At 71.6% G+C, this 113,360-nt stretch carries 95 protein-coding genes, 2 tRNA genes and 2 pseudogenes (1 of these 99 cut by a window edge); 40 read left to right on the forward strand and 59 right to left on the reverse strand.

Going from position 1 to position 113,360, the window contains the following annotated elements; translation table 11 throughout:
• Window positions 1-71: 71 nt before the first annotated feature.
• Both ACLJPL_RS22115 and ACLJPL_RS22120 read right to left on the reverse strand, forming a co-directional pair.
• On the reverse strand, window positions 72-1,781 hold the full coding sequence (locus ACLJPL_RS22115) for a PQQ-binding-like beta-propeller repeat protein (protein ID WP_411082610.1): 1,710 nt from the start codon (window positions 1,779-1,781) through the stop codon (window positions 72-74).
• 158 nt (window positions 1,782-1,939) lie between these two features.
• Window positions 1,940-3,763 (reverse strand): ABC-F family ATP-binding cassette domain-containing protein, encoded by a 1,824-nt coding sequence (locus ACLJPL_RS22120; protein ID WP_411082611.1) that lies wholly within the window; start codon window positions 3,761-3,763, stop codon window positions 1,940-1,942.
• A gap of 148 nt (window positions 3,764-3,911) precedes the next feature.
• Here ACLJPL_RS22120 and ACLJPL_RS22125 point away from each other — a divergent pair, with 148 nt between their 5' ends.
• From ACLJPL_RS22125 to ACLJPL_RS22135, 3 genes are all read left to right on the forward strand, one after another.
• On the forward strand, window positions 3,912-4,637 hold the full coding sequence (locus ACLJPL_RS22125) for a lipoprotein (protein ID WP_411082612.1): 726 nt from the start codon (window positions 3,912-3,914) through the stop codon (window positions 4,635-4,637).
• Window positions 4,638-4,787: 150 nt separating this feature from the next.
• The gene (locus tag ACLJPL_RS22130; RefSeq protein WP_411082613.1) at window positions 4,788-5,039 is read left to right on the forward strand and encodes a type II toxin-antitoxin system Phd/YefM family antitoxin; all 252 of its coding nucleotides are present in this window, start codon (window positions 4,788-4,790) and stop codon (window positions 5,037-5,039) included.
• On the forward strand, window positions 5,036-5,296 hold the full coding sequence (locus ACLJPL_RS22135; protein ID WP_411082614.1) for a Txe/YoeB family addiction module toxin: 261 nt from the start codon (window positions 5,036-5,038) through the stop codon (window positions 5,294-5,296). The genes ACLJPL_RS22130 and ACLJPL_RS22135 overlap by 4 nt, the downstream gene beginning before the upstream one ends.
• Here ACLJPL_RS22135 and ACLJPL_RS22140 read toward each other — a convergent pair.
• Window positions 5,284-6,714: an acyltransferase family protein gene (locus tag ACLJPL_RS22140; protein WP_411082615.1), complete on the reverse strand. Its 1,431-nt coding sequence runs from the start codon at window positions 6,712-6,714 to the stop codon at window positions 5,284-5,286. The two genes, ACLJPL_RS22135 and ACLJPL_RS22140, sit on opposite strands and share 13 nt — an antisense overlap.
• A 291-nt stretch (window positions 6,715-7,005) precedes the next feature.
• Between ACLJPL_RS22140 and ACLJPL_RS22145 the strand changes: the two genes are divergently transcribed.
• Window positions 7,006-7,548 carry a PASTA domain-containing protein gene (locus tag ACLJPL_RS22145; protein WP_411082616.1) on the forward strand — a complete coding sequence of 181 codons (543 nt, stop codon included), beginning with the start codon at window positions 7,006-7,008 and terminating at the stop codon, window positions 7,546-7,548.
• 98 nt (window positions 7,549-7,646) lie between these two features.
• Here the strand turns inward: ACLJPL_RS22145 and ACLJPL_RS22150 are convergent, their stop codons facing one another.
• The 5 genes from ACLJPL_RS22150 to ACLJPL_RS22170 all read right to left on the reverse strand — a co-directional run bounded on the left by ACLJPL_RS22150 (window position 7,647) and on the right by ACLJPL_RS22170 (window position 12,471).
• On the reverse strand, window positions 7,647-8,594 hold the full coding sequence (locus tag ACLJPL_RS22150) for a 4-(cytidine 5'-diphospho)-2-C-methyl-D-erythritol kinase (RefSeq protein ID WP_411082617.1): 948 nt from the start codon (window positions 8,592-8,594) through the stop codon (window positions 7,647-7,649).
• On the reverse strand, window positions 8,591-9,463 hold the full coding sequence (gene rsmA, locus ACLJPL_RS22155; protein WP_411082618.1) for a 16S rRNA (adenine(1518)-N(6)/adenine(1519)-N(6))-dimethyltransferase RsmA: 873 nt from the start codon (window positions 9,461-9,463) through the stop codon (window positions 8,591-8,593). The genes ACLJPL_RS22150 and rsmA overlap by 4 nt, the downstream gene beginning before the upstream one ends.
• A complete protein-coding gene (locus ACLJPL_RS22160) occupies window positions 9,460-10,794 on the reverse strand; it encodes a ubiquitin-like domain-containing protein (RefSeq protein ID WP_411082759.1) in 1,335 nt (444 codons plus the stop codon). Before ACLJPL_RS22160 ends, rsmA begins: the two co-directional genes overlap by 4 nt.
• Window positions 10,795-10,998: 204 nt before the next feature.
• Window positions 10,999-11,865, reverse strand: a complete 867-nt coding sequence (locus tag ACLJPL_RS22165; protein WP_411082619.1) for a TatD family hydrolase — start codon at window positions 11,863-11,865, stop codon at window positions 10,999-11,001.
• Between the two features lie 216 nt (window positions 11,866-12,081).
• Window positions 12,082-12,471 (reverse strand): hypothetical protein, encoded by a 390-nt coding sequence (locus ACLJPL_RS22170; protein WP_411082620.1) that lies wholly within the window; start codon window positions 12,469-12,471, stop codon window positions 12,082-12,084.
• A 487-nt stretch (window positions 12,472-12,958) separates the two neighbouring features.
• Between ACLJPL_RS22170 and ACLJPL_RS22175 the strand changes: the two genes are divergently transcribed.
• The 5 genes from ACLJPL_RS22175 to ACLJPL_RS22195 are packed head-to-tail and all read left to right on the forward strand — an operon-like array spanning window position 12,959 to window position 16,997.
• Entirely contained in the window at window positions 12,959-13,135 is a 177-nt protein-coding gene (locus ACLJPL_RS22175) for a hypothetical protein (protein WP_411082621.1), read from the forward strand.
• Between the two features lie 10 nt (window positions 13,136-13,145).
• Window positions 13,146-13,868, forward strand: coding sequence for a hypothetical protein (locus ACLJPL_RS22180; protein ID WP_411082622.1), 723 nt, complete (start codon window positions 13,146-13,148; stop codon window positions 13,866-13,868).
• The gene (locus tag ACLJPL_RS22185; RefSeq protein ID WP_411082623.1) at window positions 13,865-14,938 is read left to right on the forward strand and encodes a DUF6895 family protein; all 1,074 of its coding nucleotides are present in this window, start codon (window positions 13,865-13,867) and stop codon (window positions 14,936-14,938) included. Before ACLJPL_RS22180 ends, ACLJPL_RS22185 begins: the two co-directional genes overlap by 4 nt.
• Window positions 14,935-15,885 (forward strand): DUF6895 family protein, encoded by a 951-nt coding sequence (locus ACLJPL_RS22190; protein ID WP_411082624.1) that lies wholly within the window; start codon window positions 14,935-14,937, stop codon window positions 15,883-15,885. Before ACLJPL_RS22185 ends, ACLJPL_RS22190 begins: the two co-directional genes overlap by 4 nt.
• Complete coding sequence (locus tag ACLJPL_RS22195) at window positions 15,882-16,997, forward strand: serine hydrolase domain-containing protein (RefSeq protein WP_411082625.1); 1,116 nt, start codon at window positions 15,882-15,884, stop codon at window positions 16,995-16,997. Before ACLJPL_RS22190 ends, ACLJPL_RS22195 begins: the two co-directional genes overlap by 4 nt.
• A gap of 94 nt (window positions 16,998-17,091) precedes the next feature.
• Here the strand turns inward: ACLJPL_RS22195 and rsmI are convergent, their stop codons facing one another.
• Window positions 17,092-17,973: a 16S rRNA (cytidine(1402)-2'-O)-methyltransferase gene (gene rsmI / locus ACLJPL_RS22200; RefSeq protein WP_411082626.1), complete on the reverse strand. Its 882-nt coding sequence runs from the start codon at window positions 17,971-17,973 to the stop codon at window positions 17,092-17,094.
• Between the two features lie 53 nt (window positions 17,974-18,026).
• Here rsmI and ACLJPL_RS22205 point away from each other — a divergent pair, with 53 nt between their 5' ends.
• Window positions 18,027-19,793 carry a dolichyl-phosphate-mannose--protein mannosyltransferase gene (locus ACLJPL_RS22205; protein ID WP_411082627.1) on the forward strand — a complete coding sequence of 589 codons (1,767 nt, stop codon included), beginning with the start codon at window positions 18,027-18,029 and terminating at the stop codon, window positions 19,791-19,793.
• Window positions 19,794-19,883: 90 nt separating this feature from the next.
• On the opposite strand, the gene ACLJPL_RS22210 is transcribed toward ACLJPL_RS22205, so the two are convergent.
• Window positions 19,884-20,039, reverse strand: a complete 156-nt coding sequence (locus ACLJPL_RS22210; RefSeq protein ID WP_411082628.1) for a hypothetical protein — start codon at window positions 20,037-20,039, stop codon at window positions 19,884-19,886.
• Window positions 20,040-20,259: 220 nt separating this feature from the next.
• Complete coding sequence (locus ACLJPL_RS22215) at window positions 20,260-20,724, reverse strand: carboxymuconolactone decarboxylase family protein (RefSeq protein ID WP_411082629.1); 465 nt, start codon at window positions 20,722-20,724, stop codon at window positions 20,260-20,262.
• A gap of 128 nt (window positions 20,725-20,852) precedes the next feature.
• On the opposite strand from ACLJPL_RS22215, the gene ACLJPL_RS22220 reads away from it, so the two are divergent.
• Window positions 20,853-21,728, forward strand: coding sequence for a sigma-70 family RNA polymerase sigma factor (locus ACLJPL_RS22220; protein ID WP_411082630.1), 876 nt, complete (start codon window positions 20,853-20,855; stop codon window positions 21,726-21,728).
• 198 nt (window positions 21,729-21,926) lie between these two features.
• Window positions 21,927-23,564, forward strand: a complete 1,638-nt coding sequence (locus ACLJPL_RS22225) for a penicillin-binding transpeptidase domain-containing protein (RefSeq protein ID WP_411082631.1) — start codon at window positions 21,927-21,929, stop codon at window positions 23,562-23,564.
• Between the two features lie 259 nt (window positions 23,565-23,823).
• On the opposite strand, the gene ACLJPL_RS22230 is transcribed toward ACLJPL_RS22225, so the two are convergent.
• Together ACLJPL_RS22230 and ACLJPL_RS22235 are read right to left on the reverse strand one after the other, a co-directional pair.
• Window positions 23,824-24,204, reverse strand: coding sequence for a hypothetical protein (locus ACLJPL_RS22230; RefSeq protein ID WP_411082632.1), 381 nt, complete (start codon window positions 24,202-24,204; stop codon window positions 23,824-23,826).
• 209 nt (window positions 24,205-24,413) lie between these two features.
• Complete coding sequence (locus tag ACLJPL_RS22235; protein ID WP_411082633.1) at window positions 24,414-25,508, reverse strand: ArsR/SmtB family transcription factor; 1,095 nt, start codon at window positions 25,506-25,508, stop codon at window positions 24,414-24,416.
• Between the two features lie 217 nt (window positions 25,509-25,725).
• On the opposite strand from ACLJPL_RS22235, the gene ACLJPL_RS22240 reads away from it, so the two are divergent.
• Complete coding sequence (locus ACLJPL_RS22240; RefSeq protein ID WP_411082634.1) at window positions 25,726-25,860, forward strand: hypothetical protein; 135 nt, start codon at window positions 25,726-25,728, stop codon at window positions 25,858-25,860.
• Window positions 25,857-26,708: an EamA family transporter gene (locus ACLJPL_RS22245; RefSeq protein WP_411082635.1), complete on the forward strand. Its 852-nt coding sequence runs from the start codon at window positions 25,857-25,859 to the stop codon at window positions 26,706-26,708. The genes ACLJPL_RS22240 and ACLJPL_RS22245 overlap by 4 nt, the downstream gene beginning before the upstream one ends.
• Window positions 26,709-26,832: 124 nt before the next feature.
• Here the strand turns inward: ACLJPL_RS22245 and ACLJPL_RS22250 are convergent, their stop codons facing one another.
• Window positions 26,833-27,708, reverse strand: a complete 876-nt coding sequence (locus ACLJPL_RS22250; RefSeq protein WP_411082636.1) for a LysR family transcriptional regulator — start codon at window positions 27,706-27,708, stop codon at window positions 26,833-26,835.
• 182 nt (window positions 27,709-27,890) lie between these two features.
• Here ACLJPL_RS22250 and ACLJPL_RS22255 point away from each other — a divergent pair, with 182 nt between their 5' ends.
• Window positions 27,891-29,078 carry an MFS transporter gene (locus ACLJPL_RS22255; protein ID WP_411082637.1) on the forward strand — a complete coding sequence of 396 codons (1,188 nt, stop codon included), beginning with the start codon at window positions 27,891-27,893 and terminating at the stop codon, window positions 29,076-29,078.
• A 92-nt stretch (window positions 29,079-29,170) separates the two neighbouring features.
• Here the strand turns inward: ACLJPL_RS22255 and ACLJPL_RS22260 are convergent, their stop codons facing one another.
• From ACLJPL_RS22260 to ACLJPL_RS22280, 5 genes are all read right to left on the reverse strand, one after another.
• Window positions 29,171-29,956: an SDR family NAD(P)-dependent oxidoreductase gene (locus ACLJPL_RS22260; protein WP_411082638.1), complete on the reverse strand. Its 786-nt coding sequence runs from the start codon at window positions 29,954-29,956 to the stop codon at window positions 29,171-29,173.
• Entirely contained in the window at window positions 29,953-31,119 is a 1,167-nt protein-coding gene (locus ACLJPL_RS22265) for a serine hydrolase domain-containing protein (protein ID WP_411082760.1), read from the reverse strand. Before ACLJPL_RS22265 ends, ACLJPL_RS22260 begins: the two co-directional genes overlap by 4 nt.
• Before the next feature lie 291 nt (window positions 31,120-31,410).
• Window positions 31,411-32,199 (reverse strand): energy-coupling factor ABC transporter ATP-binding protein, encoded by a 789-nt coding sequence (locus ACLJPL_RS22270; protein ID WP_411082639.1) that lies wholly within the window; start codon window positions 32,197-32,199, stop codon window positions 31,411-31,413.
• On the reverse strand, window positions 32,187-32,948 hold the full coding sequence (gene cbiQ / locus ACLJPL_RS22275; RefSeq protein ID WP_411082640.1) for a cobalt ECF transporter T component CbiQ: 762 nt from the start codon (window positions 32,946-32,948) through the stop codon (window positions 32,187-32,189). Before cbiQ ends, ACLJPL_RS22270 begins: the two co-directional genes overlap by 13 nt.
• A 124-nt stretch (window positions 32,949-33,072) precedes the next feature.
• Window positions 33,073-34,137 carry an energy-coupling factor ABC transporter permease gene (locus ACLJPL_RS22280; protein WP_411082641.1) on the reverse strand — a complete coding sequence of 355 codons (1,065 nt, stop codon included), beginning with the start codon at window positions 34,135-34,137 and terminating at the stop codon, window positions 33,073-33,075.
• Window positions 34,138-34,388: 251 nt separating this feature from the next.
• Here ACLJPL_RS22280 and ACLJPL_RS22285 point away from each other — a divergent pair, with 251 nt between their 5' ends.
• Window positions 34,389-34,826: an SsgA family sporulation/cell division regulator gene (locus ACLJPL_RS22285; RefSeq protein ID WP_411082642.1), complete on the forward strand. Its 438-nt coding sequence runs from the start codon at window positions 34,389-34,391 to the stop codon at window positions 34,824-34,826.
• Window positions 34,827-35,117: 291 nt separating this feature from the next.
• Here the strand turns inward: ACLJPL_RS22285 and ACLJPL_RS22290 are convergent, their stop codons facing one another.
• Both ACLJPL_RS22290 and ACLJPL_RS22295 read right to left on the reverse strand, forming a co-directional pair.
• Window positions 35,118-37,340, reverse strand: coding sequence for an MMPL family transporter (locus ACLJPL_RS22290; protein WP_411082643.1), 2,223 nt, complete (start codon window positions 37,338-37,340; stop codon window positions 35,118-35,120).
• A 127-nt stretch (window positions 37,341-37,467) separates the two neighbouring features.
• Window positions 37,468-38,040, reverse strand: coding sequence for a TetR/AcrR family transcriptional regulator (locus ACLJPL_RS22295; protein WP_411082644.1), 573 nt, complete (start codon window positions 38,038-38,040; stop codon window positions 37,468-37,470).
• Between the two features lie 186 nt (window positions 38,041-38,226).
• Here ACLJPL_RS22295 and ACLJPL_RS22300 point away from each other — a divergent pair, with 186 nt between their 5' ends.
• Together ACLJPL_RS22300 and ACLJPL_RS22305 are read left to right on the forward strand one after the other, a co-directional pair.
• Window positions 38,227-41,781, forward strand: a complete 3,555-nt coding sequence (locus ACLJPL_RS22300; protein ID WP_411082645.1) for a S41 family peptidase — start codon at window positions 38,227-38,229, stop codon at window positions 41,779-41,781.
• A 72-nt stretch (window positions 41,782-41,853) separates the two neighbouring features.
• A pseudogene (locus tag ACLJPL_RS22305) lies at window positions 41,854-42,075 on the forward strand (helix-turn-helix domain-containing protein); the annotation flags it as partial.
• 154 nt (window positions 42,076-42,229) lie between these two features.
• Here ACLJPL_RS22305 and ACLJPL_RS22310 read toward each other — a convergent pair.
• From ACLJPL_RS22310 to ACLJPL_RS22325, 4 genes are all read right to left on the reverse strand, one after another.
• Window positions 42,230-42,445, reverse strand: coding sequence for a hypothetical protein (locus ACLJPL_RS22310; protein WP_411082646.1), 216 nt, complete (start codon window positions 42,443-42,445; stop codon window positions 42,230-42,232).
• 109 nt (window positions 42,446-42,554) lie between these two features.
• Window positions 42,555-43,448 (reverse strand): SDR family oxidoreductase, encoded by an 894-nt coding sequence (locus ACLJPL_RS22315; protein ID WP_411082647.1) that lies wholly within the window; start codon window positions 43,446-43,448, stop codon window positions 42,555-42,557.
• Complete coding sequence (locus ACLJPL_RS22320) at window positions 43,445-44,383, reverse strand: alpha/beta fold hydrolase (protein ID WP_411082648.1); 939 nt, start codon at window positions 44,381-44,383, stop codon at window positions 43,445-43,447. The genes ACLJPL_RS22315 and ACLJPL_RS22320 overlap by 4 nt, the downstream gene beginning before the upstream one ends.
• Window positions 44,380-45,987 carry a flavin-containing monooxygenase gene (locus ACLJPL_RS22325; RefSeq protein WP_411082649.1) on the reverse strand — a complete coding sequence of 536 codons (1,608 nt, stop codon included), beginning with the start codon at window positions 45,985-45,987 and terminating at the stop codon, window positions 44,380-44,382. The genes ACLJPL_RS22320 and ACLJPL_RS22325 overlap by 4 nt, the downstream gene beginning before the upstream one ends.
• Window positions 45,988-46,155: 168 nt before the next feature.
• On the opposite strand from ACLJPL_RS22325, the gene ACLJPL_RS22330 reads away from it, so the two are divergent.
• Window positions 46,156-46,800, forward strand: a complete 645-nt coding sequence (locus tag ACLJPL_RS22330) for a MerR family transcriptional regulator (RefSeq protein WP_411082761.1) — start codon at window positions 46,156-46,158, stop codon at window positions 46,798-46,800.
• A 248-nt stretch (window positions 46,801-47,048) separates the two neighbouring features.
• Here the strand turns inward: ACLJPL_RS22330 and ACLJPL_RS22335 are convergent, their stop codons facing one another.
• Window positions 47,049-47,864: an exodeoxyribonuclease III gene (locus ACLJPL_RS22335; protein WP_411082650.1), complete on the reverse strand. Its 816-nt coding sequence runs from the start codon at window positions 47,862-47,864 to the stop codon at window positions 47,049-47,051.
• 48 nt (window positions 47,865-47,912) lie between these two features.
• Between ACLJPL_RS22335 and ACLJPL_RS22340 the strand changes: the two genes are divergently transcribed.
• On the forward strand, window positions 47,913-48,398 hold the full coding sequence (locus ACLJPL_RS22340) for a GNAT family N-acetyltransferase (RefSeq protein ID WP_411082651.1): 486 nt from the start codon (window positions 47,913-47,915) through the stop codon (window positions 48,396-48,398).
• Between the two features lie 61 nt (window positions 48,399-48,459).
• Here the strand turns inward: ACLJPL_RS22340 and ACLJPL_RS22345 are convergent, their stop codons facing one another.
• Together ACLJPL_RS22345 and ACLJPL_RS22350 are read right to left on the reverse strand one after the other, a co-directional pair.
• On the reverse strand, window positions 48,460-48,921 hold the full coding sequence (locus ACLJPL_RS22345; protein WP_411082652.1) for a GNAT family N-acetyltransferase: 462 nt from the start codon (window positions 48,919-48,921) through the stop codon (window positions 48,460-48,462).
• 83 nt (window positions 48,922-49,004) lie between these two features.
• Window positions 49,005-50,516, reverse strand: a complete 1,512-nt coding sequence (locus ACLJPL_RS22350; protein WP_411082653.1) for a sigma-70 family RNA polymerase sigma factor — start codon at window positions 50,514-50,516, stop codon at window positions 49,005-49,007.
• A 195-nt stretch (window positions 50,517-50,711) separates the two neighbouring features.
• Here ACLJPL_RS22350 and ACLJPL_RS22355 point away from each other — a divergent pair, with 195 nt between their 5' ends.
• On the forward strand, window positions 50,712-51,686 hold the full coding sequence (locus ACLJPL_RS22355) for a helix-turn-helix domain-containing protein (protein WP_411082654.1): 975 nt from the start codon (window positions 50,712-50,714) through the stop codon (window positions 51,684-51,686).
• A 130-nt stretch (window positions 51,687-51,816) separates the two neighbouring features.
• Here the strand turns inward: ACLJPL_RS22355 and ACLJPL_RS22360 are convergent, their stop codons facing one another.
• From ACLJPL_RS22360 to ACLJPL_RS22375, 4 genes are all read right to left on the reverse strand, one after another.
• Window positions 51,817-53,022, reverse strand: coding sequence for a S1 family peptidase (locus tag ACLJPL_RS22360; protein WP_411082655.1), 1,206 nt, complete (start codon window positions 53,020-53,022; stop codon window positions 51,817-51,819).
• A 593-nt stretch (window positions 53,023-53,615) separates the two neighbouring features.
• On the reverse strand, window positions 53,616-54,533 hold the full coding sequence (locus tag ACLJPL_RS22365; RefSeq protein ID WP_411082656.1) for a hypothetical protein: 918 nt from the start codon (window positions 54,531-54,533) through the stop codon (window positions 53,616-53,618).
• A 29-nt stretch (window positions 54,534-54,562) separates the two neighbouring features.
• A complete protein-coding gene (locus tag ACLJPL_RS22370) occupies window positions 54,563-55,024 on the reverse strand; it encodes a hypothetical protein (RefSeq protein WP_411082657.1) in 462 nt (153 codons plus the stop codon).
• Window positions 55,025-55,273: 249 nt separating this feature from the next.
• Window positions 55,274-55,723 carry a hypothetical protein gene (locus ACLJPL_RS22375; protein ID WP_411082658.1) on the reverse strand — a complete coding sequence of 150 codons (450 nt, stop codon included), beginning with the start codon at window positions 55,721-55,723 and terminating at the stop codon, window positions 55,274-55,276.
• 719 nt (window positions 55,724-56,442) lie between these two features.
• Here ACLJPL_RS22375 and ACLJPL_RS22380 point away from each other — a divergent pair.
• Both ACLJPL_RS22380 and ACLJPL_RS22385 read left to right on the forward strand, forming a co-directional pair.
• Window positions 56,443-60,330, forward strand: coding sequence for an SGNH/GDSL hydrolase family protein (locus ACLJPL_RS22380; protein ID WP_411082659.1), 3,888 nt, complete (start codon window positions 56,443-56,445; stop codon window positions 60,328-60,330).
• 67 nt (window positions 60,331-60,397) lie between these two features.
• The gene (locus ACLJPL_RS22385; RefSeq protein ID WP_411082660.1) at window positions 60,398-60,862 is read left to right on the forward strand and encodes a hypothetical protein; all 465 of its coding nucleotides are present in this window, start codon (window positions 60,398-60,400) and stop codon (window positions 60,860-60,862) included.
• Between the two features lie 339 nt (window positions 60,863-61,201).
• Here the strand turns inward: ACLJPL_RS22385 and ACLJPL_RS22390 are convergent.
• From ACLJPL_RS22390 to galU, 7 genes are all read right to left on the reverse strand, one after another.
• Window positions 61,202-61,275: transfer RNA gene (locus tag ACLJPL_RS22390), tRNA-Ala, on the reverse strand.
• A 99-nt stretch (window positions 61,276-61,374) separates the two neighbouring features.
• On the reverse strand, window positions 61,375-62,664 hold the full coding sequence (gene glpR, locus ACLJPL_RS22395) for a gephyrin-like molybdotransferase receptor GlpR (protein WP_411082661.1): 1,290 nt from the start codon (window positions 62,662-62,664) through the stop codon (window positions 61,375-61,377).
• Window positions 62,665-62,788: 124 nt separating this feature from the next.
• Complete coding sequence (locus ACLJPL_RS22400) at window positions 62,789-63,508, reverse strand: GNAT family N-acetyltransferase (RefSeq protein WP_411082762.1); 720 nt, start codon at window positions 63,506-63,508, stop codon at window positions 62,789-62,791.
• Window positions 63,509-63,525: 17 nt separating this feature from the next.
• A complete protein-coding gene (locus tag ACLJPL_RS22405; RefSeq protein ID WP_411082662.1) occupies window positions 63,526-64,098 on the reverse strand; it encodes a molybdenum cofactor biosynthesis protein B in 573 nt (190 codons plus the stop codon).
• Entirely contained in the window at window positions 64,095-64,595 is a 501-nt protein-coding gene (gene moaC, locus ACLJPL_RS22410) for a cyclic pyranopterin monophosphate synthase MoaC (protein ID WP_411082663.1), read from the reverse strand. Before moaC ends, ACLJPL_RS22405 begins: the two co-directional genes overlap by 4 nt.
• A 99-nt stretch (window positions 64,596-64,694) precedes the next feature.
• Complete coding sequence (gene glp, locus ACLJPL_RS22415; protein ID WP_411082664.1) at window positions 64,695-66,005, reverse strand: gephyrin-like molybdotransferase Glp; 1,311 nt, start codon at window positions 66,003-66,005, stop codon at window positions 64,695-64,697.
• Window positions 66,006-66,009: 4 nt separating this feature from the next.
• On the reverse strand, window positions 66,010-66,912 hold the full coding sequence (gene galU / locus ACLJPL_RS22420) for a UTP--glucose-1-phosphate uridylyltransferase GalU (RefSeq protein ID WP_411082665.1): 903 nt from the start codon (window positions 66,910-66,912) through the stop codon (window positions 66,010-66,012).
• Between the two features lie 94 nt (window positions 66,913-67,006).
• Between galU and ACLJPL_RS22425 the strand changes: the two genes are divergently transcribed.
• Window positions 67,007-67,642: a 5-formyltetrahydrofolate cyclo-ligase gene (locus tag ACLJPL_RS22425; protein WP_411082666.1), complete on the forward strand. Its 636-nt coding sequence runs from the start codon at window positions 67,007-67,009 to the stop codon at window positions 67,640-67,642.
• 62 nt (window positions 67,643-67,704) lie between these two features.
• On the opposite strand, the gene ACLJPL_RS22430 is transcribed toward ACLJPL_RS22425, so the two are convergent.
• Window positions 67,705-70,452 (reverse strand): penicillin acylase family protein, encoded by a 2,748-nt coding sequence (locus tag ACLJPL_RS22430; protein ID WP_411082667.1) that lies wholly within the window; start codon window positions 70,450-70,452, stop codon window positions 67,705-67,707.
• 319 nt (window positions 70,453-70,771) lie between these two features.
• Between ACLJPL_RS22430 and ACLJPL_RS22435 the strand changes: the two genes are divergently transcribed.
• From ACLJPL_RS22435 to ACLJPL_RS22460, 6 genes are all read left to right on the forward strand, one after another.
• Window positions 70,772-72,376 carry a potassium/proton antiporter gene (locus tag ACLJPL_RS22435; protein WP_411082668.1) on the forward strand — a complete coding sequence of 535 codons (1,605 nt, stop codon included), beginning with the start codon at window positions 70,772-70,774 and terminating at the stop codon, window positions 72,374-72,376.
• Window positions 72,377-72,706: 330 nt separating this feature from the next.
• A complete protein-coding gene (locus ACLJPL_RS22440) occupies window positions 72,707-73,987 on the forward strand; it encodes an MFS transporter (protein ID WP_411082669.1) in 1,281 nt (426 codons plus the stop codon).
• Window positions 73,988-74,053: 66 nt separating this feature from the next.
• Entirely contained in the window at window positions 74,054-74,410 is a 357-nt protein-coding gene (locus ACLJPL_RS22445; protein ID WP_411082670.1) for an FmdB family zinc ribbon protein, read from the forward strand.
• Window positions 74,411-74,519: 109 nt separating this feature from the next.
• Window positions 74,520-75,404: an S-methyl-5'-thioadenosine phosphorylase gene (locus tag ACLJPL_RS22450; RefSeq protein WP_411082671.1), complete on the forward strand. Its 885-nt coding sequence runs from the start codon at window positions 74,520-74,522 to the stop codon at window positions 75,402-75,404.
• A 340-nt stretch (window positions 75,405-75,744) separates the two neighbouring features.
• A complete protein-coding gene (locus tag ACLJPL_RS22455; RefSeq protein WP_411082763.1) occupies window positions 75,745-76,296 on the forward strand; it encodes a hypothetical protein in 552 nt (183 codons plus the stop codon).
• 113 nt (window positions 76,297-76,409) lie between these two features.
• Window positions 76,410-76,904, forward strand: a complete 495-nt coding sequence (locus ACLJPL_RS22460; protein WP_411082672.1) for an MscL family protein — start codon at window positions 76,410-76,412, stop codon at window positions 76,902-76,904.
• A 58-nt stretch (window positions 76,905-76,962) separates the two neighbouring features.
• Here ACLJPL_RS22460 and ACLJPL_RS22465 read toward each other — a convergent pair whose 3' ends face one another.
• The 6 genes and pseudogenes from ACLJPL_RS22465 to ACLJPL_RS22490 form a co-directional block, all read right to left on the reverse strand.
• A complete protein-coding gene (locus ACLJPL_RS22465) occupies window positions 76,963-77,190 on the reverse strand; it encodes a hypothetical protein (protein WP_411082673.1) in 228 nt (75 codons plus the stop codon).
• Window positions 77,191-77,275: 85 nt separating this feature from the next.
• Window positions 77,276-77,671 carry a hypothetical protein gene (locus tag ACLJPL_RS22470; protein ID WP_411082674.1) on the reverse strand — a complete coding sequence of 132 codons (396 nt, stop codon included), beginning with the start codon at window positions 77,669-77,671 and terminating at the stop codon, window positions 77,276-77,278.
• Window positions 77,672-77,916: 245 nt separating this feature from the next.
• Window positions 77,917-78,615, reverse strand: a pseudogene (locus ACLJPL_RS22475) (ubiquinol-cytochrome c reductase iron-sulfur subunit); the annotation flags it as partial.
• Window positions 78,612-79,214 (reverse strand): 4Fe-4S dicluster domain-containing protein, encoded by a 603-nt coding sequence (locus ACLJPL_RS22480; protein ID WP_015609150.1) that lies wholly within the window; start codon window positions 79,212-79,214, stop codon window positions 78,612-78,614. The gene ACLJPL_RS22480 and the pseudogene ACLJPL_RS22475, both read right to left, overlap by 4 nt.
• A 6-nt stretch (window positions 79,215-79,220) precedes the next feature.
• On the reverse strand, window positions 79,221-81,548 hold the full coding sequence (locus tag ACLJPL_RS22485; RefSeq protein ID WP_411082675.1) for a molybdopterin oxidoreductase family protein: 2,328 nt from the start codon (window positions 81,546-81,548) through the stop codon (window positions 79,221-79,223).
• A complete protein-coding gene (locus ACLJPL_RS22490) occupies window positions 81,545-82,669 on the reverse strand; it encodes an MFS transporter (RefSeq protein WP_411082676.1) in 1,125 nt (374 codons plus the stop codon). Before ACLJPL_RS22490 ends, ACLJPL_RS22485 begins: the two co-directional genes overlap by 4 nt.
• A 358-nt stretch (window positions 82,670-83,027) precedes the next feature.
• On the opposite strand from ACLJPL_RS22490, the gene ACLJPL_RS22495 reads away from it, so the two are divergent.
• A complete protein-coding gene (locus ACLJPL_RS22495; RefSeq protein WP_411082677.1) occupies window positions 83,028-84,149 on the forward strand; it encodes a P1 family peptidase in 1,122 nt (373 codons plus the stop codon).
• A 269-nt stretch (window positions 84,150-84,418) separates the two neighbouring features.
• Entirely contained in the window at window positions 84,419-85,165 is a 747-nt protein-coding gene (locus ACLJPL_RS22500; RefSeq protein ID WP_411082678.1) for a DUF6227 family protein, read from the forward strand.
• 286 nt (window positions 85,166-85,451) lie between these two features.
• Here the strand turns inward: ACLJPL_RS22500 and ACLJPL_RS22505 are convergent, their stop codons facing one another.
• A complete protein-coding gene (locus tag ACLJPL_RS22505) occupies window positions 85,452-86,978 on the reverse strand; it encodes an MFS transporter (RefSeq protein WP_411082679.1) in 1,527 nt (508 codons plus the stop codon).
• 61 nt (window positions 86,979-87,039) lie between these two features.
• Here ACLJPL_RS22505 and ACLJPL_RS22510 point away from each other — a divergent pair, with 61 nt between their 5' ends.
• The gene (locus ACLJPL_RS22510; RefSeq protein WP_411082680.1) at window positions 87,040-88,086 is read left to right on the forward strand and encodes a helix-turn-helix transcriptional regulator; all 1,047 of its coding nucleotides are present in this window, start codon (window positions 87,040-87,042) and stop codon (window positions 88,084-88,086) included.
• A gap of 251 nt (window positions 88,087-88,337) precedes the next feature.
• Here the strand turns inward: ACLJPL_RS22510 and ACLJPL_RS22515 are convergent, their stop codons facing one another.
• Window positions 88,338-89,339, reverse strand: coding sequence for an RNA polymerase sigma factor RpoD/SigA (locus ACLJPL_RS22515; protein WP_411082681.1), 1,002 nt, complete (start codon window positions 89,337-89,339; stop codon window positions 88,338-88,340).
• A gap of 549 nt (window positions 89,340-89,888) precedes the next feature.
• On the opposite strand from ACLJPL_RS22515, the gene ACLJPL_RS22520 reads away from it, so the two are divergent.
• On the forward strand, window positions 89,889-90,929 hold the full coding sequence (locus ACLJPL_RS22520; RefSeq protein WP_411082682.1) for a questin oxidase family protein: 1,041 nt from the start codon (window positions 89,889-89,891) through the stop codon (window positions 90,927-90,929).
• 57 nt (window positions 90,930-90,986) lie between these two features.
• Here ACLJPL_RS22520 and ACLJPL_RS22525 read toward each other — a convergent pair whose 3' ends face one another.
• Window positions 90,987-91,769, reverse strand: a complete 783-nt coding sequence (locus tag ACLJPL_RS22525) for a dioxygenase (RefSeq protein WP_411082683.1) — start codon at window positions 91,767-91,769, stop codon at window positions 90,987-90,989.
• A 286-nt stretch (window positions 91,770-92,055) separates the two neighbouring features.
• Here ACLJPL_RS22525 and ACLJPL_RS22530 point away from each other — a divergent pair, with 286 nt between their 5' ends.
• Window positions 92,056-92,568 carry a MarR family winged helix-turn-helix transcriptional regulator gene (locus ACLJPL_RS22530; protein ID WP_411082684.1) on the forward strand — a complete coding sequence of 171 codons (513 nt, stop codon included), beginning with the start codon at window positions 92,056-92,058 and terminating at the stop codon, window positions 92,566-92,568.
• A gap of 48 nt (window positions 92,569-92,616) precedes the next feature.
• Here ACLJPL_RS22530 and ACLJPL_RS22535 read toward each other — a convergent pair whose 3' ends face one another.
• A complete protein-coding gene (locus ACLJPL_RS22535) occupies window positions 92,617-94,209 on the reverse strand; it encodes an MFS transporter (protein WP_411082685.1) in 1,593 nt (530 codons plus the stop codon).
• Between the two features lie 231 nt (window positions 94,210-94,440).
• Entirely contained in the window at window positions 94,441-95,103 is a 663-nt protein-coding gene (locus tag ACLJPL_RS22540) for a TetR/AcrR family transcriptional regulator (protein WP_411082686.1), read from the reverse strand.
• 260 nt (window positions 95,104-95,363) lie between these two features.
• Between ACLJPL_RS22540 and ACLJPL_RS22545 the strand changes: the two genes are divergently transcribed.
• Window positions 95,364-96,641 carry a M6 family metalloprotease domain-containing protein gene (locus tag ACLJPL_RS22545; protein ID WP_411082687.1) on the forward strand — a complete coding sequence of 426 codons (1,278 nt, stop codon included), beginning with the start codon at window positions 95,364-95,366 and terminating at the stop codon, window positions 96,639-96,641.
• On the opposite strand, the gene ACLJPL_RS22550 is transcribed toward ACLJPL_RS22545, so the two are convergent.
• The gene (locus ACLJPL_RS22550; RefSeq protein WP_411082688.1) at window positions 96,628-98,544 is read right to left on the reverse strand and encodes a class I adenylate-forming enzyme family protein; all 1,917 of its coding nucleotides are present in this window, start codon (window positions 98,542-98,544) and stop codon (window positions 96,628-96,630) included. The two genes, ACLJPL_RS22545 and ACLJPL_RS22550, sit on opposite strands and share 14 nt — an antisense overlap.
• Before the next feature lie 193 nt (window positions 98,545-98,737).
• Between ACLJPL_RS22550 and ACLJPL_RS22555 the strand changes: the two genes are divergently transcribed.
• Window positions 98,738-99,088 carry a hypothetical protein gene (locus ACLJPL_RS22555; protein ID WP_411082689.1) on the forward strand — a complete coding sequence of 117 codons (351 nt, stop codon included), beginning with the start codon at window positions 98,738-98,740 and terminating at the stop codon, window positions 99,086-99,088.
• A 52-nt stretch (window positions 99,089-99,140) separates the two neighbouring features.
• Here the strand turns inward: ACLJPL_RS22555 and ACLJPL_RS22560 are convergent, their stop codons facing one another.
• Window positions 99,141-101,072: an alkyl/aryl-sulfatase gene (locus tag ACLJPL_RS22560; protein WP_411082690.1), complete on the reverse strand. Its 1,932-nt coding sequence runs from the start codon at window positions 101,070-101,072 to the stop codon at window positions 99,141-99,143.
• Window positions 101,073-101,679: 607 nt separating this feature from the next.
• On the opposite strand from ACLJPL_RS22560, the gene ACLJPL_RS22565 reads away from it, so the two are divergent.
• Window positions 101,680-101,752: transfer RNA gene (locus ACLJPL_RS22565), tRNA-Arg, on the forward strand.
• A gap of 161 nt (window positions 101,753-101,913) precedes the next feature.
• Here ACLJPL_RS22565 and ACLJPL_RS22570 read toward each other — a convergent pair.
• Window positions 101,914-102,126 (reverse strand): hypothetical protein, encoded by a 213-nt coding sequence (locus tag ACLJPL_RS22570; protein WP_411082691.1) that lies wholly within the window; start codon window positions 102,124-102,126, stop codon window positions 101,914-101,916.
• A gap of 363 nt (window positions 102,127-102,489) precedes the next feature.
• On the opposite strand from ACLJPL_RS22570, the gene ACLJPL_RS22575 reads away from it, so the two are divergent.
• Window positions 102,490-103,371, forward strand: a complete 882-nt coding sequence (locus ACLJPL_RS22575; protein ID WP_411082692.1) for a GNAT family N-acetyltransferase — start codon at window positions 102,490-102,492, stop codon at window positions 103,369-103,371.
• A 286-nt stretch (window positions 103,372-103,657) separates the two neighbouring features.
• Here the strand turns inward: ACLJPL_RS22575 and ACLJPL_RS22580 are convergent, their stop codons facing one another.
• From ACLJPL_RS22580 to ACLJPL_RS22600, 5 genes are all read right to left on the reverse strand, one after another.
• Complete coding sequence (locus tag ACLJPL_RS22580; protein ID WP_411082693.1) at window positions 103,658-105,382, reverse strand: alpha/beta fold hydrolase; 1,725 nt, start codon at window positions 105,380-105,382, stop codon at window positions 103,658-103,660.
• A 161-nt stretch (window positions 105,383-105,543) separates the two neighbouring features.
• On the reverse strand, window positions 105,544-106,479 hold the full coding sequence (locus tag ACLJPL_RS22585; protein WP_411082694.1) for an aminoglycoside phosphotransferase family protein: 936 nt from the start codon (window positions 106,477-106,479) through the stop codon (window positions 105,544-105,546).
• A gap of 374 nt (window positions 106,480-106,853) precedes the next feature.
• On the reverse strand, window positions 106,854-107,498 hold the full coding sequence (locus tag ACLJPL_RS22590) for a hypothetical protein (protein ID WP_411082695.1): 645 nt from the start codon (window positions 107,496-107,498) through the stop codon (window positions 106,854-106,856).
• A gap of 291 nt (window positions 107,499-107,789) precedes the next feature.
• A complete protein-coding gene (locus ACLJPL_RS22595; RefSeq protein WP_411082696.1) occupies window positions 107,790-109,781 on the reverse strand; it encodes an MFS transporter in 1,992 nt (663 codons plus the stop codon).
• 192 nt (window positions 109,782-109,973) lie between these two features.
• Complete coding sequence (locus tag ACLJPL_RS22600) at window positions 109,974-112,562, reverse strand: serine hydrolase (protein WP_411082697.1); 2,589 nt, start codon at window positions 112,560-112,562, stop codon at window positions 109,974-109,976.
• Between the two features lie 193 nt (window positions 112,563-112,755).
• Here ACLJPL_RS22600 and ACLJPL_RS22605 point away from each other — a divergent pair, with 193 nt between their 5' ends.
• A protein-coding gene (locus tag ACLJPL_RS22605) for a GOLPH3/VPS74 family protein (RefSeq protein ID WP_093692004.1) crosses the window boundary here: on the forward strand, window positions 112,756-113,360 show its 5' portion. 115 nt of this gene lie beyond the right edge of the window; only the first 605 of its 720 coding nucleotides appear in the window; the start codon lies at window positions 112,756-112,758; its stop codon lies off the right edge, out of view.

Below are 113,360 nucleotides of genomic sequence, written 5' to 3' on the forward strand. Positions count from 1 at the left end.
TCGGTCCAGCCCCTGTTCCCAAGGGAGAACCGCGTCGTGATGCCCTCGTTACGACCGACCGGAGGTGACGGTCAGTCACCGAAGGCGAGCATGGCCACGATCGCCTTCTCCTGCTTGTCGTCGCCGCCGCTGACGTACTCCTGCATGAGCACCGCACGCCCGCCGGAGTAGGTGATCGTCGCTTCGCGGAAGGGTCCCTCGACCCCGCTCGCGGAGTCCGGGTGGCGCAGGACCGGCTGGAGGGCGCCGCCGGCGGGCGTCAGGGCGTAGATGCCGCCGCCCCGGCCGGACCCGTTCGCCCGCGTCGCCTCCAGGTACACCAGCACCCTGCCGCCCTCGGTCCGCAACGGCAGCGGGTGCTGCCCGGCGGGGGCGTCGACCCGCCAGCGGGACTTGCCGGTGGCGAGGTCGAAGGCGACCACGCCGCCGGCTTCGCCCCCGTCGGCGGCCATGTAGAAGGTGGTCGTGTCGGCGGCGACGCCCAGGCAGTTGTCGAGGTTGGGGTTCTGCGGCCGCATCTCCTTGCCGCAGCGGGGCGCGTAGTTCTCGCCCGCGTTGCCGACCAGCTGGGAGCGGTAGGAGCCGTCCGTGTTGAGGATGACGATCCCCCACCTCTCCTTGCCCTTGCGGAGGGAGACCACCGGCGGGTCGGTCGAGTAGAACTGGTCGACCTTGAAGCCCTTCTTGACCGGGTAGGCCCACAGTTCCCTGCCGGTGGCCGGGTCGATGCGCCGCACGTGCTGGACGGCGTGGTCGTCCGCCGCGGTGTCGCAGCTCGTGGCGGCGAGGGGGACGGAGCCGCTCGTGAAGCCGTACGGCTGGCAGTTGCCCGGAACCTTGTCCCACAGGTGCTTGCCGTCGCTGATCCGGTAGGCGTCGGCGCTGCCGGTCCGGCCCACCGTCAGGACGTCGCCGTTCACGGCCAGGGTGAGGTCGGAGAGCTTGTCCCAGACCCCCTCCCGCTTGAACTGGGTGCTCCAGCCCGCCTTGCCGGTCCTCAGGTCGACCATCTGGAGCCGGTCGCACTCCCCCTCGCCCGTCGTGCCGCTCTCCAGCCCCACGACGATCTTCCCGTCCGGGCTGGGCAGGGTGGGCGCCGCACAGACCCTGGTCCTGACGGCGACGCTCCACTTCTGGGTCCCGTCAGCGGCCGAGTAGCCCGACACCGTGCGGTACATGGCCTTGGCCACGATGTCCCCGGCGAACCAGGGGCCGTACTGGGTGGCCCCCCTGCCGGGCAGGTCCACGGTGTTCTCCTGCACCCACAGGACCCTGCTCTCGCCGTCCCTGCGCTTGGCGTTGAGGTCGGCCGGCTTCGGGGCGGGGGTGATGGTCCGGCCGGGCGGGGCGCTGGGCCGCTTCGGAGCGGTGCTCGCGCCGGTGCTCTCCCGGGCGAGGGGCTGCTCGCCGCCGGCGCCGTCGCCCACGGCGAACCAGACCCCGGCGCCGATGACGAGAACCCCGGCGAGGACAGCGGCGATGAGGCCGGCGGTACGGCCCCGGGAGCGCCGCCGGGGGCCGTTGGGACCGGTGGGGCCGTTGGGGCTGCCGTGGCCGCCGGGGCCGGTGGGCTGCGGCTGAGGGTGCGGGTGACCGTACGGGGCAGGGGGCTGCGGGTAGCCGTAGGAGGCGGTGGGCTGCCCGTACGGACCGGCGGGCGGCTGTCCGTACACGCCGGGCCGCGGCTCGAACGGCGCCCCGAAGACTCCCGGGTCGTCGGCCGGTCCCCCCTGCGACGGCTGCTGACCGGGCGGGCCGTATGGGCCGGGCGGCTGCGACATCGGTACGTGTCCCCCTCGTACGGTCCTACGTCATACGTCCCGTTCCGCAGGGTTCATATCAGCCCTGAGCGGGGTTTCTTTGTACCACCCGCCCCACCAGCCCCCTTGGCCCGGCCCGGCCCCCCCCGTCAGACGGCCGCCCGGTCCTTCGTGTCCCCTCAGGCGTCCTCGGCCAGCTCCAGCCAGCGCATCTCCAGCTCGTCGCGCTCGGTGACGAGTTGGCGCAACTCGGCGTCGAGCCCCGCGACCTTCTCGAAGTCGGTGGCGTTGTCCGCGATCTGCTTGTGCAGCGCGGTCTCCCGGGTCGAGAGCTTGTCGAGCTGCCGCTCGACCTTCTGGAGCTCCTTCTTGGCGGCGCGGGCCTCCTGCGCGGAGACGGCCGGGGCCGCCGGGGCGGCGGAGGCCGGGCGCGAGGCGGCGGGGGCGGCCGAGGGGGTGGCCTCCTCCTCCATGCGCTGCCTGCGCTCCAGGTACTCGTCGATGCCGCGCGGCAGCATGCGCAGGGCGCGGTCTCCGAGGAGGGCCATCACGCGGTCCGTGGTGCGCTCGATGAAGAACCGGTCGTGGGAGATCACGATCATCGATCCGGGCCAGCTGTCGAGGAGGTCCTCCAGCTGGGTGAGGGTCTCGATGTCCAGGTCGTTGGTGGGCTCGTCGAGGAAGAGGACGTTGGGCTCGTCCATCAGCAGCCGCAGGATCTGGAGCCGGCGGCGCTCACCGCCGGAGAGGTCCCCGACCGGCGTCCACTGCTTCTCCTTGGTGAAGCCGAACTGCTCGCAGAGCTGGCCCGCCGTCATCTCGCGGCCCTTGCCGAGGTCGACCCGGTCGCGGACCTGCTGGACGGCCTCCAGGACGCGCAGGTTCGGGTTGAGCTCGGTGACCTCCTGGGAGAGGTAGGCGAGCTTGACGGTCTTGCCGACGACGATCTTCCCGGCGGCGGGCTGCTCGTCGCCCTGCGTGCGGGCGGCCTCCGCGAGGGCGCGCAGCAGGGAGGTCTTGCCCGCGCCGTTGACGCCGACCAGGCCGACGCGGTCGCCGGGGCCGAGCTGCCAGGTGAGGTGGGTGAGCAGGGTCTTGGGCCCGGCCTGGACGGTCACGTCCTCCAGGTCGAAGACGGTCTTGCCGAGACGGGCGTTGGCGAACTTCATCAGCTCGCTGGTGTCGCGCGGGGGCGGCACGTCCGCGATGAGCTCGTTGGCGGCCTCGATGCGGTAGCGCGGCTTGGAGGTGCGGGCGGGGGCCCCGCGGCGCAGCCAGGCCAGCTCCTTGCGCATCAGGTTCTGCCGCTTGGACTCCTCGGTCGCGGCGATCCGCTCCCGCTCGGCGCGGGCGAAGACGTAGTCGCTGTAGCCGCCCTCGTACTCGTGGACCGTGCCGCGCTGGACGTCCCACATGCGGGTGCAGACCTGGTCGAGGAACCACCGGTCGTGGGTGACGCAGACGAGCGCCGAGCGGCGGGTGCGCAGATGTCCGGCGAGCCAGGAGATGCCTTCGACGTCGAGGTGGTTGGTGGGCTCGTCGAGGACGATCAGGTCCTGTTCGTCGATGAGGAGCTTCGCCAGCGCGATACGGCGGCGCTCGCCGCCGGAGAGCGGGGCGATGACGGTGTCGAGCCCGTGCTCGAAGCCGGGGAGGGCGAGGCCGCCGAAGAGTCCGGTGAGCACGTCGCGGATCTTGGCGCTGCCCGCCCACTCGTGGTCCGCGAGATCGCCGATGACCTCCTGGCGGATGGTCTTCTGCGGGTCGAGCGAATCGTGCTGGGTGAGGACGCCGAGGCGCAGCCCGCCGTTGTGGGTGACGCGGCCGGTGTCCGCGTCCTCCAGCCTGGCGAGCATCCGGATGAGGGTCGTCTTGCCGTCGCCGTTGCGGCCCACGACACCGATCCGGTCGCCCTCGGACACCCCGAGGGATACGCCGTCGAGCAGGGCACGGGTGCCGTACACCTTGCTGACCTGCTCGACATTGACCAGATTGACGGCCATTTCACTCCTGTCCCGGGGGTCCCTGCGGCGAGGACCGCTCGACGTACCAGGGTAGTCGCCGCGCGGGGTGCGATAACGTGCCGCGATCGATCATGGGGAGCGGCCCCGGATCTGACGGGGACGGAAGACGTCCGGGGCGGGGGACTTCATGAGATCGACGCGTGGAACGGCGTGGGGAACGGTACGGGGCCTGATGCCGGCGGTCCTGGTGGCGCTGGCGGTGGCGGTGACCGGCTGTTCGCCGGCCGGGGACGAGCGCCCGGGGGGACAGGCGGCCGGCAGCACGCCCGCCGCACCCGCGAAGACGGCGGACGAGGCCGGGGCGGAAGGGGACGGGGCGGGGAAGTCCGGGGCCGTGAAGGTGGCGAAGAAGGGCGGGCGGCTCGGGGGCGCGGGTTCGGCGTGCGAGCTGCCGGTGACCTTCGATCTCGCCGCGCACTGGAAGCCGAAGGCGGTCTCGACGAAGGAGCTGCCCCCCGAATTCGCCGAGCTGGCCGAGCTGACGAAGCGGGGCCCCGTGACGATGGTCTGCGAGATCGACGCCAAACCGGCGGGGAACATCGGCTTCCTCTGGGTGTGGCAGGGCAAGGCGTCGGCCGGCGACCCGCACGCGGTGCTGAAGAAATTCGTGGCGGCCGAGCCGAAGACGAGCAAGGCCACGTACACGCAGGTGAAGGCCGGTGCGCTCGCGGCCACCGAGGTCGAGTACACCACGCACAGCGAACTGCTGGACGAGTCGAGGAAGGCACGGGCTCTCGCCGTCATGACGCCGAAGGGCCCCGTGGTGGTGGAGCTGGGCGGGATGGACACCCAGGAGCACGACGAGATGCTCCCGGCGTTCGAGCTGGCGAAGAGGACCCTGAAGCTCGGCTGACGGGGGTCGGTCCTCGACGAGGACCGACCCCGGTTCTGTGCCGCCGCCCGAGGAAGGCGGCGGCACCGTGCGACTCCCCTTGGCCCACCTCCCCGAGGTCTGTACACTTTCCTGTACGTACAGGATGATGTACACACCTTGGAGGCGATCATGCGGACGATGACCTACACCGAGTCCCGCGCCAACTACGCCGAGACCCTGAGCGCGGTCGTGGACGACCGTGAGGAGGTCGTGATCACGCGGGCCGGGCACGAGCCCGTGGTGATAGTGGCGCTCGACGAGTACGAGTCCCTCAAGGAGACCGCGTATCAGCTCCGGAGCCCGGAGAACGCCCGTCGCCTGCTGGCGTCCATCGACCGCCTGGAGAGCGGCGGCGGCACGGTGCGGGAGCTCGCGGAGTGAAGTTCGTGTGGGACCAGTCGTCCTGGGACGACTACGTCTGGTGGCAGAACCAGGACCGCAAGATCCTCAAGAGGACCAACACGCTGCTCCAGGACATCGCCCGCAACGGAAACGAGGGGCTGGGCAAGCCGGAACCCCTGAAGCACGGCTTCCAGGGGTACTGGTCACGCCGCGTCACCGACGAGCACCGGCTCATCTACAAGGTGGTCGATGACGAAGTCCGCGTCGCCGCCTGCCGTTACCACTACGGTCGCTGACCCGGCTCCCCGCCGCGTACGGCCCCCCGCCCCGCCCGCTCCACCAGCAGCCAGCCGCACAGGGTCATCGCGACGGCCGCCGGGGCCGAGACGGGGACGGCGATCAGCAGGGCCGTGCGGCCCTCCAGCAGGCCGGCGAAGCCGACCATGGACAGGCCGAGCACGCCGAGCAGGCAGAGCGTCACGCCGAGGGCGGCGAGCGGTCCCGAGCCCGTGCCGGGGGCGGTCGTGGAGGGGGTGGCCGGGCGTTCGAAGGTGCGGAAGGCCGCGACGAGTGCGGCGGTGAGGACGGCGGCGACGGCGAGCCGCAGCGGGGTCTGGGCCCACCAGGCGGCGGTCGCGGGTTCGGGGAGCGGGACGTCCAGGGCGAGCATCGCCCCGTACACCCCGAGCATCGCCGTGAGGTGCCAGAGGAACGCGGTCATCGCCACCCCGTTGGCGGCCACCACCGCGCGCCAGGCGCGGGGGCGGGCGAGGAGGCGGGCGGCGGGGGCGCGGAGCAGCTCGACCGCGCCGACGAGCCAGAGGCCGTGGCAGAGCAGGGCGAGGGTGGGCGGGGCCATGTTGCTGACCTTCTCGCCGGGCATCCCGACCATGGACAGCGGGTACGGGCCGAACGCCACCAGCGCCACGGCGGAGACCAGACCGGCCCCGGCGAGCAGCGCGGGGCGGTGGAGGGCGAGTACGCGGGGACCGGCCCCGGCGAGCGGCGCGGGGCGGTGGGAGCGGAGGCCGCCCCCGAAGTCCCCGGCGTCGAGGCGGCCGTCCGCGCGGAGGAAGCCGAGCTGGTGGACCGCGAGCCAGACGAAGGCGAAGTTGAGGAACTCGACGTACGGGACTCCGGCCGCGAACCGGAGGACGTCCACGGCCGCCGCCGCGCCCGCCAGCCCGGCGAACGCGCCCCAGCCGTAGCGCTCGTGCAGCCTCAGCAGCGGCGGGGTGAACGCCACCATGGCCAGGTAGATCCCGATGAACCAGAGCGGCTGGGTCACCAGGCGCAGGGTGACGCCGGTCAACCCGCCTCCCCCGCCGAGCAGTTGGATGGCGAGGGCGGCCGCACCCCAGACCAGCACGAAGACCGTGGTGGGGCGCAGCAGCCGCTGGAGCCGGGCCCGCAGGAACGCGGAGTAGACCGACTCCGCCGAGCCCTCGGGGCGCTTGCGGAGCAGGGAACGGTAGGACAGGGCGTGGGAGAACCCGCCGACGAAGAAGAACACCGGCATCACCTGGAGCAGCCACGTCAGCGGCTGGAGCGCCGGGACGACGGCGAGCAGGTTGCCGACCCCGTCCGGGCTGACGGCCGCCATCAGCCAGTGGCCGAGCACGACCGCGCCGAGCGAGGCGACCCGGAGGAGGTCGACGTAACGGTCCCGGGTGGCGGGAGTGGCGTCGGCGAGTACGCGAACTGGTGATCCCATGGTCATACGTTCGCAGCGGGCGCGGGTGCGGCGGCAGAGCGCGGGTACTCACATCGCCGCCTGAGTACGCGGGTGGCGGGGAGGGCCTCCGGGAGGCCGGGCGGTGATACGGCCTGGCGGCGGAACAGGCCCCAACCGGCCTTGTCGTACTGCGCGGTGGACGTGGACAGGTCCACGCTTGACGCGCGGAACAAGCGTAAAAGCCGCTCCCCGGGGGAGACGGCACATGTGGTCGCGCCGCCGTCAGGCCCGGGCCGCTCGCCGTCACCCGAGAACCGGAGGCCCCCCACCGTGCGGATCCCTCGCCACCTCGCCCCCGTCGCCCTTCTCAGCGCGCTCGCCCTGGCCGGATGCTCGGGCGGCGCCCCGACCGACGACAGCGCCCCGACGCCCCCGCCCGCCACCACGGCGACGGCCACGGCCACGCCGACAGCCACCGCTTCGGCCGCCCCCACGGCCTCCCCGACCGTCACCGCCACCGAGACCGCCGCGCCCACTCCCCCGCCCTCGGGCGGCGTGACCGCCGCGCCCGATCCGGTGATGCCGGCCCTGCACGGCAAGACCTATGAGGAGGCGCGGCAGGAGTTCGCCCGCCGGGGCATCTCCCCCGCGCGTCTGACGACCGCCGCCCAGCACAAGGACGTCACCCTGCCCCGGGACCACGGCTCCTGGTACATCTGCGCCACCAGTCCCCGGCCCGACGCACCGCTCCCGGCCGCCGCCAAGGTCACCGTCAGGCTCGCGGCGGACTTCAGCGACTGCACGACCAGCTTCCACGGCTACCTGCACCAGAAGAACGACCCGGCCCACACCCCGCCCGCGACGGACCGCTGATCCGCTGCCTCAGCGGCTCACACCCTCGCCACGCACGCGCCCGTCGCCACGCACGCGCCCCACGGACTCACGACGTCGGGACGACGCCGCTCACGACGTCAGGACGACGCCACCACCCGCGCCCCCGCCGCCGGAGCCGACGCCACCCGCGCGTTGCGGCAGGCGCCCGACGCCAGCAGTGCGGCCGCCGCCTTCTCGGCCGCCTCCTCGTCCGCCATCAGGAACGCCGTGGTCGGCCCCGACCCGGAGACCAGGGCGGCCAGCGCCCCCGCCTCGGCACCCGCCGCCAGCGTGTCCGCGAGGGAGGGGCGCAGGGAGAGCGCGGCGGGCTGGAGGTCGTTGCTCAGGGCGGCCGCGAGTGCGCCGGAGTCGCCGGAGCGCAGGGCGGCCAGCAGCGCGGGCGAGGCGGTCGGTTCGGGGACCTCGGCACCTGCGGTGAGCCGGTCGAACTCCCCGTACACCGCGGGCGTGGACAGTCCCCCGTCCGCCACCGCGAACACCCAGTGGAAGTCCCCGCCCACCTCGATCGGGGTCAGCTTCTCGCCGCGTCCGGTGCCGAGCGCGGCCCCGCCGACCAGGCTGAACGGCACATCGCTGCCCAGCTCCGCGCAGATGGCCAGCAGCTCGTCGCGGCTCGCGCCGGTCCCCCACAGGGCGTCGCAGGCGACCAGGGCGGCGGCCCCGTCCGCGCTGCCGCCCGCCATGCCGCCCGCGACCGGGATGTCCTTGGCGATGTGGAGGTGGACGGCGGGCTCGATCCCGTGCCGCTCGGCCAGGGCGAGGGCGGCGCGGGCCGCGAGATTCGTCCGGTCCAGGGGCACCTGGTCCGCGTCCGGGCCCGAGCAGGTGATGCGCAGCTCGTCGGCGGGGGTGGCGGTGACCTCGTCGTACAGGCCGACCGCGAGGAAGACGTTGGCCAGGTCGTGGAAGCCGTCCGGGCGGGCGGCCCCCACGGCGAGCTGCACGTTCACCTTGGCCGGGACGCGGACGGTGACGGCCGTGCTCGAAGGGCTCACAGGGCCGCCTCCGGCTTGTGCGGCGCTCATCCCGACACCTCCGGCTTGTGCTCCGCGATCGCCGCGAACTCCTCCACCGTCAGCGCCTCCCCGCGCGCCTGCGGCGAGACCCCGGCGGCGACGAGCGCGGCCTCGGCGGCGGGCGCGGAACCGGCCCAGCCGGACAGCGCCGCGCGCAGCGTCTTGCGGCGCTGGGCGAAGGCCGCGTCCACGACCGCGAAGACCTCGGCGCGGGTCGCGGTGGTGGGGACCGGGGTGGTGCGCCGGACGAGCGAGACGAGCCCGGAGTCGACGTTCGGGGCGGGCCAGAAGACCGTACGGCCGATGGAGCCGGCGCGCTTGACGTCCGCGTACCAGTTGGCCTTCACCGAGGGCACGCCGTAGACCTTGTTGCCCGGGCGGGCGGCCAGCCGGTCGGCGACCTCGGCCTGGACCATGACGAGGGTCCGCTCGATGCTCGGGAAGCGCTCCAGCATGGTGAGCAGGACGGGCACGGCCACGTTGTACGGGAGGTTCGCGACGAGCGCGGTGGGCGCGGGGCCCGGCAGCTCGGTGACCAGCATCGCGTCGGAGTGGACCAGGGCGAACCGGTCGGCGCGCTCCGGCATCCGGGCCTGGACCGTGGCGGGCAGCGCGGCCGCGAGCACGTCGTCGATCTCGACCGCGATCACCCGGTCCGCCGCCTCCAGCAGGGCCAGGGTCAGCGAGCCGAGCCCGGGGCCGACCTCGACGACGACGTCGTCGGGACGCACCTGCGCGGTGCGCACGATCCTGCGGACCGTGTTGGCGTCGATGACGAAGTTCTGACCGCGCTGCTTGGTCGGGCGTACGCCCAGTTTCGCTGCCAGGTCGCGGATGTCTGCGGGCCCCAGGAGGGCGTCGGGCTCTGTGCTGCTCACCCGGTAAGCCTACGGCCGCAGTGCGGCCACGGACTCGCCCCCCGCTGTACGTAGAGCTTCTTCGCCCGGTGCGTCTGCTCGGCGGCGGGCGCGTCCTGGGGCCGCCCGCCGCCGCCGAGGGACCGCCAGGTCTGGACGTCGAACTGGTACAGCCCCCCGTACGTACCGCTCGCGTCCACCGCGCCCGGCCGCCCGCCGGACTCGCAGGCGGCGAGCGCGCCCCAGTCCAGCCCGTCCGTCCCGGCGACCGAGGCGGGGCGCTGCCGGGTGCCGGTGCGCACGACGCGGCTGACCGGCGGGTGGACCAGCTCCTCGCCGGTCCTGCGGGGCCGCTGGCGTACGCCGTTGACGGTCCGCACCGCGTACGTGACCCGGCGCACGCCGTTGCGGCCCGCCCGGTCGACCACCTCGGCGCCCCGGAACAGCTCGGGGTCCTCGCTGCGTTCGACGGCGTACGGGACGCTCTCCTCGCGCACCTCGCGGGTGTCGGTGATCCGCATGACGGAGATCGTCTGGCCGTCGCGCGGGAAGGTTCCGGGGGCGACGGAGGTGGTGTCCTGGCCGTGCAGGGTGATGCCGGCCTGGGCGAGGGCTTCGTGGACGGTGGCGGCGTTGGTGCGCAGGGTGCGTTCCTGGCCGTCCGCCATGAAGGTCACGGTGCGTTCGGTGCGGACGGTGAGGGTGAGGCCGGTGCGGGCGATCCGGGTCGAGCGGGAGGCGGAGAGGTACGCCCCCTCGGCGCGGACCCCGAGCCGGCGCAGGGCCTCGTCCACCGTGTCGGCGGTCGTCCAGACCCGGCGGTGGTGGCCGTCGAGGGTGAAGGTGACGGGCCGCCCGTAGCGGACGACGACCTCGTCGCCGTGGTCCAGTTCGGAGCCGGGGCCCGGGGAGACGTGGTCGTGCGCGCCGACCGTGACGCCCTCGTCCGCCAGGAGCTCGGTGACGTCGTCGGCGAAGGTGTGCAGGGTGCGGGGCGTGCCGCCGTCGACGCTCAGCCGGACCGCCTTGTCGTGGGCGACGAACGCGGTGGTCCCGCCGGCCAGGAAGGCGACCACCAGGGCCTGCGGGACGAGACGCCGCAGGGTCTCGGGTTTCCCGGCGGGCGGGTTCGGGGTGGGCGGGTTCGCGGCGCGCAGGGGTCTCGTGAACGTGCGGCGGCGGCGCTTGGCGGCCCGCCGGGCGTCGGCGCGGGTGGGGGCCTGCCGGTCGACGACGAGCGGGAGCGGGACGTCGACCATCGTCGGGACATGGACAGCGGGGGCGGCCCCGGTGTCCACGCAGATGCCGTCCGCCACGGTCGGCTGCTCGTGGAACGCGCCGGGGAGAGCCATCGCCGCCGGCGCGACAGGGGGCGGCGGGGCCAGTGCCGTACGCCGTCCGCCGCGCGCCGCCCGGTGACTGCCCTGCGAAGTACTCACGCCGCTCCCGAAGTTCCGCCCACCGCCCCCGTGTGCGCCGGGGACGATAGCGGAGCTCCGGTGACTCTCCAAAGCGACACGGCTACAGAAAGTCGCGGGTGGCGCTCGGGCCGGGGCTCAGAAGTCGAACGCCCGTGCCGTGTTGTCGTAGATCGCGGCGGCCAGCGTGTCCTCGTCCAGCCCCTTCACCTGGGCCATGGCGCGGAGCGTGACCGGGACGAGATAGGGGGCGTTGGGCCGTCCGCGGTAGGGGACGGGGGTGAGGAAGGGGGCGTCCGTCTCGACGAGGACCAGCTCGGTCGGGGCGACGGCGAGGGCGTCGCGCAGCGGCTGGGCGTTCTTGAAGGTCACGTTGCCCGCGAAGGACATGAAGTACCCGGCCCGCGCGCAGATCCGGGCCATCTCCGCGTCGCCGGAGTAGCAGTGGAACACGGTCCGCTCGGGCGCGCCCGCGTCGCGCAGGATCCGCAGGACGTCGGCGTGGGCGTCGCGGTCGTGGATGACCAGGGCCTTGCCGTGCCGCTTGGCGATCTCGATGTGGGCCCGGAACGACTCCTCCTGGGCGGCGATGCCCTCGGGGCCCGTACGGAAGAAGTCCAGGCCGCTCTCCCCGACCCCGCGTACGTGGTCGAGGGCGGCCAGCGCGTCGATCTCCGCCAGCGCCTCGTCCAGCGCGGCCTTCCCGCCGGGCTCCCGGGCCCCCTGCCGCGCGGTGCCGTCCGGGTCGCCGTGGACGATGCGCGGGGCCTCGTTCGGGTGCAGGGCGACCGAGGCGTGCACGGCCGGGTGGGCGGCGGCGGTCTCGGCGGCCCAGCGGGAGCCGGCCACGTCGCAGCCCACCTGGACGACCGCCGTCACGTTGACCGCGGCGGCCCGCGCGAGGGCCTCCTCGACGGTGGCGTCCTGCATGTCCAGGTGGGTGTGGGAGTCGGCGACCGGGACCCGGAGGGGTTCGGGCAGCGGCGGGGCTTCGGTACGGCTCATGCGGACGACTCTACGAGGGCCCGGGCCACCGGCGTACGAGGCCCGGGCCCTCACGCGGGGAGGCGCGCGGCCGCCGGCGCCGGGCCCTCACCCGGGAGGCGCACACCCGGCGACGTCGAGCCCGGTCCGCAGGCGGATCACCGGCGGTTCCGAGGCCGGTGTCACTGGCGGATCACCGGCGGTTCCGGGCCCCGCGCCACCGGTGACACCCGCGCGTCACCGGCGGTGGAAGAGGTCCGACAGTCGCCAGTGGCGTTCCGGGGCGGCGTGGCCGGCCGGGGTCGCCGGGGTGCTCGTACCGGCCGCGACCGGTTCGGCCGCCGGCTTCGCCGCCTTGGTGGAGCCCGCCTGGCGGTGGAGCAGCTGCTGGACACCGGCCACCCGCCCGGCCCGCATGATGCGCACCACGTGGCCGCCGCAGTTGCCGCAGGTGGGGGTGGAGAGCGGGGACGGCACGCGCTCGCCGTCGGCCGTGTAGACGACGAACTCGTGTCCGTCGAGGCCGACGTGGTGCTGTATCTCGTAGGACTGCTCCCAGCCGTACCCGCACTTCATGCAGGCGAAGGCGTACGCCTCGTGGACTGTGGCCGCTGCGATCTCGCTCATGCCTGCTCCTCGTCGTCCGCCGGTCGGCACCGGGGGATGGCCGCCCCGCCCGAAGGATCGGAGGGAGTGGCCCTGCCCTTCCAGTGGACACCTGCGGGCCGGGAGACGCACCAGCTCAGAGCCGATATTGGTGCGTTCTTGGAGTCCTTTTGCCGCCCTTTGCCGCCGCATGGCCCGCGCCAGGACAGTCCGTGACCGGCGGAGCAGACAGCAGGTGACCGGCAAAGCACCGAGCGCCCCCGAACGCGCTCCCCGTCCGGCGTGAATGCGCCCGCGCACCACCCCCTCGCGACCCCCCCGATCGGCCCGGATTACCGCCCTTTCCTCACTCTTCCGGCCTATGAATTCACCATTCAATTGAATGCGTAATTTCCCCCGCTGTCGCATCCCGATTTGCGGGACCCTCTTTTCTCCCTTTCACTCGGAACGTACGTCAATCGAATTGCACGTACACCAAACCCGATTTCCCACAGGATGGGGAGCACCCATGTACAAGACCGACACCACCGCTACCGACATCGAGCTCGACCTCGACGCGGCCCTCAACCCCGGCGAAGCCGAAGGCATCTACCGCGACTCCCGCGAGTGCGCCTTCCTCGCGCTCATCGCGGGCGGCGGCGCGCTGCTGCTCTCGCCTCCGACCCCCCGCCCGAAGAAGGGCTAGTCGTCGGAACATGGACCAGACACATGCTTCGTCCCCCCTAGCGGGTGCCGTGCATGACCTGGCAGCAGAGGTGGTCCTCGCTCTTCGGAGCGGGGACCACCTCGCCACGGTGTGCGGCGCGGCAGGAATCGACGAGGAGAACCGGACCGGAATCGCGGCCGTGCGCGTCATCGGCGCGGACCTGCTGCTGCCGAGTGTCCTGTACGAGCGCCATCCGCATCCGGGTGACGTCGCCGTGCTCGACCGGGCGGTACGGGAATTCCCCCCGAAGCCCGACGCCCCGGCCGCCACGGCCTGGAGCCACTGGCACATGATCTCCACCCTGCACCGGATGGCGTCCCCGGCCCCGGGGACCTCCGGGGCGTTCGCGGAGCCCTCCGGGACGTTCGCGGAGCCCGACGCCGACTGGCTGGAGGCCGCGCCCTGGCAGTCCTTCACGCACCAGCTCTCGGTCCTGGCCCCCCTCGCCGTGCCGGCCGCCCCCTCGGCCGTGCGGCGGGTCGCGGTGACGCGGGCGGTCGACCTCTCGCGCGGCTTCGTCCGTGCGGTGCGCCGGCGCGACTGGCTCCAGGCGGCGGGCGCGGGCCGCTGGCTCGCGGCGATCGGCGGCGAACCGGCGACCCTGGGCCTGGAACGCGGCCTGGACTTCGTCGAGCTGATGGGCGGCCACGACCCCCGGGTGGCCCTCCACGTGCGGGCGGCCCGCCTGATGGCCGAGGCGAGGGCGCGATGACGGCGACCGCCACGCAGGACCCCCAGGGCAGCCGCCCGGACCCGGGGGCGCGGGCGGACAGCCCGGGCCGCCCGGAGCAGGCCCCCGGGGAGCCCCGGCGGCACGCCTCCCCCGGCGCGGCGCTCGACGTCCTCCCGCACGTCCTGCGCGGGACCCTGGCCTGGACCGACGCGCACCGTGCGGCCTTCGCGCTCCCGGACGACGTCCTGGACGCCCGCACCCAGGTCAACGGCACGCTCAAACCCCTGGGCGAGCTGGCCCAGCTCTGCTCCACGGTCCGCCTGTCCACCGCCCCCGGCACCCCGGAACACGAGTTGGCCGGCGACCTCGTCACGTACGCCTGGGACGAGGTCTCACGGGGTGAACTGCTCCTGGAGCTGCTGCGCACCGAGCCGTTCGCCGCGTACCCGTACGAGATCTACGCCGCCTTCGCCGGGTACGGGCTGCGCCACGAAGGCTTCGAGGCCCTGGCCCGCCCGCTCACCGCGACCCGCTCCTGGGCCCACACCGAGCAGCACGCCAACCGGCAGCTCGGCCTGGTCAACTCCGAGCGGCGGGTGGGCGTGGTTCCGCACACGGACGCCGGTGCGGTCCTGTCCCGGACCTGGCTGGGCGGGCTGTCGGAGCCGTGGACGTTCGAGGGCCCGTCCGGCTACTCGCTGACCCACACCGTCTTCCACCTCACCGACTGGGGCCGGATGCCCGACCGGGTGCCGGAGAAGATCGACGCCTATCTGCGGACCTGGCTGCCCGCGTGGGCGGACGGCTGTCTGGAGAGCAGCCAGTGGGACCTGACGGGCGAACTGCTCGCGGTCGCCGCCTCGCTGCCGGGGCCGGCCCCGCTGGAGCTGATGGACGCGGTGTGGCCGGTGCTCGCCGACGTACAGCATGCGAGCGGCTGCGTGCCGGAGACGGGCGTACCGGTGCAGGACCCCACGCCCGGGGACCCGTACGCGTTCATCGACTGCTACCACTCCACGCTCGTGACGGCCTTCGCCGCGGCCCTGTCCCTGAGGTCGCTGCGGCGGACGGACACGACGACTCCCGGCCGGGAAGGGCACACCGCATGAGCAGCGACAACACCGGCAGCGGCAGCGGCATCCAGCAGATCCACGATGTCGGGGCGAAGGCCCTGGGCTGGCTGTACGAGCACCGGGAGGGGTTCCGGCTGGAGGCCGACCCGCCCCCGGAGGCGGGCTACCTGGACCGGTTCAAGCCCCTGGGCGAGCTGGCGCTGATCGGGAAGGTCATCTTCCGGGAGGGCGTGGCCGGCTCCCAGCAGTCCGCGCTCGCCCACAAGCTGCTGGACCACGCCTGGCACGACCTGCTCGGCTCCGGGGCCCGGCTGCTGGACGGCCAGCGCCGCGAGCCGCTCTCGCCGGTGCCGCTGGAGGTCTACGTACCGTTCCGGGAGCTGGGCTACCGGCAGCCGGACCTGGAGACGGCGATCCGGCTCAACCACCGGCTGGCCAGCTGGGCGGCGCTGGAGGTGCTGCCGGTGCGGCGGCTGGGGCTGAGCGCGATCGAGCGGCGGTTCGGGGTGGAGCCGAGCGTTCCGGAGACGGCGGCGCTGGCGCACACCTGGCTGGCGCGGCGGCCCGAGCCGTGGACGGCCGAGGGCCATATCGGCTACGACATCACGCACACGGTCTTCCACCTCACCGACTGGGGCGAGAGGCCGGCCGGGCTGCCCGCCGACATCGCGGAGTACCTGGAGCTGTGGCTGCCGGCCTGGCTGGACGACTGGCTCGACCTGAAGCGCTGGGACCTGCTGGGCGAACTGCTGGTCGTGGACGCCTGTCTGCCCTCCCCGACGCTGGACGCGGCGGCCTGGCAGGGGTTCGCGCAGGCGCAGCAGCCGGACGGGGCGATGCCGGTGATGGGCGGGATGCCGGAGGGGGACGAGGAGTCGGTGTTCGACCTGGTCTACCACCCGACGCTGGTCGCCGCGTTCGCGTCCGCGCTGGCGATGTCCCGCGCCCTGTCCGACCTGAGCGCCGCCCCGGCCCCGGCATGACGGATGTGACGGCGGCGCCCGTGGCGGCCTCCGGCGCCTCATCGGCCACCGCTCGCCTTCTCGCCGAGGCGTCCCGGGCGGTGGACGCCCCCGACCTGGTGCTCGCGGTCAGCCGGGGCGGAGTCCGCACGGTCCACACGGGCGGCAGCGCGGACCCGGTCCCGGCCCCGGCCGCCCCCGGCGGCAGTGCGGCCCCGGCCCCCGCCCCGGTCGCCCGCGAGCTGCTGCGCTACGAACTGGGCTCGGCGTCGAAGCCGTTCGCGGGGCTGCTGCTGGCCCGGCTGGTGGCGCAGGGCCGGGTGCGGTACGAGGACCGAGCGGCGGACCTGCTGGCCCCCGGCCTCCCCGTGCACCCCTCGGTGCGGCGGATCACGCTGCGCCATCTGCTCACCCACACCTCGGGGCTGCCGGGCCTGCCCGCCGACTTCTACCCGCAGGCGGTGCCCCGCTGGTCGACGGACCCGTACGGGAGCTACCCGGCGGACCGGGTGGTCCGGGCCTTCCTCCGGGCCCGCCCGCGCCACCGCCCCGGCGCCCGCTGGCACTACTCGAACTTCGCGGTCTCCGTCCTCGGCCACACCCTCGCCGCCGCCACCGGGACCCCGTGGGAGGTCCTGCTGCACCAGCAGGTGCTGGCCCCGCTGGGCCTGGCGGCCACGCTGCTGCGCCCGGGCCCGGAGGGCTCCGCCGCGACCGGCCACCGCCGCGACGGGACCCCGCTGCCGGCGATGGACACGGGGGGCTTCACCGCGGCGGGCGCGGTCCGCTCGACCCCGCTGGACCTGCTGACGTTCCTGGAGGCGCACCTCGGGGCGGCCGGGGCTTCGGACTCCCCCCTGGACCCGACGCTGACGGCCGCGCTGGCGGAGGTCCGGCGGCCGTTGCTGCGACGCGGGTGGCGGCACGCGCACACCCACACTCTGACGTGGTTCCAGCACTCGTCCCCGTACGGTCCGGTGCTCTTCCACGCCGGAGCGACCCTTGGCCAGCAGGCGTTCCTCGGCTTCCGCCCGGAGACGGGCCTCGCGGTGGCGGCGACGGCCACGCGGCGGGTGCACCTGAAGGACACGTTCGTGGCGACGGCGTACGGACTGCTGACGGAAACGCCTTAACACGCGGGCGTACATCTACGGCAGTGCGCGGGCGTACGCCTATCCCTACGGCACGGGCGTACGCCTGTCCCTACGGCCAGGGCTACGGCTGCGCCTACGGCTTCGGCGGGGCCTTCTCCGCGTTCTTCGCCGCGACCACCGCGTCGAACACCTCCCGCTTGGGCAGCCCGGCGGCGGCGGCGACGGCGGCGATGGCCTCCTTGCGCCGCTCCCCCGCCTCCTCGCGCACCCGCACCCGCCGCACCAGCTCCTCCGCGTCCAGCCCCTCGTCGCCGGAGTCGGTGGCGCCCTCCACGACGACGGTGATCTCACCGCGTACGCCGTCCGCCGCCCACACGGCCAGCTCGCCCAGCGGACCGCGCTTGACCTCCTCGTACGTCTTGGTCAGCTCCCGGCACACGGCGGCGCGGCGCTCGGCCCCGAAGACCTCGGCCATCGCGGCGAGCGTGTCGTCCAGCCGGTGCGGGGCCTCGAAGAAGACCATCGTGCGGCGCTCGTCGGCGTTCTCGCGGAGCTTGGAGAGCCGTTCACCGGCCTTGCGCGGCAGAAACCCCTCGAAGCAGAACCGGTCCACCGGCAGCCCGGAGAGGGCGAGGGCGGTCAGCACGGCGCTGGGTCCGGGTACGGCGGTGACGCGGATGTCCTTCTCCACGGCGGCGGCGACGAGCCGGTAGCCGGGGTCGGAGACGGACGGCATCCCCGCGTCCGTGACGAGGAGCACCCGGGCGCCGCCGGTCAGGGCTTCCACCAGCTCCGGCGTACGGGCGGACTCGTTGCCCTCGAAGTACGAGACGACACGCCCCGAGGTGTGGATGCCGAGCGCCTGGGTGAGCCGGCGCAGCCGCCGGGTGTCCTCGGCGGCGACGACGTCGGCCCGCTCCAGTTCGGCGGCCAGGCGTGGCGGGGCGTCCGCCACGTCGCCGATGGGGGTCCCTGCGAGCACGAGCGTTCCAGTCGTTCCAGTCACATCCGCCATCCTCGCAGCACGGGCAGCGCCCTTCGCACAGATGCGTTCCCTACGATGGCGCGGTGACGAGTACCGCACCCGAGACCCGGCGGGGCCTGGAAGCCGGGGACCCGCTCGGCGAACAGCCGACCGCCTGGCAACGACGGCTGCGCCGTTTCGGCCATGTTCCCCGGCCCGAGACGCCGCTCCGCGACCGGCTGGACCCGCCGTACACCCGGCCGGGACGGCAGGTGTGGTCCGTGTTCGCGGTGCCGCCGCACGTCGCGGACCGGCTGGTGCGGTGGTCCGGCTGGGGCGGTCCGCTGCTGGTGACGCTGGTCGCGGGGCTGCTGCGGTTCTGGAAGCTGGACCAGCCGCACGCGGTGATATTCGACGAGACGTACTACGCGAAGGACGCGTGGGCGCTGGTCAACCAGGGGTACGAGGGGTCCTGGCCCAAGGACGTCGACAAGCTGATCCTCAAGGACCCCTCGTCGGTGCCGATCCCGACCGACCCGGGGTATGTGGTGCACCCGCCGGTCGGGAAGTGGATCATCGGGCTCGGCGAGCACATGTTCGGCTTCACGCCGTTCGGCTGGCGCTTCATGGTGGCGGTGCTCGGCACCGTCTCGGTGCTCCTGCTGTGCCGGATCGGGCGGCGGCTGTTCCGCTCGACGTTCCTGGGCTGTCTGGCGGGCCTGCTGCTCGCGGTGGACGGGCTGCACTTCGTGATGAGCCGGACCGCGCTGCTCGACCTGATCGTGATGTTCTTCGTGCTGGCCGCGTTCGGGTGCCTGGTGGTGGACCGGGACCATGCCCGCCGCCGGCTGGCCGACGCGCTGCCGGTGGACGCGGAGGGGGTGCTGCGCCCGGACGACCGGATCGCGAAGAGCCTGCGCCTGGGGTGGCGGCCGTGGCGGATCGCGGCGGGCGTGATGCTGGGCCTGGCCTTCGCCACGAAGTGGAACGGCCTGTACATCCTGGCCGCGTTCGGCCTGATGACGGTCCTGTGGGACGTCGGCGCACGGCGTACGGCGGGCGCGGTGCGACCGTACGCGGCGGTGCTGCGCCGGGACTTGACGCCCGCGTTCTTCGCGACGGTGCCGGTCGCGATCGTGACGTACGTGATCTCGTGGACCGGCTGGATCGTCACCGACAAGGGCTACTACCGCGATTGGGCGGCGACCGAGGGCAAGGGCTCCCGCTGGGGCTGGCTGCCGGACTGGCTGCGGAGCCTGTGGCACTACGAGACCCAGGTGTACGACTTCCACGTCGGCCTGACCTCGGGCCACACGTACGAGTCGAACCCGTGGAGCTGGCTCGTGCTGGGCCGCCCCGTCTCGTACTTCTACGAGGAGCAGACCGGCTGCAAGGAGTCGGCGAGCGGCAAGTGCGCCAGCGAGGTCCTCGCCATCGGCACCCCGCTGCTGTGGTGGGCGGCGTGCTTCGCCCTGGCGTACGTGGTGTGGCGCTGGCTCTTCCGCCGCGACTGGCGGGCCGGCGCGATCGCGTGCGGGGTGGCGGCGGGCTGGGCGCCCTGGTTCTTCTACCAGGAGCGCACGATCTTCCTCTTCTACGCGGTGGTGTTCGTCCCGTTCCTCTGCCTGGCCGTCACGATGATGCTCGGCGCGATCCTGGGCCCGGCGGCGGGCACGGGGGCCCGGGCGGAGCTGGGCCTGACCGCCGACGACCCGAACGGCGAACGCCGCCGCACCGTGGGCGCGATCGCGGCGGGGGTGCTGGTGCTGCTGATCATCTGGAACTTCATCTACTTCTATCCCCTGTACACGGGGGCCTCGATCCCGGACGACCTGTGGCGGGACCGGATGTGGCTGGACACGTGGGTGTAGGAAGCGGAATGGACGGCGGACGACGTGCGGGTGGGCCGCGACGAAATATCGTCGCGGCCCACCCGCACGTAAGCCACCGGGCTCGGAAGGTTAGAAGAAGTGCTTTCGCCCGCCGACCTGACGCCCGGTCGCGCCCAGGATCCACAGAACGGCGCCCACCACGATAAGAATGCCGCCGATCGTCGTCAGCAGCGGAATGCTGATGAGCAGGCCGACTATGAGCAGAAGAAGACCAAGAAGAATCATGCCAGTTCCCATCGTCAAGTCCGGTTAGGCGTGTGCACGCCCTCAGTTCACAACGTCCTCATGCACCCCACCGGTACGTCCCGGCAATTTCGGCCGCCAGGACTTCGTTGCGTTCGTCCTAGTGCCCGGCGACACCACGTTCACGCATCAGATCGAGAATCTGGTCCGGACCGGGCCGGCAAACCCTCACCGAACGGGCTTCTCGGTCTCCACGACGGGCTCAGCCCCAGGTCCGGCCGGCCGGTTCCCTGATGGTGCGGTTGATCCGGTTGAAGAAGTTGGTCAACGCGATCTCCAGGTTGATCGCGCCTATCTCCTCCTCGGTGAAATGGGCGTTGGCCTCCTCCCAGACCTCGTCGGTGACGCCCTCCGCACCGTCCTGCAACCGGGTGGCCGCCTCGGCGAGCGCCAGCGCAGCGCGCTCCGCGTCGGTGTAGAACGGCGCGTCGCGCCACGCCGCCACGTTGTGCAGCCGCTCGTCGGTCTCGCCGGCCTTCCTGCCGCCGGCCGCACCGGCGTGGACGCACGCCGAGCAGCCGTTGATCTGGCTGGCCCGCAGATGGACCAGCGCGAGGAGTTTCGGGTCGACGCCCCCGGCGGCGATCGCCTTCTGAAGGTGCTGGACCGCGGTCCACACATCGGCGTTGCTCGTGTTCTTGTTCTTGTTCCTGAGCCGGTTCTCCATGCGGGAGTGCTCTCCTTCATAGGGTCTTGGCCGGGCCTGAACGGGCCCTCATCGGCCTTGATCGGGTTACGTTGCCGGGCTCGCGCCCGTCACCCCTATGACGAAGCGGCTTCCAGGGAGGTAACGACATGCCCGACACCCATCCGGCGGACCCGATCGCCGATGCCTTCGAGTCCCACCGCGACCGGCTCCTGGCCGTCGCCCACCGGGTGCTCGGATCGCACGCCGACGCGGAGGACGTGGTCCAGGAGGCGTGGCTGCGCCTGTCCCGTCAGGACGCCGACGCCATCGACAACCTGGGCGGCTGGCTGACCACCGTGGTCGGCCGTATCAGCCTCGACGTCCTGCGGTCGGGCCGGGCCCGCCCGGGAGTCCCCCTGGACGACCGGCTGCCCGAGCTCACCGTGATGCTCGACGACACGTCCGCTCCGGAGGAGCTCGTGGCGCTCGGGGACTCCGTCGGCCTCGCGCTCCTGACGGTCCTCGACGCGCTGCGCCCGGACGAGCGGCTGGCGTTCGTGCTGCACGACGTGTTCGCCGTGCCGTTCGCGGAGATCGGCGCCCTTCTCGGCAGGTCCGCCGACGCGACCAAGATGCTGGCCAGCCGCGCCCGCCGGAAGGTACGGACCGCCCAGCGGCCGGCGAACGCCGTACGACCACGACGCGAGGTGGTCCGGGCTTTCCTGGCCGCGGCGCGCGAGGGCCGGTTCGAGCAACTGCTGCAGGTTCTGCACCCCGAGGTGAAGTTCACCGTCCACACGCCGAACGGCACGTTCGTCACGCTCGGAGCGACCGAGGTCGCCACCCGCGCGCGGGTGGCCGGCAGCGCGGCACGAGGGCATGCGGTGACCGTCGACGGCCTCCCCGGAGTCATCTCCTGGAGCGGGGACGGCACCCCGCTGTCCCTCCTCGCCTTCACCGTGTCCGCCGGACGCATCACCGAGATCACCGCCGTGACCGACCCGGCCCGGCTCGCGCTCATGGACCTGCCGGAGCCGGTGTGACTCACGGACCCGGTGTGGCCACTCCCGTACGCCCATGGGGCAATCCCCCACGTATCCGCCATCTGGAGAGAGCGCTTTCCAGCCAAGCGTTCCGGTCCGGTAACAACACTCTCGCGGCTCGCGAAATCATCTTAGTCTTCCTCACAGTTGCCCCTTGAACATGTTCGAGGGGTGCTCCTGGGGAGGGGGACTGCACAGATGCGCAGTGGAGCGAAGGTCGCCGTGGTCGGCGGAGTGTTCATCCTGGTGGCCGGCGGAATCGGCTACGGGGCGTACGGAGTGCTCGGAAGCGACGGGGGCGACGACGTGGCCTCCCAGAAGTCGACGCCCGAGGTGAGAACGGGGCCGCCGAGCGCGGAGGAGATAGCCGAGACCTCGAAGGGCTTCTTCGACGCCTGGACGTCCGGGGACGCGGCGGGCGCGGCCCAGCTCACCAACAACGAGGCCGACGCGAAACCCGTGCTCGCCTCGTACGGCGAGGACGCCCACATCGGGAAGGTGAAGATCACGCCGAGGGCGGCGGTCGGCACGAAGGTGCCGTACACGGTCGAGGCCACCGTGTCGTACGAGGGGAAGGCGAAGCCCCTGTCGTACGCCTCGGAGCTCACCGTGGTGCGCGGGCTGACGACCGGGAAGGCGCTGGTCGACTGGGAACCCACCGTCGTCCACCCGAAGCTGACCGCCGGCGCGACGCTGAGGACGGGCGAGTCCTCGACGGCGGCGATCGAGGCCCTCGGCCACGACGGAACCGTGCTCACCAAGGAGAAGTACCCCTCGCTGGGGCCGATCCTGGACACCCTGCGCCAGAAGTACGGTGAGACCGCGGGCGGTTCGCCCGGTATCGAGACCTGGATCGAGCCCGCCGACGAGAAGCAGCCGGACACCACCCTGCTGACCCTCGCCAAGGGGAAGCCCGGCAAGCTGCGGACGACGCTCGACGCGAACACGCAGGCGGCGGCCGAGCGGGCGGTGAAGAAGTACGGCGAGTCCTCGGTGGTCGCCATCCAGCCGTCCACGGGCGCGATCCGGGCCATCGCCAACAACCGCGCCGATGGCTACAACGCCGCCATGAGCGGCCAGTTGGCCCCCGGGTCCACGATGAAGATCGTGACAGCGGCGATGATCATCCAGAACAACCTCGGGAGCATCAACGCGCCGGTGGAGTGCCCGTCCACGGTGCCGTGGGAGGGGGTGACCTTCCACAACCTCAAGGACTTCTCCATCGAGAACGCCACGCTGCGCGAAGCGTTCGCGCGGTCCTGCAACAGCACCTTCATCAAGCCGGTCAAACCGCTCGGCGACCGGGCCGGATCGGCTCTGGGCCAGGAGGCCCGCACCTACTTCGGCCTCGGCCAGGACGACTGGCAGACCGGTGTGCCCTCCTTCGACGGCAGCATCCCGGAGTCCTCGGGGGCCGAGACCGCGGCCTCGTACATCGGGCAGGGCAAGGTGCTGATGAGCCCCCTGAACATGGCCTCGGTCACCGCCACCGTGAAGAACGGCGCCTTCAAGCAGCCGTACCTGATCGCCCGCGAGGTGGACAACCGCCCGTTCGCCACCGCGAAGCCGCTGCCGGCCGGTGTGGCCGAGCAACTGCGGCAGATGATGCGCTACACCGCGACCAGCCCCTCCGGCACCGGCACCAAGCCCATGGGGGAGGTCGTCGGCGACAAGGGCGCCAAGACCGGTTCGGCGGAGGTCGACGGGCAGACGTCGAACAGCTGGTTCACCGGCTTCAACAACGACCTCGCCGCGGCTGCGGTCGTCCAGGAAGGCGGCCACGGCGGCGACGCGGCGGGACCGGTGGTCGCGGAAGTGCTGCGCACGGGCGGCTGAGACCGGAGCCGACAGCGCACGGGGCGGGGGCGGGGCACCGGCCGAGGAGTCGGTGCGCCGCCCGCCCAGTGGCCGATGACGGCACGCGACGCCGATGGACGCCCTGGGACGCCATGGGATGCCCTGTGGACGTCCGAGCCCAACGCCCCGTGCCACCGCACCCGCCGCCGCCCCCGTCGCCGGGGCGAGGGTGGATGCACCCCCGCCCCGGGTCACGTGAGTTGAAGCCGCGGGCCGGCCAGGGCCTCTCGTGAAGACCCTAGGGCGCGAGCTTGATCGAGTTGATCGGAGTCAGGTTCACGTCCCAGAAGGTCCAGGTCGGCATCTTCTCGCCGCAGCCGACCCCGTCGTACCCCGTGCACAGCTGCACGGACGCCCCGCCGGTCTGGTTGTTGAACACCCGGTGGGTGCCGGTCTGGTTGTTGAGGTTGTAGACGCCGTACCGGTAGTACGTCGCCTCGGGCCGGTTGCCGTTCCAGGACGCGCCCGGGTAGATGCACACATACCCGGACCGGCATCCCGCGTAGGTGTCCTGGGCGTCCTGGGTGTCGGACGCGCCGGCCTGCGCCCCCGCTCCCGTCGCCAGCACGGCCCCCGCCGTGAACATGAGCGTCATTGCCGCTCGTACGAAACTGCGCATGTCTTCTCCTCCCTGCGTCGGGCCCCTGGACCCGGCGCTCCCCTGTGGGACGGGTGATTCCGGTCGCCCGGGCGGCCGTCCCGCGGCGTTCCCTCCGCGGGCCGGCCGTCCGGATGGCAGAAGCGTGGCAGGGGGCCGGCCGCTCGCGCCGCACCCTTTCATCAGGGTGAAACCGTCACGGGGTCCTCGGGGGTCCCCCCGCGCGTTCCTCAAGGTGAGACCGTCACGGGCCGAGGCGTCGGCAGGGGTCCCCGCGACGCGCCGGCCCCGGTCGCCGTCTCCAGCAGTCGCCGCCCCAGCGGCGTGGGGTGGTGGAGCACGCACCGGCCCTCCTTGCGGCAGGCGGCGAGGCCCGCCTCGCGCAGGATCGCCAGTTGCTGGCTGGTGTTGGGGAGCGAACAGCCCGCCGCGAGGGCCAGTTCGGAGGTCGTGGCGCAGCCGCGTGCCGCCACTTCGTACAGGAGCGCGGCGCGCGTCGGCCCCAGCAGCCGGGCGAGCGAGGAGCCGGAGGTGGTCGCCGGCGGCAGGACCGGCTTCTCCACCGGGTAGACCAGCACCGGCAGCAGCGCCCCGTCGAACAGCGTGACCGGCTTGCGCCAGCAGAAGTACGACGGCACCAGCAGCAGGCCGCGCCCCGCCAGGTGGAGGTCCCGCTCGACCGGGTACGTCACCTCCAGCACGGGCGGGCTCCACCGGGCCATCGGGCGGAACGTCTCCAGCAGCGCCCGGGTGCCGCCCGCCGCGAGTTCGCGGGAGCGCCAGGCGACGTCCGAGGCCACCGCCGCGTCGATCCAGGGCCGGTACGGGGCGACGAACGCCGCGTCGTACGCCGTCAGCAGCCCCCCGAGCGCCCGCAGCGCCCCCGCGTCGCCCCGCGCGAGCTGCTCCGCCGCGAACGGCCGCACCCGGGGGCCCGGCACCCGTGCCCGGGACCCCGCCCCCGACTCCGTGAGCAGCGTGAACTCCCGGCGCAGGCGGCTCCGGGGCGTCGACAGCACCCGGTCCACGCCCTGCCGCAGATCGGTGTTGCCGCCGTCCACCGCCGGGGTCAGGAAGTCGGGGATGTACGGGCCGCACGGCATCAGGCCGCGCAGCGCGAGCGCGACGGCCCGGTCGGCCCCGGGGCGGCCCTCGCCCCCGCCTCGCAGCAGAGGCGTCACCGCGCGCCGCCACGGGCCGAACGCGATCCGGCCCTCGTCGGTCTGGAGCCGGCAGACGCTGCACATGATCTCCCAGAGCGGGTCAGGGCTCCGGGCGATGCGGACGTACTCCAGGTCCTGGGAGGTGAAATGGATGCGCAACATTATTTCCCCCTTGTCGCACTTTCCTGCATATATCGCCCTATCACTGTGGCCCGAGGAGCGGGAACCGTGATCGGCACCAGCCGATTCCGGCCAGAGACCGCCCCCGGATTGGCCGGATGACCTGGCGAAAGGGCGCGCAGGCGCACGGGAGGGGGCGCGGCGCCCAGCCCCCGGAACCCCCTCGCGTGCCCCCTACAACGACCGCTAGCGTGCAGCCATGAGCACATCCGAGGCCCCCGCCGCCCGTCCCGCCATACCCGCCGCCCCCGCCCACGCGGGCGCGGCGGCCCCGGACACACCGGTCACCCGCGCGGGCGCGGCCGTCGCGGATGTGCGCGGGCCCGCCACGTGACCCCGCTGGTCGCGCTGGCGGTCCTCACAGCCGCGATAACGCACGCCAGTTGGAACGCCATCGCCCACGCCATCAAGGATCAGCTCCTCTCCTTCACGCTGATCTCCGGCGGCGGCCTGCTGATCGGCGCGGCGATGGCCCCGTTCGTTCCGCTCCCGGCGGCGGGGGCGTGGCCGTACCTCCTGGTCTCGGCCGCGCTCCACGTGGCGTACATGCTGCTGCTGATGCGGTCGTTCACGCTCGGCGACTTCGGCCAGATGTACCCGATCGCCCGGGGCACGGCCCCGCTGGTGGTGACGGTCCTGGCGGCGGTCTTCGTCGGCGAGCGTCCGGACGCGTGGGCGACGGCGGGGGTCGCGGTCGCCTCGGCGGGACTGGTCGGGCTGGCGCTCTGGGGCATCCGGGGTTCCGGGACCCGCCCGCACTGGCCCGCGATCGCAGCGGCCCTCGGCACGGGCCTGGCCATCGCCGGGTACACGACGGTCGACGGCGTCGGGGTCCGCGCCTCCGGCACACCGCTCGGTTACGTGGCGTGGCTGATGATCCTGGAGGGCCTGGCGATCCCGGCGTACGCGTACTACCGCCGCCGCGCCGAACTGGCCTCCCAGCTCAAGCCGTTCGTCGTACGCGGTCTGCTCGGCGCGGCCCTCTCGGTGGTCGCGTACGGGCTGGTGCTCTGGGCCCAGACCAGGGCCCCGCTCGCCCCGATCGCGGCGCTGCGGGAGTCGTCGATCATCGTGGGCGCGGCGATCGGCGCACTGTTCTTCAAGGAGCGCTTCGGGGCGCCGAGGATCGCGGCGGCGGGGCTGATGGTGGTGGGCATCGGGCTGATGCTGCACACGAGTTGAGGGTTTCCCGCCCCGGGAGCCCCCCTCGGGCGACGACCACTCCGCCGACCACGGCCGGCGGTCAGCGACCGGCGGTCAGTGGCCGGCGGTCAGTGGCCGGCGGTCAGTGGTCAGTGGTCAGCGGTCAGCGGTCAGCGGGCTGGCGACCAGCAGGGACGGCGGCGGCGGCGAAGTAGCGCACGGCGAGCGGGTGTCCGTGCCGGGCCGGCATCACCAGGTGGACGGGAATGTCGGGGGCGTTCTTGAGCCGGAGACGACGCAGGCCGGGATGCTGGTGGCGGTGCATGACGGGCTCCGGGGCGATGCCCACGCCGTGACCGGCCGCCACCGCCTCCAGCCACTCGTCGAAGTTGTCGGCGGTACAGGCGAGTTCGGGTCGCCGGTCGGCCGGCCACAGGTCGGGGCGGGTGGTTCCGGTGACCGTGTTCACGACCAGGGGCAGATCGGCCAGTTCGGCCCAGTCCACGACCCGGCGTCCGGAGAACAGCACGCTGTCGCGGGCGACGACGGCCGTACGCGGCTCGTGCAGCAGAACTCGGCTGCGTACGGATTCGTCGTCGGGCATCTCGCCGCGTACCACCGCGATGTCACAGGCCCCCGCGGCGAGCCCGGCCAGCGGGGCGTCCTTGCGCACCAGCCGGACGCCCGCGCCGGTGGACCGCTCGAAGGCCGTGGTCAGGGCGGCACAGGCGGCCGGGAGCTGGGAGGTGAACCCGAGCCGCAGCAGGGCGTCCTGCCCCGTGCCGCACAGGGCGGTCTCCAGCCGGGCGAGGAGCGGGGGGAGCTCGTCGTACAACCGCCTTCCGGTGGCGGTGAGTTCCACGGTGCGGGTGGTCCGGGCGAGCAGCGGGACGCCGAGGGTCTCTTCGAGGGTGCGCACGGTACGGGTGAGGGCGGGCTGACCGATCCGCAGCCGGGCGGCGGCGTGGGTGAAGTTCAGCTCTTCGGCGACGGCGAGGAAGCCGCGCAGGTGACGGAGCTCGACACGGGACAGATCCATGCCGCCCGAGCATAAACGCACTACTCACGGCATTTCCCCGGAGGAACGGAGCCTGCCTACGTTTCCCTGCGTCCGCCGTCGTGACAACCCGCCTCGGCAGCGAGTCGTGACAGCGATCGGAGAGCGGTCGGACGACGTTCGGACTCACGCGGAAACCCACCGGACAAGGGAGTTGGCGCACTGTGCGCAGAATCTGGTTGCTGATGCTGGGGGCGTTCACCCTGGGCCTCGACGCCTATGTGATGGCCGGGCTGCTGCCCGCCGTGGCCGACGACCTCGCCACCACGGTGTCGCTGGCCGGGCAGATGGTCACCGTCTTCACCCTCGCCTACGCGCTGAGCGCCCCGCTCGTCGCCGGGCTGCTGTCCGGGGTGTCCCCGCGCCTCCTGCTCATCGCCTCGCTCGGCGTGTTCACCCTCGGCAACGCCCTGACCGCGCTCAGCCCCTCGATCGCCGTACTCCTCGGCTCCCGGGCCGTGGCCGGCGTCGGTGCGGGCGTCTATTCGGCTCTGGCCACCGCCGCCGCGTCCGCGCTCGCGGCCAAGGGGCAGCAGGGCCAGGCCCTCGCCCTGGTCATGGGCGGCATGAGCGCCGGCACGGCACTGGGGGTGCCCCTCGGCGTACTGGCGGCCGGGCACGCGGGGTGGCGGGTCACCATGTGGCTGGTGACCGGTCTCGGCGTGATCGCCCTGGCGGGCCTCGCCGTGCGGCTGCCGAGGATTCCGGCGGAGCCGCAGGTGCCGCTGCGCGCCAGGTTCGGCGCGCTGACCGATCGCCGGGTCGCCCCGGTCGTCGGCGTCTCGTTCCTGGCGGCGGTGGCGAGCCTCGGCCTCTACACCTATCTCGCCCCCGTCCTGGCCTCGACGGGCGGCGTGCACGAGAACGCGACCACTCCCTATCTCTGGGCCTGGGGCATCGGCGGCGTCCTGGGCAGCGTCGTGGCGGGCCCGCTGCTGGACCGTACGGGGAAAGCCACGGCCCTCGTGACGGCCGTGATGGCGGGCCTGGTGCTCGCCGAGGGGTCCTTGCCCCTGCTCGGCGCGGCGGCCTTCCCCGCCCTCGTCCTCTGGGGAGCCTCCGGCTGGGCCCTTCAGGTGCCCCAGCAGCAACGGCTCCTCGCCCTGGGCGACGGCACCGGTACGGGGACGGTCGCCCTGGCCCTGAACAACTCGGCCCTCTACCTGGGCAGCGCGGCCGGCTCGGCCCTCGGCGGCCTCGCCCTGGCCGGAGGGGTCCCGGCCAGGACGCTGCCGTGGGCGGCGACGGGGGTGGCCGCGCTCGGCCTCGTACTGCACCTGCTCACCGGGGCCCGTTCGGGACGGACGGCCCGGACCGCTGGGAGCCGGGCGGCCGGCCACGGGGTGGAGTGACCGCGCAGGCGTACATGGGGCGCTCGTGAGTGCTCGCGGGTGATGACCATGCGGGCAGGGCAGGGCCCCTGCGCGACGCTCGGCCAGGGGATTCACGGCTGTGCCATCGCCTGCCGGAACCCCGTGTTCACCGCCAGGATCCCCCCGTCCACCCGCAACGTCGTCCCCGTGATCCACGACGCGTCGGACGAGGCCAGGAAGGCGACGGCGGACGCGATGTCCTCGGGCGTGCCGATCCGGCCCAACGGGTAGAGCGCCGACGCGCGTTCCAGCTCCGCGTCGCGGCCCGACCAGGCGTCGGTGCGGATCGTGCCCGGGGACACCAGGTTGACCCGTACGCCGCGCGGGCCCGCGTGGCCCGCCAGCGTACGGGTCAGGCTGCTCAGGCCCGCCTTGGCGGCGCTGTACGCGTGGCCGCCGAAGTCCTGCTCGCCGTTGACCGAGCCGATGGTGACGATCGCGCCCCGGCCCGAGGCCACCAGGTGCGGCAGGGCGGCGCGGGAGCAGCGGAACGGGCCCGAGAGGGTGATGTCGAGGTCGCGTTCCCAGATCTCGTCGCTCTCGTCCTCGAAGAGCTTCGCGTCCTCGCCCGCCGCGTAGGCGTTGTTGACCAGGACGTCCAGGCGGCCGAAGGTCTCGACCGCGTACGCCACCGCCGCCTCCACCGCCGTCCGGTCCGCCACGTCGCAGGCCAGGGAGTCGGCGGTGCCGCCCGCCTCGCGGATCGCCGCCGCCGTGTCGAAGGCGCGCTTCGCGGCCAGGTCGGTGACGAGGACGGCCGCCCCTTCCGCCGCCAGGCGGTGGGCCGTCGCCGCGCCGATTCCCTGGCCGGCGGCGGTGATCAGGACGCTGTAACCATCAAAGCGGGCTCGTGTCATAGCGCCGACCGTACTGCCCTGACCAGCGCCTGGGCACGGGGGTCGGCGGTCACTCCTTTCTGGAGGCCGTTGGTGACATAGCCCAGCGCGATGCCCGACTCCGGGTCCGCGAAGCCGAGCGAACCGCCCCGGCCCGGGTGGCCGAACGAACCCGGGCCCAGCAGCGGCGCTGCCGGGCCGTGCAGCATGTAGCCCAGGCCGAAGCGGGTGTTGACGACCAGGACCCGGTCCGGGCCCGCCGACTCCTCCGTGCGGGCCAGGGTGAGGGTCGCGGGGGCGAACAGGCGGCGGTGGCCGTCGACCGGGCCGATCATCGCCGCGTAACAGTGCGCCAGGCCCCGGGCCGTCGCGATGCCGTTGGAGGCCGGGAGTTCCGCCGTACGGTAGGCGGCGTCGTTCTCGTCGGGGAACGGGTCGATCGCGCCGAACGCCCGCCGGGTGAGGGAGTCGGGGTCGCGGTAGGCGTCGACGACCGAGCGCTTGGGGCGTACCCGCAGGGAGCCGGAGGCGGCGGCGGGCGGCGGGGGCTCCACCGGGCCGATCCGGCCGATGCGGTGGGCCTCGTCCGCCGGGAGCCCGAACCAGAAGTCCAGGCCGAGCGGGCGCGCGATCTCCTCCGCGATCCAGCGGCCGATGGTGCGGCCGGTGGCGCGGCGGACCAGTTCGCCGACGAGCCAGCTGTAGGTCTGGGCGTGGTACCCGTGGTCCGTGCCCGGCTCCCACTCCGGGCGCTGGGCCGCGACCGCCGCCGGCCCACGGACCCCGTCCGCGGCCTCGGCGGGGGTGAGGGGGCGGTCCAGGGCGGGGACCCCGGCGCGGTGGGCCAACAGGTCCCGGACCAGGACGCGTTCCTTGCCGTTCGCCGTGAACTCCGGCCAGTACGTGGAGACCGGCGCGTCCAGGTCCACCTGCCCGCGCTGATGGAGCAGCAGGGGTACGGCGGCGGCGATGCCCTTGCCCGCCGAGCGCACGATCTGGACGGTGTCGACGGCCCACGGTTCGGCGCCGTCCACGTCTCTCGTACCGGCCCACAGGTCCACGACCTTGCGCCCGTCGTGGTAGACGGCGACGGCCGCGCCACGCTCGCCGCGCTGTTCGAAGTTACGGACGAAGGCGTCCGCGACCGGCTCGAACCCGGGCGCCACCGTGCCCCGTACGTCCACGCCCATCCCGATTTCCGTGGACGCGCCCGCTCCCGTGTCCGTACGTGTGGACGCGCCCGCTCCCGTACCCGCCGCCGTGCTCAGTCCCGCGCTCCCGCTCATCCCCCCATGGTGCACGGCCGCGCGGGCGGCGCGGGGGCCGGGTCGCCGGTCCCTTCAGGCTGTCACGATCTGTTTACGCCGATGGAACGGCGGCCCGGTGCACGGCGACGGAACAGGCACCCGGTCCCAGCGACGGCCGCCTGTTCACGGCGACGGAACAGGCACCCGGCCCCAGCGACGGCCGCCTGTTCACGGCGACGGAACGGTGACCGAACGCGGGTCGAAGCCGAACGGCAGCTCCAGCCGGTGCGACCGCATCAACTCCTCGTCGCACAGCAGGTCCTGCGTACGTCCGTCCGCGGCGATCACACCGTCGCTGAGGATCACCGCGCGCGGGCACAGCTCCAGCGCGTACGGCAGGTCGTGCGTGACCATCAGCACCGTGACGTCCAACGACCGCAGGATGTCGGCCAGTTCGCGGCGGGAGGCCGGGTCCAGGTTGGAGGACGGCTCGTCGAGGACGAGGATCTCCGGCTCCATCGCGAGGACGGTGGCCACGGCGACGCGGCGGCGCTGGCCGAAGGAGAGGTGGTGCGGCGGGCGGGCCGCGTACTCCTGCATCCCGACCTGCTTCAGCGCGCGCACGACCCGCTCCTCCAGCTCCGGCCCGCGCAGGCCCGACGCGGCCGGGCCGAACGCGACGTCCTCGCGGACCGTGGGCATGAACAGCTGGTCGTCCGGGTCCTGGAAGACGATGCCCACGCGGCGGCGGATCTCCGCCAGGTTCCGCTTGGCCACCGGGAGTCCGGCGACGTGGACCGTGCCGGAACCCGCCTCCAGGATGCCGTTGAGGTGCAGGACGAGGGTGGTCTTGCCCGCGCCGTTGGGCCCGAGGACCGCGACGCGCTCGCCGCGCCCCACGGTCAGGTTCACCCCGAAGAGGGCCTGGTGGCCGTCCGGGTAGGCGTAGGCGAGGCCGCTGACGTCGAGCGACGGGGCGGTGTCGGCATCCATCGGGGAAGGGGTCACAGGGTCCATCCCAGCAGACAGACCGCGAGCGCGAGTACGGGGAGGGCCGCCGCGTACGCCCATTGGGCCCGCGACGCCGTCACCTCGTCGATCACCGGCATCGTGCCCGCGTAGCCCCGGCTGACCATGGCCAGGTGGACACGCTCGCCACGCTCGTACGAGCGGATGAACAGGGCGCCCATCGAGGTGGCCAGGACACCCCACTGACGTACGCCGCGCGCCTCGAACCCCCGGGAGCGGCGGGCGATCGACATGCGCCGCATCTCGTCGGTGATGACGTCCCCGTACCGGATCATGAACGAGGCGATCTGGACGAGCAGCGGGGGCAGCTTCAGGCGTTGGAGGCCGAGCAGCACCGCGCGCAGTTCGGTGGTGGAGGCCAGGAGCACCGAGGCGGCGACGCCGAGGGTGGCCTTGGCCAGGACGTTCCACGCGCCCCAGAGGCCGGGGACGCTGACGGAGACGCCGAGCACCACTGTCTGCTCGCCCGGCACCACGAACGGCATGAGCAGCGCGAACGCGACGAACGGCACCTCGATGACCAGCCGCTTGAGGAGGAAGAGGGCCGGGATGCGGGCCGCGGCCGCGACGGCGGCGAGGAGTGCCGCGTACAGGCCGAAGGCCCACATCGCCTCGCGCGGGGTGGAGACGACCACGAGCACGAAGCCGAAGACGGCGGCCAGCTTGCAGTGCGGGGGCAGCCGGTGGACCGGCGAGTGTCCGTGCCGGTAGAGCTTGTGGGCGTGGCCCGCTGCCATGGTCAGACCTCTTCTCCGCCGGACCGCTCGGCTTCTCCGCCGGTCCGCTCGGCTTCTGCGTCGGACCGCTCGGCCTGGAGGACCACTGCCCGGTCAGACGTGCTCGTGGTCACGGGACGCCTCGTCAGACGTTCTCGTGGTCACGGGACGCCTCGGTGGCGGACTCCTCCTTGCGGCGGCGCACCACCCAGAAGATCCCCGTGCCCACGACGACGGTGGCGCTGACCCCGATCACCCCGGCGAGGCCGCCGGAGAGCCGGGCGTTCGCGATGTCGCCGACCCCGTAGTCCGCGAGCGGGGAGTCGGCCGCGCCGTGTTCCTCCGCCTTCTCGTCGATGCCCTGGTCGGCGGCGACCCGCTCCAGGCCGTCAGGGTTGGCGGAGGCGTAGAAGGAGACGAACCCGGCGAGGAGGAAGGCCGAGACCAGGCCGGTGATCCAGAACCCGCGCGTGGACCTGGTGGGGGCGGAAGCGGGCTCCGGTTCGCGCGTGGCGGCCGGGGCGTCGACCAGTTCGCCGTCGACCCGGAGCTTGAGGGGGGCGGCGAGGCCCTGGACGCCGTGGACGAGGTCGGGGCGTACGGCGAGGACGGCGCCGACCGTGAGCGCGGTGATGGCCGCCTCACCGATGCCGATCAGGACGTGTACGCCGACCATAGCCGTGAACACCTTGCCGATCGGGATGTCCGTGGTGCCCCCGATCCAGTAGAGCAGCGTGAACGCGGCGGCCGACGCGGGTACGGAGACCAGGGCGGCGACGAACGCGGAGGCGGTGGCCGAGCGGCGGGTGCGGGGCAGGACGCCGGTCAGCAGCCGGAACAGCCCGTACGCGACGACGACGGTGACCACGCCCATGACCGTGATGTTGACACCGAGCGCGGTGAGGCCGCCGTCCGCGAAGAAGATGCCCTGCATCAGCAGCACCACTGCCAGGCAGAGCACCCCCGTGTACGGACCGACGAGGATCGCGGCCAGCGCCCCGCCCATGAGATGGCCGCTGGTACCGGCGGCGACCGGGAAGTTCAGCATCTGCACGGCGAAGATGAAGGCGGCGACGAGCCCGGCGAGCGGGGCGGTGCGCTCGTCCAGTTCGCGGTGCGCGCCGCGAAGGCTGACGGCGACCGCGCCGGCGGCGACCACCCCGGCGGCCACGGAGACGGGTGCATCGATGAAACCATCGGGTACATGCATGGGAAAGGCTCCGCTTCCTGCGGTACCGCACGGTGTCCGCGTCCGCGTGGACGCGGCTCTGCGGGCGGGGTCATGAACCCATCAATAATAGTGCCCTCTTGCGAACCATGCGCAAGAGCAGCAGCCCGGCACCTGCGCCTTGCGGGGTCCAGGGGCTCACCTGCTGTCACCTGAGCGCACGCTCACCGTGCCAGTTCCGTGAAATATGGGACATTAGAGGGCAGAGCGATACATATAGGAGGAGCCGGCCCATGTCCCCTGTGATCGAAGTACATGCCCGCGCCCGGCTCATCACCGATGGCCCTCTGACCCGTCCCGTCCCCGTCGACCTGCGCTACGACGCGGCCGACGATCCGCGCACCGTCCACATCACGCTGCCCGGCGGCACCGACTGGGCCTTCGGCCGCGACCTCCTGGAGCGCGGCCTGCGCACCCCGATCGAACGCGGGGCCGTCCGCGTCTGGCCGTGCGGCCGTACGCAGGTGATCGTGGAGCTGCACTCGACGGACGGCGTCGAGGTGTTCCAGTTCGAGATACGGACCCTGATCCGCTTCCTCGCCCGCACCCGCGCGCAGGCCCCGGCGACCGCACCCCCGGACGGGACGCCGGAGGCACGGCCTCCGTCCCGCACCACCCGCCCGAAACAAGACGCCCAGCCCGAACGGGGCGCGCAACCGGCCCGCGGCTGAGGCGACACCCGTACGCAGAGCGGCATCCGTACACGGAGCAGCATCCGTACGCGGAACAGCACCTGTACGCAGAGCAGCCCCCGCACACGGAGCGGCACCTGTACGCAGAGCAGCCCCCGCACACAGAGATGGCCCCCGTGCACTCGCACGGGGGCCATCTCCGCGCCCCGGCCCCCCGTCCCCACAGGCAACCGGCGCTTCCGGGGCCGCGCTCCGCTCAGACGCGGCCCCGGGGTCCAGAGGACTCGAACGGCTCGACGGAGTCCTTCACGGTGCGGTCCGGACGACGACTCAGACGCGTACGAGCTCGCGCTCGCCCCCGTCACCGCCATCGGAGCCGGCGGTCTCGTCCGTCAGCTGCTTCTGCAGCTTCTCGCCCTCCACGTCCACGTTGGGCAGCGCCCGGTCCAGCCAGCGCGGCAGCCACCAGGCCCGCTTGCCCAGCAGGGCCAGTACGGCGGGCACGATCGCCATCCGCACCACGAAGGCGTCGAACAGGACGGCGACGGCGAGCGAGAAGCCGATCATCTTGACCATCTGCTCGGTGGAGCCGATGAAGCCGGCGAACACCGCCATCATGATCACGGCCGCCGCCGTGACCACCCGTGCGCCGTGCTTGAAGCCGGTCACGATGGCCTGGCCCGGGCTCTCGCCGTGGACGTACGCCTCGCGCATCCGGGTGACGAGGAAGACCTCGTAGTCCATCGCGAGGCCGAAGACCACGCCGACCATGAAGATCGGCATCATGCTCATGATCGGGCCGGTCTGCTCGACGCCGAAGACCGAGCCGAGCCAGCCCCACTGGAACACCGCGACGACCGCGCCGAGAGCCGCGACCACCGAGAGCAGGAAGCCGAGGGCCGCCTTGAGCGGGACGAGGATCGAGCGGAAGACCAGCATCAGCAGCAGGAACGCGAGGCCGACGACGAGGGCCAGGTAGGGCAGCAGCGCGTCGTTCATCTTCTGCGAGAAGTCGATGTTCATCGCGGTGGCGCCGGTGACCAGGACCTCGGCCCCGGTGTCCGCCTTGATGTCCGCACCCGCGTCGCGGATGTCGTGGACGACCTCCTCCGTGGCGTGGGAGGACGGCCGGTCCTTCGGGATGACCGTGATCGTCGCGGTGTCACCGGCCTTGTTGAACTGGGCCGGGGTGACGGCGACGACGCCGATCGACTCGATCTCCTTGGAAACCTGCTCGGCCGCGGCCTTCGGGTCGGAGCTGCCCTTGCCGTCCATGACGACCATCAGCGGGCCGTTGAAGCCGGGGCCGAAGCCGTCCGAGAGCATGTCGTACGCCTGACGCTGCGTGGTCGACTTCGGCTGCGCGCCGTCGTCGGGCAGGCCCATCTCCAGGGACGCCGCCGGTACGGCGATGACGCCGAGGCCGAGGATGCCGACCAGCATCACCCACACCGGCCTGCGCAGCACGAACCGCGCCCAGCGGGTGCCCATGTTCGGCTTGGCGTCGGGACGGTTCTCCGCCTCGGCGGCCTTGCGCGCCCTGCGGCCCATGACCCGCTTGCCGGCGAAGCCCAGCAGGGCCGGGACGAGCGTGAGGGCGATGACCACGGCGATCGCGACCGTACCGGCGGCGGCGAAGCCCATCTTCGTCAGCATCGGGATGTTGACGACGGCGAGGCCCACCAGGGCGATGACCACGGTCAGACCGGCGAAGACGACGGCCGACCCGGCGGTGCCGACAGCCCGCCCTGCCGCCTCCTCGCGCTCGCGGCCGTCCGCCAGTTCGGCGCGGTAGCGGGAGACGATGAAGAGGGCGTAGTCGATGCCGACCGCGAGGCCGATCATCGAGGCGAGGATCGGGGTGGTGGAGCCCAGGTCCAGCACGCTGGCCAGGGCCGTGATGAGCGAGACCCCGATGCCGACGCCGATGAGGGCGGTGACCAGCGGCAGCCCGGCGGCGATCAGCGATCCGAAGGTGATGACCAGGACGACGGCCGCGATGGCGACCCCGATGATCTCGGCGGTCCCGGTGTGCGGCATGACCTGGAGGGCGTCGCCGCCGATCTCCACCTTCATGCCGCTGTTCTGCGCGTCCTTGCCCGCGTCCTCCAGGGCGTCGCGGGTGGCGTCGGTCAGCTCCATGGAGTTGACCTTGTACGCGACCGAGATGTACGCCGTCGAACCGTCCTGGCTCACGGCCTTGGCCTCGAACGGGTCGGCGACCTGGGCTATCTGGTCGGAGCCGGAGGCCAGCTCCTTGACGATGCCGGTGATCTCGCCCTTGTTGGCCGCGTCGGTCACCTTCTCGCCCTCGGGGGCCTTGAAGACGACACGGGCGGTGGCCCCGTCGGCGCTCGCGCCGGGGAAGCGCTGTTCCAGCAGGTCGAAGGCGCGCTGCGCCTCCGTACCGGGAATGGAGAAGGAACTGGAGGTGGCGGTGGACGCGGAGGCCGCGCCGAATCCGGCGAGCGCCAGCAGTGCCACCCAGATCAGGGCGACATAGCGGCGGCGCCGGAAGGCGAGCCGTCCGAGCTTGTAGAGGAAAGTGGCCACGGAGGCGTACTCCCGGTCAGGTCGTATGAGTGGATGTGGGCGTGAAGTTCCGGCCCGACGACGAGAGCGGCGTTGTCAGGTGGGTGGCACGTCGGGGAGAGGGCCGTACGGGGCGGGGACGGGGTCGTCAGACTCCGAGGGCGGGGAGAACCACGGAGTCCACGTAGTCGATGAGGAACGCCTGGTCGACCGGGCGGTCCTCGATCAGCTGCCGGGCGGCCAGCGCGCCGACCAGCATGTGCGGGATGTACTTCAGCGCCGGGTTGTCCGCGCGCAGTTCGCCCCGCGCCACCGCCCGTTGGAGCAGCTCGTCGAGACCGGTCATCTCCGGTTCGATCAAGAGCTCGCGCAGGGCCTGGAGCAGCTCGGGGTACTCGTGGACGGCATGGCTCAGACCCCGCATCAGCGCGGCGTCCTTCTCCATCTGGCAGTCGTCGGCCCGGCTCAGCGCGGCGTGGAAGTCCCCGCGCAGCGAACCGGTGTCGATCTCGGCGAGGCTCCCCGGCTTGTTGTGCCGCAGCGCCTTGGCGACCAGCTCGGGCTTGGAGCCCCACTGGCGGTAGAGCGTGGCCTTGCTCGACCGGGTGCGGGCGGCGATGGCGTCCATGGTCAGGGCGTCGTAGCCGACCTCACGGAGCAGGTCGAGGACGGCCTCGTAGAGCTCGCCCTCACGCTCGGGGGTCAGCCTGGTGCGTGCCATGTGCCGGCCCCCTTCGCGCTCGACCCACCGGTCCGGTGTTCCGTTCACCGTCGAACGGAACCACCGTCGAACGAAACTGTTTCGTACACCTGAACCGTACCCCTCCCGCCCAGCGAAACGAAATCGTTTCGCTTGTGCGCTGCACCACAACTTGCCCCGGGCCCGTCGCGCGGAAAGCATTGAGGGGTGAGTGACGACGTCGCGTATCTCCGGTTTCCCCATCTCCACCAGGACATGCTCTGCTTCGCGGCCGAGGACGACCTCTGGGTCGCCCCTCTCGTCCCGGCAGGCCACCGGCCCGGGCGGGCCTGGCGGGTGACCGTCGACCGGACCCGGGTCAGCCATCCGCGCTTCTCGCCGGACGGCGCCTCCATCGCCTACACGACCTGGCGGACCCTGGACCCCGAGATCCACCTCGCCCCGGTCGCCGGCGGCCCGGCCCGCCGGCTCACCCACTGGGGCTCGACCGACGCCCGGGTCTGCGGCTGGAGCCCCGATCCGGCCGACGCCTCCCAGATCCTCGCCGTCTCCTCGCACAACCAGCCGTTCTCGTACTTCTCCTGGGCCTACAGCGTCCCCACGGACGGCAGCCCCGGCGGCAGGCTCCCCTGGGGCCCGGTCTCCGACATCGCGGTCGCCGACCTCGACGGCGAGCGCCGCACCCTGCTGCTCACCGGCACGCCCCCGCACGAGCCGGCCGCCTGGAAGCGCTACCGGGGCGGGGCCATGGGCCGCCTCTGGCTGCACGGCGAGCGCCTGCTCCCGGACATCGACGGCCACCTCGCCTCACCGATGTTCGTCGGCCGCCGCATCGCGTTCCTCTCCGACCACGAGGGCGTCGGCAACGTCTACTCCTGCCGGGCCGATGGCGCCGATCTGCGCCGCCACACCGACCACGACGCCTTCTACGCCCGCAACGCCTCCAGCGACGGCCGCCGGGTCGTCTACCAGTGCGGCGGCGACCTCTGGCTGGTCGAGGACCTGGAGTCGCCGGACGCGGTCCCGCGCAAGCTGGAGGTACGCCTCGGGGGGCCGCGCACCGGCCGGCGCAGCCACCAGGTGCCCGCCGCCAGCAACGTCGACTCGCTCTCGGTCGACGAGACGGGCCGGGCCAGCGCCGTCACCGTACGCGGCAGCCTCTACTGGCTCACCCACCGCGACGGCCCCGCCCGCACCATCAGCGACACCCCGGGGGTGCGGGTGCGGCTGCCGGAGATGCTCGGGAGCGGGGGCCGGGTCGCGTACGTCACCGACGCGGACGGCGAGGACGCGGTGGAGATCGCCTACCTGCCGCGCGCCAGCGGCGACCGCGCCCCGCGCCGGCTCGCCTCGGGGCGGCTGGGCCGGGTGCAGGAGATGATCTCCGACCCGGCGGGCGAACGGCTCGCCATCGCCTCCAACGACGGCCGGCTGCTGCTCCTGGACACGGGGGAGGGCGAGGTCGCCGGCATCGCGGGAACGGCCCCCAGCGGCTCGACGCGCGCGGACCTGCACACGGGCACGGGCCCACAGCCCCGCGACGCGCACACGGACACGGACACGGGCGCACAGTTCCCCGACACGGACACGCACACGGACACGGGCACCGGCACCGGCACACGGGCGCAGCCCCCCGACGCCACCGGCGCACCGGCCTCCCCCGACCCCGCCACGGCGGCGGCCACGCCCACCGGCGCACCGGCCTCCTCCCCCGTCGGCCCAGGCGCACAGCCCCCCTCCGACGTCACCGAGCTGATCCGCTCGGTCAACGGCCCGGTCCGCGACCTCGCCTTCTCCCCGGACGGCGACTGGCTGACCTGGTCCCACCCGGGCGTCGGCCGCTCGCTGCGGCAGATCAAGCTGGCCCGGATCTCCGGCCCCGGAGCCCCGGTGATCGTCGACGTCACCAACGGCCGCTTCGAGGACGAGAACCCGGTCTTCACGGACGACGGCCGCTATCTGGCGTTCCTGTCCTGGCGGGGCTTCGACCCGGTGTACGACGTCCACACCGGCGACCTCTCCTTCCCGCTGGGCTGCCGCCCCTACCTGGTCCCGCTCTCCTCCGCGACCCCCTCCCCCTTCGCGCTCTCCCCGGACGGGCGTCCGGCGGCGGGCGGGCTCGACCCGGTGGACGTGGCGGACGGGGGTGCGGCGGAGGGGTCGTCGACGGTGATGGTCGAGTTCGAGGGCCTGGAGAGCCGGGTGACGCCGTTCCCGGTCTCCGCCTCCAAGTACTCGGCCCTGCACCCGGTGAGCGGCGGCGGCCTGGTCTGGCTGCGGTGGCCGATCTCGGGGGCGCTCGGCGAGACGTTCGCGAACCCGGCCGACATGTCGGGGCGGCCCACCCTGGAGCACTTCAACATCGCGAAGGCCCGCAGGACCGAACTGGTCGACCACCTCGACTGGTTCGCGGTCAGCGGCGACTGCTCGCGCCTGGTCGTGATGGACGACGGCGAGCTGCGCGCCCTGCCGGCGACCGAGCCGGGCGACGGCGACTCCACGGTCTATCTGGACCTGCGCCGCATCCTGCACGAGGTGGACCCGGCGGCACAGTGGCGGCAGGCGTACGGGGAGGCGGGCCGGATCATCCGCTCGTACTTCTGGGAGCCGGACATGTGCGGCATCGACTGGGACGGGGTGCTGGACCAGTACCGCCCGCTGGTCGAACGGGTCGCGTCCCCCGACGAGTTCGCGGATCTGCTGCGCGAGGTGCTGGGCGAGCTGGGCACCTCGCACGCGTACGTCTCCCCCGCCCGCCGCAACGAGGGCCCGCCGCACTACCAGCGGGCCATCGGCCTGCTCGGGGCCAACCTGGTCTGCCGGGACGGCGCGTGGACGATCCAGCGCATCCTGCCCGGCGACTCCTCCGACTCCAAGGCGCGTTCACCCCTGGCCGGCACGGGCATCCGGGAGGGCGCGGCCCTCACCCATGTGGACGGCCGCCCGGTGGACCCGGTGACGGGCCCGTTCCCGCTGCTGGCGGCGGCGGGGGGCACGACGGTGGAGCTGACGTTCACGCCGCCGGGCGGGGGCCCGTCGCGGCGGGTGGCGATCATGCCCCTGGTGGACGAACGCCCACTGCGCTACCAGGACTGGGTGGCCAAACGGCGTGACGTCGTACGGGAGTTGAGCGGCGGCAAGTGCGGCTACCTGCACATCCCGGACATGGGCGGCTCGGGCTGGGCCCAGTTCAACCGGGACCTGCGCCTGGAGGTCTCCCGGCCCGCGCTGATCGTGGACGTACGGGGCAACGCGGGCGGGCACATCAGCGAGCTGGTCGTGGAGAAGCTCACCCGCAAGATCCTCGGCTGGGACCTGACGCGCAACGCGCAGGCGGTGAGTTACGCCTCCAACGCGCCGAGGGGCCCGGTCGTCGCCCTGGCCGACGAGGCGACCTCCTCGGACGGCGACATGATCACCGCCGCGTTCCGGCTGCTGAAGCTGGGCCCGGTGGTGGGCCAGCGGACGTGGGGCGGGGTGGTCGGCATGACCGGCCGCCACCGCCTGGGCGACGGCACGGTGATCACGGTCCCGATGAACGCCGCCTGGTTCGACACGTACGGCTGGTCGGTGGAGAACCACGGCGTGGAACCGGACCTGGAGGCCCTGCGCACCCCCCTGGACTGGGCGGAGGGCCGCCACGCGGTCCTGGACGACGCGGTGCGGGTGGCCCTGGACCTCCTGGCGTCCCACCCGGCGTCGACGCCCCCGTCGTACGACACGGCCCCGAACCTGCGGCGCCCACCGCTGCCGCCGAGGTAGGGAAACGCCCCACTGCCGGGCGAGGCCGAGAGCGCCGAGCCGGCTGCTCGCGCGGCAGTCATGGGAGAGCCCGTGAATCACTCCGCAGGGAAGACCCGCCGGCCCCGGAAGCTGTTGGGCGAGACAGTAGAGGAGTCCGCCGCCTACGTCGAAGCCGGACACTCCTTGACCCTCGGCCAGGCTGTCTACGACCGCCGCACCGCGCTCGGACTTTCCCAGACCGGGTTGGCGCGCCGGGCCGGGATGAGCCAGCCGCAGATCTCCACCATCGAGGGCGGCGATTCCGTACCGACCCCGGCCAGGGCCCGAAGCGCCGGTATCGATCAAGCGAGCGGCACCGGCTCCGTACAACGAGAAGGAGGCGCACCCGGAAACCCGGGTGCGCCTCCCGACGCGACGCGCGCGCACGCGCGAACCGCAGCGCGCACGCGTCACACCTCAGCGACCGTCAACGGTCAAAACGCTCGCGCGCCTGGTCCTTCGCGTCCTGGGCCCGGTCCCGGAGGCCGGTCGACGCGTCGGAGCCGTGCTCCTGGCCGCGGTCGCGGGGCTTCGAGCCCCGCTGCTGGGCCTCGTCCTTGCCCTGGCCGGCCTTCTGCTTGGCCTGCTTGGCCTGGTCGGCGAGGTCCTGCGCCTTGTCCTTGAACTGGTCTGCGATACCCATGCTGTTCACTCCTGTGGGATGCGTGAAGTACGTGTGGACGGCCCCCAGCGGGGCCTCGCCCAGCGTTGCACGACCCGACATCCCACGCATTTCGGAACGTTACGTACCGTTACGCACGGTCAGCACGCTCGGCTCGCGCGTCCTGGTCCGCCTCTCCCCCGGCCCCCACCAGCCCCTTCGGCACGGTGTGGAGGCGCGGCTCGAAGCGGCGCATCTCGCGCTGTCCGCCGATCGCGATGACGGAGGGCAGGTAGCCCCGGACCGACTGCATCCCGCGCAGCCACCACTGGGCGTACACATGCGGGGAGCGCCGGACGATCCCGTCCACGATCCGTTCGACGGCCGGGCCGAGCGGATACGTGCGGTTCATCGGCCACGGCAGCCGCTGGCGCAACTCCCGCATCACGTCGTCCTGGTCAGCGCCGCGCACCATGTCGGTGTCGGTCCAGGAGAGGTAGCCGACCCCGACCTTGACGCCCTTGTAGCCGACCTCGGCGCGCAGGCTGTGCGCGAACGCCTCGACGCCCGACTTGGACGCGCAGTACGCCGTCATCATCGGGGCCGGGGTGATCGCGGCCAGCGACGCTATCTGGAGGAAGTAGCCGCGGCTCTCCATCAGCACCGGCAGGAACGCCCGCCCGGTGACCGCGCCGCCGATGAGGTTCACCTCGATGACCCGCCGCCAGGCGTCCGGGTCGGAGTCGACGAACGGGCCGCCCGATGCGACGCCCGCGTTGGCGACGACCACGTCGACCTTGCCGAACCGGTCCTTGACCTCGCGCGCCACCTGGGCCATCGCCGCGTGGTCGGTGACGTCGGCGAACCAGTGGTCGCTCTCGCCGTGCAGCCGCTCGGACACCTTCTTCAGCTCGTCCGGCTCCAGGCCGACGAGCGCCAGCGTCGCACCGCGCGCCGACAGCTTGCGGGCCAGCAGTTCGCCCACGCCACGGGCCGCGCCGGTCACGACGACGACCTGGCCCTCCAGACTCCGCCTGCTGCTCATGCGACATCCTCCTTCTCCGCCGGGGCGGCCGTCCGCTCGGTGACGTACCGGGTGACCAGTTCTCTGAGCTTCGCCGTGACGGCCTCCGGGGCTTCCATCGGCGTCATGTGCCCCACGCCCGTCAGCTCGGTCAGCCCGAGGCCCAGCGGCAGCGCCGCCGCGATGGCCCGCGCGTGGACCGGCGGGGTGAGCCTGTCCTCCGTGCCGGCGATGACCGCGGTCGGCGCCCGCAGCTCCCGCACGCTCGCCGCCTCGTCCAGTTCGGCGAGCACGTGGCCCCACCCCACCCGCGCGCGGCGCGGGCACGCGTGCACGATCCGGGCGCACGCGTCGACCCGCTCCGGAGCCGAACCGGCCCCCATCGTCACGTACTTGAGGATCTTCCTGGAGACCGGGGTGACCGGCCCGAGGGGCGCCCCGGACCCGAGGATCGCGGCCGTGAGCCGGGTCCGGAACGCGCCCGCCCGCATCGGCAGGACGAGCGCCTCGGCGGTCAGCCGGTCGCTGCCGGTGGAGCAGAGCAGCACGGCGGCGGCGTGCTCGCGCAGCCCGGGCCTGCGGGCCGCGGCCATCAGCGTCATGCCGCCCATGGAGTGCCCGGCCAGCACCGCCTTCCGCCCGGGGGCCAGGGTCGCGGCGAGGACCGCTTCGAGGTCGTCGGCCAGGGCGCCCGGGCTGTAGCCGCCGGGGCCGGGCTCGGGGGTCAGGCCGTGGCCGCGCTGGTCGTAGGCGATGACGCGGTGGTCGGCGGCGAGGTCCCGGATCTGCGCGGCCCAGAAGTGGGTGTTGCAGGTCCAGCCGTGGGCCAGGACCACGGCGGGCGCGTCCTTCGGCCCGTGCAGCTCGACGTGGATGCGCGAGCCGTCCGCGGACCGTACGAACTGTTCGCTCGCGGGTACCGGCGGGGCGTCGTCGCGGTGCAGGAGACGGCTCATCGCGCGGCCTCCTCGACGACGGAGCCGCCGGTCGCGGACTTCCCGGCTTCGACGGCCTCCCGGTCGGCGCGCCCCGGCTGCTCCGGTACGAGCCCGCGCCCGCCCAGCCGTTCCGCTCCGCCGATCGCAGTCCCGGCCCGGATGACGTCGTACTCCGCGAGGTCCACCGTCCGCGTCTGCCGCCGGAACTCGCCCGTCGTGCCCGGCCAGACCGTCGTGTTGCGGCCCTCAGCGTCCAGGTACCAGCTGGTGCAGCCACCGGTGTTCCACACGGTGCGCTTCATCCGCTCCTGGACCCGGTGGTTCCACGCGGTGACGGCGGTGGAGCGCGCGCCGAGCGCCGCGCGGCCGCCCAGCACGTTCAACTGCCGCAGGTAGTCGGCCATGTAGTTGAGCTGGGACTCGATCATCAGGATCATCGAGGAGTTGCCGAGCCCGGTGTTGGGGCCGATGATCGTCATCCAGTTGGGGAACCCGGCGGCGGTCGCGCCGCGCAGCGAGTTCATCCCGTCCTTCCAGGACTCGGCGAGCGTGATGCCCTCCTCGCCGACGACCCGCTCCGCGATCGGCATGTCCGTCACATGGAAGCCGGTGCCGAAGATGATCGCGTCGACCTCGGCCTCGCTGCCGTCCGCGGCGACGACGGTGGAGCCGCGTATCTCGCTGAGCCCGGAGGCCACGACGTCCACATTGGGCTGGGCGAGCGCCGGGTAGTAGGTGCTGGAGAGCAGGATCCGCTTGCAGCCGATGCGGTAGTCGGGGGTCAGCTTCGCCCGCAGGGCCGGGTCCTTGATGGCCCGCGCCATGTTGGACTTGGCTATCTTCTCCACCAGGCCCAGCTGGTCGGGGTGCTTGGTGAAGGCGCTGACCTGCAACTCCCGTATGCCCCACAGCAGTCCGCGGCGTGCGGTGCCGGTGGCGGGGACGGCCCGGTGGAGGGCGCGCTCGGCCTTGCTGATGGTGCGGTCCATGCGCGGCATGACCCAGGGGGGCGTGCGCTGGAAGAGCGTGAGCTGGGCGGTCTTCGGCTGGATCGCCGGGACGATCTGGATGGCGGAGGCGCCCGTTCCGACCATGGCGACGCGCTTGCCGGCCAGGTCGTAGTCGTGGTCCCAGCGCGCGGAGTGGAAGACCTTGCCGGGGAAGGAGTCGAGCCCGGGTATGTCCGGCATCTTGGGGTCCGAGAGCGGCCCGGTGGCGGAGACGACGACGTCCGCGCGGAGTACGGACCCGTCCGCGGACTCGATCACCCAGTACAGGTTCTCCTTGTCCCAGCTCATCAGCTTCACCTCATGGTTCAGCCGGATGTGCGGACGGAGCCCGAAGGTGTCGGCGACGCGCTCCAGGTAGGCGCGGATGTGCTCCTGCCCGGAGAAGGTGCGCGGCCAGTCGGGGTTGGGCGCGAAGGAGAAGGAGTAGAGGTGGGACGGTACGTCGCAGGCGCAGCCGGGATAGCTGTTGTCGCGCCAGGTGCCGCCCACCGAGTCGGCCCGCTCCAGGACGACGAAATCGGTGATGCCTTCGCGGCGCAGCCGGACGGCGGCCCCCAGGCCCCCGAATCCGGTTCCGATCACCGCCACACGTACGTGCTCCTGCTGGGCCATGCTGCCGCCTCCCGCGGTACGTCACACGACTCTGCCAGCAATCACTGGCATTGTTCGGAGAGTAGAGCAGGCTCGTACTGATGGGTAGGGGGCGGACCGAGGAAAGTTACTGGCGGTACAACATAGGGTGCCCCTGTGGCTGAAGGACGCGAGCACCGCGAATACCGCATGGAGGAGCTGGCCCATGAGGCCGGCATCACCGTGCGGACCCTGCGCTTCTACCGGGAGCGCGGCCTGATCCCGCCACCCCGCCGGGAGGGCCGGATCGCCTGGTACGACGACCACCACCTGGCCCGGCTCCGCACCATCACGGGCCTGTTGGAGCGCGGCCACACCCTCAACGGCATCGCGGACCTGGCCGCCACCTTCGAGAGCGGACGCGATGTGGCCGAGGTGCTGGGCCTCGGCGAGCCGACCGAGGAGACCCCGGTCCGGCTCACCCCGGAACAGCTCGCCGACTACTTCGAGGGCGAGGTCACCCCGGAGAACCTGGCGACCGCGCTGGACCTGGGCTATCTCGCCACCGATGGCGACGAGATCGTCCACATCAGCCGGCGTCTGCTGGAGGTGTCGGCGGAGCTCGTACGGGAAGGGGTGCCGCTGGCCACGGTGCTCTCCTCGGGCCGACGCGTCCGCGAGCACGCGGACGCTCTCGCCGAAATCTTCGTACGCGTACTGCATGCCCACACCAAGGAGACCGAACCGGCCCAACTTCGGCCACTGGCCCGTGCGGTGGTGGACGCGGAGCTGTCGATGGCCCTGGACCGCAGACTGCGCCGCGAGGACGGCACCCAGCCCCCTAAGGCGGAGTGACCCCTCCCGGGACCCGGGAGGAGGGGGTCACCGTGCTTTGCGCCAGGGACGGCCGGGACGTCACCGCGCTTCCGGCCAGGGACGGGCGGGGGAGGGGATCCCCCCCGCTTCCCGCCCGGGACGCGGGGGGATCACCCCGTTTCCCACCCGGGGCGGCCGCGACGGGAGCACCCGGTCGCCCCCACGCGGCCGGCGACTTCCCCAGGGGCGCTCTTCAAAGGGTTCTACGGGGGCGTTCCCCAGGCGCTCTACAGGTCGAAGACGGCGGTCACGGGCGCATGGTCGCTCCACCGTTCCGCATGGCTCGCGGCCCTCTCCACGTACGCCTTCACCGCACGCTCCGCCAGCCGGGGCGAGGCGACGATCAGGTCGATCCGCCACCCGGCGTCGTTGTCGAAGGCACGCCCCCGGTAGGACCACCACGAGTACGGCCCCTCGGTGTCCGGGTGCAGCGCCCGTACGACGTCGACGTACGCGGCCTCCTCGAAGACCCGCGTCAGCCAGGCCCGCTCCTCGGGCAGGAAGCCGGAGTTCTTCTGGTTGGCCTTCCAGTTCTTCAGGTCGGCCTCCTGGTGGGCGATGTTCCAGTCGCCGCAGACCACGACCTCGCGGCCGTCCGCCGCCGCCCGCTCCCTCAGGCCCTGGAGGTAGGTGAGGAAGGCCGCCATGAAGCGCTCCTTCTCGTCCTGCCGCTCCGTGCCGACCTCACCGGAGGGCAGGTACAGGCTCGCGACGGTCACGCCGGGGAGGTCGATCTCGACGTACCGGCCGCTCGCGTCGAACTCCTCGGCGCCGGGGACCTCGAACCCGCCGAAGCCGATCTGCACCCGCTCCGGCGCGCGCCGCGCGTAGACGGAGACCCCGGCGCGCCCCTTGGCGGCGGCGGGGGCGTGCACGGCGTGCCAGCCCTCGGGGGAACGGACCTCTTCGGCCAGCTGGGCGGGGTCGGCGCGGACCTCCTGGAGGCAGATCACATCGGCTTCGGTGCTCGCCAGCCATTCCACGAAGCCTTTCTTCGTGGCGGCGCGGAGCCCATTAACATTCACGCTCGTAACGGTCAGCATCCGGAAACAGTACCCACCCGCCCTAGACATAGATATACGATGCCCAGCATGATTATCCGCCCGCGTCGCTTCGATCATCCCGACGCCGTCAAACTCAACGACCAGGTGCAGCTCGAGTACGCCGTGCGCTACGGCGACGAGGGCGATGTCACCCCGCTCGACCCGGCCATGTTCGAGCCCCCGCACGGTCTGTATCTGCTCGCCTACGACGAGGAGGACCGCCCGGTGGCCACCGGCGGCTGGCGCACCCAGGACCGCAACCCCGAGGGCTACGGGGACGGCGACGCCGAGATCAAGCGGATGTTCGTGATCCCCGAGGGCCGAGGGCGCGGCCTGGCCCGCCGGCTGCTCGCCGCCCTGGAGGACGACGCACGGGCCGCCGGCCGCGTCCGGATGGTCCTGGAGACCGGGGACCAGCAGCCGGAGGCCATAGCGCTGTACACGTCGAGCGGCTACACGGTCTGCGAGAAGTTCGGCCACTACCGGGAGTACGAGAGCAGCATCTGCATGGCCAAGCCGCTCCGGCAGCCGTGAACCCCGCGCCGCTCCGGCGCCGGCGGCCGGGACCACCGCCGCCGTGCGGGAGGCCGGTTCCTCAGGCGTCCCCGCCGAGCACCAGGACGACGTGCTCGTTCTCCCCGTGCACGACCGTCCCCGTGGCCACGAACCCGCACTTCTCCAGCAGCCGCACCGAGCCGGTGTTGCCCGCGACGGGGTCGGCGTAGAGGGGGCGGATCTTCTCCCGCTCCAGGAACGCGTTCAGCGCCACGGTGCCGATGCCCCGGCCCCAGTACGGGCGGCCCAGCCAATAGCCGATGGTGCGCTGCCCCTCCACCCACCAGGACACGATGCTCCCGGCGGGATCGCCGTCCACGACGACCGTCTGCACGAAGACCTCGGGGTCCCCCAGCACCCTCGTGGCCCAGTGCGTCATGAACGCCTCCCGCTCCCGTGGGGCGAACTTCGAGCGCCGGACCGCCTCCGGGTCGTGCTCGTACGCGAGGAACGTCTCAAGGTCCGCCTGCTCGACATCTCTGAGTTGCACAGTGCTCTCCATGCCGACCGAGTCTGCCACCCGGCACTGACAACGGGCACTGACCACCGGCATGGGCCACCGGCACCGGCCACCAGCCGGGCCGCTCAGCGCGGGGTGGCCAGCACCTGGGTCCAGTAGGGGCCGCGCGGGGAGTCCGCGATGCCCACGCCGACGTGGACGAAGTCGCAGTTGAAGATGTCGCCGTCGCGGCCGGGGCTGCGACGCCACTGTTCGGCAACGGCGGCCGGGTCGCGCATGCCGGTGGCGATGGTCTCGCCCACGGCCGACCAGTCGTAGCCCGTGGCGGCGACCCGGTCGCCCATCCCCCGGCCCGAGGAGTCGGTGTGGCCGAAATAGTTCCGTGCGGCCATGTCCTCGGAGTGCCGCTGGGCGACCTCGGTCAGCCGGGGATCGGTGCGCAGGCCGGGGCAGCCGGTCTCGGCGCGCAGGGTGTTGACCCGGGTGACCAGCCGCTGGTCCGGGCCGGCCGGCGGGGCCGGGAGCGCGGACGCGGCCGAGGGCGCGGGAGCGGCGGAGGGCGGCCGGGAGGCGGCGGCCGTACGGCTGGGCGAGGCCGAGGGCGACGGCGGGAGCGGGGACGACGACGTGGCGGTGGAGGGCGCGGGACGCGGCTCGGCCGGGGCGGCGGCGGGCGGCGAGGCACGGTGCGTGGGGCCCCCGCCCCGGGACTCGGGCGAGGCGGGGCCCGAGGGCCACAGGAGTACGGCGACGGAGGTCACGGCGGCCGCGGCGGCGAGCAGCCCCGCCGCCTTCCCGGCGGAGAACGCGGCGGGGGCCACCGCCGGGGCCAGCGCCGCCGAGGCGTGCTGCCCACCCTCGTACAACGGCACCACCAGAGCGAGGCCGGAGAGCAGCCCCTCCGGCGGGACGAGGTTCGCGCTGCCGGCGGAGCAGGTGGCGCAGCCCCGTATGTGCCGGGCCGTCCGCTTGCGCCACAGGGGCGTGGGCACGCCGTCCCAGTCCTCCGTCAGCGCGTCCAGGTCGGGGCAGCGGGGGTCGGCTGCCAGGGCCCGGACGACCGCGCGCCCGACGTCGAGCTGGTTCTTGACCCGCTGTACGCGTACGGCGGCGTGCTGCGGGGAGAGCCCGAGCGCCTCGGCCAGATCGGCACGGGTGAGGTCACCGGTGGTTTCCAGCCACCACAGGGAGAGCACATCGCGTTCCGCGTCGTCCAGCCAGCGGGTCGCCTCGGCGGTCTCGCGCCGCTGCCCGGAGAGCTCCAGGCGCAGGATCGTCAGGTCGACGAAGTCGGCCGCCGGGTCGGCGGGCTCCTCGGTCTCGTCGAGGGCGGCGGGGCGATGGCCCAGGACGGACCAGCGGGTGCGGACCTGGTTCATGGCGATGGCCACCAGCCAGGACCGGAACCGGGCGGGTTCGCGCAGCGAGGAGAGGCCGGAGAGCGCCCGGAGCATGGTCTCCTGCACCACGTCGTCCACGTCCGGGTGGCCGTTGAGGGCGCGCCCGACGACGTTGTAGACGAGCGGCAGGTACTGGGCGGCGAGCCGCTCCCCCGCACCCCGGTCGCCGTTCCTGGCCGCGATGACCAGAGCGGTGTCCACGCCGTTCGGACCGTTCAGACCCTGCACGCCCGTCACGCCCTTCGTTCCGTCAGCCAAGCGCCCGCGTACTCACGTCCCGGCCGGCCCGCACACGGAGCGGCGCGGCGCCCGAGGAGGTGTGGGCCAGGTCACCCCCGGGGGTTTTGTTATCCGCCCCCCGCCCGGTGGTCAACCAGTATGCGGGGGCCCGCGGGCCGCCCCGCAGGGAGAGTGCCGGAAACCGGGAGGGACATGTCGACCAGAACGGACACCGACTTCACCATGCCGGAGGCCACGGGGGCCGAGACCTTCCCCGGGGCCCTGCGGCAGGCGCTGAACCGGCGCGGGCTCTCGCTGGAGCGGGTGAGCGAACGGCTCAGGGCGCACGGCATCGTCATCAGCCAGGCCACCCTCAGCAGCTGGCAGCGCGGCCGCAGCCAGCCCGAACGGGCGCGGTCCCTGCGGGCCTTGGAGGCGCTGGAGGAGATCCTGGAGCTGCCCGCCGGGGCCCTGCTCTCGCTGCTCGGCCCACGCCGCCCCCGTGGCCGGATCACGCCGGCCGGCGGCGAGGGGGCCGCCCTCCAGGTCCTCGGGGAGGACTCGGTGGTGGAGAAGGCGCTCGGCGCGCGGTTCCGCCACTTCAACCAGGAGACGGGCTCGTTGGTCGTCCACGACGTCGTGACGGTCGGCGAGAGCGGCACGCTGAGCGGGATCTCCTCCACGAACGTGCTGCGGGCCGGCCGGGCGGGCGCGGACCGCGCGGTCTTCGTGCTCAGCTTCGACGACGAGGCGGCCGAGCCCGTGGACATCCGGGTCACCTGCGGCCGGCTCGTCGAGGCCACGTACCTCAAGAACCTCAAGTCCCTGGTGCTGGAGATCCACTTCGGCCGCCGGCTCGCCAAACTGGACACCACGGTGGTGAGTTACGCCGTCGAGGTGAGCCCGTCCGAGACACCGGCCACGCACTACGAGCGCTGGTCGCGGACGAACCTCCACGAGTACCTCCAGCAGGTCTTCTTCCACCCCGCCGCCCTGCCGTCCGACTGCCACCGGTACGTACGGGACCGGGTCGGCTCGCCGCCCCACGCCCGGCGGCGCATCCCGCTGAGCGACGCGTACGACGTCCATGTGCTCACCTCCCGGTGCAAGCCGGGTGTCCACGGGGTGGCGTGGGACTACGGGCCGGGAACGGGTGGAACGAGTGGAACGGGAGACCGCCCAGGATGAGTGGACGGTCTCCCGCGCTTGCGGCGCCTTCGCCCGGCGGGGGCTGCTCGGCGTCTCCCGCCGGGGCCGCTCGCCGTCGAGCCGCCCCGGCGGGGGGGGGCTGCTCGGCGTCGGAGCGGGCCCGGCGGGGCTACTTGGTGTTGAGCGTCAGCCCGTAGTACTTCAGGGCGTCGTCGAGCGGCTGGAAGTACGACGAACCGGGCGAGTTCACCTGGCCGTTGCACCGCTGGCCGATGGGACCGCCGGAGGTCATCCCCTGCGCCTGGGAGCCGGAGACGTACGCGCCACCGCTGTCGCCGCCCTGGGTGCAGACGGATGAGCTCGCCAGCCCCGTCACCACGGTGTCCGGGCCGCCGTTCTCGTCGGTGTAGGTGACGCTGACGTTGTACGAGCCGACCTTGCCGCAGGTCCAGCCGGTGGTCTGGCCGGACTTGCAGAGCGCCGAACCCTGCGGGGCGCGCTGGCTGCCCCGGACGGCGACAGTGCCCGCCTTGCCGTACGTGGTGATGTCGAGGCCGATCGAGTGGCCGGAGTCCACGGCGGCTATGCCCATGTCCACGCTGCGCGTGCCGAGGGCGAACCGGGTGTGGGTGGCCTTGGCGAACCGGGTCCCGTTGTAGGCGAGTTCGGGCAGACCGTCCACACAGTGGCCGGCCGTCACCAGCACCTGCTTGCCGGAGCGGTCCTTCGCCCCGTAGCCGACCGAGCAGAGGTAGCCGTTGAACGTCATCCGGCTGCCGGGCGGCACGACGGCCTGGGTCTCCAGCTTCTCCCGGCCCTTGACGACCCGTACCGCTTCGCCGTTGCTCCGCGCGGCCTCGAGGAAGTCACGGGTGGCGGTGTCCGACGTACCGTTCACCTCGACGGTCACGGTGTCGGACGCGAGGTCCACGGACCACGCGGACACCCCGGCCGGGGCGCTCCTGAGGGCCTGGGTGTCGAGCTGGGCCTTGACGCGGTTCAGCGCGCTCTCACCGCGCTCGGGGACCCGCGCCTTCAGCCCGGCCTCCCTGACCTCCTTCGCCGCCTGCGCATCGGCGGCGTTGACGACGAGGGTTCCGTCCGGGGCGAAGAAGGCCCCGAGCGTGGAGACGCGCTCCGCCCGCAACTCCGCGAACCGGTCCTGCTGCCGGGCTTCCTTGTCCAGCCGTTCGCCGGCTTCCCGCTCACTCACGCCCAGGGTCGAGGCGAGAGCCCGGACCATCTCCGGCTGATAGCGCAGCGGCGCGGATTCCTCCTGACCGGCGTAGGCCCCTGTGGCGACTCCGGCCGACAGAAGGGCGCCGATGGAGGCGGCCACGATGTATCTGCGCGCGTTCTTCTTACCGTGCTTCACGCGATTCCTTCCGCTACACGGGCAGTGTCCAGACAATGGGGGGGTGGCCGCACCGCGCTTGGGGACGCGCGACGCGCTCCGGTGGACACTGCCCGGCGGCGATGACATGTCCCTGTCGCCGCGTCCCGAACTCTCGCGTAAGCGGAACTGCCGCGACAAGGACTGGAGAAGAGGCTCTTTTCTACAGAACTGGCCGAGAACTGTAGAGAAACCGAGGCGCGGGGCCCGGCCTGCGAGCGCTGCGGGACTCCTCAGCGGTCGTAGCGGTGGGCGTACGGCATGCCGGGGCACGCGGGACAGACGAAGAGGTGCACGCCGCCGCGCCCCCCGGTGTCCACGCCGTAGATCCCGGTCACCGCCTCGACCTCGTCGAACCGCTCGCCAGGTGTCCGCGTGCGGGTACTCCGGCAGGTCCGCGTGCGGGTGCTCCGCCGCGCGACTGCGCGCCACCGCCACCGGCTCAGGAGAGACGGGCTCACCCCGACCCGCACCGGCCGGCGCCCTGTGGGCCCGGACGACGGAATCCCGCCCGGTCCAAGACCGGGCGGGATTCCGTCAACCCTCTGTGAGCCGACACGCTGCCTCAGGGCTGTTCACGGACGGACAGCCGGCGCGGCTTCCAGCGTGCTCTTCGAGCTCTTCTGAGCCCGGTCGAGCAACGACGTGTGGCTGGCAATCAGCTGCTTCTGGATAGCAGATTCCTCGGTGTACCAGACCTTGACCAGGTCGGTCTTTTCCTTGCACTCGACCTCGGCGGTGGCAATGCTGATTTCCTTGCTCGACGCCGTGGGCGCGTTCGCCGATGCCAGATCACCGGCGTCCCAGACGGTTTTCACGTCATGACCGCGCGCGTTCATGCAGTCGGCCCACCGGGCCATCGCGGCCTTGACTGCCGGAACCTGCTGAGACCGTTCGAAGCTCTCGGCGCTCAACTGCTCCACTAGTTCGACGTCCAGCGACCCGACCTTCCGGTCGACCTCTCCGCTGCAACCGCCTTCGGGAAGTTCCCGCCCCTTGAAGGATGTGGCCTTCTCGCTTCCCTCTGCCCCCCGCCAGACCTTTTCGGCATCCGGCTCGTCCTGCTCCGGCGGAGGGGTGCTGTCCCTGCCGGAAGCAGGCACGCGGTAGCCGAACTCCTGAGCCTCCGCCAGGACGGTCAGGCCGTAGCGACGGGGCATGTTCGACGCGTTGTCCGCAGGCGGCGGGGAGGTTCCGAGGTCTTCGGTTCTCCAGTCCACAAAGCCATAGCGGCGCATGCAGGCTATCTCAGCGACGTCCCGCGCCCGCTGGACGGCGATTTCGTCGGCATAGGAGACCATGTACTGCTCAAGCGGCAGGGCCATGCCCTTGGTCAGCCCGGCAGAAGGAACTCTGGACGGCCAATTCTCCGTGAAGACCTTCGGAGTCGCGGCCTCGGCCTTCGTCACCCCGCCGGCGGTCACCACCTGTGAGCCATCTGATTCGTGCTGCCCGCAGCCGGCCATGAGCACCGCGAGAGAAACAGCTGCCACAGGAACAAGGAAGACGCGTCGGATGGTCATCACAGCCTCGCACTACTAGCGTTTTCGTTCTTGAGGGACGAGATGAGGTTCTTGTTGACACCTGTCGTGAATGTCTGGTATGCACCGGTCTGGTTGCTGTTGAAGTAGATCCGGTGCGATCGGGAGTCGGCATTGGACGCACCGGCGGCATTGTTCTTCACAACGTCACCGGAACCTGGCTGCACCGCACGGCACTTACTGCCGTTGGGCAGCGCTATCCCCTTGTCGCGACCGAACTCGAATCGGACCTGCTGCATCCCCGAGGGCGTCAGGTGATCAAATCCCGTATGCGAGTCATGGGTCTTGTTCGTGAGGAAGCAGGCGCTGGAAAAGATGCCGATGCTCTGCAGACTGTTGTAGAAGATCGCGAAACATCTTGTCGACGACGAGCACTCATCCGAACTGTACGTAACGTAGGCGTTCGCCTGGGACACCGGCACGAGCACCGCCGCCACCGTCATGCCGGCAGTTACCGCACAGCGTCCCACGAATGACCTTTTTGACACGTTCCCCCCACTTGACGTCAGGGTCGGGAAAAAATGACCGACTACCTACCGGGCATGAAACTCGCCGAGTTATGGCCCCGACCCGCTTGAGCACTACCGTAGCTCCGCGCTCGAACTGATTGAGCGAAGCCCGACCGATCGGCCGATTTACATTCCATGGTTCTCCGGGAGGCATGAAATCCGACCTCCCAGCCTCGATCATGATCAGCCGCAGTGAATGTTGTGCCAGGCTTCCTGCCAGACGAGCGTCTGCCCGGCGGAGGGCCCATTGGTAGCCCCGACGTAAATATTGATGCACTTGCCGTTGGTTCCGGTCACCCTTACAGGGCCGGCGTAATATTTGTAATCTCCGAGATCGCTTTGACGGCCCGTGAGATTTCCTCTCTCGATCGCCACACTGAGTTGAGTCACCTTTCCGTAGTACAGCCCTGCGGTGTTCGTCGCGCAGTTGGTCCCCCCGTTGGCGGTCGAGTAATAAACACGCGCGGTGCTCATGACCGTTCCGTTGGTCTGCTTGAGTTTGTACGTGCCCACGAGCGAACCCGAGCAGCCACTCGCCGCGGAAGCGGTCGTCGTCGTACCGAAGGCGAGGCCGACGGTCATCATTGCCAGGCCGGCCGAATAGGCGAGCGCTTTGCGGGTGCTTGATCGCATCATTCGTTCCTTTTCTCCGGTCAGTGATCCGGTGACGCGGTACCGCAATGAGGCTCCTCGCCGGAACCACGCACGGCTCACCTTCCGGACGTGTCAGCCATTCGAGCACGTGAAACATTCGAAGCCATGTCCGCATTGCCGATCTGGCACCTCACGCCGCCCCGCCCAGGTGATTTGCGGCTGCAGCTTAGGCCAGGCCGAGCCACCGGTCCAGACCTTGCCGCCACTCCGCGCACCTCGCAATTCAGCCAACGTGCGGCCGGAAAAGACGAGGCGATCGGCGGATCCCATGCCCACTAACGCACATCTATCACTCTCTGTGGCTCAGCGGGCAACCTCGGTAACGACACCGGAGCAGAGTGGCGCGGCGCGCTCAACCCTCAGAATCCCTTCTACGGGCTCGCCACCTGGGACGCTGCGAACGAAAGCGCCGACGAGAATGAAGCATTCCGCTATTACGGCCCCACGATCGCCCGCCCTCGCGATCCGAAGTCATATTTCAGTCACCCTCTGGCCGGATGTCACGCAAATCAGCCGATTAAATTTTCACCGCCCGATCCACCAGTCGGCACAGATATCGTCGCGTCGACCCGACGGGTCGATGCCATTCGCGACTGTTCGTTCGGCAAGAACGACATGGGCGATATGGCCGACATGGAATAACGAATCGAGCGAAGGAGTGGGATGTAGTGAGACGGGGAAGATCATTTGCGAAAATCGTGGCCGGAACGGCAGCAACGGCCCTTTTCGCGGCTTTGGTGCAGCCTGCCTGGGGAGCAGAGGACGAGGCTCCGGACCCCGGCGTGAAGGCGCAGGGGGAAGCTGATGTTTCGTCGATACCGGCCGCTGACCGCAGCCGTGTTCTGGGGGCGAAGTGGTCGCAGTCCGCTGATGTCGCGTGGACGACCACATCGGATGCGCAAGGGTTTCATCTGCTCACAGCGACGGAAAAGTCCGGATACGCATGGAAGACAGCCGCCTCGCTGTCCGAGCCGGGGTTCGATGCCGACGCGTGGATCGGCAATGCGTGCGTGACGGCGTCGGGTAAGAGAGCGGTGGTCGTCTATGCCCCGCGCACTTTCACCAACGACGTTCAACTGAACGCTCGCGGTGGATTCACCGCAGTCGTCGAGCTGGCTTCGGGCAAGGTGACCAAACTCGATCTCACCGCCTCGCTCTCCTATTACAACCCCGGGTGCGGGGTGGGTGAATCCGCTGTCCTGACCCAGTCACCCGGTGAGGACAGACAGCAGACGCGCCTCATCACGGTGGACGCGGTGACGGGAAAGCTCGGCACTCCGGTGGTCGCGGACGGCCAGGTCACCTCGGCCGTACCCGGCGGCGCCGGCATCGTCGCAGCCAACGGTGCGAAGGTCGTCAGTATTGACGACAAGGGCAAGAAGACCCCTCTTGCCGCCACCAGTGGAACTCCTTACCGGATCACCCCCGATGCCGGCGGCGGTTTCGTCTTCCTGGACAGGCAGCCTCGCAAGGACAACGCGACAGAAGCGAAGACGCTGGTCAAGCGCACTCTGGGGGACGGAGAGACGACGACGCTCGGTAGCGGAGCGCTCTCCGCCGTAGGGGTGACCCGTGCGGCCGGAACGGTCTACCTCACCGGCGAGACGGTGGCGTCGAAACGGCTGCCCTCGGTCGTACAGAAGCTCACGGGAGCGGGCAAGGACACCATCGTCTCCACGCACGCACGGGCCCTGGTCCAGCGCACGGCGTGGGCGGATGGCAAAGGGTCGCCGTCCCACCTCCAACCCGAGCAGGCGGACGACGCGCGATCGGTGAACATCACCGCGACGTTCCGCGGCACCGGTCGGACGAGTGCGTTCACCGTCTCCCCTCTGGGGAAGAGGTCCTCTCACTGGGATCAGGGCTTGGCCGCCTCGCCCCGCCTCGACGCCGGGCGAAGCGGTGGCCCCGCTTCCTCCGCGAACAAGGGCGTGGCCGCGGCCGGCTCCCCGACAGAGATCGTCGAATCGGAGCGGGTGTGCTCGGTCCCCCGCAACGATCCTCGCAACCAGGCGATGCAGCCCAAGCCCCGCCAGGTGGAGTGGGCGGTCGACCAGGCCGTCAAGGGAGGTCTGAACCGGCACATATCCCGTCCGGCGAACTGGAAGAACCTGGGGATGCCCGCCTACCAGCCCCAGACGATGTTCCCCAGCCCGGCCCTGTCCGGAGGCGGCCGTGTGCCCGCACAGATCCTGCTGGGCATCACCGCGCAGGAATCGAACATGTGGCAGGCCGCTCGCAGCGCTGTTCCCGGGGTGACCGCCAACCCGCTGATCGGCAACTTCTACGGCACCGACTTCAAGGACGGCAACGACGCCGACTGGGACATCGACTTCCGTAAAGCCGACTGTGGTTACGGTGTGACCCAGGTGACCGACCACATGCGGATGGCGGGACGCGAAGACGGAATGGGCGGTGCCGCCTGGGATTACCAGAAGCAGCGGGCGGTCGCCCTCGATTACACCGCCAACATCGCCGCCGGCCTCCAGATCCTCGCAGACAAGTGGAACGTGACCAAGCAGGCCGGCCTCGTCGTGCACGACGGGGACCCCAAGCGGCTGGAGAACTGGTTCTTCGCCCTGTGGGCCTACAATTCAGGGTTCTACGAGAACGTCAACAACAACGAACCCTGGGGAGTGGGCTGGGCCAACAACCCCGCCAATCCGGAATGGGACGCCGGCCGTAATCCCTTCATGGAGGACCGGTACGGCAACGAGGACGCCTCCGCCGCGGCCCGTCCACAGCACTGGCCCTACCCCGAGAAGGTCCTCGGCTTCGCCGCCCACCCACCGTCCTTCATCGAGTCCCCGAGCAAGATGGTCGAGGCGTTCCGCCCCGCCTGGTGGAACGGCACTGACGGCGACGCGACGATCGTCGGCAGCGGCAAGTACCACCGGGCACGGGTCAAGCCGCCGGAGGACCTGTTCTGCGGCCCGTACAACTCCTGTGACCCCTCCAAGATCTCCGATGAGGCATCCAACGATTCAGCGACGAGCGGTCCCTGTACGCGAAGCGACTTCCGCTGCTGGTTCCACCAGTCGGTGAGCTGGAAGACGGACTGTTCCTACAGCTGCGGCAACGAGCTGGTCCGGTTCAACGAGACCTATCCGGAAGAAGCGGACGGCACGGCCTACCCGCCCGTCTGCACCACAGCCGGGACAGGACTGCCCGCCGGGGCGCTCATCGTCGACGACGTCGCCGGAGGCACCCCCGTGGTGCGGCCCGGCTGTTCGAACTCGGGCTGGACCAACTCAGGGACGTTCACCCTCGGATTCAAGGGCGAAGCGGGCACCGGAGGGGGTACCGTCTGGCCCGGCAAGGTCGACACCCATCAGCTCGGCGCCGGATTCGGCGGTCACTTCTACATGTCGACCACCCGGGCGGGCGCCAAGGGTGAACGACTCAAGGCCACAGGAACCTGGCAGTTGAGCTCGTCCCTCAACAAATGGGGCAGGGTCATGGTGCACATCCCCGACCATGGAGCTCAGACCCAGCAAGCTCGCTATGAGATCTACTCGGGTGGCACGAAGGTAGGAGAGCGTTACATCCCTACCCGGCATCGAAAGAACAGCTGGGTCAATCTAGGGGTCTTCGATTTCCGAGGGTCGGGTCTGCCCAGCGTCAGGTTGGCCAACGTCACCGAGGACGGCGTGGGCGAGGACCGAGTGGCCTGGGACGCGGTGGCGTTCGTACCCCTGGCTGCCAAGCCGGCACAGTTCGTCGTAGCCCTGGGCGATTCCTATGCCTCAGGTGAAGGAGCCGGCGCCTACAGCGTCGTCAGTAACAACAACCACGGCGACAGCTCCTGGAACGCGTGCCGACGCAGTGGCAACGCCTGGTCCCGCAAGGCGGTCCTGCCTGGCCACACGTCAACGATCGGCGCGTTGTCCGACAGCAACGACCCCCGAATAGACTTCCAGTTCGTCGCCTGCTCCGGGGCGCAGACATGGCAATTGTCCGGGCAGCCGCTCGAATGGGGATACGATGGCAACTTCCGCGAGATCCCTCAGAATCGATCTGGCGTGCTGGACGCGAACACAACGCTCGTCACCCTCACTATCGGGGGTAATGACGCGAAGTTCCCGGACATCATCCGGAACTGTGTCATCGCCGCGTGTCCTGCGGAAAACGACATGAAGAGGGACATCGATCTGTCGGTCACTGAAGCGAGAAATACGTTGACCGACATCTCCCACAGAGCCCCGAAAGCCAAGATCGTACTGCTTGGCTATCCGACGCTTTTCCATGCGAACAACATCCTCTGCTCCGGCGGGGTGGGAACCGAGGACATGGTCCGCATGAACAAGATGGCTGGATACATGAAGGACAAGCAGTCCGCCATGGTGGCCGGCCTGAAGCAGAGTGGTATGCCGGTGCTGTTCGAATCGCCTGACCAGGACTTCGAGGGCCGGCGGGTGTGCGACGACCCCGAGGGGATCCACGGAGTCGTCCTCGGCCAGCAGGGCGAGGGAGACTTTCCGTGCCCCGGTCCGGCATGGTGTGCCAGCCGCGAAAGCTACCACCCCAAGAACATCGGTACGTCGGCCTATGCCAACGCCCTGGTGCGGGCGCTGAACAGGCCGTGACCAGTGGCCATGGAGAGAATGCCGCCGGCCCGTGCCTAGCGCTGCGGGTGGACGGAGCTCGCCGGGGGTGAAGGTTTTCGGCGCGCTCCTCTGCATGCTGCTCTTCGGCGTCCTCGCGTTGTTCGTATCCCAGCGGCTGGTGGAGTCCGGACGCGAGGACGTGGCCTTTGGAAGAACGGTGGACCACGCGGAGCGGCACGCACGCACGATGACCGAGCAGTCGGGGGCGCTTCTGGCCGACAGGCGCTCCGCGGCGGCCGCGCTTGAGAGCGACGAGCGCGGCGGACACGGAATATCGACCCTTTACGCCTTTCAGCGCAGGGGGTCGACGGCCACTGAAGTGGTGTTGTACACGGTGCCCTACGAGAAGGCGGCCCTGCCCTTCTCCTCCGGTACGGGCGCGGCCAGGCGCTGCTTCACCATCGTTTACGCCGCGGTGGGGACGCCGGAAACGACATCGCATGTCACAGCTCACGACAGCGAGTCATCGTGCGCACAGATCGCCGAGGAGGTGGACGCCGCGGAGCGGTGAGAGGCATCGGTCTGGAAGTCTGCAACTCCAGAGGCGTCCTGAGGCCCGGCCGGCGACGGTCCGGGCCTCAGGGCCGTCCAGGGCGTCGGCCGCGGCGAGCCGACCGGCACGGCCTGCGGCGGGCCGATGCCGGGACGCCGCCCGGACCACCAGGGTGCTGCCGCCGCTTCGCCAGCCCGCACGGTCAGCTCCGCTCACCGCGCCCACCGGCACCGCAGCCGACTTCCCCGAGCGGCATCCGCGTCGCACCAAGCCTGATAACCACGAAATCCCGCCCAGTTGAAGAACTGGACGGGATTTCGTGAACCCTTCACGAGCTGACTCGTGAACGATCCGTTGTGGACCTGTGGGGATTTGAACCCCAGACCCCCTCGATGCGAACGAGGTGCGCTACCAGACTGCGCCACAGGCCCTTGCAACGAGTGAAACTCTAGCACCCTCACCCGGGTGCTTGGAAATCCGTTCCTCCGCTGGTCAGCGACGTCCGGGTTCCGGGTCCCACGCGTCGTGCCTCACTCGTTGGCCGCGCGGGGCCGGTCCTCGTCGTCGTACTGGTCGAAGAGGGGGGTCCGGCCCCGGTCGCGGGTGCGGCGGGACTGGTTGGTGCGCTGGCGCGGCGCGGGGTCCACCGCGGGGGCGGCGGGGTGCGACGTGCCGGTCTGGGTCGGCTCGGCGGTGCTGGAGCGGGCCGCGCTCCAGGTCTCCGGGTCGCCGACCTCGACACCGCCGGTGGCCCGGGGGGCGACGGGGGCGGTGACGTAGGTGGGGAGCGGTACGGGGACGGGCTCCCAGCTGTCGCCCTGGACCCGGCCGCGTTCGCGCTGCTGGTCCACCCACTCCGCGTGGTCCGTCTGCTCGACGAGGGCGCGGCGGCCGGCCTCCTGCGGGGAGACCGTGGGGGTGGGTTCGGGCTCCGGGTGGTGGGCCTCGGAGTCCTCGTCCGGCTCGGCGGGGGCGGAGGGGGCGGGCTGGTGCCTGCGGGGCCGGTTCTCGCGCAGGCGCTGCGCCGCCACCTCGGCCCGCCTGCGGTCCATGGTGAACGCGAACCGGCGGCGTTCCTGGGCGCGCAGATGCACGATGTACGTGCTCAGCAGCACGGCCGGAGCGGCGGGCGCCCAGAGGAAGCCGAGCCCGCCGACCGCGGCCACGATCGCGCCGAGGGTAAAGGCCATGAAGAGGACGACGGTGGTCCGCCTGCGTCGCGCCAGGACCTGCGAGCGCTGCGCGCGGCGAACCCGCTCGGCCTCGGCGGCTTCCGCGTCGGCGCGCGGACGGCGCTGGGGCGGCGGCCCCTGGTGCGCGGGGCGCTCGCCGGACCGGTGGTCGTGCGCCTGGCGGTCCGGTGGCTGACGGTCCGATGGCTGGCGGTCCGGTGGCTGATGTGCCGCCCGCCGGTCGTGCGCCTGGCGTTCGGAAGCCTGGTGGCCCGGGGCTCGCTCGGCTCGCTCGGGAGCGTGCGCCGGGTCGTGCATCCTGACTTCGGTGTGCGCCGGAGGCGCGGCAAAGGCCCGGACGTCCACGGATTCCATTCGGTCCGTTTCCACGTCCGGGTCGACGTCGGGCCCCGCCTCCTCGGCGGTGCGCTCCCGCAGCTCCCTGGCGTACCGGCGCTCCATCGCCGCCCGTCCGGACAGCAGCCGGATGGCGGTGCTGAAGCGTTCCGTCGGACGGGCTTCGTTGAGCTCGTCCTGCCTGCGGAGCCACATCGGCACCAAGTAGGCGGCCCAGGCCCCGACGATGACTGCGTAGATGAGGCCGCTGCTGCTCACGCTCACACCGTAGAGGGGTTTACGCGGAGGCATCCGCCAATTGGCCCGGTGTGTCGCACGATCCGGCTGATATCACGGACTTTTTTTGTGATTGTTCGGATCAACAGTCGCCAATAGGGCGGCCCATTGCTGTCACCCGGCGATCAAATTCGAACACCTATTTCATTTCACCGGACTGGTCCGCACCGCCGCCGTCCTCCGGACCCTGTGCCGTCCCCGGACCTTGTGCCGTCCCCGGGCTCTGTGCCGTCCCCGGCCCCTGCGGCGCCCCCGGGCCCTGTGGCGTCACCGGCCGTCTCCGCCGCCAGCGCCGGAGCATCCCCTCGGGCGTCTCCTCGGCCGTGAGCGCGAAGATCAGGTGGTCCCGCCAGGCCCCGTCGATGTGCAGGTAGCGCGGGCGCACGCCCTCGGATCGGAAACCGAGTTTCTCCACCACCCGGCGGCTCGGGGCGTTCTCCGGGCGGATGCAGACCTCGATGCGGTGCAGCCCCACCGAGCGGAAGCAGTGGTCGACGGCGAGCGCCACGGCCGTGGGCATCACCCCGCGCCCGGCGACCTCCCGGTCGACCCAGTAGCCGATGTGCCCCGAGCACATGGAGCCCCAGGTGATCCCCGCGACGGTGAGCTGGCCGACGAGCCGCCCCTCGTACTCGATGGCGAACGGCAGCATCCGCCCCGCGTTCGCCTCGGCGCGCAGGTGGCGGACCATCTGCCGGTAGGTGGGCCGCCGCGCGACCGGGCCGCCGGGGGCCGGCGGCGGGACGGTGGCCTCCCAGGGGCGCAGCCAGTCGCGGTTGCGCCGGTTGACCTCACGCCAAACGCGCTGGTCGCGCATCTTTATCGGGCGGAGGACGATCTCGCCCTCGGTCAGCGTCACCGGCCAGGTCACGATGCTCAGCTCGGGCTCCCGGGCCGGGGGTGGTCGCCGCCGCGGAGCTGGTCGACGGCGTGCACCAGGAGCCGGGCGAGGACCGCGAGGCCGTCGCGCACCCCGCCGGTGGAGCCGGGCAGGTTGACGATCAGGGTGCGGGAGGCGACGCCCGCCAGGCCCCGGGAGAGCGCGGCGGTGGGGACCTTGGCCAGGCCCTCGGCCCGGATCGCCTCGGGGATGCCGGGGATCTCGTGGTCCAGGACGCGGCGGGTGGCCTCGGGGGTGGCGTCGGTGGGCGAGATGCCCGTACCGCCGGTGGTGACGATCACGTCGTACCCGGCGGCGATCCCCGCGCGCAGGGCCGCCTCCACCGGGTCGCCGTCCGGGACGACCTGGGGGCCGTCGACCGTGAAGCCGAGGGCGGTGAGCCCTTCGGCGATCAGGGGGCCGCCCTTGTCCGCGTACACCCCGGCGGAGGCCCGGTTGGAGGCGGTGACGACGAGAGCGGTGTACGAGGAGTGCGGCGCGGCGCCGCTGGGCTCCGGCGTCCGCGCGGGCTGTTCGTGGCCGGGGACTCTCGGCTCGGGCGGCGTCACGCGGCCGGTCCCTCCGGTGCGGTGCGGTGGAAGTCGCCGGACGCGCCGCCCGACTTCGCCTCGACCCGTACGTCGGTGATGACCGCGCTCTTGTCGACGGCCTTGACCATGTCGATCACCGTCAGCGCCGCCACCGAGACCGCCGTCAGGGCCTCCATCTCGACGCCCGTGCGGTCCGTCGTCTTCACGGTGGCCGTGATCTCCACCGCGTCGTCGGCCACGCTCAGGTCGACCTTCACGCCGGAGACGGCCAGCGGATGGCAGAGCGGGATCAGGTCCGGGGTGCGCTTGGCCCCCATGATCCCGGCGATCCTCGCGGTGGCGAGGGCGTCGCCCTTGGGGACCCCCTCGCCGCGAAGCAGTTCGATGACGCGCGGCGAGACGAGGACCCGGCCGCTCGCGCGGGCGACGCGCGTGGTGACGTCCTTCTCGGACACGTCGACCATGCGGGCCGCGCCCGCCTCGTCGATGTGCGTCAGCCTGTTCTGCGTACTCAACTCACTCCGCCTAGCGGTAGGGGCGCCGATCGGCCCGGGGCCCGGAGGGGGTCCCCCGGAAGGCACGGCGGCAGATACCGTACCGCCCCCGGGCGGCGGTCAGCGGAGCAGGATCACGTCCGTCTCCGTGCCGGGCTCGGCGGAGGTGGTGTCCTCGGGCAGCACGATCAGCGCGTCCGCCTGGGCGAGGGCCGCGATCAGATGCGAGCTGGAACCCCCGACCGGGGTGACGGCGCCCGCCTCCTCGTCGTACGTGCCGCGCAGGAACTGGCGGCGGCCGGCGGGCGAGGTGAGCGCCTTGTCGACGTTCAGCACGGCCCGGGTCGTGGGGCGGTGGAGGTCGGTCAGGCCCATCAGGGCCCGGATGGCGGGGCGGACGAACAGCTCGAAGGAGACGTAACTGGAGACGGGGTTGCCCGGGAGGGCCAGCAGCGGGGTGTGGTCCGGGCCGATCGAGCCGAAGCCCTGGGGCTTGCCCGGCTGCATGGCGAGCTTGCGGAAGTCGATGCCGCTGCCCGGCTCGTCCTCGTCCCCGACCGAGGACAGCGCCTCCTTCACCACGTCGTACGCGCCGACGCTGACGCCGCCCGTGGTGACGACGATGTCCGCGCGGATGAGCTGGTCCTCGATCGTGGCGCGCAGGGTCTCGGCGTCGTCGGTGACCGCGCCGACCCGGTAGGCGATGGCTCCGGCGTCCCGGGCGGCGGCCGTGAGCGCGAAGCTGTTGGAGTCGTAGATCTGGCCGCCCGTCAGCTGCTCGCCGGGCTGGACCAGTTCGCTGCCGGTGGACAGGACGACGACGCGCGGGCGGGGGCGTACGACGACGGTCGAGCGGCCGATCGCGGCGAGCAGCCCGATCTGCGGCGGGCCGACGACCGACCCGGCGCGCAGGGCCAGATCGCCCGGCTTGACGTCGCTGCCGCGCAGGCGGACGTGCGCGCCGGCCTCGGCGGGCCGGTGGACGCGGACCTCGCCGGCGGCGCCCTCCGGCGCGTCGGAGTGGGCGCGCATGGCGGCGGCCGGGCCCTCGCCCGTACCGCCGTCCGTCCACTCCACCGGGACCACGGCCTCCGCACCGGCGGGCAGCGGGGCGCCCGTCATGATGCGGGCGGCCTGTCCCGGTCCCACGACCTGGTCGTCGGCGAGCCCGGCGCTGCCCGCGGCGACGTCGCCGATGACCGTGAGGACGGCGGGGAACTCCTCGCTGGCCCCCTCGATATCGGCGACCCGGACCGCGTAACCGTCCATCGAGCTGTTGTCGAAGGGCGGCAGGGCCACCTCCACGACGACGTCCTTCACCAGGACGCAGCCCTGGGCGTCGGGCAGCTGGAGCTCGATGGGTTCGAGCGGCCTCACCGTGGCGAGGATGTCGTCCAGGTGCTCGTCCACCGACCAGATCGTGCTGCTCACGGGGTTACATCTCCTCGGCGACGTACGTGCGGAGCCAGGTCCGGAAGTCCGGTCCCAGGTCTTCACGTTCGCACGCCAGTCTGACAATGGCACGCAGATAGTCGCTGCGGTCGCCGGTGTCATAGCGCCGGCCCTTGAAGACGACGCCGTGCACGGGGCCGCCGATCTTCTCGTCCGTGGCGAGCAGCTGGAGGGCGTCGGTGAGCTGGATCTCCCCGCCGCGGCCCGGCTCGGTGTGTCGCAGTATGTCGAAGACGGCGGGGTCCAGGACGTACCGGCCGATGACGGCGAGATTGCTGGGGGCGTCGGCCGGGTCCGGCTTCTCGACCAGGCCGGTGACCCGGACGACGTCGCTGTCCACGGTGGCGTCCGCGGCCGCGCAGCCGTACAGGTGGACCTGCGCCGGGTCGACCTCCATCAGCGCGACGACGCTGCCGCCCTCGCGCTCCTGGATCTCCACCATGCGGGCCAGCAGGGGGTCGCGCGGGTCGATCAGGTCGTCGCCGAGCAGTACGGCGAAGGGCTGGTCGCCCACGTGGGGGGCCGCGCACAGCACGGCGTGGCCGAGACCGCGCGGGTCGCCCTGGCGCACGTAGTGCATGGTGGCCAGGTCGCTGGACTCCTGGACCTTGGCCAGGCGTTCAGCGTCCCCCTTGCGGGTGAGCGCGGACTCCAGCTCGTAGTTGCGGTCGAAGTGGTCCTCAAGAGGACGCTTGTTGCGGCCGGTGATCATCAGAACATCGGAGAGGCCCGCTGCCACGGCCTCCTCGACGACATACTGGATGGCCGGCTTGTCGACGACAGGCAGCATCTCTTTGGGAGTGGCCTTCGTGGCGGGCAGGAAACGAGTACCGAGACCTGCTGCCGGGATGACGGCCTTGCTGATCCTGGAGGGCGACTGAGTCATGCGCAGAACCTTAACGGGTGCACACACGCGGAAGGTGAGGTTCCGCTTAAGTTTGCCCTTAAATATGCCCATACGAGAAACGTGTGAGTCTCTCTTGAACACCGACAAGTCCGGAAAGACGCCCGTGAAGGTACCCGCAAAGGTCGCCCTGCGGGGCGAACTGCTCGCCGCGCGGGCCCTCCTGGCCAAGGAGGACGTGGCGCGGGCCGCCACGGTTCTCGCCGCCACCGCCCTGGGCCTGCCGGAACTGGCCGACGCCCGGACGGTCGCCGCGTACGTCTCCGTGGGCCGCGAACCGGGCACCCGTGTCCTCCTGGACGCGTTGCGCGAGAAGGGCGTACGGGTGCTGCTGCCCGTCCTCCTGGCCGACAACGACCTGGACTGGGCGGTGTACGGGGGCGGGGAGCGCCTGACGCCCGCCGGACGGGGGCTCCTTGAGCCGGACGGCCCACGGCTCGGCCCGGCCGCCGTCCTGGACGCCGACGCGGTCCTGCTGCCCGGGCTGGCCGTGGACGGCGCCGGGATGCGGCTGGGGCGCGGCGGCGGCAGCTACGACCGGGTGCTGGCCCGGCTGTCGGCGCCCGGAGCACGCCCGGGCCGCCCGGTCCACCCGGCGCTCATCGTGCTCCTGTACGAGAACGAGGTGGTCGCGCGGGTCCCTTCGGAACCGCACGACCACCCCGTGGACGCCGTGGTCACCCCGGCCGGAGCGCGGCGCTTCACCGCCTGAGGGCGGGGCGGCGCGCGCCGCCCCGCTCAGGGGCTGCCCGGCCCAGATCCGCCGGACGCCCCCTAGGGCTTGAGCGTCAGCGTGTCGACGGTGGAGTCGCCGACCGCTTCCGGCCCGAAGGACCAGTCGAGCAGTTCGCCCTTGACCCACTTGTCGGTCTGGTCGGTGTAGTGCGCGTTGAACGCGTGCCCGGAGGCCCCGGAGAGGTTGATCCAGCGGGACTTGTCCCACTCCCCCACGTTGACGACCATCCGCATCGACGGCACCCACACGACCTCGTAGCCGCTCGCCGCGTTCCAGCCGGTGGCGTTGACCGCCGCCTCGCCGCCGCCCAGGTTCCAGGGGCCCCGGTTGAGGGCCCGCTGGAGCAGGGAGGGCCCTTCGGTACCGAGGGTCTGGTTCCGCAGCATCAGCTGGTGCAGACGGCCCCAGCTCCAGGTGGAGATGTCCTTGCCGAGCTTGGAGGTCAGCTCCCAGCGGGCGTCCTCCATGGCCTGGGCGAAGAGGTCGTCACGGCTCTCCAGAGCGGCGTCACGGCCCCTGGCGGGCGCCTTCCACCACTCGTTGTCCTGGTCGTCCACGATGTCGCGGACCACCTGGAACCAGCGGTCCCCGCCGTCCGGCTGCGCGGAGTCGCCGGTGCGCTGTCCGCATTCGCGTACCAGCTTCTTCTGTTCGTCGACCGGGCCGCTGTTCCGGGCCGGCGGCACATTGAGGCAGTCGCCCTTGACCCGCAGCTCCTTCGGGAGCTTGTTGCCGAAGGCGAGCTTGAGGATGTTGCGCCAGACGCCGTTGAAGTACGCGGCGGCGGCCGAGTCGGGCTCCTGGGTGTAGTCCCAGCCCTCCAGCAGCTTCTGGGCCTCGCGCACGCTCTTGTCGGAGATGTTGATCTTCAGCAGCTCGGGCACCAGCAGCGCGGCGATCTCGCTGGTGTTGTCCATCTGCATCTTCTGCATGTCGTCGGTCGAGACCTTCTCGCCGCCCTTGATCTTCTGGGCGATGAGGTCGTTGATCCGCTGGCTGCGGGTGCCGTAGCCCCAGTCCTTGGTCAGCAGGTGGGGGTACTTGCTCTCGTCGATCACGGCCTGGTTGGCGGTGACGATGTAGCCGCGCTTCGGGTTGTACTCGTAGGGCAGCTCGTCGAACGGGACGGGCTCCTTCTTCCAGCCGTACTCCGAGGACCAGCCGGGGCTGGGCAGCGTGCCGTCGCCCTTGAGGCGGACCGGGATCTTCCCGGGCGCCTGGTAGCCGATGTTGCCCTCGGTGTCGGCGTAGATGAGGTTCTGCGCGGGGACCTCGAAGTTCTGGGCGGCGGCCCGGAAGGTGGTGAAGTCCTTGGCCCGGTTGATCGCGAAGACCGCGTCCATGGACTTGCCCGGCTCCAGGGCGGTCCACTTCAGGGCGACCGCGTAACCGTCGGCGCGGTCGGGGGCCGAGTTGGCGACGGGGGCCTTCTGGCCGACCTTGTCCAGTTCCTTGCTCCGGTCGGAGACGAGAGGCCCGTTGTTCGTCTCGCGGACGGTGATCTTCCGGTCCTTGCCGCCCGCGACCTTGATGGTCTCCTCGCGGGTGGTGAACGGGACGGTTTTGCCGTCGTACTGGTAGCCCTCGCCCGTGACCTTCTCCAGGAAGAGGTCGGTGACGTCGGCGCCGAGGTTGGTCAGGCCCCAGGCGATGTCCTGGTTGTGGCCGATGACCACACCGGGCATCCCGGAGAAGGTGTAGCCCGCCGTGTCGTACTGGCAGGCCGACGAGACCTTCCGGCAGTGCAGGCCCATCTGGTACCAGAGGGAGGGCAGCATCGGCGCCAGGTGCGGGTCGTTGGCGAGCAGCGCCTTGCCGGTCGTCGTGTGGGCGCCGGAGACGACCCAGGAGTTCGACCCGATGCCGTTGCCGTTCGGGCCCAGCAGCGCGGGGATCTCGTCGAGCGTGTCGGAGAGCGCCGAGAGCTGCGTGTTCAGGCCCTCGGTGGCGCCCTGCGGGGTCGTGGACCCGATGTCGCCGGACGGGGTGGCGGCGGGGTCGAACTTGCCGGTGACCGGCGAGATAGCCCCCTGGTCGACGATCGGCTTGTGCTGCTTGTACGGGTAGTCCGGATACAGATCGCCGATCTGGTCCGGGTCGAGCCGGCTCGTGAGCAGCGAGCGGTCGATCTCGTCCTGCATGTTGCCGCGCAGGTCCCAGGCCATGGCCTTGAGCCAGGCGACCGAGTCGACCGGGGTCCACTCGGCCGGCTTGTAGTCGTTGGACAGCGCCAGCGCCGCGTACTCGACCGAGATGTCCCGGCCTTCCTTGCCCTTCAGGTACGCGTTGACGCCCTCGGCGTACGCCTGAAGGTTCTTCTTCGTGCTCTCGTCGAGGACCTTGTCGTACTCCTGCTGCGCGACCTTGCGCCAGCCGAGCGTGCGCAGGAAGGAGTCCGTCTCCACCTGGCCGGAGCCGAACATCTCGGAGAGCCGGCCCGCCGTCATGTGCCGCCGGACGTCCATCTCCCAGAACCGGTCCTGGGCCTGGACGAAGCCCTGGGCGCGGAAGAGGTCGGCGTCGGAGTCCGCGTAGATCTGCGGGATCCCGTAGGAGTCCCGCTTGACCTCGACGTCGCCGGCGAGGCCGTCGAGGGTGATCGTTCCTGTGGTCTGGGGGTACGAGGCCCGCACCGTGGACACGGACCAGTAGGCGCCGAACCCGACACCCGCGACGAGCGCCAGCACCAGGACGAGCAGAAGGAGGCGGACGCGGCGCCCCTTCTTCTTCTTTCCGGGCTTCTTCGCGTCGGAAGGGCCGGAAGCGTCGGTTGTATTGGCGGGCATCGCTGTCCTTCGAGGGGCAGGGTGGTCCTGGGAGTGCAGGAGCAACCATAGGCGCAGCCGGTAAGCCACTCGGACGCGGTATAGGGATGCATCCATTTGCGTACGCCTCGAATGAACACGCGAAGACCCCGGGCGAACACGCGAGTCGCCAAGAAGGGAACGCGGAAGCCGTCAAGAAAGCGTTAAAGATTAGGTAAGGTAACGAAGTACTGGCTGCCGGAGGACGATCCGGCAGGCGCACGCAGGGAAGGAACGGACCCTGACTGTCCACGCGCTCAACGAACTCCTGCTCGTCTGCTCGCTCGTCCTGCTCGTCGCCGTGGCGGCGGTACGGATCTCCTCGCGCAGCGGGCTGCCCAGCCTGCTCCTGTACCTGGGCATCGGCATCGCCCTGGGCCAGGACGGCATCTTCGACGTCAAGTTCGACAACGCCGAGCTGACCCAGGTGATCGGCTACGCCGCCCTGGTCGTCATCCTGGCCGAGGGCGGACTCGGCGCGAAGTGGAAAGAGGTCCGCCCCGTCCTGCCCGCGGCGGCGGTGGTCTCGACCGTGGGCGTCGGCATCAGCGTGGGCGTCACCGCGTCGGCCGCGCACTATCTCGTCGGCCTGGACTGGCGACAGGCCCTGATCATCGGCGCGGTCGTCTCCTCCACCGACGCCGCGGCCGTCTTCTCCGTCCTGCGCAGAGTGCCGCTGCCGCCCCGGATCACCGGGGTGCTGGAAGCCGAGTCCGGCTTCAACGACGCCCCCGTGGTCATCCTCGTCGTCGCGTTCTCCGCGGTCGGCCCGGTCGAGCACTGGTACCTGCTGATCGGTGAGATCGCCCTGGAGCTGGCCATCGGGGCCGCCATCGGCATCACGGTGGGCTGGCTGGGCTCCCTGGGCCTGCGGCACGTCGCGCTGCCCGCCTCCGGCCTCTACCCGATCGCCGTCATGGCCATCGCCGTGATGGCGTACGCGGCGGGCGCGATGGCCCACGGCAGCGGGTTCCTGGCGGTCTACCTGGCCGCGATGATCCTCGGCAACTCCAAGCTGCCGCACTGGCCCGCCACCCGGGGTTTCGCGGACGGGCTGGGATGGCTGGCCCAGATCGGCATGTTCGTGCTGCTCGGTCTGCTGGTCACCCCGCACGACCTGGTCGACGACTTCTGGCCCGCCATCGTGGTGGGGCTGGTGCTGACCATGGTGGCGCGGCCGCTGTCGGTCTTCCTGAGCCTCGCGCCGTTCCGGCTGCCGGCGCGCGAGAAGGTCCTCATGTCATGGGCCGGGCTGCGCGGGGCCGTGCCGATCATCCTGGCGACCATTCCGATGGTCTCCGGGGTGGAGGGCAGCACCCGGATCTTCAACATCGTCTTCGTCCTCGTCATCGTCTACACGCTGATCCAGGGCCCGACCCTGCCGTGGGTGGCGGCCAAGCTGAAGATCGCGGACGATCCGGCCGAGGCCGCCGACCTGGGCATCGAGTCCGCACCCCTGGAGCGGCTGCGCGGGCACCTGCTGTCCGTGGCCATCCCCGCGCACTCCAAGATGCACGGCGTCGAGGTCGGTGAGCTCCGGCTCCCGGCCGGGGCGGCGGTCACCCTGGTGGTCCGCGAGGAGCGGAGTTTCGTGCCGTCGCCCACCACGGTGCTGCGGCGCGGGGACGAGCTGCTGGTGGTGGCGACCGACCCGGTGCGCGACACGGCGGAGGCCCGACTGCGGGCGGTCGGCGAGGGCGGCAAGCTGGCCGGCTGGCTGGGCACGGGCGGGGCGGGGGGCTCGGGCGCGGCAGCCGGCACGCCCGGCAACCCCGGGACGCTGGGACTGGTGAAGACCCCGGGATCGGTCGGGTCCGCCGTCCGCCAGGCGGTGAAGCCGGTCAGGCCAGTGAAGAAGGTCGGCCCGGCCGAGGACTCCGCCGGTACGAACGCGCGTCGCCCATAGGACGCTGCCGGCAGCAACCGAACACACGTCGCCCATAAGGCGCTGATCACAGGCCGAAAAGGAGGCCCTGGGCACATTCACAGGTACCCAGGGCTTCCTGCCTGTACGATAAAGGCACATTGATCGACCAACTCTGTCTGATGCAGAGCTGGCGCGACCGTATGGCGGTCGTGGTGTCTCTTCGCCCGGCGTTTCTTCGCCGATGGCAGCGAGTCGCCCGGCATCTACCGCAGTTCCGCGCGAAGAGGACAGCTCTCGGCCGCTTCCGTCCGGCCCGCCCCACAAGGGCGCCGGGAAGCAGCGCCACCAGGCGGCAGAAAGGCAAGGACCGTGGCGACCACGGTCACCGACCGCCCCGGTTACGGGCAACTGCTCCGCACCCCCGGAGCGTGGACCTTCCTCCTTCCGGGCTTCGCCGCACGGCAGCCCTTCGCGATGCTGACCATCGGCATCGTGCTGCTCGTCCAGCACACCACCGGCTCGTTCGGCAGCGCGGGCGCCGTCGCGGCCGTCGCCGGCGTCTCCATGGCGCTGGTCGCCCCGCAGGGCGGCAAACTCGCCGACCGGTTCGGCCAGCGGTCCGTGCTGCTGCCCGGCGTGCTCCTGCACACCGCCTCCGTGAGCGCCCTGACCGCGCTGGCGCTGGCGGGCGCGCCCCTGTGGGCGCTGTTCGCCGCGGCGGTGCCCACCGGGGCCTCGGTCCCGCAGATCGGCCCGATGGTGCGCGCCCGCTGGGCGGCGATGCTGGGGGCTGCTCCCGACCGGCCCGCCTCCCCGCTGATGTCCACCGCCGCCGCGTTCGAGTCGGTGACGGACGAGTTCACGTTCGTCCTCGGACCGGTGATCGCGACCGCTCTGTGCACCGGCGTGCACCCGGCGGCCGGGCTGATCGCCGAAGCCGCCCTCACCCTGGTCGGCGGCCTCCTCTTCGCCGCGCAGCGCGCCACCCAGCCCGCTCCCCGCCCCGCCGCCACGGCGGACCGGCCGCACGCCTCGGCCCTGTCCGTACCGGGCGTCCGCGTGCTGGTCGTCGCCTTCCTGGGCATCGGCGCGGTCTTCGGCGGCATGCAGGTCTCGCTGACCGCCTTCTCCGAGGAGATCGGCCACCCCGGCGTGAACGGTGTGCTGTACGGGATCTTCGCGGCGGGCAACATGCTGGCCGGCATCGCCTGCGGCGCCATCGCCTGGAAGAGCAGCCCGCAGCGTCGGCTGATCGTCGGCTACGTGGCCCTGACCCTCATGGCGTCCGGCCTCTGGGCCGTGCACTCCGTGCCGCTGCTGGCCGGTCTCGGCCTGCTGGTGGGCCTCTGCATCGCCCCGGCGCTGATCAGCGGCTACACGCTGGTCGAGTCGCTGGTGCCGGCCACCGCCCGCACCGAGGCGTTCACCTGGCTGACGGGCGCCGTGGCGCTGGGCCAGGCGGCCGCCGTGACGGTGGCGGGCCAACTGGCCGACGCCCACGGCGCGAGCACCGGATTCGTGGTCCCGCTGGCCGGTACCGTACTGGCGCTGGCCACCCTGCTGGCCCTGCGTTCCCGGCTGACGCCGAGGTCCGCGGGCCGGACCGTGGCACGTGGGATCGGTCACCGCGAGCCGGTCACGGTGGACTGATCCGGCGGAATACGTCAGTATGGAGCGTCGTTAGCACTCACTGAGTGAGAGTGCCAGGAGGAGCAAGTGCCGACCTATCAGTACCAGTGCACCGAGTGCGGCGAGGGCCTCGAGGCGGTGCAGAAGTTCACCGATGATGCCCTGACCGTATGCCCGAGCTGCGACGGACGCCTGAAGAAGGTGTTCTCTGCGGTCGGCATCGTCTTCAAGGGTTCCGGTTTCTACCGGAACGACAGCCGCGGCTCCTCGTCGAGCAGCACGGCTGCGACGTCGACCACGAAGTCGTCCGACTCCGCTTCGTCCTCGTCGTCGAGTTCGGGCTCGGACGCGAAGTCGAGCGCTTCGTCGTCCTCGTCCTCCGCTTCCTCCTCGTCGTCGGCCTCCGCGCCGGCCACGTCGTCGAGCGGTACGTCGGCAGCCTGAGCCCGCGTACGCCCCACCCCTTTTCCGCCGGACCCCGCCGAGCCCGCTCGGCGGGGTCCGCGCGTTTCCCGCCCGCCGGGCGCGGGGCTCCCCCGGATACGGTGACCGCATGGTGAACGCACATACGGACACGAGCTCCGGCACAGACATCGCGGGTACGGCGCCGGGCGCGGAGATCGGGGTCATCGGCGGCTCGGGCTTCTACTCCTTCCTGGAGGACGTCACCGAGGTCGTCGTCGACACCCCCTACGGCAAGCCCAGCGACTCGGTCTTCCTCGGCGAGATCGGCGGCCGCCGGGTGGCGTTCCTGCCCCGCCACGGCCGGGGTCACCATCTGCCGCCGCACCGCATCAACTACCGCGCCAACCTCTGGGCTTTGCGCTCCGTGGGGGTCCGCCAGGTGCTGGGCCCGTGCGCCGTGGGCGGGCTGCGCCCGGAGTTCGGCCCCGGCACGCTGCTCGTCCCGGACCAGCTGGTGGACCGCACCAAGACCCGCGTGCAGACCTTCTACGACGGTGAGGCGCGGGCGGACGGGACCGTGCCCAACGTCGTCCATCTGGCCTTCGCCGATCCGTACTGCCCCGAGGGCCGCGAGGCAGCGCTCGCCGCGGCACGCGGACGCGACTGGGCACCGGTGGACGGCGGCACCCTGGTGGTGGTCGAGGGGCCGCGCTTCTCCACCCGCGCGGAATCCCGCTGGCACGCGGCGATGGGCTGGTCGGTGGTCGGGATGACCGGGCACCCGGAAGCCGTGCTCGCCCGCGAACTGGGCCTCTGCTACACGACGATGACCCTCGTGACCGACCTGGACGCGGGCGCGGAGGCCGGGGAGGGCGTCTCGCACGAGGAGGTGCTCCGGGTGTTCGCGGCCAATGTGGACCGGCTCAGGTCGGTGCTGTTCGACGCGGTGAGCGGGCTTCCCGCGACGGAGACCCGCAACTGCGCCTGCGCCCACGCGCTGGACGGGATCGACACGGGAGTCGCGCTGCCGTAGACGTCCCATGGCGGCCGATCCACCGGAACGAGTGAGGGAGTTATCCACAATCCGGCGGCTGTCCACAGGCCCCGGCGGAATGCGCGCGGAGGGTGGATCGTGAGGGGAGTTCGGCCGGGACCTCCGGCCGGACTTCCCTCATCCGATCGCAGGTGACGCCATGTCCACTCCCCCCTTCTCCGCCCGTTCCGCGCACGCCATACACCCCGCTCACCCCGCTCGCCCCGTATGCCATGCCCCCGCCGGTCCGCCGCGCGCCGTCGATCCCGCGAAGCCGCCTCCCCGGCCCCCTGCGCCGGTGCCCGCGCCGTGCGGGGTGGGGCCGTTCGCGCCGCTGCGGATGCGGGGCGGCGGCGCGTACCGGCTGCGGCGCATGCTGCGCAGGCAGCGGCGCGGGATGGCCGCGGGACTCGCACTGGCGGGCGCCGCGCTGGCCACCACCGGCCTGGGCTCCGTCGGCCTCGGCTCCGCCGGTCTGGGTTCCGCCGAAGGGGACAGCGGCGTTGCGGATACGGTGCCGGGGCCCGGCCGGACATCGGTACAGCTGGTCTCCGCTCCGGTACGGATCGCGGACGCGGAGACGGTACGGCTGCTGCGCCCGGGAGACCGCGTCGATGTGATCGCGGTCGGCGAGGCGGGCGACGACGCCCGTCTGGTGGCCCGGGGGGTGCGCGTGGCGGAGGTGCCGCGCCCGGCCGCCGACGACGGGGGGTTCGGGGCCGGAGGTGCCGGTAGCGGGTATGCCGGGAGCGCAGGTTCCGGGACGATCGGCACGGCCGGGGCGTCGGCGGGGGCTTTGGTGACGCTGTCCGTGGAGCGGTCCACCGCCACGGCGCTGCTGGGCGCGGGGGCAGCGGGGCGACTGGCCGTGGCGGTGTCCGATGCGCACTGACGCGCTCTCAAGTATCCGGCGTGTGCCGGCGGATTGGACAGCCTCTCCTTCCTGGGCCTTAGGTGGCGGAGCAGTCTGCTCCCCTCACCGCCCATGCGAAGGAAGGCTCACCCGTGAGCGAGAAGAAGATCAGTGTGCTGGACGGCTTCAAGGCTTTCCTGATGCGCGGCAATGTGATCGACCTGGCGGTGGCTGTCGTCATCGGCGCGGCGTTCACGAACATCGTGAACGCGGTCGTCAAGGGCGTCATCAACCCGCTGGTCGGTGCGTTCGGCACCCAGGACCTGGACAACTACAGCTCCTGCCTCCAGGGCCCATGCGTCGCGGACCCGGCGACCAAGGAGATGGACGGGATCGAAATCCTGTGGGGCTCGGTGCTGAGCGCCGGTCTGAGCTTCCTGATCACCGCCGCCGTCGTGTACTTCCTGATGGTGCTGCCGATGGCCAAGTACCTGGCCAGGCGGGCGGCGATGCAGGCCGCCAAGGAAGGCGTCCAGGAGACGATCGAGGTGAGCGAGCTGGAGGTGCTCAAGGAGATCCGCGACGCCCTGGTCGCGCAGCGCGGCGGCGGCTCGGCCGGTGCGGGTGGGCCGGACCAGGAGCGCTAGCCGGCCGGTCGACGGCCGGGACCGGCCCGTTGACGGGTCGGCTCGGCCGGTCACCGGCTCAGATGTGGTGGGGCGGCTTCTCGTCGAGGAAGCGCGCGAGGTCGGCGGCGCTGCCGCCGCCCGGAGGCCGCTCGCCCCATCCCCGGTCCGTGTCGTCCGCGGACTGCTGGTCCAGCGGATCGTCGAAGATCAGGACCGGCTTGGGCTTCGGTTCCTCGGGCGGCTGCGCCGGTGATTGCCGCTGCTGCTTCGCATCTCGCGGTCCGGGGGCGGGGGCGGTGCTCATGCTTCCAGGGTACGGCGGTGGGCGGTGGCGTGTGAGCCGCCGTGGGGCCGGTCGGTCATCAGCGGTCCTCGGGGGCGATCAGCGGTCAGCGGTCCTTGGGATCGATCAGCCACAGGCCGAGCACGACGAGGAACGACAGACACAGGAAGCCGGCCCCCCACCAGGCCGTGCCCGTGTTGCCTTCCATCCACTCGTCGATCAGCACCGTCAGTCCCCAGAGCTGGCCGACGACCACGGTCATCGCCAGGGCGAGGCGGGCGGTCAGTTTCGCGGAGCGCTCGGGTTCCTGATCGGTGCCCGCGCCGGGGCCGGGCCCGGTGTGGCGGACGCGCGGGTCTCCGTAACCGCTGGTGGGGCGGATCTGCGGATACCGCTCGTGGACGGGCCGGTTGAGTGCGGGGTCGGCGCTGCCCGGGTGGTACGTGGGGTAGTGGCTGCCCGGCGGCGGCAGGGGCTGCTCGGGGTGCGGGGAGTCGGTCATGCCCGCCTGCCGGGGGTCTCGGCGGAGTCGAAGGCGGCGGGGAAGGCCCCGGCACGGCCGACTACGGGGGCGGCCCCGGAACGGATAGTGGCGGGAGCGGCCCCGGAACGGCCGGTGGCGGAACGACCGGTGGCGGAACGACCGGTGGCAGGGGCGGTCCCGGAACGGCCGGTCGCGGCACGGCCGGTCGCGGCACGGCCGCCGGCGGCCGGAGCGGTGGCAGGGGCGGTCCCGGCGCGGCCCGCTCGGGCCGGCGTGCCGCCGCCTCCGGGCGCGGCCCCGGCTCCCGTCGCGCGGGGCGGGGATTCCGCGCCGCCGCCGATGTCGGGGCAGCCGATGCGGGCGGCGAGGTCGGGGCGCTCGCCGCCGAGCTGGCGGCAGAGCCCGGCCTCGACGCTCTCACCGGAGCGGGTGGTCCCCACGGCCCAGATACTGCCGTCCTCCTCCTCGATGACCACGACCTTCGGCAGTCCGCGCGGCGGCGGCCCGGCGGTGACCTCACCGGAGCGGGCGTCGAAGACGCCCTCGTGGCAGGGGCAGTACAGCTCGCCCTCGCTGCCCCGGTCCTTGCGCCAGAGGACGGCGCAGGCGAGGTGGGTGCAGACGGCGGAGTAGCCGACGAGGGTGCCGTCGTCGAGCCGGACGGCGACGGCCCGGTCCTCCTCGCCCGGGTAGCGGAAGGCGATGGACTCGCCGGGCGGAAGCCGCTGGGCGATGCGTTTCGCCTCGGGGGCCTTGCCCTCCTCGCCGTCGCCGTGGCGGTGCAGGATGCCGGCGGCGACGCCGATGCCGCCGATGGCGAGACCGCCGGAGACGGTGGTGACGATACGGAGGTAGTCGCGCCGGGTGGTGAGGGAGTCGGCGGCGATGCGGTCCTGGAGCGCCTCGCGCGGGTCTCCCCCGGAGGGGCGTTCGCCGCCCGGCTGCTGTTCGGTGACGCTCATCGGCGGACGTCCTTCCCGTTGATCTCGACGACGGGCAGACCCCCGGGGACCGGCCACTGCACCTTCTCGGCGGGGACGACCATGGCCACGCCGGTGCGGACCTCGGTCTCGCCGAAGACGAAGGTGTCGGCGACCTGGACGCCGGGGCGCTCGGCCTGGAGCTCCTCGACGGTCCCGTAGAAGAGCGCCCCGGTCGGGCAGACGGTGGCGCACATGGGGGCGAGGCCGTAGGCGGTGCGGTCGTAGCAAAGGTTGCACTTCAGCTGGAGCTTGGCGCCCAGATCGATCTTCGGTACGCCGAAGGGGCAGGCGTTGACGCAGTTGGCGCAGCCGATGCAGCGGGTGGTGTCGGCCTGCTGCACCACGCCGTCCGCGGTCACCAGGATCGCGTCGGCGGGGCAGACCTCGGCGCAGGGGGCCACCGGGTCCTCGCAGTGCATGCAGACGGTGGGAAGGGAGGCGACGGAATGGCCCTCGTCGGTGTAGTCGAGGTGGATCATCGATTTACCGCGGTGCGAATCGCATTCGCGGCAGGCGGAGACACATGCCTGGCAGCCGATGCAGCGCCCCGGGTCGATGAAGATCGTTCTACCCATCATGGGGCTTCAGCTCCTCTCCGAGGTGCCACGGCCCTGGGGGGACGTGGGAGGCAGCGGGTCGGTACGGGAGACCTGGGTCTCCGGGTAGGCGACATGGCCGGGGGCGACCGGCGGGGCGGGGACCTCGTCGATCCGCCCGGCGTGCTCGATGCGGCAGGCGCACACCTTGTACTCGGGGATCTTGGAGCGGGGGTCGAGGGCGTCGATGGTGAGGGCGTTGGCCGCGGTGGGGACGGGCCAGTGGTAGGGGATGAAGACGGTGTCGGGGCGGATCGCCTCGGTGACCAGGGCGGGGAAGACCTCGCTGCCGCGCCGGGTGACGACGCGTACGGGCTCGCCGTTGCGGAAGCCGTGCGAGGGGTGGACCTCGGCCCAGGGGCGCGGCGTCTGTTCGACGAGGGCGCCGAGCCTGCGGGTCTGGTTGCCGGAGAGGAAGTGGGCGACGGTCCGGCCGGTGGTGAGCGACATGGGGTGCTCGTCGTCGTACGGGTCCATCGGCGGGTGCCACTCGACGACCTGGAGGTGGATCTTGCCGTCCGGGTGGTAGGTCTTCCCGTCCTCGAAGAGGCGCGGGGTGCCGGGGTGGTCGGTGGAGGGGCAGGGCCAGGCGATGCCGCCGGTCTCCTCCAGCCGTTCGTAGGTGATGCCGTAGTAGTCGTTGACGGTGCCGGCGGAGGCGACGCGCAGTTCGTCGAAGACCGCCCGGGAGTCGGGGAAGTCGAATTTGTCGCCGGCGCCGAGGCGGCGGGCGAGTTCGCACATGACCCAGGTGTCGGTGCGGACGCCGGGCGGCGGGTCCTGGGCCTTGTTGTGCTTGACCACGCGGGCCTCGGCGTTGGCCATCACCCCTTCGTCCTCGGCCCAGGTGGTGACGGGGAAGACGACATGCGCGTTGGCGGCGGTCTCGGAAAGGAAGAAGTCGAATTGGGCGTGGAACTCGGTGGCGTCGTAACCCTCTTTGACCACCCGGTAGTTGGGCAGGGAGACGAAGGGGTTGTTGCAGATGCCGATCAGGCCGCGGATCTCGCGGCGCTGCATCTGCCAGACCATTTCCATCATGGAGGTCCCGGCGGGCGGGAGTTCGGACTCCTCGATGCCCCAGATCTCGCAGATCTGGCGGCGGTGCTCCTCGTTCATGATGGAGCGGCCGCCGGGGAGAAGGTCGGACTTCTGGCCGTGCTCGCGGCCGCCCTGCCCGTTGCCCTGGCCGGTGAGCGTGCCGTAGCCGGAACCGGGCTTGCCGATATGGCCGGTGGCGGCGCAGAGGCTGATCACGGAGAGGCAGTTCTCCACACCCTGCGAGTGGTGTTCGATGCCTCGGGCGTGCCAGGCCATGGCCTTGGGCGCGCGGGCGAAGGTCCGGGCGACCTGCACGATCTGCTCGGCGGGGATGCCGCAGATCGCGGCGGCGCGGGACGGCGGGTACTCGGCGGCCTTGGCCTTGACCTCCTCCCAGCCGGTGGTGTGGGCGGCGAGGTAGTTCTCGTCGGTGAGCCCTTCCTCGATGACGACGTTCAGTACGGAGGTGAAGAAGGCCGAGTCGGTGCCGGGCTTGAGGGCGACGTGGATGTCGGCGGTGCGGGCGACGGCGGTCTCGCGCGGGTCGATGACGATGAGGCTCGCCCCGCGGTCCCGGGCTCCCCAGACGTATTGGGTCATCACGGGGAAGCACTCGCCGACGTTGGAGCCGGCGATCAGCAGGCAGTCGGTGAGGAGGATGTCGGAGAAGGGGTTGCCGGCCCGGTCGATGCCGAAGGCCAGTTTGTTGGCCCCCGCCGCGCTGACCATGCAGAGGCGGCCGTTGTAGTCGACATGCCGGGACTTGAGGGCGACCCGGGCGAACTTGCCCACCAGATACGTCTTCTCGGAGAACAGGCTGGCCCCGCCGAGGAGCCCGAAGGCGTCGTTGCCGTAGGTCTGCTGGATGCGCTTGACCTCGGCGACGGTGAAGTCGAGCGCCTCCTCCCAGGAGACCTCCCGGAACTCCTCGTCGCGGGAGCGGCGCATCAGCGGGGCGGTGAGCCGGTCGGGGTGGTTGACCTGCTGGTAGGCGTTGATGCCCTTGGGGCAGAGCCGCATCCGGTTGATGTCGTGGTTGCGGGGTTCGACGCCGAAGACCTTGCCGCCCCGGTCCACGCGCAGATACATCCCGCACTGGACCCCGCAGAAGCAGCAGTGGGTGGGCACCAGCGTCTCGCCGTTCTGGTCGGCGTGCCACTGGTCGGCCGGGATGCCGCCGGCGTCCCGGAAGGCGCGGGCGCCGGGCGGTGCGAGGGAGGGGTCGAGCGGGATGAAGGTGCGGCGGTCGGCGGCAGCTCGCGGGTCCGCGGTCACTTGAAGCCCTTCTTCACATGGGAGAGGTAGGCACTGCCGCGCAGCACCCGCTTGCAGCGCGGGCAGTACTCGGCCCAGGCGTCGAAGTCGAGGCGGAGGTCACGCATGGTGCCGCGCAGGTTCTCGACGTACGGGCCGGTGTCGATGGGTTCCTCGCAGCGGCGGCAGACGAAGACCTCGTCGTCCTGCCGGCCGGTGTACTTGAACAGCTGCATGCCGACCGCGGCCGGGCGCTGGACGATGTGGAAGAACTTGCCGAACGGGATGTAGATGAGGGTGAAGACCACCGAGACCATGTGGAGGATCGCCAGGAACTGGTAGCCGCCGCCGTGCAGGAAGATCGAGGAGAAGGTGAGCAGCAGCCCGGTCACGGAGATGACGATCAGTGCGATCAGCGGCACCAGGTCGTAGGCGAAGCGCTGGCCGGTCGATGCTCCGCGGTCCTTCATCCGCCGCCACAGGAAGTACGAAGCGCCGGGGATGACCAGCACGGCGGCGACGTCCAGCCCGTGGAACATCAGCCAGCCGAGGAGGGAGAGCGAGTCGAAGCCGAGGATCTTGACGCCCCAGATCCGCATCTCGTAACCGGGCCCTGATCCGCTGCCGGAGGTGAAGGTGAACCAGCCCCAGGTGAGCGGGAAGGTGATCAGGGCGGCGAGGATGCAGCCCCAGAAGATCAGTTGGTGGGCGGCCCAGCGGGCGTGGGACCGGACGCCGAGGAACTTCTGGAAGCCGAGGTAGGTGGCGATCATCTTCGGCAGGGCGGTGGGGGCCCGGCGGAAGTTCTCGACGGAGAAGAGGCTGCGCCAGCCCTGTTTGAAGAGGCGTCGGGCGCCGGGGGCGGAGATCCAGACCGTGTAGCGGTAGGCGACGCCGAAGGCGAGGAAGACCGTGGCCACGGCGTACGGGAGGAGCGCCGAGTCGAAGTTGCGCAGCATGCGGCTGCCGAGCACGATCGCGAGGATCAGCAGGGCGGAGACGACCACGCCCGCCAGGGTCGCCCGGGCGGTGACCGACCGGAGGGGGCCGGCAGCGGCGACCGGGGACGCGCCCGCGGAGCCGCCGGGGGGATGAGGTTCGGCTGCGGCGGGGTCTGCGGAGGCTTCTGACGGCTCGGTCACCCGGCCACCGTAGGACCGTTTACGACGATTGGCCCCGTTTTGAACGGTAAGGGGGTGATCGCGTCGCCCGGACAGGCGCAGGGGGCGCGGAGTGGGGGCGAGAGCCGGGGGTGGGGGCGGGAGCCGGGGGTGGGTGGGGAGTGGGGGCCGGGGGTGAGTGGGGGTGAGGGTGGAGGAGGGGAAGGGCCGAGGGGGTGGGGGCGGGGGGCGGGGCCGGGGCGGTGTGGTGACAACGTGATGTCGTGGCTCGGGCAGTGGTCGGGCAGGGCGGACAGGGGCCGGGGGCCGCCGGTACGTTCGGGGGGTACGTACGAGCCCGTGGCTGCTCGCGGGCGCCGACGATCCGAGGGAGCGCACGATGACCGCCGAGGACCCCCGCCCGCCGTTGCTGGACGCCCTCACCGACGTGGCCGGGATCCGGGTCGGGCACGCCCGGGTGCCGGGGGCCGGGGCGCTGAGCGGTACGACCGTGGTTCTGGCGCCGGAGGGCGGGGCGGTGGCCGCCGTGGACGTACGGGGCGGAGGGCCGGGGACCCGGGAGACGGACGCGCTGGATCCGCGCAACCTGGTGCAGCGGGTCGACGCGGTCGTCCTCACGGGCGGCAGTGCGTTCGGGCTCGACGCCGCGTCCGGGGTGGTGGCCTGGCTGGAGGAGCGGGGACGGGGCGTGCGGGTGGGCGCGGACCCCGCACAGGTGGTCCCGGTGGTTCCGGCGGCGGCCCTCTTCGACCTCGGCCGGGGCGGCGACTGGCGGGCCCGCCCCGACGCGGCGACCGGGCGCGCCGCAGTGGAGGCGGCGGCCGCCTCCGCCCCGGGGGCCCCGGTCGCCGAGGGGAGTGTGGGGGCGGGGACCGGCGCGGTGGCCGGGCGGCTCAAGGGCGGCATCGGTACGGCGAGCGTGCGGCTGGCCTCCGGGGTCACCGTCGCCGCCCTGGTCGCGGTGAACGCGGCGGGTTCGGTGCTCGACCCCCGTACCGGGGTGCTGTTCGGGGAGTACGGGGCCGGGGAGCCGCCCGCGTACCCGGCGGCCGACACGCATGCGGAGGCGCTGCGGCGACTGGCGCGGGAGCAGGAGGCGATGGAGGCGGCCGGGGGCGGGGCGCCGCCCTTCAACACCACGATCGCGGTCGTCGCGACGGACGCCGACCTCGTCAGGGCCCAGGCGCAGAAGCTGGCGGGCACCGCGCACGACGGCATGGCCCGTGCGGTGCGCCCGGTGCACCTGCTGAGCGACGGAGACACCGTGTTCACGCTCGCCACGGGCCGGGTGCGGGTGGAGCCGGAGGACGTGGCCGTGGTCAACGAGATCCTCGCGGCGGGCGCCGACGTGCTGGCCCGCGCCATCGTGAAGGCGGCGCGCGCGGCCCGGAGCGCCGAGGGGCCGGGCGGCACGTTCCTCGCCTACACGGACCTGTACGGGGACCAGCCGGACGGCGAGGGCGCGGGCGGCGGCAAGGGCCAGGGCGTGGGCGAGGCGTGAAGTGTCCGGGGCGCTCGACACCGGGCGCCCCGGCCCGCGCAACGTCGCACAAGGCGGGGCGCGTGCGCCGTCGCTCAGGGGGCGCGCAGGCTCCCGACTCGCAACCGGGGCAGGGAAGTTGACCCCAAGCGCCCGAAATGCACCACGCACGGTCGGGGAACTTTCTGCGTGCGCCTTACGTTTTTACAAACCCCGGTCACGATGTCAGACCCAGGGACTACGTTAAGCACGCATCAAGTAACACGCGGCGACGGCCTGGAGACAGCACCTTGAGCGATCCGTACGAGACAACCGAGCAGCACCTCGACCGACTCCTGCGACGCGCCCTCAACTCTTTCGATCTTCCCGACAGCACGGTCGACCGGCTCGGTTCGGCGCTGGCGCACAGCAGTTCACTGTATTCCTCGCACCACAGCCCCGTCCTGCACCGCGAGACCTACCGCCACACCTATCTCCTGGCGGACGGCTCCGCCCTGACGCTGTGGGAGCTGGTGCACAGCGGCGGCCGGGACGAGCAGGAGCCCCGCCGCCACGAGCTGTACGACGACGAGGGCGACGCCCATATCGCCGCCGCCCGCCTCGCCGGGAGCCTCTCGGACGCCCCGGCCTTCGGCGACGAGGGGATCCAAGGGGATCTGGAGATCCTGACGGTCATCATGTCCGCTCCCCCGGCCCCGGCCCCCAGGACGTACGCGCCCGACAATTCGGCGGACCACGCCCGCCGGGTCCTGCGCCGCGCGGAGAACAGCGACCGGCCGAGCGAGGAGAAGGCACGGCTGCTGCGGGCCGCCTTCGCCCACCACATCACCCAGATCTTCGGGCATCAGCGCCGGGTGGACGGCCGCGAGGCCGGGTTCACGCTCTATGAGCACGCCTTCCTGCTGCTCGACGGCAGTGAGACGAGCCTGTGGGAGGTCGAGCACACGGCGACCCCTGACGGCCGCCACATGTGCGAGGTGTACGAGGACGAGCACACCGCCCGCACGGCGATGGAGAGCCGCACCAGGATCTGCTGATCCGCCGCCCTCCCCCGTGTGCGGGCGGAACAGCCCCTCGCGGGGACGCCACGCCCGTACGCCCGTACGCGGATGCCCGCCCACCCTCACAGGCAGGGCGGACGGGCAACCGTACGGAGAACGAGGCCGAGAACCAGGGCCGAGGACCAGGACGAGGGTCGAGCACAAGGACAAGCAGGGGCATCCGTACGAGCCGGGAAGCCCCCGCCCGTTCAGCTCATTCAGCCGTCCAGGCCCTCAGCCGTCCACCCCTCCGAGCCCTCCCGCCCTTCAGCCCTCCCGCCCCTCAGCCCTTCAGCGCAGGCTCCTTCGCGATCGGGCTGTCGTCCGCCGCCGCCTCGCCCTCCACATGCACCCGCGGCCGGGCGGGCAGCGCGAACATCACCAGGAAGATCACCACGAGCACCCCGGCCACCCACCACAGCGACTGCTGGAACGCGTCCACGAAGGCCGGGCCGATCTCCTGCGGGGCCAGCCGGTCGCCGATCGCACCGAAGAAGACCACGGACACCAGCCCGAGCCCGAGCGCCGTACCCATCTGCTGCACGGTGTTGATCAGCCCGGACGCCGAGCCCGCGTGCTCCTTGGGCACCTCGGAGAGGATCACGTCGGTCAGCGGGGCCACGATCAGGCCCATCCCGACGCCCATGACGACCAGGGGGATGGCCATCTGCCAGGAGGTGATGGCCATGCCGTAGTGCTCGGCCTCCCAGAGGTAGATGAGCAGCCCGGCGATCATCAGGAGTGCGCCCGCCTGGAGGACCTTGCGGCCGAAGCGGGGCACCAGCTTCTGTACGGAGATCCCGGCGGCCACCGAGACGGCGACGGAGAACGGGATGCCCGTCGCGCCGGCCCGCAGGACTCTCCAGCCGAGGCCCATCTGCATGTACAGGGTCCAGACCAGGAAGAAGATGCCGAGGCCGATACCGAAGGTGAGCTGCACGGCGATGCCCGCGGCGAAGCTCTTGACCCGGAAAAGGGACAGCTCGATCAGCGGCGAACCGTCGATGATCGCCTTCCGCCGCTGGTGCAGGATCAGGAGCCCGAAGACGAACAGGCTGCCCACCATCGAGAGGTGGCCCCAGAGCGGCCAGTCCAGCTCGTGCCCGCGGGTCAGCGGGTAGATGAGCATCAGCATGGCGAGGGTGACCAGGCCGACGCCCACCAGGTCGAGCCGCATGGCCCGGGGGGCCTTGGACTCGGTGATGAACTTCGCGCCGAGGGTCAGGCCCGCGATCCCCACGGGCAGGTTGATCAGGAAGATCGGCCGCCATTCGAGGCCGAAGAGGTTCCACTCGGTGAGCAGTGCGCCCAGCAGCGGGCCGGAGACCGCGCCGAGGCCGACGATCGCGCCGAAGAGGCCGAAGACCTTGCCGCGCTCGTGCGCCGGGAAGGTGGCGTGCACGATCGAGAGCACCTGGGGCACCATCAGGGCCGCCGTCGCGCCCTGGAGGATGCGGGCGGCGACCAGTATCTCCGCGGTGGCCGCGAAGCCGCAGAGGGCCGAGGCCGCGGTGAATCCGGCCATGCCGACGAGGAAGAGCCGCTTGCGCCCGTAGATGTCGCCGAGCCGGCCGCCCGTGATCAGCCCGGCCGCGAACGCGAGTGCGTATCCGGCGGTGATCCACTGGATCGCGGAGACGGAGGCATCCAGGTCCAGCGTGATGCTCGGGATCGCGATGTTGACGATCGTGACGTCGACCAGGTCCATGAAGGCCGCGGTCATCACGATGGCGAGGGCGAACCAGCGGCGGCGGTCGGCGGGGGCAGGCGTTGGCGGTGCCGTGTTCGGCAGCGCTGCGGAAGAAGACATAAGAAGAAGCTACGCGCCCATTAGGCCCGATCATGACCTGATGCGCCGCCATGCTGGGTCCATGACCGATACCCCGGCACGACTGCTGAAGCTGCTGTCGCTCCTCCAGACCCCGCGCGAGTGGCCGGGCGGAGTCCTGGCCGAACGGCTCCGGGTCAGCCCGCGCACGATCCGCCGCGACATCGACCGGCTGCGCGAACTGGGCTACCCGGTCGAAGCCTCGCGCGGCTCGGTGGGCGGCTACCGCCTGGTCGCGGGGGCCGCCATGCCTCCGCTCGTCCTGGACGACGAGGAGGCGGTCGCCATCGTGGTGGGGCTGCGGGCCGGGGCCGGGCATGCGATCGAGGGCATCGACGAGGCATCCGTACGCGCGCTGGCCAAACTGGAACAGGTGCTGCCCTCGCGGTTGCGGCATCGGGTCTCCGCGCTCCAGAACGCCACCGTGCCGCTGACCCGGGGCGACGGCTCCACCATCGATCCGCGGACCCTGACGACGCTGGCCTCGGCGACCAGCGGGCAGGAGCGGCTGAGGTTCACGTACCGCAGCGCTGACGGTACGGAGACGAAACGGCAGGTCGAGCCGTGCCGGCTGGTCAGTGCCGGGCAGCGGTGGTACCTGGTGGCGTACGACGTCCTGCGGGAGGACTGGCGCACGTTCCGGGTGGACCGGGTCACCGAGCCCTTCGCGACGGGAGCCCGGTTCACGCCCCGGCCGTTCCCCGAGGAGGACGGCGGGGCGGACACCGGGGACGGGATCGGGGAGGGCGGCGGGGCGGGGGACACGACGGGGAACGCGGCGCGCTACTTCGCCCGTGCGATGGCGGGCAGGCAGCCGGAGCTCCGTCTCGACGTGCGGTTCGGGGCGCCCGCGGAGTTCGTGGCGGCGCGGCTGCCGCCGACGCTCGGGGCGCCGGAAGCGGACGGGGAGGACGCCTGCCGGCTGCGGTCGTCGTCCACGGACTCGCTGGAGTGGGTGGCGCAGCGGCTGGCGATGGTGGAGTGCGAGTTCACCGTGCAGGGGCCGCCGCAGCTGGTGGCGTACCTGGAGAACCTGGGGGCCAGGCTGACCCGCGCGACGTCACCCGCCGCCGGGTCACGGGAGGCGTGACTGGGGCCCGGACATGGGCGTGGCTGCGGGCCCGACATGACACGGGGACAGGGACGTGACTGCGGGCAGAACATGACACGGGGACAGGGACGTAGCTGCGGGCCCGACATGGATGAGCCCCGGCGCCGGGGGGGGGTGGGCGCCGGGACTCAGTTCCGGGGACCGGTGGGGAAAACCGGTCGGGTGACCGGCATGATCCGGTCGGTGCGCCGGTGCGAACCGGCTTGATGGGGAGATTACGGGTTATTGGCTCACGCCGCAGCGTCAAAGCCCGTGTCGTGAGCCATTCGCTTCAATTCGAGCAGTGCGTGCTTCTCTATCTGGCGGATCCGCTCCCGCGTCAGACCGTGCTGCTTGCCCACTTCGGTCAGGGTCCGCTCCCGCCCGTCCTCGATGCCGTACCGCATCTTGATGATCGAGGCGGTCCGGTTGTCCAGCTTGCCGATCAGGTCCTCGAGCTCTTCACTGCGCAGGAGGGTCATCACCGACTGCTCGGGCGAGACGGCGGAGGTGTCCTCCAGCAGGTCGCCGAACTGGGTGTCGCCGTTGTCGTCCACGGACATGTTGAGGCTGACCGGGTCGCGGGCCCAGTCCAGGACGTTGCCCACGCGCTCGGCGTTGGAGTCGAGCTCGGCGGCGATCTCCGCGTGCCCGGGGTCCCGCCCGTTCTCCCGGTTGAACTCGCGCTGGACCCGGCGGATCCGGCCGAGCTCCTCCACCAGGTGGACGGGGAGCCGGATCGTGCGGGACTGGTCGGCTATGGAGCGGGTGATGGCCTGCCGGATCCACCACGTCGCGTACGTGGAGAACTTGAAGCCCTTCGCGTAGTCGAACTTCTCGACCGCGCGGACCAGGCCCGCGTTGCCCTCCTGGATCAGGTCGAGCAGGGGCAGCCCCGCGCGCGGGTAGCGGCGGGCCACGGCAACGACGAGACGGAGGTTGGAACGGATGAATATGTCCTTGGCGCGCTCGCCGTCGGCGACCAGCGCCTCCAGCTCCTCACGCGACGCGCCGCGGGCGTCGCTCTCCACCTCGCCGTCGAGGATCTGCTGGGCGTAGACGCCCGCCTCGATGGTCTGGGAGAGGTCGACTTCCTTGGCGGCGTCGAGCAGCGGTGTGCGGGCGATCTCGTCCAGGTACATGCCGACCAGGTCGCGATCGGCGATTTCCCCGCCCACGGCGCGAACACTGCTTGCCCGGTCGGTCCCACCGGAGGTGGTGGACGAACGACGGGCGACGGCACGGGTTGCCATGCGTGCTCCCTTGCTGAGTAGGTCGCGACACCTTTTCGGGTGCCCTGCATCCGATGGAAACAACGACTGGAATCCGGACAGAATTCCCATGCGGCACATTCATTTTCGCGGGCATGCAGTACCCTGTCCGGCTCCGGCAGTGGGAAACCTGCCGCGCCTGCCCATGAACATGCAGGTCAGGGCCGCTTCCGGCGTCGCCCGGCAGCCCTGCCGCGCGTCCGTCCGGAGCCGCTGCGGTGAGGCCGCGCTCACATGAGGTCACACCCATGGGCCACGCCTCCCCCGCCTCCGATCGTCCTGCTCGGACCTGTTCCGTCCAGGCCCGCCGGGACCTGTTCCGCCCAGGCCCGCTCGGCCCTGTTCCGTCCACGTCCGCTCCGACCTCGCGTCTACCCCGGGAGACGACCCGTACCGCCTCTGGGTTGCTCGCGGCGTCGAGGGCCTGCGTCTCGGCCAGTAGCCCTAGGTCCCCAGGACGAGATCCGGGCCCCGGCGGTCCGGGACCTCAGCCCGATCCGCCGGTGCGCGCCCGCCTCTAGCGTGAGCCTCATGACAGACACCCCCGATAACCCCATGGACACCTCTGGCACCCTCGACGAAGCCCTGGAACGCATCCACCTGGCAGGCCCGGAGTTCGAAGGGTTGCTCAGCAACCACGCGCCGATGGCGGTGGAGGCCCTGGTGCGGCACGGCCAGGCGCCGGTCGTGCACCGCTGGTTCGACCGCTACAGCACCAGGCTGGAGGACATGCCCGGCTCCACCGCGCCGGTGACCGCGCAGAACTGGCACGAGGCCCTCGGCGACATCCGCCGCGTCGCCGACTGGACGCTGTACTTCGAGCGGGAGACCGCCGACCGGCCCTGGCGCACGGTCCTCGCCGAGTGGTGGCCCCGGCTGCTGCCCGGCATCGCGGCGGGCGCCACCCATGCGGTGATCCGGGTCGGCCACTCCGTACGCACGCTGCTGGACGGCGAGGAGACCGCCCCGCGCGTACGGGAGCTGGCCCACGCCCTCGGCTACTGGGCCGCCCGGAGCCAGCCCCTGCCCGAGCTGGAGCGCCTCGCCCCGGCCCCGGACGCGGCGGCGGCGCTGGACCGGGTGCCCCTGGTCGCCGAGCAGGCCGGCGGCATCCGGAACCGGTTCGCGCAGCTCACGGGGTTCCCCGACTGGCCCGGGCAGGTCCCTGATGGACCGGCGGCGGCCCGCGCCGCGCTCCAGGAGCTCGTACGGGCTTCGACCCACCGGTACGCGACCCATGGGTACGGCCATCCGGTCATGCTGGTCCACGCGGCGACCGCGCCCAACGCGGTCCTGCGCACCCTGCCCGCCCTGCCCGACGCGCTGTGGGCGCCGAGCCTGCACGCGGCCTGGGCGGCGAGCGCCGCGGTCACCGCCGCCTACGCGCCCCGCGAGGCGGCCCCGGTCGCGGAACATCAGGCTCCGCAGGACGCGCGGGAGCTGTTCGCGCGGGCCGCGGCGCACGGCGACGACCACACGATCAAGTTCACCGACACCGCGCTGGACGTCGGTGACGCGACCGCGCTCGCCGCCGCCGGACTCGCGATCGAACTGAACCCGCCGGCCCGGTGAGAGGACGGAGTGTCCGCGAGGCGCTCGCGGGAACACCCTCAGAGCCTCCCCGCACCCTCAGCCGAACTGCACCGAGCGCTTGGCCAGCCCCATCCAGAAGCCGTCGATGACGCTCCTGCCCCGGTCGAGCTCCTCCTCGGCGGCCCCCAGGGTCACGAACAGCGGGGCGAAGTGCTCGGTACGCGGGTGGGCCAGCCCGCCCGCGGGGGACGCGTGCTCGAAGTCGAGCAGGGCGTCGACGTCCTGGGCGCGCAGCGCACGGTCGCCCCAGTCGTCGAACTCCGCCGACCAGCCGGGCACCCCGCCGCCCTGGTGCCGCAGAGCGGCCAGGTTGTGGGTGAAGAAGCCGCTGCCGACGATGAGCACGCCCTCGTCGCGCAGCGGGGCGAGCTTGCGTCCGATGGCCATGAGCTTCTGCGGGTCGAGCGTCGGCATGGAGATCTGGAGTACGGGGATGTCGGCGTCCGGGAACATCTCCACCAGCGGCACATAGGCCCCGTGGTCGAGCCCCCGGTCCGGGATGTCCTGGACCGGCGTACCGGCGCCGCGCAGCAGCTTGCGGACGCTGTCGGCGAGCCGCGGGGCGCCCGGGGCGTCGTACCGCACCCGGTAGTAGTGCTCGGGGAAGCCCCAGAAGTCGTACACGAGCGGGACCGGCTCGATGGCGCCGAGCGCGAGCGGGGCCTCCTCCCAGTGGGCGGAGACCATCAGGATCGCGCGGGGGCGGGGCAGAGCGGCGGACCAGGCGGCGAGCTGGCCGGGCCAGACGGGGTCGTCGGCGAGCGGCGGGGCGCCGTGCGAGAGGTAGAGGGCGGGCATGCGCTCCGCGGTGACTGTCATGGCACTCCCCATCCGCTGGATATCGATCATGGAACGTCGGTCGCCGTCGATCGTGGAAGCCGATCATGGAACATGTATCGAGGAACGTGGATCACGGACCAGGGACCATGGACCGCAGATCACACGTTCGCCCGAGCAGGAGTTCCCCGAGGTCGTGCGGGGGAACGTTTCACAGAGGTCCTGCGAAATCCCGCCGACGATGATCCTTGAAGGTTCAAGTTCCTACTTCGGGAGACCTTAGCCCTATCTAGTTAAACTTTCAAGAAAAGGTCGTACAGTGGAATCCATGACCACGGCATCCACGGCATCCACCAGCGCGACGCGCTGGCTCACCGACGAGGAGCAGCGCGTCTGGCGCGCCTATCTGCATGCCACGACGCTGCTGGAGGACCACCTCGACCGCCAGTTGCAGCGCGATGCGGGCATGCCGCACATCTATTACGGGCTGCTCGTCCAGCTCGCCCAGGCGCCCCGGCGGCGGATGCGGATGACGGAGCTCGCCAGGAACGTGAAGATCACCCGTTCCCGGCTCTCGCACGCGATCGCCCGGCTGGAGAAGAACGGCTGGGTCCGGCGCGAGGACTGCCCCTCCGACAAGCGCGGCCAGAACGCGGTCCTCACCGAGGACGGGTACGCGATGCTCGGCCGCTCGGCCCCGGGCCATGTCGACGCCGTACGGCAGGCGATGTTCGACCGCCTCACGCCCGAGCAGGTGCGCAGCCTCGGGGAGATCATGCGGGTGGTCGCCACCGGCCTCGAACCGGAGGGCACGGACGCGGATCTGCCCTGGCTCCGCTGAGCGGCGGAACCAGGGCAGAGGGGTGGAGCGGGCGCGTCGGCGGCAGCGTCAGTGGGCGACGACCGGGACCCGGAACTCCTCCTCGGCGTCCGCTCCGGAGGCGCTGCCCGCGCCGCCCGCGCCCGTTCCGGGGCGGCCGGTGTTGATCAGCGCCACGGCGATCACGGAGGCGGCGACCAGGATGCCGACCGCCCACCAGATCGCGCTGGCGAAGCCGCTGACCATGGCCTGGAGCTCCAGGAGCTTCGGGTCCGTGGCGCGGGCCGCGTTGTCGGCGATGTACGCGGTGGTCGCGCCCGCCGCGATGGTGTTCAGCAGAGCGGTGCCGATCGCGCCGCCGACCTGCTGCGAGGTGTTGACCATCGCGGAGGCGACTCCGGCGTCACGCGGCTCGATGCCGTGCGTGGCCAGGGACATGGCCGGCATGAACGCCGTACCCATCCCGAGGCCGAGCAGCAGCATGCCGGGCAGGATGACGGCCGCGTAACTGGTGTTCAGGTCCAGCTGGGTCAGGAGCAGCATGCCGAAGGCGGCGACCAGGAAGCCGGGACCCATCAGGAGCCGCGGCGGGACCCGGGTCATCAGGCGGGTGCCGATCTGGGTGGAGCCGGTGATCATGCCCGCGATCATCGGGAGGAAGGCGAAGCCGGTCTTGACCGGGGAGTAGCCCTTCACGATCTGCAGGTAGTAGGTCAGGAAGAGGAACAGCCCGAACATCGCGATGATGGCGAGTCCCAGCGAGAGGTAGACCCCGCCGCGGTTGCGCTCGGTCACCACGCGCAGCGGCAGCAGCGGCGACTTCACCCGCGACTCGGTCACGACGAAGGCCAGCAGCAGTACGGCGGCGGCGATGAACATGGCGATGGTCAGCCCGTCCGACCAGCCGGCCGACTCGGCGCGGGTGAAGCCGTAGACCAGGGCGACCAGGCCGAGCGTGGAGAGCACGACGCCGGGGATGTCGAGCGGCGAACGGTTGCGGGTGCCGGACGGCTCACGGATGACGAAGTACGCGCCCGCGGCGGCGACCACGGCGAACGGGATGTTGACGAAGAACGTCCAGCGCCAGTTCAGGTACTCGGTGAGGAAGCCGCCGAGGATCAGCCCGACCGCGCCACCGCCACCGGCGATGGCCCCGTAGATGCCGAACGCCTTGGCGCGCTCCTTGGCGTCGGTGAACATCACGGCGAGCAGCGAGAGGGCCGCCGGGGCGAGCAGAGCGCCGAAGACGCCTTGCAGGGCCCGGGAGCCGAACATCATCGCCTCGTTCTGGGCGGCCCCGCCGAGCGCGGAGGCCAGCGCGAAGCCGATCAGCCCGACGACGAAGGTGCGCTTACGTCCCCAGAGGTCGGCGATCCGGCCGCCGAAGAGGAGCAGACCGCCGAAGGCGAGGGCGTAGGCGGTGATGACCCACTGCTTGTTGCCCTCGGAGATGCCGAGGTCGGCCTGGGCGGAGGGCAGCGCGATGTTCACGATGGTCGCGTCGAGGACGACCATCAGCTGGGCGAGCGCGATGAAGGCCAGCGCTTTCCAGCGACTGGGATCGGGCAGCGAACGACCGGGGTCGTGGCCGTGGACGGAGTCGGGGCCGGATCGGGAGCCCGAGCCGGAGCCGGAGAGCGGAGTGTCAGCCGTTTTTGGCATGGAGGTAGCCACCTAGGAACGTGCGAGGTTGAAAAGGACGTCGCGAGGAGAGCCGTTGGCGGTACGCGCCGACGACTTACGTGTGACGGGGGCGATGCGTGTGGTGCGTGCGATGAGCGTGGTGCGTAAGAGGTGTGTACGTGGGAGAGAGCGCGAGCGCGTCGTTAAGGGTCTATGGGGAAGGGTTCATGAGGCCGGTGAAGTTCGTGGGGCCGGTGGCGGGTGCGGGCGTCAGCCGCGGCGCCGCAGGTCCTCCATGGTCGCCGCCGATCCGGGCAGTTCGGAGCGGGCCGGGGCTTCCAGGCCGTCCAGGAACAGTTGCAGATGGCGGTGGGTGAACCGGTCGATGTCCTGGCAGACGATGCCGGGCAGCGGCCGGGTGAGCTGGGAGAGGACGACGAGCACGTCACCGACGCCGATGTCGGTGCGCAGCCGCCCCGCGGACATGGCCCGCTGCACGAGCCCGCCCACGGCCTCTTCGAGGCGTTGGCGCGCGGCGAGCAGGTCGGGGTGGTTCTTGTCGAAGACGCCGGAGAGCATCGGGCACAGGGCGCCGATCCGTTCGTCGGCGGCCGCGTGCACGAAGCGGCTGAGCGCGGCGAACGGGTCGGACTCCGCGGCGACGGCCTCGTCGGCCCGGCGCGTGGTGCGGGAGGTGACCGCGAGGACGACTTCGTGGGTCAGTGCGGCGCGGTCGGGGAAATTCCGGTAGAGGGTGGCGTTGCCGACGCCCGCCCGCCGTGCGACGTCGTCGAGCGGGACGTCCGCCCCGAGCTCGACGAACAGCTCGCGGGCGGCCGCCACGATCCGCTCGCGGTTGCGCAGCGCGTCGGCCCGCGGGCGGGACGTACGGCGCTGTGCTGCCGGTGCGGTGGTGTCGGCGGCGGTCTCCACGACGATGGCCTTCCCTCTGCGTAGCTGGACGGTCCCGACCGGTAACCGGGGGCCGTTTCCCCGTTTAGCGGGGACACGTATGCAAACGGGGAGAGGATCCCCGCTTATTTCACACTTCCCTGTGAGCTGAGTCACACCGTTCGGCGCGGAAAACCCTCCGATCGGCGCACCCAACGAGCGCCCCAGGACCGCCCGGCACAGGCTGATCGCCAGAGCGCAGCCAGGGTCGGCCGGCTGCCGCGGACCCCGAAGGCGCCTCTATGCAGCAGCCCCGCCAGCGGATACGCAGACACCGCCGCCCCATCGCCCTCGCCGGAGCGACCGCCCTGGCCATAGCCGCGATGGCGTCGGCGAGCAGCAGCCTCCCCGGCTCCGGCCGGGCCACGGCGGGGCCGGCGGCGACCGCGCCGGACGCGTTGCTCGCCCCCTGCCGGATCGCGGCGGCCATGGGCGTACAGATGTCGGAGGGCTTGCCGACGCCGCCCGGTTACGCCCGTTCCGTGGGCGAGGTCAGGGCGCTCACCCTGATGATCGACTTCCCGGACGCGGAGGGCACGGAACCGGCGACGGACCGGTTCGCGGAGTTCTTCCCGCAGACCTCCGACTGGTTCACGACGAGCTCCTACGGCCGGCTCGACTACCGCCCCGAGGCCCCCGTCAAGGAGTGGCTGCGGATGCCGCTGCCGTTCGCGGAGTACGGGATAGAGCGCGGCTCACCGTTCGAGCCGGGCTACCGGCAGCTGGTGAAGGACCTGGTGGCGGCCGCCGACCCGAAGGTCGACTTCTCGGAGTACGACCTGGTCAACGTCCTGGTCACCCCGAACGCCGGCCCCTCCGCCCTGGACACCGTGCTCTCGGTGACCTTCTCCGGCAACGACGACGCCCCGCACGCGGACGGCGTCCCGCTCTCCAACACGTCCTTCGTCTACAGCCGCCAGGACGACGGCTCGGGGTCGTACCCGCAGACGGGCTACCGCGTGCTGCCGCACGAGAACGGCCATGTCTTCGGCCTGCCCGACCTCTACACGATGGAGGGCGGCGGCTCGGTGGGGCACTGGGACATCATGTCCGAGGACTGGGGGGCCAACAACGACTTCCTGGGCTGGCACAAGTGGAAGCTCGGCTGGCTCGACAACGACCAGATCAGCTGCGCCTCCGAGACCGGCGTCAGCGAGCACACGCTCACACCGCTGGCCGGCCACGGCGGCGCCAAGCTCGCCTTCGTCCCGCTGAGCGCCCAGTCCGGCTACGCGGTGGAGGTCCGTACGGCGGCGGGCAACGACGAGGCGGTCTGCCGGCCCGGAGTGCTCATCTACAAGGTCAGCTCCGACGTGGACACCGGCCAGGGCCCGGTCTCCGTCGCCGACGCCACCGAGGACAGCGGCGGCTGCACCCGGCGGCCCAACGTGCACGCCGAACTGTCGGACGCGCCGTTCCGGGTCGGCCAGACGTTCACCGACCGGGCCAACGGCGTACGGATATCGGTGCTGGAGGAGGACGAGGAGGGGAACTACCGGGTCCGGATCACCCGGCCGTGAGGGGGCCTGACGGGGGGCGATCCGCCTCGGGTCGGGGGCGGGCGGGGGCTTCGGCGACTCGGGCCAGTACGGCGGCCCGGAGCTCGCGCTTGAGGATCTTGCCGGTGGCGTTGCGCGGGAGCGGTTCCTCGGTGAACAGCACCCTGGCCGGCACCTTGAACCCGGCCAGGGACCGGCCGACGTGCTCGCGCAGGGCGTCGGCGGTGACCTGGGGGTCGTCGCCGGGGCCGGAGCCGGTGGCAGTGGCGGTGACCTGGGGGTCGTCGCCGGAGCCGGTGGCAGTCGCAGGGGCAGGGGCAGGGGCCGAGCCGACGCCGGTGGCGGTACGCAGCCGGACGACGGCCGCGACCTCCTCCCCCAGCACCGGGTGCGGGATGCCGAGGACGGCGGCGTCGCTCACGTCGGGGTGGTCGTGCAGGACGCCCTCCACCTCGACGCAGTAGACGTTCTCGCCGCCCCGGATCACCATGTCCGTGATGCGGTCGACGATCTCGACCCGCCCCGCACGCTCCACGGCGAGGTCCCCCGTACGGAACCAGCCGTCCCGGAACGCCTCGGCGGTCGCGGCCTCATCGCGCCAGTAGCCACGGATCAACGACTGCCCGCGCAACCACAGTTCCCCCACTTCACCCTCCGGCAGCTCCTCCCCCGCCGCTCCGGTGATCCGGGTCTCGGTCACGGGGGTCGGGCGGCCCACGGCCCCGGGGTGGGCGCGGTAGTCGGCGCCGAAGTTCGCGAGAACACCGCCGCTGGTCTCGGTCAGGCCGTAGCCGTTGCGGGGCTCGACGCGTTCGCCGTAACGGGAGGTGAGGCGGGCGACGAGGTGGGGCGGGGCGGCCGCGCCACCGGTGCTGAACAGGGTGAGGCTCGCCAGCTCGTCCCCCGTACGCTCGGCGGCGTCCAGCAGTTGGAGGGCGGTCGTCGGCACGCCCGCGAAGTGCGTGACGCCGTGGACGCGGATGAGCCGGAGGGCCTCGTCCGCGTCCCACTTGTCCATCAGGACGAGGGCGCCGCCCGCCGCCATCACTCCGTAGAAGCTGGTGAACGCGGCGACATGGAAGAACGGGAACGTCATCAGCGAGACCGGCGCGGGGCCCATCCCCGGGACGACGCCCCTCCCCAGCGCCGAAGCGGCCGCCTGGTAGCGGGGGTTGAGCGCGGCCCCGGCCTGGGCGAGATGGGTGGCCACCGCGCCCTTGGGCCGGCCGGTGGTGCCGGAGGTGTAGAGGATCGTGGCGTCGTCCTCGGGCCGGGGCTCGACATCGGGCGGCGCGGCCAGCGGGTCGGGCGCGGGGAAGTCCTCGTACCGCTCGATGCGCACGCCGTACGGGAGTTGATCCGCCGAGCCCGCCTCGCTTTCAGCGCTCGTCCCACTGGCTCCGCTCCCGCCGCTCGCCGTGCCGAACAGGACGACGTGCGCACCGGACTCCCGGGCCCACTCCGCGACCCGCTCCAGCCGCTCCCCGTCCACGAGCAGCACGCCGGGCCCGCTGTCGTCGAGGGCGTGACGGAACTCGTCCTCGGTCCACCACGAGTTGAGGGGTACGGCGATGAGTCCGGCCAACTGGGCGGCCCAGAAGGCGATCTGCCACTCGGGACGGTTCCGCATCGCGACCACGGCCCGGTCGCCGGGGCGCAGCCCGTACCGCTCGCTCAGCCGGACGGCCAGGGCGGACGCGGCGGCGAAGAACTCCCCGTACGAGTAACGGCTTTCGCCGGCCACCAGGAAGGGCGTGTCGCCGTAAGCCCAGGTGGTCTCGGCGAACTCCCTGAGTGTGCGCGGCCCGTCGACGTACTCCAGCGCCCCCTGCTCTCCTCGAACCACGGCGAAGGGGGCCCTGGGAGCGGTGGTGAGGAGGGCGTGGACGCGGTCGGTGCGCTCGGGCGGCTCGGTGTGGGGCACGGGGGGCCTTTCTCGCGCTGGCTCGGTACGCGTGACGTTATGCGGCCGGGGCCGGACGGCCAAAGTCACCCGGGCCGGGGGCTTCCGGTACGGCGGTGCGGCAGTACGGCGGCACAGCAGTACGGCTCACGGTTTCGACGGAAGAATCATCTACCGTGGGGAAGCCGATATGACACGAGGGTTGGGACGAGCCATGGACGAAAGGCGTTGCGAGCGCTGCGACTTCCTCATCGGGATGGGCTGCGCGTGCCCGCCCGATGGATCCGTGCCCAGAGCGCGGCCGGCGGCCTCGCCGCAGCAGGAGTGGGAACGCTTCCGCGCGGACACGATCCTCATCTCATCGACGCAGTACGCGCACCTTCCCGGAGCCTGCACCCATGTGGTCGAGGAGCTGGTGACCGCGCCGCGCTGGGGATGGATCCCCGCACCGCCGACCGGGCTCTGGGACCGGCTGAGCAGCAGCTACCCGGCGACCGCGACCGAGGGGAACACCGCACGGCAGGCGGTCAGGCGGTGCGAGGAGTGCCAGACGACGCTGTCGTGACGGGAGCCGCCTGGGGATCGGCGACACCGAACGCCTGAGGGTCTGTTGTCCCTCAGGGGGTGACGATCGGGAAGCCGGGATCGGGCTTCGTCCGGTAGGCGAGGAGTCGAGTGAGCAGGGCGGTCTCACCTTCGGCGCCGATGCCGGTTTCGGTTCCTGTGCCGGTGTCGGCTTCTGTGCCGGTGCCATTGCCGGTTCCTCTGCCGGCCCCTGTTCCGGTTTCTGTGCCGTTGCCGAGGTCCTCGATGCTCTTGCCGGCCAGCAGCCCGAGGAGTTGGGCCTTGGTGAGGCTGAGGGTGAGCCCGGCGGGCGTGCGGGGCGGGCCGGTGACCTCGCGGTGGGTGAGGGCGCCGTTGTGGAGGGTGAGCCGGTGCCGGGGTCCTGCTTGCGCGGGGCCGTCGGTGAGGATCAGGTCGATGACCATCTCGTCGTCCCAGGCGCGCGGCCCGTCGATCGCGATGGCGATCGAGTCGATGAGCATCGGGACGGTGAGGGCCATCATCATCTCGGGGTTGGACACGTCGACCATCTCCCCCGTGACGCCCTCACGCAGTTCCTGGGCGCCCCGCAGGTAGAAGTTGCGCCAGGTGGCGTTCTCGGCGCCGTGACCGAGTCGCTCGTACACCCCCGCCAGCGTGTCCTTGGCCTCCCGGTTCGCCGGATCGGCGAAGACCAGGTGGTCGAGGAGGGTGGCGGCGAAGCGCAGGTCGCCGTCTTCAGCGTAGGCGCGGGCCTTGGCGAGCGCGGCTGCGGGGCCGCCGGCGACCTCCACGTAGCGTCGGCCCTGTTCCTCGGGCGGGAGTGCCCAGAGGTGGGCGGGGTTGCCGTCGTACCAGCCCAGGTAACGCTGGTAGACGGCCTTGGAGTTGTGGCTGAGCGAGCCGTAGTAGCCGCGGGCGTGCCACGCCTTCCGCAGGGCGGGCGGGAGCTCGATCCGCTCGGCGATCTCGACGCCCGTGTACCCCTCGTTGAGCAGGCGGAGGGTCTGGTCGTGCAGGTACGCGTACAGGTCGCGCTGCTCGCTCAGGAAGCCAACCACGTTGTCGTGGCCCCAGGTGGGCCAGTGGTGGGAGGCGAAGCCGACGTCGTACCGCCCGTGGAAGAACTCGATGGCCTCGTCGAGGTACCGGGCCCAGATCCGGCTGTCGCGGACGACGGCTCCGCGCAGGGTGAGCACGTTGTGCATGTTGTGGGTGGCGTTCTCGGCCAGGCACAGGGCGCGGTGGTCCGGGAAGAGGAAGTTCATCTCGGCCGGGGCCTCGGTGCCCGGGGTGAGCTGGAAGACGATCCGCACCCCGTCGACCGTCTCCTCCTGGCCCGTCCGGGTGATGTCCACGGTCGGTGGGATGAGGCTGATGGTCCCGGTGGAGGTGTCGGCGCCCAGGCCCACGCCGATCTGGCCGTCCGGGGCCTTGGGGAGGCCGACGCCGTACATGTAGCCGGCCCGGCGGGACATGGCGGTGCCCGCGTACACGTTCTCGCTGACGGCGTGCTCCAGGAAGCCGGCGGGGGCGAGGATGGGGACTCCCGCCTCGGCGCCGTGCGCCAGGACGCCGCGGACGCCGCCGAAGTGGTCGCCGTGGGAGTGCGTGTAGATCACCGCGGTGACGGGCCGGTCGCCGCGGTGCTTCTTGTAGAGCGCGAAGGCGGCGGCCGCGGTCTCGACGGAGATCAGCGGGTCGATGACGATCACCCCGCGCTCGCCCTCGACGAGCGTCATGTTGGAGAGGTCCAGGCCGCGCACCTGGTAGATGCCCTCGGTGACCTCGTACAGCCCTTGCCGCGTGCAGAGCCGGGCCTGCCGCCACAGGCTGGGGTGCGCGGTGTCCGGGCAGTCCGCTTCGAGGAAGCCGTAGGCGTCGTTGTCCCAGACCACGCGTCCGTCGTCGCTCTTCACCACACCGGGGACGAGGGCGCCGATGAAGCCCCGGTCGGCGTTGTCGAAGTCGGTCGTGTCCTCGAAGGAGGGCAAGGTCTCGGCCATGTGCCTGATGCTCCGTTCCACCCGCTCGTTCGGACCTGTCGACCCATCTGACCATCAGTCGCGAACTGCCGCATATCGGACTTCCGGCTGTACGGCCAGGCCGTCACGCACGCGCGGCCGCCCTCTGCCGCCTCCGGACCGCCTCCGGACCGCGCGAGGAGCGACGACGGTTCGACGGCCTGCCACCGGCACGCCCACACGTCGGCCGGCACGGTTGTTCCGACGTTCAGGCGTTCCGACGTTCAGGCGTTTCGGCGTTTCGGCGTTCCAGCGTTCCGACGTTCGGGCGTTCCGGCGTGACGCCGACACGGGGCGAAAGATCACCCGAAGGCGCAAAACGATCCTGCCGCACAGCCCGAGTCAGGCCCCTCTCCCCGTCAATGGCGGAAAACATGCTGGTCAGGGCGACCGTACGAGTCGGAAGCGGAAACGTGGCACACCTTGCGGATCGCCATCCGCTACCCTGTTCACTGGTCGGCCGTTGGCGTAGCTCCTGTCGGGCAACATCGCTGCTCAGCAGGGTCCACACGATGTCTGACCAGCGGGCTTGGCTTCCTCGTCGAAGATCCACTCACGGGATTTTCTCCAAGGTTCCCTCCAAGCCCCGGCCTTCGTAGCTCAGGGGATAGAGCACCGCTCTCCTAAAGCGGGTGTCGCAGGTTCGAATCCTGCCGGGGGCACAGCAAAGCAGCAGGTCAGGAGTCCTTCTGCCCATGAGGGCAGGAGGGCTCCCGGCGTGCGGCACGCATGCGGGACGCGGATCACTGGACCCGTCCGGGTCTCCGGCTCCGGACTCCCCCGGGCCTGTCCCGGCCGAAGCCCCTCAGAGGCCCACCCTCTTTCAAATGTGCTGGTGCCCGCCGTCGTCCATCTCCGCCATCGACTGAACTTCGTCAGCGAGAGCCGTCAAGCCCCGCCGGTCGCCCTCGATGAGTAGAGCGCCGCGCTCCGAATCAACTCGGATACGGACACCCGGGTCGCTGGTGCTCAGCACCTCGACGGAAGCCAGTTCAGTGCCCCCGAAGCTCGGTTCAGCCGAGGTGGTGGTTTCCATGCCCCCCCCTTTCCCGCGGCAAGGGCGAGGGCCAGGGCCAGGGTGACCAGTTCCGCCGCGCCACCCGAGACGTCCACCCCATCCTCATCGGGAAGGAACAGAAGCCTCATCCGCATAACCCCTTCAGTTCCACAACGCCCAGACTCGACGGTCAAAGCCGTTGCCCCTGGTCAATCAGGCTTTCCCCGGCTCAGGACCAGCCGTCATGGACGTTACCCAGCGCTGGACGAAACCCATAGGGTCGCCCCGGAGCGCTGCTGACGTCAGTCAGCATCTCACCTCCTCAGCCGCAGCCCCGCAGCCCCGCAGCCCCGCCCGCCGAAAACCAGGGGCGGGGCTCACCCACGCGCGGGAACATGAGGCATGCGCCCGGATGACTGGTACCTCACGGATGACGTCCATGGCTTTCTGGCCCGTGCGGAAGGCTTCCTGCACGCGCGTCCCGCCCTGCACACCATCCCCCTGACGGTGACCGAGGCGCTGCGTACGCGCGGAGCGCACGCGTACGGTGCCGGGGTTCCCGTCTTCGGTGTGCTGGAGAGGGCGGGCGAGGTCCGGGCGGCCTTCTTTCAGACTCCGCCCCGCCGGCTGAACCTCACCCCGCTCAACCCGGCGGAGGCCGACGCCCTCGCCGTCCGGCTGGCCGGGCTCGGCCATGCCCTCCCCGGTGTCGGCGCCGACCGCGACACCGCTGCCGCCTTCGCCGAGTCCTGGCGGCGGCACACCGGCGTGACGACCACCCTCCACGAGCGCCAGCGGCTGTATCGCCTCGGCGCGCTGACCCCGCCGGAGCCACGCCCGGAGGGTCGGAGCCGTATCGCGGGCGAGCAGGACCGCGACCAACTCCTGGGCTGGTACGCCGGGTTCGTGGCGGACATCGGAGGATCCGCCCCCGAGGACGCCGGCTCCTGGGTCGACACGCGCATCGCCCATGGCCGGGTCACGCTCTGGGAGGACCCGGACGGCGTCCCCGTCTCCATGGCGGGCCTGACCCCGATGGTCGCCGGGCAGATCAGGGTGGCCCCCGTCTACACCCCGGCCCACCTGCGCGGCCGCGGCTACGCGGGAGCCGCCACCGCCGAGGTCAGCCGGGCGGCGCTGGCGGCGGGGGCATCGGACGTACTGCTGTTCACCGACCTGGCCAACCCCACCAGCAACGGCCTGTACCAGCGGATCGGCTACCGGCCGGTGGCGGACTTCGCGGTGTACGACTTCCGGGCTGGGCCTATGACTTCCCGGCGCTGATCAGTGAGAGAGAGGACGCGTACCGCCCCTCTTCCCGGTCGCCGCACCGCCCCGCGTCCTCCTATTGCCGGCGGCAACGCGTCGACGGAGACGAGTAGCCCGGGACCACGGGGGGGGCGAAGGAGGACCTGGACATGCGCGCCGCACACGACCCGGGCGTGACGCGCAGCTTCGGCCTGCGGTGGAAGAGCTTGGAGGTCACTACCGGCGCGCAGCGCGAGCACCGGTACGACGCGCTTCTGGCACGGGCCGCCGAGAAGGGGATGAGTCCTGAGCCGCTGCGGGACTATCTGAACGCCTTCCGGACGGCGTCGACGCCCTGCCGCTGCCGTTCGGGGGTGCCGACGTCCCAGGTGCTGACCTTGGCGATCCCGGCGTCGGCACGGGCAGGGGCGAGCCCGCCCTGCTTGACGCAGGTCGCGTCCTTCCTCGGCAGGACCCCCGTGGCCAGGTACCTGTTGACCTCGGTGTCCACGCAGTCGTTGCCGTACTCCCCGTACAGCGCATGGCGGTTGGCGCCCTTGAGGGTGAGCAGCCGAGAGTTGGGGAGCTGGTCGCGCAGGGCGACGCTGCCCCGGTAGGTGGTGCGCGGGTCGCCCGTCGCGGCGACGATCAGGGCCCGGGCGTCGTGACGCACGCGGGTGGGGTTCTCGCGCGGGGGGTTCCAGAACGCGCACGGGCCGATGTTCTCGGTGAGCGGGCCGAACAGGGGGTGCGCGGCCCGGGTGCGTTCGATGCCCCGCCAGTAGACCTCCGGGTCGCGCGGGGCCGGTACGTCACCGCAGATGATCGCCGTCTGGACGCTGCCGAAGGCCGAGTCCGCGCCGCTCGTCGCGAAGCGGAGCACCTCCGTGAACTCCGGTGACACTGCTGCCTGTTGGCCCTTCGCCGCCTTCGCCAGTACGGAGACCTGCTCGGCCAGAGCCGCCCGGGACGCGTCGGTGTCGTCGGCCAGGCCCATGAAGAGGAGCGTCGGGATCTGGGTGTCGTCGAGCCTGAACACCTCCGGTGCGGCCCCGACCGTGAGGGGGCCGCGCGCCGCCTTCGCCATCACCCGGTCGATGGTGGCGAGCACGGCGGTACGGGTGCGGCCCAGGCCGTACGCCGTGTGGCGGTCCGCCGCCCAGGACGCCCAGGCAAAGAGCGCGCGCTCGTTCTCCCGTGCCGTGTCCTTCAGCAGCCGGGGGCCGTACGCACGCGGGTCGATCCCTCCGTCCAGGACCATCCGGTCGTAGCGTCCGGGGAACATCTGGGTGTAGACGGTGCCCAGATACGTACCGTACGAGTAGCCCAGGTAGGAGATCCTCCGCTCGCCCAGCGCGCCCCGGATCACGTCCATGTCCCGGGCGGTGTTACGTGTGGTGACGTGCGGCAGCACCGAGGCGTCGGCGGCGCGGCACTTGTCGGCCAGGCTCTTGCTCAGGGCCGCCTGGCGGTCGAAGCCCGCCCGGCCCGCGCCGGCCGAGAACCAGGTGAAGCTGACGGGCCAGTGGCAGTCCAGCGGGGTGCTGCGGCCGGTGAAGCGGGGGTCGAAGCCGATGATGTCGTAGCGGGGGCCGGCCTTCTTCATCGCCTTGCGTATGACGGGCGGGGAGTCCACGGCCGGGCCGCCGGGGCCGCCGTTGTTCAGGAGGATCGCGCCGATGCGGTGGCGGGTGTCGGTGGCCTTGAGCCGGGATATCGCCACCGTGATCGTGCGGCCCCGGGGAGCGGTGTAGTCCAGCGGGACCGTGACGTTCGCGCACCGCACGCCCGCCTCGTCAAGGTCCCGGCCCTCCGTGTCGTCCGGGGACCGCACGCATGTGCCCCAGGCCGGGCGTTGGCCGTAGTAGCGGTCGAGTCCCGCGTCCGTCCGGGGCCCTGCCGCCGCCGCGGTCGTGGTGCCGGCCACCGCCCCGGGCGCCGCCAGGGCCGGTGACGCGGTGAGGCCCACGGCGGTTACGAGTACGAGACCTGCGGCTGCGGCGCTGCGGGCGGCCGGGCTGTGGGTGATCTTCTGTACGTATCTCACGCCAACAGACGCTAGAAGCCCGGGCGTTCGCACTCACTACGGCTGGCACCCCATTTGAAGGGGGGCCAACTCCTCCTCGGGCACGGGGCCTCGGCCCCCGGCCCGCCCCGGAACCGCATAGTCCCTCACCCGTTCACTCACTCACTCACCCGTTCACCCGCTCACTCCGCGAGGATCTCGCCGATCACCCACCACGCGTTCCGCGCCATCACCGGGTTCGACTCCCGGTAGGCCGCGAGCTCCATCACCGCGATGGACAGGGCCCAGCCGCGCCCCCGCTCCCAGCTCGCGTCGTCCGCCTCGACCGCCGTACGGAACGCCTCCCTGGCGCCGGCGGGCAGCAGGTACCAGGCGGCGATCAGGTCGACGGCCGGGTCGGCCAGGCCCATGCACGCGAAGTCGATCACCCCGGTGAGGCGGCCGTCCGCGACCAGGACGTTGCCCGGTTGGAGGTCCCCGTGCACCCACACGGGCGCGCCCGTGAAGGCCGGGGCGGTCAGCGCCTTGTCCCACGCGGCGGTGGCCGCCCCCGCGTCCAGTACGCCGTCCAGCTCGGCCATCACCTTGCGCGTCTTCGCGTCCCGGGAGGCCAGGGCCTCGCTGCGGTACGCGGGCGGGCCGTCCGTGGCGTCGATCCGGCGCAGCGCGAGGACGAACTCCGCCAGGTCGGCGGCGAAGAGCTCCGGCGCCCATGTGCCGTCGCCGGGCGTCGGGTTCGCACCCTCGATCCAGGTGCACACCGACCAGGCCCGGGGGAAGCCCTCGGCCGGAACACCCTGAGCCAGCGGCACGGGGACCGGCACGGGCAACCGCGGGGCCAGCCGGGGCAGCCACCGGTGCTCCTTCGCCACGTCCGCCGCGCTGCCCTCCGTACGCGGCAGCCGTACCGCCTTGTCGTCGCCCAGACGGTGCACCGCGTTCGCCGTCCCGCTCACGTCGACCGCCTCCACCGGCAGGTCCGCCCAGTGCGGGAACTGCGCGGCGATCAGCGCGCGCACGAGGGTGGCGGAATCCAGGAGGGTGGATGCGGACGTGGCGGATTCCAGGGTGGTGGAAGCGGACGTGGCAAAGTCGGACGGGGCGGGGTCGCGGGTCATGGAGTGAGTGAACCAGCTGGGTTCCAGGCCGCACAACGTGGTCCGGTCAACCGCTGCGTCCGGCGTCTTCCCGGCGACGAGGCGCTCGGCGTGGGCGTCGGGCCGACCAGCACCGGCGGCCGCCGTATCAACGGCCTCGTGGCGAACACGGCGGTTCCTCGCCCCCGCGGCGTGACAGCACGCGACGGGGCCGGGACGTCGTCAACCGTGCCGCTGTCGGCGCAGGCGGGCCGGTTCGCCATCCATCAGGCTCTTCCGGGCGTGTATCGGTGTGCTCTATCGGTATGCTCCGCCGCGATCTCGCGGCATTGGGCCAGGCGTCGAACACACGTCGACAGGCATGTGCTCGACGCCCTTACGCCCCCCGAAGCGCGCTACTTCTGGAACAACTCGGGAATGGCGGAGGGGTCTTCGTCCAGCAGCACTTCAAGATCTTCCGGGGCGATCACGGGGTGATTCAGTTCAGGCGTCAAGGTGAACCGCATCCCCGGCCTGCAGAGCCGATAACCCTCCTGACTTCGGTAGTAGGAGAACGGAATTCCTGCGCTCTCCAGGCGTATCCCCATGCCCCACTCGACCTCGTCAGAGTGCAGCACGCGACACCCGCGCCGGGTCAGCTCCGGGATCACCCGCCGAAAGCTATGTGAACTCAGCGGATTTCCCACCACGTTCACTTCCATCAGGGTTTTCTGGTCCAGGAGCGGGGAGAGGTCGTCGATCCTGTTCCGCTGAAGATCCATTCGGTCCAGCTGGAGCGCACCCAGCCCGGAAACGTCCCGCAGCGCACTGTTCTTCGAGATCACGGCTCTGAGGGAAGTCATCTCGCACAACGGCTGAGCGACGGAAGGGACATCGCATCCGTTCATGATGAGGATGCGCAGAGAGCGAAGGAGTTCCAGCCCGTTCAGAGTTCTGGCGTTGGTGACGCTGATCGAGGTGATCCCGCCCAACTCGGCATCCTCGAAGGGGGCCTGGTGGCCAACGCTTCTGCTGATGCTCTGCAGTACTGACGTGTCCATCTCTGTCCTATCCATACTGTGCTGCCGTGAGCGGGGGCGGGCAGGTGGTTGAGGAGTCCTTCAAGCGCGCCGGATCCTACCCGGGCGGGGCCCGGCGAGGAGTTTTTGGCAGACGTCGGGAGTCACCCGGAGGAGGCCGGTGTCCCGCCCGACGCGAACGTCCTGGGCCAGCGGCGCAGCCGCACCCTCTCCCGGCCGGGGCCGTGCGTACGGGAATCGGGGCCGTACAGGGATCAGAGCCATACGGTAGTCAGAGCCGTACAGGAACCGTCCGGGCCGACCGCCCGGCGCTCAGCTGAGCTCCTCCGGGCACGGTGTCCCCGGCTGGAGTTGGTACGGGGCCGCCAGCCGGTACAACCCCGGCTTCGGGGCGAGGAGTTCGGTCCACTCGTCGCCGTGCTGTTCGTCCTCGACGATCTTGTTCAGGCAGCCGTGGAGGTTGTCGTAGGTCTTGGGGGCCGTCTCGTCCTCCTGCGTGCGCAGTTTGGACTCCTCGGTCTCCTGCGGCCGTTCCAGGCTCTTGCCCTGGTCGTCGACGAGCCCGAGCCAGCGGGTGTACGGGATCCGGATCAGGACCCGGCCGGGTGACTCCACGCGGATCGTCAGCTCGTTCGCGCCCGCCCGTTCCACCGTCGCGGGCGGATCGGCGAGCGGCGTCGGCCTCAGGACCCGGTAGAGCTTCCAGTTCTCGTCGCCCCAGATCTCCCGGAGGTAGGACAGCCCCGCCCCGACGAGCTCCGCCTCCTTCTCGGCCCCGCTGTCCGGCTTGCCGGTGGGCAGCACCACGTAGTGCACCGCCCAGCGGTCCAGCCACTGCCGGTAGTTCAGCGCGTCCAGGGTGCCGTCGTAGAAGAGCGGGTTGCGCTTCATGTCGGCCTGCCGGTTCCAGCCGCGGGCCAGGTTGTACGTGGCCAGCGCCGACGCCTCCCGGTGGCTGCTCGCCGGGACCACCTCGACCCTGCCCCTCTCCGCGCCGACCTGCTGGAGCTGGTTGACGAGGGGGGCCAGCTCGCGGGCCCAGGAGGCGGCGGGGGTGGTGCGGACGATGTCGTCGACGCTCTTGTAGCCGATCCAGAAGTTGAGCCCGGCGAACGCGAGCACCAGGGCGTACCAGCGGCGGCTGCGCGGCGCCGAGTACGGCAGGGCGGCGAGCAGCGCGACCCCGGCGAACAGCATCGCCATGCGGGTCACGTTCGACCCGATCTGCGAGTCGACGAAGTAGGTCAGCACGGTGCCGAGGCCGTAGACGGCGGCCGCGGTGCGGACGGTGCTCCAGTCGCGCGGTACGAGGACGAAGACGAGCACCGAGAACAGGAACGGCAGCGCCACCGTCCCCAGCGACATCGGCTGCGTACCGGAGAACGGGAACAGCAGGGAGGACAGCCCCACCACCGCGACCGGGGCGAGCCCGATCGCGTACGCGCCGGGGCGTCGTTTGTGCAGGAAGAGCGCGGCGGCGACGACTCCGAGGAAGAGCCCGGCGACGGGGCTGGACGCGGTGGCGAGGGCGGCGAGCGGGGCCGCGACGGCCGCCTTGGCCCACCGCTTGTACCGCCACCGGTGGGGCCAGCAGAACACGGCGGCGACGGCCCCGACCGCGAACATCATCCCGAGCCCGAACGTCACCCGCCCCGACAGCGCGTTGCACAGGTACGCGAACACCCCGGCGAGCGAGCAGGCCAGCGGATTGCGCACGGCCCGCACCCGGACCAGGATCAGCGCGGTCAGCCCGGCCGAGACCGTGCCGACGATCATCATCGTCGTCCGGACGCCGAGCATCGACATCAGATACGGCGAGACCACGCTGTACGAGACGGGGTGCATGCCCCCGTACCAGGCCAGGTTGTACGCCGTGCCCGGGTGCCGGCCGACGAACTCGGCCCAGGCGTCCTGCGCCGCGAGGTCGCCGCCGCCGTTCGCGAAGAAGAGGAACCACAGCACGTGGGTGACGGCCGCGGCCGCCGTGGCGATGGTGACGGGGTGACGGAGCAGCCGCCGGGCCGCGGTGGGCGGCTCGGGCGCTCCGGTCCCGGGCCCTGTCTTCGGCGGCGGGGATGGGGATGGGGATGTGGGTAGGGGTGAGGGTGGGGATGCGGATTCCGCCGGATTCTCGGCCGGGGATTCGACAGCGGATCCCGGGGTGCGCGGGGACGGCAGCCGGACGGCCGGGCCACTGCCGGCTTCACCGCCGCTGTCGACGCCCCTGCGGATGCCGTCGCCTCCGGCAGCCTCGCCGGTGGTGCTGTCCGCCTCGCGGCCGGGTTTCGGCTCCGCGGTGGTCACTACGGCTCTCCCCGTCCTCCGCCGGCCCCGTACGTCTTCGAGGACGCGTCCCGGCGTCCTCCAGTTGTCCGGGGACGCTAACACGTACCTCCGACACATGCTCCTGACATGGGCCCGGCGGGGAGAGGAGGGGGCGCACCCCTCTCCTCTCCCCGCCCGCGACGCTCCGCGCGCCCGCGATGCCCTGGGCGCTCAGCCGATCCTGGTCAGCTTGTCGCCGAAGGCCGGCTCGGGCAGGTCGTCCTGGAGGACCACCGGCGCCGTGACCTTTCCGGTGCCCGTGCCCACGGTCACCATGCCGACCTCGCTGCCGGCCTTCGCGGCGTGCGCGATGCCCTTGCCGCTGTCGGTGACCTTGAGCTCGACCTCCAGGCCGGACCAGCCGACCGCCTTGAGGTTCTTCGTCGCTATCACCGGGGTCCGCGCGCCGAAACCGTTGTCGACGTACCCGACCACGTCGCCCTTCTTCACCACCGTGGCGGAGGTGGGGGCCTCCTGCGCGTCCTTGATCAGCTTCAGGCTGTTGCTCAGGGACAGCGACAGGCTGTCGTAGACCCGGCCGGTTCCGGCCTGCTGGCCCATGACCGCTCCGTAGATCCACAGGATCTTGCCGTCGACCTTGGTGTTCGCGGACCAGAGCAGGTTGCCGCCGGCCGGGGTGGACGACCCGGTCTTGATGCCGCTCACGCCCGACTCCAGGAGCAGCGTGTTGTTGTTGTAGATCTTGCCGTCTATGCCCTTGATCTCGACCTCGGGCATATCCACGATCTTGCGGAAGACCTCGTTGCGCATGACCGCCTGGGCCAGTTTCAGCTGGTCGGTGGCGGTGGAGACGGTGGTCTTCTCCAGCCCGCTCGGGTCCGTGTACGTCGAGTCGGCCATCCCGAGGTCCTTGGCGGCGTCGTTCATCTTGTCGATGAACTTGTCCTCGCTGCCCGCGTCCCAGCGGGCGAGGAGCCGCGCCGCGTTGTTCCCCGAGGGGATCATCAGCAGCTGGAGCATCTCGCGCTGGCTGAGCTTCTGGCCGTTGGTCAGCGGGGCCACCGACTCGTCCGCGTTCTTGGACTCGTCCTCCGCCTTCTGGTCGGCGGTGATCGTCTCGCCCGCCTCGTCGCCCTTGAGGGGGTGCTCCTTGAGGATGACGTAGGCGGTCATGACCTTCGCGACGCTGGCGATGGGCGCCGGCTTCTGCGCCCCCTCGGTACCGAGCGACCCGACGCCGTCCACCATCACGGCGGACTGCCCCTGGCCCGGCCAGGAGAGCTTCGTCTCGCCGCCCTCGAAGGTGTACGTCGGCTTCGCCGTGAGCTCCAGGACCGGCTCCGGCAGCGGGCGCACCATCTGTACGATCGCAAAGACGATCAGCAGGAGGAGCACCAGCGGGGTCCAGATCTTGACCCGGCGAACCGCCGTACGAACCGGGGTCTCGGGCGGCGGCGGGGTGTTCGTCAGCTCGGCGAGCAGGTCCAGCGGCGGCCTCGGCGGCAACGGCTGCTGCCGGGTCCGCTCGGCGGCCGCCCAGGAGGGGGCGGGCGGCCGCGTGGAGGGCCCGGGGGTCCCTGAGGCGGCCGGGGCCGCCGGATCCGCGTCCGACGCGCCGGTGCCCGTGGGCGCTCCGGTCTCCGGCTTGCGGGGCGCGGGGGCGGACCGTACGTCGTCGGAGCGCAGGGGTACGAAGGTGCTCGTGCGCTCGACGGGGCTCTCGGGCTTCTCCGGGTCCGGCCCCGGACCCGGCTTCGACTGCTCCTTCTGGTCCTTCTGGTCCGCCTTCTCCTGCCCGGCCTTCTTCTGCTCCGGCTTCTTCTGTCCGGCCGGGGAGGTGCTCCGGGGCGCTCCCCCGGGCTTGTCGTCATCCGGAGCCTTGAGCTCGCGGAGCTCCTGGAGCTGCTGCGGCGAGAGCTTCAGCGCGGTCGTCGGCTGGTCGATCTTCCCGGCGGGCCCTATAGCCCTGAAGACCGCCGTGGGCTGATCGATTCCTCGCAGGTCGGAGCCGGATTCGGGGGTGTCACCGGCCTCGGCGTCGGCTTCGGCGGCGTCACCGGCGTCAGCTTCGGCTTCGGCGTCACCGGCGGCTTCAGTCTCGGTCCGCGTCTCGGCAGTCTCGGTCCGCGTCTCGGCGTCGGGCTGCTCGGCGGGCTTGGCCTCGGGCTCGCCTTCGGCCTCTTCGGCCGCTTCGGCCTTGCGACCGGCATCCCGCTCGGGCTCCCGCTCCGACTCCGGCTCCGCGTCAACGTCTCCGGCCGGCTTGTCCGCCGTGTCGTCATCGTCCTCGGCCGAGGCGTCGACCCACGCGGCCACGGCGGCGCGCAGCCGTACGTCTCCGGGCTCCGGCTCGGCCCCGGCGTCAGCGTCGGCGTTCTCGCCCGCCTCGGCATCGGCCCCGGCGTCGACCTCGTCCCGCGTGCCGCTCCCGGCCGTGCCCTCGCCCTCCGAGTCGCCCTCAGAAGCCTTCACAGCCGCATCGGGGCCCTTCGGGTCCTCGGAGCCCTCTACGGGCCCCTGAGGCGTTACAGCGCCCTCAGCACCGTCAGCGCCCGCACTGACTCCAGCACCTTCAGTGCCTTCAGTGCCCTCAGCAGCCGTCGTGGACTCTTCCGAAAGCCGGGGCCGGAAGACAGCCGTAGCCGCGTCCGCGTCGGCGGCCGTAGCCGCACCAGCATCTGCATCTACATCTGCACCCGCATCGGGATCGCGGAACACCGCAAAGCGCGGGTCGCGTTCCTCCGCAGCCGTCCCCGACGACTTCCGCTGCTCCGTTTTGTCGGGGGACTCGCCCGCCACCGATGCCTCCTCATGCGCTGCGGGGCACACCCCGCGCTGTCCGAACCATCTACCAGTGTCCTGTGTGAACCCCTGGCCGAGCTGCTAGACGAGAACGACATACCTACTGGTTCCCATACAAAGCAGTCAGGCGCTCTCGACAGACCAATGTGAGAGGGGTCACCCTGTCAGACATCCACGCGGGGAGGCATGGATGGGCAGGAGCCGCAGAACAATCCCGGAGGAGCTTCTGTTGCTCGCTCTGGACCCGACCACGGGTACCACAGCGCAGCCGCAGTCGCTCGACCTCGGCCTGGCCGGGGCACAGCTAGTGGAGCTGGCTCTGGCAGGACGGATAGCCCCTGACGGGGATCGTATCGCCGTGGTGATGCCACGGCCGACAGGAGATCCGACACTGGACTCCGCACTGGAGCTGCTGCGCCGTCGTGGCAGCCCGGTCCGGGCGGTCCACTGGATCGGCGGGCCCCGGCTGGGGCTGCGTCAGATCTATCTCGCTCATCTGGAGCGGTGCGGCATGGTTCATGCCGTGGCGGGCCAGATGTGCGGAGTGCTGCCGACGACTCGCTACCAGGCGACGGAGACGGCGATCAGCCGGGACATCAGGGCCCGGCTGGACAGCGCGATCCGCACCGGCGTACCGCCGGACCCGCGGACCGCGGCACTCGCCGCACTGGCCCACGCGGTCGGACTCGGCAAGCATCTGTACCCCGGGAACGAGGGGCGCTCGTCGCGCTCCCGGCTCCGGGACCTGATCAGGCACGACCCCATGGGCGGCCTCGTGGCGCATGCCGTGATGGA

Origin of the sequence: Streptomyces sp. cmx-18-6, from assembly GCF_046548915.1 — a bacterium.
Lineage (GTDB): Bacteria > Actinomycetota > Actinomycetes > Streptomycetales > Streptomycetaceae > Streptomyces.

Excerpts from the sequence above, each read along its gene's own strand:
- ACLJPL_RS22115 (WP_411082610.1), bottom strand. The coding sequence starts at position 1,781 with ATGTCGCAGCCGCCCGGCCCATACGGCCCGCCCGGTCAGCAGCCGTCG.
- ACLJPL_RS22120 (WP_411082611.1), bottom strand. The coding sequence starts at position 3,763 with ATGGCCGTCAATCTGGTCAATGTCGAGCAGGTCAGCAAGGTGTACGGC.
- ACLJPL_RS22125 (WP_411082612.1), top strand. The coding sequence starts at position 3,912 with ATGAGATCGACGCGTGGAACGGCGTGGGGAACGGTACGGGGCCTGATG.
- ACLJPL_RS22130 (WP_411082613.1), top strand. The coding sequence starts at position 4,788 with ATGCGGACGATGACCTACACCGAGTCCCGCGCCAACTACGCCGAGACC.
- ACLJPL_RS22140 (WP_411082615.1), bottom strand. The coding sequence starts at position 6,714 with ATGGGATCACCAGTTCGCGTACTCGCCGACGCCACTCCCGCCACCCGG.
- ACLJPL_RS22150 (WP_411082617.1), bottom strand. The coding sequence starts at position 8,594 with ATGAGCGCCGCACAAGCCGGAGGCGGCCCTGTGAGCCCTTCGAGCACG.
- ACLJPL_RS22160 (WP_411082759.1), bottom strand. The coding sequence starts at position 10,794 with ATGGCTCTCCCCGGCGCGTTCCACGAGCAGCCGACCGTGGCGGACGGC.
- ACLJPL_RS22165 (WP_411082619.1), bottom strand. The coding sequence starts at position 11,865 with ATGAGCCGTACCGAAGCCCCGCCGCTGCCCGAACCCCTCCGGGTCCCG.
- ACLJPL_RS22170 (WP_411082620.1), bottom strand. The coding sequence starts at position 12,471 with ATGAGCGAGATCGCAGCGGCCACAGTCCACGAGGCGTACGCCTTCGCC.
- ACLJPL_RS22175 (WP_411082621.1), top strand. The coding sequence starts at position 12,959 with ATGTACAAGACCGACACCACCGCTACCGACATCGAGCTCGACCTCGAC.
- ACLJPL_RS22180 (WP_411082622.1), top strand. The coding sequence starts at position 13,146 with ATGGACCAGACACATGCTTCGTCCCCCCTAGCGGGTGCCGTGCATGAC.
- ACLJPL_RS22185 (WP_411082623.1), top strand. The coding sequence starts at position 13,865 with ATGACGGCGACCGCCACGCAGGACCCCCAGGGCAGCCGCCCGGACCCG.
- ACLJPL_RS22190 (WP_411082624.1), top strand. The coding sequence starts at position 14,935 with ATGAGCAGCGACAACACCGGCAGCGGCAGCGGCATCCAGCAGATCCAC.
- ACLJPL_RS22195 (WP_411082625.1), top strand. The coding sequence starts at position 15,882 with ATGACGGATGTGACGGCGGCGCCCGTGGCGGCCTCCGGCGCCTCATCG.
- rsmI (WP_411082626.1), bottom strand. The coding sequence starts at position 17,973 with ATGGCGGATGTGACTGGAACGACTGGAACGCTCGTGCTCGCAGGGACC.
- ACLJPL_RS22210 (WP_411082628.1), bottom strand. The coding sequence starts at position 20,039 with ATGATTCTTCTTGGTCTTCTTCTGCTCATAGTCGGCCTGCTCATCAGC.
- ACLJPL_RS22215 (WP_411082629.1), bottom strand. The coding sequence starts at position 20,724 with ATGGAGAACCGGCTCAGGAACAAGAACAAGAACACGAGCAACGCCGAT.
- ACLJPL_RS22220 (WP_411082630.1), top strand. The coding sequence starts at position 20,853 with ATGCCCGACACCCATCCGGCGGACCCGATCGCCGATGCCTTCGAGTCC.
- ACLJPL_RS22225 (WP_411082631.1), top strand. The coding sequence starts at position 21,927 with ATGCGCAGTGGAGCGAAGGTCGCCGTGGTCGGCGGAGTGTTCATCCTG.
- ACLJPL_RS22230 (WP_411082632.1), bottom strand. The coding sequence starts at position 24,204 with ATGCGCAGTTTCGTACGAGCGGCAATGACGCTCATGTTCACGGCGGGG.
- ACLJPL_RS22235 (WP_411082633.1), bottom strand. The coding sequence starts at position 25,508 with ATGTTGCGCATCCATTTCACCTCCCAGGACCTGGAGTACGTCCGCATC.
- ACLJPL_RS22240 (WP_411082634.1), top strand. The coding sequence starts at position 25,726 with ATGAGCACATCCGAGGCCCCCGCCGCCCGTCCCGCCATACCCGCCGCC.
- ACLJPL_RS22250 (WP_411082636.1), bottom strand. The coding sequence starts at position 27,708 with ATGGATCTGTCCCGTGTCGAGCTCCGTCACCTGCGCGGCTTCCTCGCC.
- ACLJPL_RS22260 (WP_411082638.1), bottom strand. The coding sequence starts at position 29,956 with ATGACACGAGCCCGCTTTGATGGTTACAGCGTCCTGATCACCGCCGCC.
- ACLJPL_RS22270 (WP_411082639.1), bottom strand. The coding sequence starts at position 32,199 with ATGGACCCTGTGACCCCTTCCCCGATGGATGCCGACACCGCCCCGTCG.
- cbiQ (WP_411082640.1), bottom strand. The coding sequence starts at position 32,948 with ATGGCAGCGGGCCACGCCCACAAGCTCTACCGGCACGGACACTCGCCG.
- ACLJPL_RS22280 (WP_411082641.1), bottom strand. The coding sequence starts at position 34,137 with ATGCATGTACCCGATGGTTTCATCGATGCACCCGTCTCCGTGGCCGCC.
- ACLJPL_RS22285 (WP_411082642.1), top strand. The coding sequence starts at position 34,389 with ATGTCCCCTGTGATCGAAGTACATGCCCGCGCCCGGCTCATCACCGAT.
- ACLJPL_RS22295 (WP_411082644.1), bottom strand. The coding sequence starts at position 38,040 with ATGGCACGCACCAGGCTGACCCCCGAGCGTGAGGGCGAGCTCTACGAG.
- ACLJPL_RS22310 (WP_411082646.1), bottom strand. The coding sequence starts at position 42,445 with ATGGGTATCGCAGACCAGTTCAAGGACAAGGCGCAGGACCTCGCCGAC.
- ACLJPL_RS22315 (WP_411082647.1), bottom strand. The coding sequence starts at position 43,448 with ATGAGCAGCAGGCGGAGTCTGGAGGGCCAGGTCGTCGTCGTGACCGGC.
- ACLJPL_RS22320 (WP_411082648.1), bottom strand. The coding sequence starts at position 44,383 with ATGAGCCGTCTCCTGCACCGCGACGACGCCCCGCCGGTACCCGCGAGC.
- ACLJPL_RS22325 (WP_411082649.1), bottom strand. The coding sequence starts at position 45,987 with ATGGCCCAGCAGGAGCACGTACGTGTGGCGGTGATCGGAACCGGATTC.
- ACLJPL_RS22330 (WP_411082761.1), top strand. The coding sequence starts at position 46,156 with ATGGAGGAGCTGGCCCATGAGGCCGGCATCACCGTGCGGACCCTGCGC.
- ACLJPL_RS22335 (WP_411082650.1), bottom strand. The coding sequence starts at position 47,864 with ATGCTGACCGTTACGAGCGTGAATGTTAATGGGCTCCGCGCCGCCACG.
- ACLJPL_RS22340 (WP_411082651.1), top strand. The coding sequence starts at position 47,913 with ATGATTATCCGCCCGCGTCGCTTCGATCATCCCGACGCCGTCAAACTC.
- ACLJPL_RS22345 (WP_411082652.1), bottom strand. The coding sequence starts at position 48,921 with ATGGAGAGCACTGTGCAACTCAGAGATGTCGAGCAGGCGGACCTTGAG.
- ACLJPL_RS22355 (WP_411082654.1), top strand. The coding sequence starts at position 50,712 with ATGTCGACCAGAACGGACACCGACTTCACCATGCCGGAGGCCACGGGG.
- ACLJPL_RS22370 (WP_411082657.1), bottom strand. The coding sequence starts at position 55,024 with ATGACGGTGGCGGCGGTGCTCGTGCCGGTGTCCCAGGCGAACGCCTAC.
- ACLJPL_RS22375 (WP_411082658.1), bottom strand. The coding sequence starts at position 55,723 with ATGCGATCAAGCACCCGCAAAGCGCTCGCCTATTCGGCCGGCCTGGCA.
- glpR (WP_411082661.1), bottom strand. The coding sequence starts at position 62,664 with ATGCCTCCGCGTAAACCCCTCTACGGTGTGAGCGTGAGCAGCAGCGGC.
- galU (WP_411082665.1), bottom strand. The coding sequence starts at position 66,912 with ATGACTCAGTCGCCCTCCAGGATCAGCAAGGCCGTCATCCCGGCAGCA.
- ACLJPL_RS22430 (WP_411082667.1), bottom strand. The coding sequence starts at position 70,452 with ATGCCCGCCAATACAACCGACGCTTCCGGCCCTTCCGACGCGAAGAAG.
- ACLJPL_RS22450 (WP_411082671.1), top strand. The coding sequence starts at position 74,520 with ATGGTGAACGCACATACGGACACGAGCTCCGGCACAGACATCGCGGGT.
- ACLJPL_RS22455 (WP_411082763.1), top strand. The coding sequence starts at position 75,745 with ATGCGGGGCGGCGGCGCGTACCGGCTGCGGCGCATGCTGCGCAGGCAG.
- ACLJPL_RS22465 (WP_411082673.1), bottom strand. The coding sequence starts at position 77,190 with ATGAGCACCGCCCCCGCCCCCGGACCGCGAGATGCGAAGCAGCAGCGG.
- ACLJPL_RS22470 (WP_411082674.1), bottom strand. The coding sequence starts at position 77,671 with ATGACCGACTCCCCGCACCCCGAGCAGCCCCTGCCGCCGCCGGGCAGC.
- ACLJPL_RS22480 (WP_015609150.1), bottom strand. The coding sequence starts at position 79,214 with ATGATGGGTAGAACGATCTTCATCGACCCGGGGCGCTGCATCGGCTGC.
- ACLJPL_RS22495 (WP_411082677.1), top strand. The coding sequence starts at position 83,028 with ATGACCGCCGAGGACCCCCGCCCGCCGTTGCTGGACGCCCTCACCGAC.
- ACLJPL_RS22505 (WP_411082679.1), bottom strand. The coding sequence starts at position 86,978 with ATGTCTTCTTCCGCAGCGCTGCCGAACACGGCACCGCCAACGCCTGCC.
- ACLJPL_RS22510 (WP_411082680.1), top strand. The coding sequence starts at position 87,040 with ATGACCGATACCCCGGCACGACTGCTGAAGCTGCTGTCGCTCCTCCAG.
- ACLJPL_RS22515 (WP_411082681.1), bottom strand. The coding sequence starts at position 89,339 with ATGGCAACCCGTGCCGTCGCCCGTCGTTCGTCCACCACCTCCGGTGGG.
- ACLJPL_RS22520 (WP_411082682.1), top strand. The coding sequence starts at position 89,889 with ATGACAGACACCCCCGATAACCCCATGGACACCTCTGGCACCCTCGAC.
- ACLJPL_RS22525 (WP_411082683.1), bottom strand. The coding sequence starts at position 91,769 with ATGACAGTCACCGCGGAGCGCATGCCCGCCCTCTACCTCTCGCACGGC.
- ACLJPL_RS22530 (WP_411082684.1), top strand. The coding sequence starts at position 92,056 with ATGACCACGGCATCCACGGCATCCACCAGCGCGACGCGCTGGCTCACC.
- ACLJPL_RS22535 (WP_411082685.1), bottom strand. The coding sequence starts at position 94,209 with ATGCCAAAAACGGCTGACACTCCGCTCTCCGGCTCCGGCTCGGGCTCC.
- ACLJPL_RS22545 (WP_411082687.1), top strand. The coding sequence starts at position 95,364 with ATGCAGCAGCCCCGCCAGCGGATACGCAGACACCGCCGCCCCATCGCC.
- ACLJPL_RS22555 (WP_411082689.1), top strand. The coding sequence starts at position 98,738 with ATGGACGAAAGGCGTTGCGAGCGCTGCGACTTCCTCATCGGGATGGGC.
- ACLJPL_RS22560 (WP_411082690.1), bottom strand. The coding sequence starts at position 101,072 with ATGGCCGAGACCTTGCCCTCCTTCGAGGACACGACCGACTTCGACAAC.
- ACLJPL_RS22570 (WP_411082691.1), bottom strand. The coding sequence starts at position 102,126 with ATGGAAACCACCACCTCGGCTGAACCGAGCTTCGGGGGCACTGAACTG.
- ACLJPL_RS22575 (WP_411082692.1), top strand. The coding sequence starts at position 102,490 with ATGCGCCCGGATGACTGGTACCTCACGGATGACGTCCATGGCTTTCTG.
- ACLJPL_RS22585 (WP_411082694.1), bottom strand. The coding sequence starts at position 106,479 with ATGACCCGCGACCCCGCCCCGTCCGACTTTGCCACGTCCGCTTCCACC.
- ACLJPL_RS22590 (WP_411082695.1), bottom strand. The coding sequence starts at position 107,498 with ATGGACACGTCAGTACTGCAGAGCATCAGCAGAAGCGTTGGCCACCAG.